Source organism: Pseudomonas sp. B21-054 (genome assembly GCF_026016345.1).
In the GTDB taxonomy this organism is placed as follows: Bacteria; Pseudomonadota; Gammaproteobacteria; order Pseudomonadales; family Pseudomonadaceae; genus Aquipseudomonas.
In genome coordinates this window covers 3,781,696-3,894,628 of sequence record NZ_CP087204.1, presented here as the reverse complement: position 1 = coordinate 3,894,628, position 112,933 = coordinate 3,781,696, and the positions used below count along the sequence as shown (strand labels likewise).

At 60.1% G+C, this 112,933-nt stretch carries 100 protein-coding genes and 7 pseudogenes (2 of these 107 running past the window's edge); 51 read left to right on the top strand and 56 right to left on the bottom strand.

Features of this window, described 5'->3' with window-relative positions; genetic code table 11:
* Positions 1–841: the 5' portion of a LysR family transcriptional regulator gene (locus LOY70_RS16970; RefSeq protein WP_265028558.1), read on the bottom strand. 29 nt of this gene lie to the left of the window's left edge; only the first 841 of its 870 coding nucleotides appear in the window; the start codon lies at positions 839–841; its stop codon lies off the left edge, out of view.
* 130 nt (positions 842–971) lie between these two features.
* Between LOY70_RS16970 and LOY70_RS16965 the strand changes: the two genes are divergently transcribed.
* Both LOY70_RS16965 and LOY70_RS16960 read left to right on the top strand, forming a co-directional pair.
* Complete coding sequence (locus LOY70_RS16965) at positions 972–1,586, top strand: urea carboxylase-associated family protein (protein WP_265028557.1); 615 nt, start codon at positions 972–974, stop codon at positions 1,584–1,586.
* The gene (locus LOY70_RS16960) at positions 1,564–2,616 is read left to right on the top strand and encodes a LysR family transcriptional regulator (protein WP_265028556.1); all 1,053 of its coding nucleotides are present in this window, start codon (positions 1,564–1,566) and stop codon (positions 2,614–2,616) included. The genes LOY70_RS16965 and LOY70_RS16960 overlap by 23 nt, the downstream gene beginning before the upstream one ends.
* Positions 2,617–2,623: 7 nt before the next feature.
* Here the strand turns inward: LOY70_RS16960 and LOY70_RS16955 are convergent, their stop codons facing one another.
* Entirely contained in the window at positions 2,624–3,292 is a 669-nt protein-coding gene (locus tag LOY70_RS16955; protein WP_265028555.1) for an FMN-dependent NADH-azoreductase, read from the bottom strand.
* Between the two features lie 322 nt (positions 3,293–3,614).
* On the opposite strand from LOY70_RS16955, the gene LOY70_RS16950 reads away from it, so the two are divergent.
* Complete coding sequence (locus LOY70_RS16950) at positions 3,615–5,045, top strand: purine-cytosine permease family protein (protein ID WP_265028554.1); 1,431 nt, start codon at positions 3,615–3,617, stop codon at positions 5,043–5,045.
* A gap of 46 nt (positions 5,046–5,091) precedes the next feature.
* On the top strand, positions 5,092–5,643 hold the full coding sequence (locus LOY70_RS16945; RefSeq protein WP_265028553.1) for a VOC family protein: 552 nt from the start codon (positions 5,092–5,094) through the stop codon (positions 5,641–5,643).
* Positions 5,644–5,836: 193 nt separating this feature from the next.
* Here the strand turns inward: LOY70_RS16945 and LOY70_RS16940 are convergent, their stop codons facing one another.
* The 3 genes from LOY70_RS16940 to LOY70_RS16930 form a co-directional block, all read right to left on the bottom strand.
* Positions 5,837–6,571 (bottom strand): DUF2063 domain-containing protein, encoded by a 735-nt coding sequence (locus LOY70_RS16940; RefSeq protein ID WP_265028552.1) that lies wholly within the window; start codon positions 6,569–6,571, stop codon positions 5,837–5,839.
* The gene (locus LOY70_RS16935; protein WP_265028551.1) at positions 6,552–7,415 is read right to left on the bottom strand and encodes a DUF692 domain-containing protein; all 864 of its coding nucleotides are present in this window, start codon (positions 7,413–7,415) and stop codon (positions 6,552–6,554) included. The genes LOY70_RS16940 and LOY70_RS16935 overlap by 20 nt, the downstream gene beginning before the upstream one ends.
* A 61-nt stretch (positions 7,416–7,476) precedes the next feature.
* Positions 7,477–7,941, bottom strand: coding sequence for a hypothetical protein (locus LOY70_RS16930; RefSeq protein ID WP_265028550.1), 465 nt, complete (start codon positions 7,939–7,941; stop codon positions 7,477–7,479).
* A gap of 335 nt (positions 7,942–8,276) precedes the next feature.
* On the opposite strand from LOY70_RS16930, the gene LOY70_RS16925 reads away from it, so the two are divergent.
* A complete protein-coding gene (locus LOY70_RS16925; RefSeq protein WP_265028549.1) occupies positions 8,277–8,795 on the top strand; it encodes a hypothetical protein in 519 nt (172 codons plus the stop codon).
* A 226-nt stretch (positions 8,796–9,021) separates the two neighbouring features.
* Here LOY70_RS16925 and LOY70_RS16920 read toward each other — a convergent pair whose 3' ends face one another.
* Entirely contained in the window at positions 9,022–9,612 is a 591-nt protein-coding gene (locus LOY70_RS16920) for a TetR/AcrR family transcriptional regulator (protein ID WP_265028548.1), read from the bottom strand.
* A gap of 74 nt (positions 9,613–9,686) precedes the next feature.
* Between LOY70_RS16920 and bdcA the strand changes: the two genes are divergently transcribed.
* Together bdcA and LOY70_RS16910 are read left to right on the top strand one after the other, a co-directional pair.
* Positions 9,687–10,400 (top strand): SDR family oxidoreductase, encoded by a 714-nt coding sequence (gene bdcA, locus LOY70_RS16915; protein ID WP_123346908.1) that lies wholly within the window; start codon positions 9,687–9,689, stop codon positions 10,398–10,400.
* Between the two features lie 16 nt (positions 10,401–10,416).
* A pseudogene (locus LOY70_RS16910) lies at positions 10,417–10,609 on the top strand (NmrA/HSCARG family protein); the annotation flags it as partial.
* 51 nt (positions 10,610–10,660) lie between these two features.
* Here LOY70_RS16910 and LOY70_RS16905 read toward each other — a convergent pair.
* The 4 genes from LOY70_RS16905 to LOY70_RS16890 all read right to left on the bottom strand — a co-directional run bounded on the left by LOY70_RS16905 (position 10,661) and on the right by LOY70_RS16890 (position 14,162).
* Positions 10,661–11,707: an alpha/beta hydrolase family protein gene (locus LOY70_RS16905; RefSeq protein WP_265028547.1), complete on the bottom strand. Its 1,047-nt coding sequence runs from the start codon at positions 11,705–11,707 to the stop codon at positions 10,661–10,663.
* A 126-nt stretch (positions 11,708–11,833) separates the two neighbouring features.
* Positions 11,834–11,995, bottom strand: coding sequence for a DUF2986 domain-containing protein (locus tag LOY70_RS16900; RefSeq protein ID WP_080712569.1), 162 nt, complete (start codon positions 11,993–11,995; stop codon positions 11,834–11,836).
* 56 nt (positions 11,996–12,051) lie between these two features.
* On the bottom strand, positions 12,052–13,818 hold the full coding sequence (locus tag LOY70_RS16895) for a S8/S53 family peptidase (RefSeq protein WP_265028546.1): 1,767 nt from the start codon (positions 13,816–13,818) through the stop codon (positions 12,052–12,054).
* Positions 13,819–13,925: 107 nt separating this feature from the next.
* On the bottom strand, positions 13,926–14,162 hold the full coding sequence (locus LOY70_RS16890) for a hypothetical protein (protein WP_123347139.1): 237 nt from the start codon (positions 14,160–14,162) through the stop codon (positions 13,926–13,928).
* Positions 14,163–14,400: 238 nt separating this feature from the next.
* Here LOY70_RS16890 and LOY70_RS16885 point away from each other — a divergent pair, with 238 nt between their 5' ends.
* The 3 genes and pseudogenes from LOY70_RS16885 (at position 14,401) to LOY70_RS16875 (ending at position 19,095) form a co-directional block, all read left to right on the top strand.
* Positions 14,401–14,742, top strand: a complete 342-nt coding sequence (locus LOY70_RS16885) for a hypothetical protein (RefSeq protein ID WP_265028545.1) — start codon at positions 14,401–14,403, stop codon at positions 14,740–14,742.
* A gap of 231 nt (positions 14,743–14,973) precedes the next feature.
* A pseudogene (locus tag LOY70_RS16880) lies at positions 14,974–16,025 on the top strand (OPT/YSL family transporter).
* A gap of 175 nt (positions 16,026–16,200) precedes the next feature.
* On the top strand, positions 16,201–19,095 hold the full coding sequence (locus tag LOY70_RS16875) for an EAL domain-containing protein (RefSeq protein ID WP_265028544.1): 2,895 nt from the start codon (positions 16,201–16,203) through the stop codon (positions 19,093–19,095).
* A gap of 42 nt (positions 19,096–19,137) precedes the next feature.
* On the opposite strand, the gene kdgR is transcribed toward LOY70_RS16875, so the two are convergent.
* Positions 19,138–19,920 carry a DNA-binding transcriptional regulator KdgR gene (gene kdgR / locus LOY70_RS16870; RefSeq protein ID WP_265028543.1) on the bottom strand — a complete coding sequence of 261 codons (783 nt, stop codon included), beginning with the start codon at positions 19,918–19,920 and terminating at the stop codon, positions 19,138–19,140.
* 153 nt (positions 19,921–20,073) lie between these two features.
* Between kdgR and LOY70_RS16865 the strand changes: the two genes are divergently transcribed.
* From LOY70_RS16865 to uxuA, 6 genes are all read left to right on the top strand, one after another.
* Positions 20,074–21,066, top strand: coding sequence for a sugar kinase (locus LOY70_RS16865; RefSeq protein WP_265028542.1), 993 nt, complete (start codon positions 20,074–20,076; stop codon positions 21,064–21,066).
* Positions 21,067–21,070: 4 nt separating this feature from the next.
* Positions 21,071–22,282 carry a D-mannonate dehydratase ManD gene (manD, locus tag LOY70_RS16860; RefSeq protein WP_025214091.1) on the top strand — a complete coding sequence of 404 codons (1,212 nt, stop codon included), beginning with the start codon at positions 21,071–21,073 and terminating at the stop codon, positions 22,280–22,282.
* Positions 22,283–22,334: 52 nt separating this feature from the next.
* Entirely contained in the window at positions 22,335–23,366 is a 1,032-nt protein-coding gene (locus LOY70_RS16855) for a Zn-dependent oxidoreductase (RefSeq protein WP_265028541.1), read from the top strand.
* A 78-nt stretch (positions 23,367–23,444) separates the two neighbouring features.
* Positions 23,445–24,737: an MFS transporter gene (locus LOY70_RS16850; RefSeq protein WP_265028540.1), complete on the top strand. Its 1,293-nt coding sequence runs from the start codon at positions 23,445–23,447 to the stop codon at positions 24,735–24,737.
* Positions 24,738–24,754: 17 nt separating this feature from the next.
* Entirely contained in the window at positions 24,755–26,209 is a 1,455-nt protein-coding gene (locus tag LOY70_RS16845) for a mannitol dehydrogenase family protein (RefSeq protein ID WP_265028539.1), read from the top strand.
* 16 nt (positions 26,210–26,225) lie between these two features.
* A complete protein-coding gene (uxuA, locus tag LOY70_RS16840) occupies positions 26,226–27,401 on the top strand; it encodes a mannonate dehydratase (protein ID WP_265028538.1) in 1,176 nt (391 codons plus the stop codon).
* Between the two features lie 186 nt (positions 27,402–27,587).
* On the opposite strand, the gene LOY70_RS16835 is transcribed toward uxuA, so the two are convergent.
* Genes LOY70_RS16835 through LOY70_RS16825 form a run of 3 tightly spaced genes read right to left on the bottom strand, consistent with a single transcriptional unit; the run spans position 27,588 to position 30,896 of the window.
* On the bottom strand, positions 27,588–28,292 hold the full coding sequence (locus LOY70_RS16835) for a FadR/GntR family transcriptional regulator (protein ID WP_265028537.1): 705 nt from the start codon (positions 28,290–28,292) through the stop codon (positions 27,588–27,590).
* A 49-nt stretch (positions 28,293–28,341) separates the two neighbouring features.
* Complete coding sequence (locus tag LOY70_RS16830) at positions 28,342–29,868, bottom strand: UxaA family hydrolase (protein ID WP_265028536.1); 1,527 nt, start codon at positions 29,866–29,868, stop codon at positions 28,342–28,344.
* Between the two features lie 17 nt (positions 29,869–29,885).
* Positions 29,886–30,896 carry a zinc-binding alcohol dehydrogenase family protein gene (locus tag LOY70_RS16825; protein ID WP_265028535.1) on the bottom strand — a complete coding sequence of 337 codons (1,011 nt, stop codon included), beginning with the start codon at positions 30,894–30,896 and terminating at the stop codon, positions 29,886–29,888.
* A 312-nt stretch (positions 30,897–31,208) separates the two neighbouring features.
* Between LOY70_RS16825 and LOY70_RS16820 the strand changes: the two genes are divergently transcribed.
* Together LOY70_RS16820 and treA are read left to right on the top strand one after the other, a co-directional pair.
* Positions 31,209–31,436 carry a hypothetical protein gene (locus LOY70_RS16820; RefSeq protein ID WP_265028534.1) on the top strand — a complete coding sequence of 76 codons (228 nt, stop codon included), beginning with the start codon at positions 31,209–31,211 and terminating at the stop codon, positions 31,434–31,436.
* 121 nt (positions 31,437–31,557) lie between these two features.
* Complete coding sequence (gene treA / locus LOY70_RS16815) at positions 31,558–33,186, top strand: alpha,alpha-trehalase TreA (RefSeq protein ID WP_265028533.1); 1,629 nt, start codon at positions 31,558–31,560, stop codon at positions 33,184–33,186.
* 105 nt (positions 33,187–33,291) lie between these two features.
* Here the strand turns inward: treA and LOY70_RS16810 are convergent, their stop codons facing one another.
* The 3 genes from LOY70_RS16810 to LOY70_RS16800 form a co-directional block, all read right to left on the bottom strand.
* The gene (locus tag LOY70_RS16810; protein WP_265028532.1) at positions 33,292–34,245 is read right to left on the bottom strand and encodes a diguanylate cyclase; all 954 of its coding nucleotides are present in this window, start codon (positions 34,243–34,245) and stop codon (positions 33,292–33,294) included.
* Between the two features lie 3 nt (positions 34,246–34,248).
* Positions 34,249–35,295: a response regulator gene (locus LOY70_RS16805; RefSeq protein ID WP_265038095.1), complete on the bottom strand. Its 1,047-nt coding sequence runs from the start codon at positions 35,293–35,295 to the stop codon at positions 34,249–34,251.
* 526 nt (positions 35,296–35,821) lie between these two features.
* The gene (locus LOY70_RS16800) at positions 35,822–36,265 is read right to left on the bottom strand and encodes a hypothetical protein (protein WP_265038255.1); all 444 of its coding nucleotides are present in this window, start codon (positions 36,263–36,265) and stop codon (positions 35,822–35,824) included.
* Between the two features lie 383 nt (positions 36,266–36,648).
* Here LOY70_RS16800 and LOY70_RS16795 point away from each other — a divergent pair, with 383 nt between their 5' ends.
* Both LOY70_RS16795 and LOY70_RS16790 read left to right on the top strand, forming a co-directional pair.
* The gene (locus tag LOY70_RS16795) at positions 36,649–37,344 is read left to right on the top strand and encodes a tRNA (adenine(22)-N(1))-methyltransferase (RefSeq protein WP_265028531.1); all 696 of its coding nucleotides are present in this window, start codon (positions 36,649–36,651) and stop codon (positions 37,342–37,344) included.
* A gap of 92 nt (positions 37,345–37,436) precedes the next feature.
* Positions 37,437–38,129 carry a type 1 glutamine amidotransferase domain-containing protein gene (locus LOY70_RS16790; RefSeq protein ID WP_265028530.1) on the top strand — a complete coding sequence of 231 codons (693 nt, stop codon included), beginning with the start codon at positions 37,437–37,439 and terminating at the stop codon, positions 38,127–38,129.
* A gap of 90 nt (positions 38,130–38,219) precedes the next feature.
* On the opposite strand, the gene LOY70_RS30210 is transcribed toward LOY70_RS16790, so the two are convergent.
* The 3 genes and pseudogenes from LOY70_RS30210 to LOY70_RS16775 form a co-directional block, all read right to left on the bottom strand.
* On the bottom strand, positions 38,220–38,720 hold the full coding sequence (locus LOY70_RS30210) for a methyl-accepting chemotaxis protein (protein WP_235195325.1): 501 nt from the start codon (positions 38,718–38,720) through the stop codon (positions 38,220–38,222).
* A 372-nt stretch (positions 38,721–39,092) separates the two neighbouring features.
* Positions 39,093–40,247, bottom strand: a pseudogene (locus LOY70_RS30205) (FIST signal transduction protein); the annotation flags it as partial.
* 289 nt (positions 40,248–40,536) lie between these two features.
* Positions 40,537–41,532, bottom strand: a complete 996-nt coding sequence (locus tag LOY70_RS16775) for an aldo/keto reductase (protein WP_265028529.1) — start codon at positions 41,530–41,532, stop codon at positions 40,537–40,539.
* Positions 41,533–41,645: 113 nt separating this feature from the next.
* Here LOY70_RS16775 and LOY70_RS16770 point away from each other — a divergent pair, with 113 nt between their 5' ends.
* Positions 41,646–42,569 carry a LysR family transcriptional regulator gene (locus tag LOY70_RS16770; protein ID WP_265028528.1) on the top strand — a complete coding sequence of 308 codons (924 nt, stop codon included), beginning with the start codon at positions 41,646–41,648 and terminating at the stop codon, positions 42,567–42,569.
* Between the two features lie 102 nt (positions 42,570–42,671).
* Here LOY70_RS16770 and LOY70_RS16765 read toward each other — a convergent pair whose 3' ends face one another.
* Positions 42,672–43,817 (bottom strand): PDZ domain-containing protein, encoded by a 1,146-nt coding sequence (locus LOY70_RS16765; RefSeq protein ID WP_265028527.1) that lies wholly within the window; start codon positions 43,815–43,817, stop codon positions 42,672–42,674.
* Between the two features lie 250 nt (positions 43,818–44,067).
* On the opposite strand from LOY70_RS16765, the gene LOY70_RS16760 reads away from it, so the two are divergent.
* Entirely contained in the window at positions 44,068–45,177 is a 1,110-nt protein-coding gene (locus tag LOY70_RS16760) for a S1C family serine protease (RefSeq protein WP_265028526.1), read from the top strand.
* 55 nt (positions 45,178–45,232) lie between these two features.
* On the opposite strand, the gene LOY70_RS16755 is transcribed toward LOY70_RS16760, so the two are convergent.
* The gene (locus tag LOY70_RS16755; protein ID WP_265028525.1) at positions 45,233–45,976 is read right to left on the bottom strand and encodes an SDR family NAD(P)-dependent oxidoreductase; all 744 of its coding nucleotides are present in this window, start codon (positions 45,974–45,976) and stop codon (positions 45,233–45,235) included.
* A gap of 283 nt (positions 45,977–46,259) precedes the next feature.
* Between LOY70_RS16755 and LOY70_RS16750 the strand changes: the two genes are divergently transcribed.
* The 3 genes from LOY70_RS16750 (at position 46,260) to LOY70_RS16740 (ending at position 50,066) form a co-directional block, all read left to right on the top strand.
* The gene (locus LOY70_RS16750) at positions 46,260–47,459 is read left to right on the top strand and encodes a hypothetical protein (RefSeq protein ID WP_265028524.1); all 1,200 of its coding nucleotides are present in this window, start codon (positions 46,260–46,262) and stop codon (positions 47,457–47,459) included.
* Between the two features lie 174 nt (positions 47,460–47,633).
* Positions 47,634–48,842: a hypothetical protein gene (locus LOY70_RS16745; RefSeq protein WP_265028523.1), complete on the top strand. Its 1,209-nt coding sequence runs from the start codon at positions 47,634–47,636 to the stop codon at positions 48,840–48,842.
* Positions 48,843–49,016: 174 nt separating this feature from the next.
* On the top strand, positions 49,017–50,066 hold the full coding sequence (locus LOY70_RS16740) for a hypothetical protein (protein ID WP_265028522.1): 1,050 nt from the start codon (positions 49,017–49,019) through the stop codon (positions 50,064–50,066).
* On the opposite strand, the gene LOY70_RS16735 is transcribed toward LOY70_RS16740, so the two are convergent.
* Positions 50,055–51,230: an integrase core domain-containing protein gene (locus tag LOY70_RS16735; protein ID WP_265028313.1), complete on the bottom strand. Its 1,176-nt coding sequence runs from the start codon at positions 51,228–51,230 to the stop codon at positions 50,055–50,057. The genes LOY70_RS16740 and LOY70_RS16735 overlap by 12 nt on opposite strands.
* A gap of 72 nt (positions 51,231–51,302) precedes the next feature.
* On the opposite strand from LOY70_RS16735, the gene LOY70_RS30200 reads away from it, so the two are divergent.
* A complete protein-coding gene (locus LOY70_RS30200; protein ID WP_413776608.1) occupies positions 51,303–51,530 on the top strand; it encodes a hypothetical protein in 228 nt (75 codons plus the stop codon).
* 16 nt (positions 51,531–51,546) lie between these two features.
* Here the strand turns inward: LOY70_RS30200 and phnE are convergent, their stop codons facing one another.
* Genes phnE through LOY70_RS16715 form a run of 4 tightly spaced genes read right to left on the bottom strand, consistent with a single transcriptional unit; the run spans position 51,547 to position 54,777 of the window.
* Positions 51,547–52,314, bottom strand: coding sequence for a phosphonate ABC transporter, permease protein PhnE (phnE, locus tag LOY70_RS16730; RefSeq protein WP_265028521.1), 768 nt, complete (start codon positions 52,312–52,314; stop codon positions 51,547–51,549).
* Positions 52,311–53,138, bottom strand: a complete 828-nt coding sequence (locus LOY70_RS16725; protein ID WP_265028520.1) for a PhnE/PtxC family ABC transporter permease — start codon at positions 53,136–53,138, stop codon at positions 52,311–52,313. The genes phnE and LOY70_RS16725 overlap by 4 nt, the downstream gene beginning before the upstream one ends.
* On the bottom strand, positions 53,132–53,929 hold the full coding sequence (locus LOY70_RS16720) for a phosphonate ABC transporter ATP-binding protein (RefSeq protein WP_265028519.1): 798 nt from the start codon (positions 53,927–53,929) through the stop codon (positions 53,132–53,134). The genes LOY70_RS16725 and LOY70_RS16720 overlap by 7 nt, the downstream gene beginning before the upstream one ends.
* Positions 53,926–54,777, bottom strand: a complete 852-nt coding sequence (locus tag LOY70_RS16715; protein WP_265028518.1) for a putative selenate ABC transporter substrate-binding protein — start codon at positions 54,775–54,777, stop codon at positions 53,926–53,928. The genes LOY70_RS16720 and LOY70_RS16715 overlap by 4 nt, the downstream gene beginning before the upstream one ends.
* Positions 54,778–54,967: 190 nt before the next feature.
* Between LOY70_RS16715 and LOY70_RS16710 the strand changes: the two genes are divergently transcribed.
* On the top strand, positions 54,968–55,936 hold the full coding sequence (locus LOY70_RS16710) for a hypothetical protein (protein WP_265028517.1): 969 nt from the start codon (positions 54,968–54,970) through the stop codon (positions 55,934–55,936).
* Positions 55,937–56,069: 133 nt separating this feature from the next.
* On the opposite strand, the gene LOY70_RS16705 is transcribed toward LOY70_RS16710, so the two are convergent.
* Positions 56,070–56,903, bottom strand: a complete 834-nt coding sequence (locus LOY70_RS16705) for a helix-turn-helix transcriptional regulator (RefSeq protein WP_413776607.1) — start codon at positions 56,901–56,903, stop codon at positions 56,070–56,072.
* A 102-nt stretch (positions 56,904–57,005) separates the two neighbouring features.
* Here LOY70_RS16705 and LOY70_RS16700 point away from each other — a divergent pair, with 102 nt between their 5' ends.
* Together LOY70_RS16700 and LOY70_RS16695 are read left to right on the top strand one after the other, a co-directional pair.
* Entirely contained in the window at positions 57,006–57,962 is a 957-nt protein-coding gene (locus LOY70_RS16700) for a threonine dehydratase (protein WP_265028515.1), read from the top strand.
* Between the two features lie 319 nt (positions 57,963–58,281).
* Positions 58,282–60,654, top strand: coding sequence for a putative bifunctional diguanylate cyclase/phosphodiesterase (locus tag LOY70_RS16695; protein WP_265028514.1), 2,373 nt, complete (start codon positions 58,282–58,284; stop codon positions 60,652–60,654).
* Positions 60,655–60,674: 20 nt separating this feature from the next.
* Here the strand turns inward: LOY70_RS16695 and LOY70_RS16690 are convergent, their stop codons facing one another.
* The 5 genes from LOY70_RS16690 to LOY70_RS16670 form a co-directional block, all read right to left on the bottom strand.
* On the bottom strand, positions 60,675–61,112 hold the full coding sequence (locus LOY70_RS16690) for a substrate-binding domain-containing protein (RefSeq protein ID WP_265028513.1): 438 nt from the start codon (positions 61,110–61,112) through the stop codon (positions 60,675–60,677).
* 11 nt (positions 61,113–61,123) lie between these two features.
* Positions 61,124–62,329: a hypothetical protein gene (locus LOY70_RS16685; RefSeq protein WP_265028512.1), complete on the bottom strand. Its 1,206-nt coding sequence runs from the start codon at positions 62,327–62,329 to the stop codon at positions 61,124–61,126.
* A 132-nt stretch (positions 62,330–62,461) separates the two neighbouring features.
* Positions 62,462–64,351: an ATP-binding protein gene (locus LOY70_RS16680; protein ID WP_265028511.1), complete on the bottom strand. Its 1,890-nt coding sequence runs from the start codon at positions 64,349–64,351 to the stop codon at positions 62,462–62,464.
* 216 nt (positions 64,352–64,567) lie between these two features.
* On the bottom strand, positions 64,568–65,098 hold the full coding sequence (locus tag LOY70_RS16675) for a cupin (RefSeq protein WP_265028510.1): 531 nt from the start codon (positions 65,096–65,098) through the stop codon (positions 64,568–64,570).
* 120 nt (positions 65,099–65,218) lie between these two features.
* Positions 65,219–66,157 carry an MBL fold metallo-hydrolase gene (locus LOY70_RS16670; protein WP_265028509.1) on the bottom strand — a complete coding sequence of 313 codons (939 nt, stop codon included), beginning with the start codon at positions 66,155–66,157 and terminating at the stop codon, positions 65,219–65,221.
* Positions 66,158–66,622: 465 nt separating this feature from the next.
* On the opposite strand from LOY70_RS16670, the gene LOY70_RS16665 reads away from it, so the two are divergent.
* Positions 66,623–68,584 carry a methyl-accepting chemotaxis protein gene (locus tag LOY70_RS16665; protein ID WP_265028508.1) on the top strand — a complete coding sequence of 654 codons (1,962 nt, stop codon included), beginning with the start codon at positions 66,623–66,625 and terminating at the stop codon, positions 68,582–68,584.
* A gap of 97 nt (positions 68,585–68,681) precedes the next feature.
* Here the strand turns inward: LOY70_RS16665 and LOY70_RS16660 are convergent, their stop codons facing one another.
* The 4 genes and pseudogenes from LOY70_RS16660 to LOY70_RS16645 form a co-directional block, all read right to left on the bottom strand.
* On the bottom strand, positions 68,682–69,416 hold the full coding sequence (locus tag LOY70_RS16660) for a substrate-binding periplasmic protein (protein ID WP_265028507.1): 735 nt from the start codon (positions 69,414–69,416) through the stop codon (positions 68,682–68,684).
* A 24-nt stretch (positions 69,417–69,440) separates the two neighbouring features.
* The gene (locus tag LOY70_RS16655; RefSeq protein ID WP_265038091.1) at positions 69,441–70,784 is read right to left on the bottom strand and encodes a GGDEF domain-containing protein; all 1,344 of its coding nucleotides are present in this window, start codon (positions 70,782–70,784) and stop codon (positions 69,441–69,443) included.
* Between the two features lies 1 nt (position 70,785).
* The gene (locus tag LOY70_RS16650; RefSeq protein ID WP_265028506.1) at positions 70,786–71,544 is read right to left on the bottom strand and encodes a substrate-binding periplasmic protein; all 759 of its coding nucleotides are present in this window, start codon (positions 71,542–71,544) and stop codon (positions 70,786–70,788) included.
* A gap of 151 nt (positions 71,545–71,695) precedes the next feature.
* Positions 71,696–71,854 (bottom strand): annotated as a pseudogene (locus tag LOY70_RS16645) (hypothetical protein); the annotation flags it as partial.
* A gap of 87 nt (positions 71,855–71,941) precedes the next feature.
* On the opposite strand from LOY70_RS16645, the gene LOY70_RS16640 reads away from it, so the two are divergent.
* Entirely contained in the window at positions 71,942–72,667 is a 726-nt protein-coding gene (locus LOY70_RS16640; protein WP_265028505.1) for a hypothetical protein, read from the top strand.
* Between the two features lie 259 nt (positions 72,668–72,926).
* On the opposite strand, the gene LOY70_RS16635 is transcribed toward LOY70_RS16640, so the two are convergent.
* Positions 72,927–73,499: a TetR/AcrR family transcriptional regulator gene (locus tag LOY70_RS16635; RefSeq protein ID WP_265028504.1), complete on the bottom strand. Its 573-nt coding sequence runs from the start codon at positions 73,497–73,499 to the stop codon at positions 72,927–72,929.
* 118 nt (positions 73,500–73,617) lie between these two features.
* Here LOY70_RS16635 and LOY70_RS16630 point away from each other — a divergent pair, with 118 nt between their 5' ends.
* Complete coding sequence (locus LOY70_RS16630) at positions 73,618–75,054, top strand: amidase (RefSeq protein ID WP_265028503.1); 1,437 nt, start codon at positions 73,618–73,620, stop codon at positions 75,052–75,054.
* Positions 75,055–75,141: 87 nt separating this feature from the next.
* Here LOY70_RS16630 and LOY70_RS16625 read toward each other — a convergent pair whose 3' ends face one another.
* On the bottom strand, positions 75,142–75,885 hold the full coding sequence (locus LOY70_RS16625) for a GntR family transcriptional regulator (protein WP_265028502.1): 744 nt from the start codon (positions 75,883–75,885) through the stop codon (positions 75,142–75,144).
* A gap of 135 nt (positions 75,886–76,020) precedes the next feature.
* Here LOY70_RS16625 and LOY70_RS16620 point away from each other — a divergent pair, with 135 nt between their 5' ends.
* The 6 genes from LOY70_RS16620 to LOY70_RS16595 all read left to right on the top strand — a co-directional run bounded on the left by LOY70_RS16620 (position 76,021) and on the right by LOY70_RS16595 (position 83,023).
* Positions 76,021–76,860 (top strand): ABC transporter ATP-binding protein, encoded by an 840-nt coding sequence (locus LOY70_RS16620; RefSeq protein ID WP_265028501.1) that lies wholly within the window; start codon positions 76,021–76,023, stop codon positions 76,858–76,860.
* On the top strand, positions 76,857–77,858 hold the full coding sequence (locus LOY70_RS16615; protein ID WP_265028500.1) for an ABC transporter substrate-binding protein: 1,002 nt from the start codon (positions 76,857–76,859) through the stop codon (positions 77,856–77,858). Before LOY70_RS16620 ends, LOY70_RS16615 begins: the two co-directional genes overlap by 4 nt.
* Positions 77,859–77,865: 7 nt before the next feature.
* Positions 77,866–78,615: an ABC transporter permease gene (locus LOY70_RS16610; RefSeq protein WP_265028499.1), complete on the top strand. Its 750-nt coding sequence runs from the start codon at positions 77,866–77,868 to the stop codon at positions 78,613–78,615.
* A 60-nt stretch (positions 78,616–78,675) separates the two neighbouring features.
* Positions 78,676–81,045 carry a DUF3604 domain-containing protein gene (locus LOY70_RS16605; RefSeq protein ID WP_265028498.1) on the top strand — a complete coding sequence of 790 codons (2,370 nt, stop codon included), beginning with the start codon at positions 78,676–78,678 and terminating at the stop codon, positions 81,043–81,045.
* Positions 81,046–81,198: 153 nt separating this feature from the next.
* Positions 81,199–82,005 carry a DeoR/GlpR family DNA-binding transcription regulator gene (locus LOY70_RS16600; protein ID WP_265028497.1) on the top strand — a complete coding sequence of 269 codons (807 nt, stop codon included), beginning with the start codon at positions 81,199–81,201 and terminating at the stop codon, positions 82,003–82,005.
* 91 nt (positions 82,006–82,096) lie between these two features.
* On the top strand, positions 82,097–83,023 hold the full coding sequence (locus LOY70_RS16595; protein WP_265028496.1) for a Gfo/Idh/MocA family protein: 927 nt from the start codon (positions 82,097–82,099) through the stop codon (positions 83,021–83,023).
* A gap of 107 nt (positions 83,024–83,130) precedes the next feature.
* On the opposite strand, the gene yghU is transcribed toward LOY70_RS16595, so the two are convergent.
* From yghU to LOY70_RS16570, 5 genes are all read right to left on the bottom strand, one after another.
* A complete protein-coding gene (yghU, locus tag LOY70_RS16590) occupies positions 83,131–83,970 on the bottom strand; it encodes a glutathione-dependent disulfide-bond oxidoreductase (RefSeq protein WP_265028495.1) in 840 nt (279 codons plus the stop codon).
* Positions 83,971–84,149: 179 nt separating this feature from the next.
* The gene (locus LOY70_RS16585) at positions 84,150–85,229 is read right to left on the bottom strand and encodes an ArsO family NAD(P)H-dependent flavin-containing monooxygenase (RefSeq protein ID WP_265028494.1); all 1,080 of its coding nucleotides are present in this window, start codon (positions 85,227–85,229) and stop codon (positions 84,150–84,152) included.
* A 58-nt stretch (positions 85,230–85,287) separates the two neighbouring features.
* A complete protein-coding gene (locus tag LOY70_RS16580; RefSeq protein ID WP_265028493.1) occupies positions 85,288–85,707 on the bottom strand; it encodes a DUF6691 family protein in 420 nt (139 codons plus the stop codon).
* A gap of 2 nt (positions 85,708–85,709) precedes the next feature.
* Positions 85,710–86,144, bottom strand: a complete 435-nt coding sequence (locus tag LOY70_RS16575; protein ID WP_265028492.1) for a YeeE/YedE family protein — start codon at positions 86,142–86,144, stop codon at positions 85,710–85,712.
* A gap of 98 nt (positions 86,145–86,242) precedes the next feature.
* Positions 86,243–87,166, bottom strand: a complete 924-nt coding sequence (locus LOY70_RS16570) for a universal stress protein (RefSeq protein ID WP_265028491.1) — start codon at positions 87,164–87,166, stop codon at positions 86,243–86,245.
* 259 nt (positions 87,167–87,425) lie between these two features.
* On the opposite strand from LOY70_RS16570, the gene LOY70_RS16565 reads away from it, so the two are divergent.
* Positions 87,426–88,670 (top strand): MgtC/SapB family protein, encoded by a 1,245-nt coding sequence (locus LOY70_RS16565; RefSeq protein ID WP_265028490.1) that lies wholly within the window; start codon positions 87,426–87,428, stop codon positions 88,668–88,670.
* Positions 88,671–88,776: 106 nt separating this feature from the next.
* Positions 88,777–89,688: a universal stress protein gene (locus LOY70_RS16560; RefSeq protein WP_265028489.1), complete on the top strand. Its 912-nt coding sequence runs from the start codon at positions 88,777–88,779 to the stop codon at positions 89,686–89,688.
* A gap of 52 nt (positions 89,689–89,740) precedes the next feature.
* Here the strand turns inward: LOY70_RS16560 and LOY70_RS16555 are convergent, their stop codons facing one another.
* Positions 89,741–90,304, bottom strand: coding sequence for a GNAT family N-acetyltransferase (locus LOY70_RS16555; protein ID WP_265028488.1), 564 nt, complete (start codon positions 90,302–90,304; stop codon positions 89,741–89,743).
* 245 nt (positions 90,305–90,549) lie between these two features.
* Between LOY70_RS16555 and LOY70_RS16550 the strand changes: the two genes are divergently transcribed.
* Both LOY70_RS16550 and LOY70_RS16545 read left to right on the top strand, forming a co-directional pair.
* Positions 90,550–91,443: a universal stress protein gene (locus LOY70_RS16550; protein ID WP_265028487.1), complete on the top strand. Its 894-nt coding sequence runs from the start codon at positions 90,550–90,552 to the stop codon at positions 91,441–91,443.
* A gap of 227 nt (positions 91,444–91,670) precedes the next feature.
* Positions 91,671–92,447, top strand: coding sequence for an EAL domain-containing protein (locus LOY70_RS16545; protein ID WP_265038089.1), 777 nt, complete (start codon positions 91,671–91,673; stop codon positions 92,445–92,447).
* Positions 92,448–92,461: 14 nt separating this feature from the next.
* Here the strand turns inward: LOY70_RS16545 and LOY70_RS16540 are convergent, their stop codons facing one another.
* Entirely contained in the window at positions 92,462–93,667 is a 1,206-nt protein-coding gene (locus LOY70_RS16540; protein ID WP_265028486.1) for an MFS transporter, read from the bottom strand.
* Between the two features lie 145 nt (positions 93,668–93,812).
* On the opposite strand from LOY70_RS16540, the gene LOY70_RS16535 reads away from it, so the two are divergent.
* Positions 93,813–94,748, top strand: coding sequence for a LysR family transcriptional regulator (locus tag LOY70_RS16535; RefSeq protein ID WP_265028485.1), 936 nt, complete (start codon positions 93,813–93,815; stop codon positions 94,746–94,748).
* Here LOY70_RS16535 and LOY70_RS16530 read toward each other — a convergent pair.
* Positions 94,740–94,919, bottom strand: a pseudogene (locus LOY70_RS16530) (EamA/RhaT family transporter); the annotation flags it as partial. The gene LOY70_RS16535 and the pseudogene LOY70_RS16530 sit on opposite strands and share 9 nt — an antisense overlap.
* Positions 94,920–95,078: 159 nt before the next feature.
* Positions 95,079–96,041 carry a DMT family transporter gene (locus LOY70_RS16520; RefSeq protein WP_265028484.1) on the bottom strand — a complete coding sequence of 321 codons (963 nt, stop codon included), beginning with the start codon at positions 96,039–96,041 and terminating at the stop codon, positions 95,079–95,081.
* A gap of 74 nt (positions 96,042–96,115) precedes the next feature.
* On the opposite strand from LOY70_RS16520, the gene LOY70_RS16515 reads away from it, so the two are divergent.
* A complete protein-coding gene (locus LOY70_RS16515; protein ID WP_265028483.1) occupies positions 96,116–96,970 on the top strand; it encodes a LysR family transcriptional regulator in 855 nt (284 codons plus the stop codon).
* Between the two features lie 6 nt (positions 96,971–96,976).
* Here the strand turns inward: LOY70_RS16515 and LOY70_RS16510 are convergent, their stop codons facing one another.
* Positions 96,977–98,338 carry an OprD family porin gene (locus tag LOY70_RS16510; protein ID WP_265028482.1) on the bottom strand — a complete coding sequence of 454 codons (1,362 nt, stop codon included), beginning with the start codon at positions 98,336–98,338 and terminating at the stop codon, positions 96,977–96,979.
* Positions 98,339–98,677: 339 nt separating this feature from the next.
* On the opposite strand from LOY70_RS16510, the gene LOY70_RS16505 reads away from it, so the two are divergent.
* Complete coding sequence (locus LOY70_RS16505) at positions 98,678–99,343, top strand: polysaccharide lyase family 7 protein (RefSeq protein WP_123416907.1); 666 nt, start codon at positions 98,678–98,680, stop codon at positions 99,341–99,343.
* A 51-nt stretch (positions 99,344–99,394) separates the two neighbouring features.
* Here the strand turns inward: LOY70_RS16505 and LOY70_RS16500 are convergent, their stop codons facing one another.
* Positions 99,395–101,110 (bottom strand): amidase, encoded by a 1,716-nt coding sequence (locus LOY70_RS16500; protein WP_265028481.1) that lies wholly within the window; start codon positions 101,108–101,110, stop codon positions 99,395–99,397.
* A 257-nt stretch (positions 101,111–101,367) separates the two neighbouring features.
* Between LOY70_RS16500 and LOY70_RS16495 the strand changes: the two genes are divergently transcribed.
* The 3 genes from LOY70_RS16495 to LOY70_RS16485 all read left to right on the top strand — a co-directional run bounded on the left by LOY70_RS16495 (position 101,368) and on the right by LOY70_RS16485 (position 104,381).
* Positions 101,368–102,099 (top strand): GntR family transcriptional regulator, encoded by a 732-nt coding sequence (locus LOY70_RS16495; protein ID WP_265028480.1) that lies wholly within the window; start codon positions 101,368–101,370, stop codon positions 102,097–102,099.
* A gap of 134 nt (positions 102,100–102,233) precedes the next feature.
* A complete protein-coding gene (locus LOY70_RS16490; protein ID WP_265028479.1) occupies positions 102,234–103,523 on the top strand; it encodes an MFS transporter in 1,290 nt (429 codons plus the stop codon).
* Positions 103,524–103,550: 27 nt separating this feature from the next.
* Positions 103,551–104,381: an amidohydrolase family protein gene (locus LOY70_RS16485; RefSeq protein WP_265028478.1), complete on the top strand. Its 831-nt coding sequence runs from the start codon at positions 103,551–103,553 to the stop codon at positions 104,379–104,381.
* Positions 104,382–104,447: 66 nt separating this feature from the next.
* Here LOY70_RS16485 and LOY70_RS16480 read toward each other — a convergent pair whose 3' ends face one another.
* The 5 genes from LOY70_RS16480 to LOY70_RS16460 all read right to left on the bottom strand — a co-directional run bounded on the left by LOY70_RS16480 (position 104,448) and on the right by LOY70_RS16460 (position 109,482).
* On the bottom strand, positions 104,448–105,386 hold the full coding sequence (locus LOY70_RS16480) for an alpha/beta hydrolase (RefSeq protein ID WP_265028477.1): 939 nt from the start codon (positions 105,384–105,386) through the stop codon (positions 104,448–104,450).
* A gap of 64 nt (positions 105,387–105,450) precedes the next feature.
* Positions 105,451–106,473: a transketolase family protein gene (locus LOY70_RS16475; protein ID WP_265028476.1), complete on the bottom strand. Its 1,023-nt coding sequence runs from the start codon at positions 106,471–106,473 to the stop codon at positions 105,451–105,453.
* Positions 106,466–107,317, bottom strand: a complete 852-nt coding sequence (locus LOY70_RS16470; RefSeq protein ID WP_265028475.1) for a transketolase — start codon at positions 107,315–107,317, stop codon at positions 106,466–106,468. Before LOY70_RS16470 ends, LOY70_RS16475 begins: the two co-directional genes overlap by 8 nt.
* 18 nt (positions 107,318–107,335) lie before the next feature.
* Positions 107,336–108,634, bottom strand: a complete 1,299-nt coding sequence (locus LOY70_RS16465) for an MFS transporter (RefSeq protein WP_265028474.1) — start codon at positions 108,632–108,634, stop codon at positions 107,336–107,338.
* Between the two features lie 98 nt (positions 108,635–108,732).
* Positions 108,733–109,482, bottom strand: coding sequence for an SDR family NAD(P)-dependent oxidoreductase (locus LOY70_RS16460; protein WP_265028473.1), 750 nt, complete (start codon positions 109,480–109,482; stop codon positions 108,733–108,735).
* Positions 109,483–109,680: 198 nt separating this feature from the next.
* On the opposite strand from LOY70_RS16460, the gene LOY70_RS16455 reads away from it, so the two are divergent.
* The 3 genes and pseudogenes from LOY70_RS16455 (at position 109,681) to LOY70_RS30190 (ending at position 112,077) form a co-directional block, all read left to right on the top strand.
* Entirely contained in the window at positions 109,681–110,595 is a 915-nt protein-coding gene (locus tag LOY70_RS16455; RefSeq protein ID WP_265028472.1) for a LysR substrate-binding domain-containing protein, read from the top strand.
* 126 nt (positions 110,596–110,721) lie between these two features.
* Positions 110,722–111,489: pseudogene (locus LOY70_RS30195) on the top strand (PAS domain-containing protein); the annotation flags it as partial.
* On the top strand, positions 111,463–112,077 hold the full coding sequence (locus LOY70_RS30190; RefSeq protein ID WP_405045659.1) for a methyl-accepting chemotaxis protein: 615 nt from the start codon (positions 111,463–111,465) through the stop codon (positions 112,075–112,077). The pseudogene LOY70_RS30195 and the gene LOY70_RS30190, both read left to right, overlap by 27 nt.
* Positions 112,078–112,131: 54 nt before the next feature.
* On the opposite strand, the pseudogene LOY70_RS16445 reads toward LOY70_RS30190, so the two are convergent.
* Positions 112,132–112,933: pseudogene (locus LOY70_RS16445) on the bottom strand (hybrid sensor histidine kinase/response regulator); it runs 832 nt beyond the window's last position.

Genomic DNA, 112,933 nt, shown 5'->3' with positions numbered 1-112,933 from the left:
ACTCACGCGCCAGGTGTGACGGCTCCTCCTGCGAGGGGAGCAGCAGCGCGATGTCGTACTTGATTGCAGGCTTGAAGGGTTTGAGGATCAGGTTGTGGGTGAAGGGCCGGCTGACCACCGGATCGACGATCCCGACGCCCATTCCTGCACCGACCAATTCGCATGCCGTGGCGAAGAATTCTGTCTCGGCCACCACGTTCCAGGATGACCCGTACGCCGAAAAGGCCATCGCCAGTTGCTGGTAGATCGGGTCGCCCTTGAACAGCGAAACGAATGGCACGCCATCCAGGTCCGCCGGGGTAATCACGTCCAGTTTTGCGAGGGGGTGACCGATCGGCACCATGCACTGGCATTCATAGGAAATCACCTCCATGCACGATGTCGGGTAGTCGAGCGGCAGTTCGGCAATGGCCATGTCGAATTGCTGCGTAGTGATCAACTCGCGAACGGACTGGGAGTTTCGGGTGATGATCTTGAGCTCCAGGCCCGGGCGCTCTTTGGCGAATTCGGCCATCAAGCGGGGCAGCAGACTGATCGAAATGCTGGCGTAGGCGGCGATCGCCAGATGGCCGCGTTTTCCTGTGCGGATTTCCTTGGCGATGCGCTGGGTTTTCTCCACGGCCTCCAGCGCCCGCTCAGCCTCGACGAAGAACAAGCGGGCCTCAGGAGTGGGTTGCAAGCGTCCGCCCTTGCGCACGAACAACTTGAGGCCGGTCTCATGTTCCAGGTTGGCGATGGTGCTGCTGATGGCCGGCTGGGAAATATTCAAAAGCTCTGCCGCGCGGGTCATCGTGCCGTGGATCATCAAGGTTCTGAAGCATTCAAGCTGCCGGATTCGCATGGGCCACCCTATAGATTTAACTTATACCGGGGCCACTTTATATTATTGGTTTGAGGGTTTCTTCTGTGTTTTCCTTGGGATTGCAGGTACACGGTCCGCCGTCCATCAGCTCGCAGAGGAGAACAGCGACATGAATACAATGGCTTCGACTTGCCCCGGTGAACGGATCCTTTTGCCTGCTCGGCGGGGTGTCGCGATTCGGTTGAATCAAGGGCAAGTCATCAAAGTGATCAACACCCATGGCAAACAGGTCGTAGACACCTGGGCCTTCAACCCGGACGACCTCCGGGAAGCCATGTCCATGGAGCACAGTCGTCCCTACTGGTTGAAGCTCAACCCCGGCCAAGGTGACAGTTTCCTGACCAACAAACGCCGCCAGATCCTGACGCTCATCGAGGACACCACACCGGGTGTCCACGACACACTGGTCGCCGCTTGTGATCCGACTCGTTACGTTCAACTGGGCGTTGTCGGCCATCATGACAGTTGCAATGAAAACCTCTTTCAGGCCCTGGACGCCATCGGCCTGGTTGCGCCCGAGACGCCGAGCCCCTTGAACCTCTTCATGAACGTTCCCGTTCATCAGGACGGGCGGATTGCGTTCGCCGAGCCTGTCAGTCAGCCTGGGCAATATGTCTGCCTCAAAGCGGAAATGGACGCTATCGTGGTGCTGTCCGCTTGCCCCCAGGACATCACGGCAGTCAATGGCATGCAGCCCCAGGATGTTCACTACTGCATCCTCTGACGGATCGCCACATCTGCTGGCGGATGTTGTCTACCAGCAGGACGCTGAAGTCGTCACAAGCACCACAGTCGGGTGTCCGGAGAAAACCATGCGCAAAATACCGCCTCTGAATTCCGTGCGAGCGTTTGAGGCTGTAGCACGTCACCAGAGTTTTTCCGCCGCTGCGAACGAGCTCTCTGTAACGGTCGCCGCGGTCAGTCATCAAGTTCGGCAATTGGAAGACGGGCTGGGGCAAAAGCTCCTGGAAAGGGGCCGGACGATGACCCTCACACCCGCCGGCAAAGCGATCTATCCGCTGTTGCGAGACGGTTTTGACCAGATTGCCCAGGCGTTCGCTCTGTTAGGCGGGGCAAAGGAGGGTGATGCCGTCCAGGTTTCCACCACACGGGCATTCGCGGAGCGATGGCTCATGCCGCGCCTGGCGAAGTTCAACGAGATTTATCCGAACATCGTGGTGTCCATCCACGCCTCGGAGAAAGTGGTGGATCTGCGTTCAGACGCTGTCGATCTGGCGATTCGATATGGGCCGGTCGATGCCGATGTGCAGGGCCCCGTGCTGTTCGAGGACCGATTCATCGCGGTCGCCGATCAGCGCATTTGCCCGGTCGACCGCGACGCAACGATCAGCGACTTTCATAATCGCCCGCTACTGGCGTTCAAATGGAAGAACCAGGCGCTCGAGGCGCCCTCATGGTCAGTCTGGCTGGCCGGGATGAAGCACGGCACGACCGGGGATCTGCGCATCTCCTGGTACAGCGAGGAAACCCTCGCGCTGCATGCGCTGGAGCGGGGCTTGGGGCCCTTGCTGTGCAGCGATGTGTTGATTGACGATGAGCTTCGTTCCGGGCGCATTCGTCGGGTAGAGGGCCCCACCTTGCCAGGTTTTACCTACCACCTGATCGAAGGCCACGGCGGCAGTCCACGGCGCAGCCTGGCATTGTTCAGGGAATGGCTCCTGGACGAGGCCAGGTCATTCAGGGGCAATGCCTTGAATGATCTGGCAGGACATCAACTGGCGCTCACGTCCTGAGAGACAGTCAAGCCGGAGACAGCTGGCTTTGGCGTTCTTCAATCATTTGCCGGACCAGAACCGGAACGGCATCGAAGGCATTGGCGATGGAGGCTTCATGGCGAGCGTCGCCAAACTCTTGATAGTCGATGGCGATGACATGGGTTTCGTCCACGCCCAGGTAGTGCGCACAGGTTTGTATGTGAGTGTCCAGGTGGTTCATGGTTTCACGAACGCCACCGGGACCGAATCCAAACTCACCCCGGGAAGACAGGATAACCAGCTTCTTGCCGCTCATGATGGGTTCCAAGGGGTAGTCGCCGCGCGCCAAGTCAAAGGTGAAGGTTTTTCCGATGCGAATCACTTTGTCAAACCAGGACTTGAGGGCGGCCGGCATCCCGTAGTTGTACATCGGGGTGCCGATCACGATGACGTCGGCACGATCGAGCTCATCGATCAGTTCATCCGAGAGGCGAATCTCCTCGCGCTTTTCCGGCGTCAGGTGCTCTTCGGGCGTAAAGACCGCGGCAATCCAGGCTTCTGTCACGAAGGGCGGCGGATTGTGTCCAACGTCACGGGTAATGATCTGGGTCTTGCCGTCGCGTTCAAGCCAGGCTTCGACAAATGCCCGGGACAATTTACGGCTCAGTGAGCGGTCGGATCGGGCGCTGGCATCGATGTGAAGAAGGGTGGTCATTTCAGGTTTCCTGTTCATTTTGAAGTGGAATTGCTTCAGCGACTGGAACAAGTTGGCCACGCCCCCCAGGTGTTCGGCTATTGATGTTTATTTGAATGCCGTTAAGTAAAACTCAATAAGCGATTTTTCTTTGTCGGTCGGTCTGGAAACCTCTTTGGTTTTCGGATGTTTTATGTTCGGTTTGTTTGTGCTGTTGAGAAGAACTTAATGGGGTGATTTTTCTAAAGGCCGGTTTAGTTATTATCAATTACCTAAACATGCAGACCTCGCTTTAATGGCTTGGGGCGATTCACGTGGTCGCCGGTCAGCGAGGAAAACAATAATGTCAACGCGTCGCGAATCTGAAAGTAGCTTAATGAATGAGGGCAATTATGATGCGCTGGGCCTCGAGCCCGTGCCCGATTGCCAACGTACTTCTACGCCGTTGGACCAGTTCTGGATCTGGGCGGGGGCGAATGTGGCTCCGATCAATTGGGTGTTGGGGGCCATCGGTATCCAGCTGGGGTTGAGCCTGCTTGAAACCCTGCTGGTGATCGTGGTCGGCAATCTGTTGGGCGCGGCCTTGTTCGGCGGCATCTGCATCATGGGTCACCGCACGGGGGTGCCGCAAATGGTGCTTTCCCGGCTGGCGTTCGGTCGACGCGGTGCCTACCTGCCCACCCTCATGCAGGTACTGATGCCGATGGGATGGGTCGCCACCAACACCTGGGTAGTGCTTGATTTGGCGGTGGCCGCCCTGGAAAGAGTCGGCATCAATGGTGGCATGGAGCTCAAGTACGCTATTGCCGTGGCCGTCATGGTTCTTCAGGTCGGTATCGCCGCCTGGGGCTTCAATGCCATCAAGTGCTTTGAACGCTACACCATGCCGGTGATTCTCCTGATCATGGTGGTGATGACCGGATTGGCCTTCACCCATGTGGATATCCAGTGGCAGACCTCCACGGTCGCAGGCATTGGCAAGCTGTCTGCCATGAGTAGCCTCATGACGGCAATCGGGATCGGCTGGGGTATTTCCTGGCTGGTATACGCCTCGGACTACACCCGTTTCACCCAGACCAGACTGTCCGATGGCCAGGTGTTCCGGTCGACGTTTCTCGGCATGTTCCTGCCGACCGTGTGGCTGGCTTTTCTTGGCGCGGCGATTGCCTCTGCGGGGGCCGGCTCGGATCCGGCGCAGTTGATCATAGCCGTCTTCGGCACGATGGCGTTGCCGGTACTCCTTGTACTGTTGCATGGCCCGGTGGCCACCAACATCGTGGTCATTTACTCGGCCGCATTGGCAACGTTGTCCCTGGATCTACGCGTGCCACGCTGGGCGGTATCGACGATCTCAGGCGTGGTGGCGCTGTTCATCCTTTATCTGTTCCTGCAATCGGGCGAGTTCGTGCATGCCTTCGAAAACCTGATGGTGTTTTTTGTGGTGTGGATCAGTCCTTGGGCGGGCATCACGCTGGTGGATTTTTTCCTGATTCGCCGAGGCCAGGTCGATCTGAAGTCGCTTTATTGCCATCACTTGGAAAGTGCCTGCACAGACGTGAATTGGAAAGGCGTATTTGCACTTGCAGCCGGCGTGCTCGCGGCATGGTTATTTCAAGTGGGCACCATTAAATCGCTTCAAGGCCCTCTTGCCATGGCAATGGGCGGTATTGATTTGTCCTGGCTGGCAGGGTTTGGCGTGGGCGGCGGTATTTATTACGTATTGCACCGGTCCCGACGAATAGAAGTTGTCCACTCGTCGGTGATGGCTAAGTAAACGTTAGTGCTGTGAAACGATTCAATCATTAAAGAGGTTATTGCAAATGTCTCATCTTGAACAAACCAATGTGCTGGCCGCGTTGAATGCCGGCGCCGAGATCGATGCGTTCCTGGGTAATGTCGTGGAGATTGCGATTGTGACCCGTGACCACAAGCGCACCATGGATGGCTTGCTCAAGCTGGGGATCGGCCCGTGGCGGGTGTACACCTTCAGCCCGGAAAACACCCAGGACCAGACCTACCACGGTGAGCCGGCCGAGTTTGTGCTGAAAGTCTGCTTCGCCCAATCCGGAAACATGATTTGGGAGCTGATGGAGCCCGTCTCCGGCCCGACGATTTTCGCCGATTTCCTGGACAAGCATGGCGAAGGTATCCAGCACGTTGCGTATGACTGCAACAACATCCCGTTTGAAGATCGTGTTGCTGAACTGCAGCGCCGCGGCTTCAAGTGCGTGCAATCCGGCTCCTGGATGGGCGTGAATCATTTCGCGTTCTTCGGCACCGAGACCGATACCACCACGGTCTTTGAAACCTATGCCTTTCCTGCCGATTGGGATTACCCAGAGCCGGAGTCGTGGTATCCGCCCCGGGCATAAACTCACGCGGCATCACAGGCATTGTCCGGGCGTTGACCGCAGGTCACATGTCCGGGCTTCGCTGCTCGGAAAGACACTAGGAGTACAGCCATGATCCATGTCTGGATGGATAACATCAGTTGGTTGAGCGACAGCCCCATAGCGAACGGCCGCTACCCTACGAATACCACCTGACCGATAAGGGGTGGGACTTCTACCCGGTGCCCAGTACGATGCCTTGCGCCCTGAAATCATTGAGCGCGGCCACTGCGGCAGGAAAAAGCTCCTGCGCGGGGAGACCTGCCGTTTCGGCCAGGGCGATCAAGTGTTCGTGGCCGCTGCGCGGATGTTCCGTCAGCGATACCAGCAAGGTGTACGCCAGCGGTGCAAGGCGTGAGAAGGTCACTTGGCCTTCATGACGCCGAAGCAGGAGCAAGGTAGGCGTCGGTGGCGGCTCAACAGGCTGGTGACCGGGCCCGATGTCGCACACCGGCCAAAGGTAGGCGCGGGTCCAGGCCTGCGCCGAAACCACGGGAGTGCCTTGGATCAGGTTGCCGCGGGGATCATGGGCGGGGTCTTTCGCGTCGCTCAATAGGAGGGCGCTTTCACTCCATTCATGGTGCGCCAGTTCGACCAGCCACGCAGGGAAACCATGGCTATCGGCGTATTGTTCCAGGAAGCCGGCAAACTCACCGGCGATCTGAGTAAACAGCGGTGTCCGGCACCGATGCCCGGCATAGAAATCATTGACCAACTTCTGCCAGTCGGCCGTTGCCAGGGTGCGGCGGATGACCGGAAAGCTGCCCGCCAACAGTGAGTCGATATTACCGAGGAACAGTTGCCGATAGAGGGCCAGGCGCCGGGCTTGTACCCCCGGCGGGCCCGGACGCCGCGGATCGCGCACGTAATCGGCCATGCAGCTCAGTTGTTCAAGCAATCGTTTGGACATGCTGCGCCTCCAATCCTGTTGGCTGAGCGAGCCGCTGGAGGTGCTTGATCTGATCGACCTCCGCAAGGAGCTGCGGCAAGGGTGGGAAATTGAAGTCTCGCTCCAGCAGCGTCGGCACGGTCCCCAATCGTTGGTAGGCCTGATGCAATAGCGCCCAGACGTCCTGCTTGACCGATGCGCCATGGGTGTCGATTTTCAAGTCGTCGGCCTCATCGTAATGCCCTGCGACGTGCAGGTAAGTGACCCGTTGCTCCGGGACTGCCGCCAGGAACTGGCTGGCGTCGTACCCGTGATTGATGGCGTTGACATAGAGATTGTTGACATCCAGCAGCAGGTCGCAATCGGCTTCATCGAGCACGGCCCGTATGAACTCGATCTCGCTCATCGCCTGGAAGGGCGCTGCGTAATAGGAGATGTTTTCCACCGCGATGCGTTGGCCCAATACGTCCTGGGCTTGACGTATGCGCGCCGCGACATGGTGTACGGCCTCCTCGGTGAAGGGGATCGGCAGCAGGTCATAAAGATGGCCCTGATCAGAGCAATAGCTCAGGTGCTCGCTGTAGATCGTCACCGCATAACGATCCAGAAAATTGCGTGTCTCACGCAACAGCTCAAGGTCAAGCGGCTGGGCGCCACCGAGGGACAACGACAGCCCATGGCAGGTGAGCGGGAATCGCTCGGCCAACCGGTCCAGCTGTTGGGCATAGGCGCCGCCGACACCGATCCAGTTATCCGGGGCGCATTCCAGAAAATCCACGGCGCCGGCGTCCATTGTCATGAGGTCCGCAAGCAGGGCACGGCGCAGGCCGAGCCCCGCGTTTGTGGGAGGGACGAAAATAGTCATGGCTGTCTCCGTACATGACAAAGCCCTCCTGGCGTGGCCGAGGAGGGCGGGCATGGATGAGTTATTCCTTGGCCTGGCTCATGCGGGTGAACAATTCAGTGGGCACCTTTTTACCGTTGGCGGTGTATTGGCCGGTGCGGTACTTGTAGGTTTCCGCCTCGGACAAATACCCGTCGTGATTGCTGTCCATTTTTTCGAATTCAGCTTGCTGGGTCGGTGCGACGGCCAGGAATTCCTTCAGTGATACGCGATCGTCATGGTCGTTATCGGTACGGGCAAAGGAGGCGTCGCCACATTTGCCTTCACCGCATTTACCTTCCGACTGGCTGACTTTGGTGGTCGTGTTGGCCGCGCCACACTTGCCTTCGCCGCATTTGCCCTCGGAGGTTTTTTCAGCCGAAGCCAATTGGTAGCCCTGGGGCAAGGCCTCCACCGCGAAGGCCGATTGGGCCAGGCTGAAGCCGCCGGAAATCGCCAGCGTGGCCAGAGCAAGTCGAGCGGTATTCAAGGTGTTTTTAGCGTGCATGTCATTTCTCCAGAGATAGCTACGTGTCCCCGGCAACGTTGCGCGGGGCTTGTACCGTGACGGCTGTCTTGATGCCCGGAACCCGGCCCTGCGAGTAAGTCGTCAGGAGCCGGCAAGGGGACAGGTGTGTACGGACGGGGCTATTTGGCGTTTGCGATGTATCCCGGATGTTTCGGTCCGAGGGGGAATTTGTATTGGAGTGTGTCGCAGATACAGCGCGCGGGCTTCGCTCGGAGGGGCGGAGCGGATAGTTCAGGCTACTTTGTCAGGAGACGGTGGTGCAGAGAATCCGCTAGTATCCGCGTCGATCTCTCCACACCCTTGGACTTCACTTGATGAATTTGCGTCTGCTTGCAGCCAGCCTGTTTCTCACCAGTACCCTGAGTCATGCCGCCGAGCCGGCGCCCATACCAAAAGTCCTGAAGCAGCAAATCGAGCACCTGGTGGCGCTCGTCAAGGACAGCTATGCCACCGGCTATCCTGAGGCGACGCTGACGCAGACGCTGGATACTGGTGAGGACAGTCAGGTAACGCTGGCGGTCTTTACGGTCGAGGGGTTTGGCATGGGCAACAACTACAGCCAATACCTCGCCGCCTTCACCCCCGAGGAGAGCGAAGATGGCACGTCACATTACAGCCTGTTGGACGTGTTCCGTATTGGCGGCGACAGTTGGCGTGCGATCGACAAACTGGACGCCAAGCTGGTCAGTGACCCGGCGGGAGAGCGGATTCTGATCGACATCCCGGTGATGGAAAATACCGATGACGATGCGCCGAATTTCCCTAGCAAAGCCGCCGTCATTCACCTGTCTTTGGAGGGTTCCAATTCACTCCGGCTGGTAGAGATCAAGTAGGTCCCCGGTCAGTCGATCGTGGGGAGAGCGAGCCTTTCACTGAACGCAAGATTGGGTCCCCTCAAGCGGCGCTCCGGTTACTCGGGGAGTAACCGGGCGGGTTTAGCGCGTCAGATTTGCGCCAGGCCGCCGTCGGCGGCGACCTCGCCGAGCGCTAGCGGGCTTTCCCCTTTTGGTAGCATCTTTGCCAAGCGTGACACGTTGTCCTGACAACAACTTCAGGTAATCAGGCAGCAAGAACCTGCGCGATCGCCATCCCGGCAAGCCCTGCGGTGGCCAGGAGGCGGTCCAGGCCTTGGCCGTGGCGCGCGCTCGCGGAGAGTCCGGCCATGGTGGTGCTGACAAAATCCGCCAGTCGAGCCGCCTCCTGCGGATAGCGCTCGGCGATGCTGTTTCGAATCAAGTCTTGTGCAGCAACGTGAAAGCAGCAGGCGGCATCCCGCGCCTGCGAGTCGTTGCATCGTGTGCCCTCCAGCACCATACAGCCGGTGGCCGTCGGATCGGCGGCGTAGCTGCGCGCAGCCTGCTCCAACACCTGCGCAAGCGAGACAGCCAACGGCTGGTCGGCCGCCAGGATCTGCGTTAGAGGAACGGCCCCGGTCAGGGCATACCGATCAAGGACTCGGGCGTACAGCTGCGCCTTGCTGCCAAAGGCTGCGTAGAAGCTGGGCGGATTGATGCCGAGTGCCTTGGTCAGGTCGGCAACGCTTACGCCGTCATAGCCCTTGGCGTGGAACAGGTGTTGTGCGGTGGCTACGGCCTCATCCGGATCGAACCGGCGAGGGCGGCCACGCGTGGGTAAAGTATTTGTAGTCATGATTACAAAAAAGCTTTGACAGATGGAATGGAGCGTATTGTAACATGCGCTACATTAATCAGGAGGCGTAAATCATGTCAGATTTCAAAGGCAAGTCAGTGTTGGTGTTGGGTGGCAGTCGGGGCATTGGTGCGGCGATCGTAAGGCGCTTTGCCTCAGAGGGGGCGAACGTGGCGTTCACCTATTCGGGCTCGCCGGAGGCGGCACAGCTGCTTGCCTCCGAAACGGGCAGCAGCGCGTACTCGACGGACAGCGCTGACCGCGACGCGGTCATCGCCAGGGTCCGGGAGAGCGGTCCATTGGATGTGTTGGTGGTCAATTCCGGCATCGCCATCTTTGGCGACGCGCTGGAACAGGACCCCGATGCGATCGATCGCCTGCTGCGCATCAACGTGCACGCGCCGTACCACGCATCGGTGGAAGCGGCGCGGCAGATGCCGGAAGGCGGGCGAATCATCGTGATTGGATCGGTGAACGGTGACCGCATGCCGGTGCCCGGCATGGCGTCCTATGCATTGAGCAAATCCGCACTGCAAGGCATGGCGCGGGGGCTGGCACGGGATTTCGGGCCGCGCGGTATCACGATCAATATCGTGCAGCCGGGACCGATCGACACCGACGCGAATCCAGCGGACGGCCCGATGAAGGACCTGATGCACAGCTTCATGGCAATCAAGCGTCACGGTCGCCCTGAAGAGGTGGCGGCAATGGTGGCTTGGCTGGCCGGGCCGGAAGCGAGCTTTGTCACGGGAGCGATGCACACGATCGACGGTGCGTTCGGCGCCTGACCGATTCACCCGGCGTGTAGCGGCCTTCGAACGCCAACTGGGCGCATACGGCCCACCTGTTGGCCTACGACATGCGCTTGATGATGGCGGGTATCCAGGTGTTCGGCATGCAGGCCGCCGAAGGAACGGTGGGGCGGCTGGAGGCCATCATTGGGCACCCGCTGCGCACCTATGAAGATTTTGTCCACGAAGCCATTGCTGGGGTTTGAACAGCCAGGGCAAGGGGCCGGCAAACAGGAGGGTTGCCGGCTTACAAAGAGCTATTTTGAGTGATTGAACGACTGCGCCAGAAACTCGGTAATCAGCGATGTGATTTGCTGTTGGATCAATCCACGTGAACGACCGCCGTCGCCATCCCGGCAAATGATGCCATCGCCAGGTACTTCTTCTTCGAGCAATGCCTGCGCGCCTGGTTTGCACACCGCCAAGAAGCTGAAGTGGCTTGCGTCGTTGATTTCGACGTAATGGCTTGACGTTTGAGGCAGGCGCTTAGCCAGATTGGCGGACTCCAACTGAGCGGGTAGTTCCTGCGACGGTACGCCGGCAGCGATCACCAGCGCCGGCACCGGTAGCGCCGCAAGGCTTTCATCGGTCAGCCCGCGTGAAAGGCCCAGATCCAATGTAACCACGGCGGTGATTCGTTTATCGCGCCAATCGGCCGTCAACTTGGCCTTCGATTCCGGAGCACTTTCCGGGTTCATTTGCTGGTAAACGGTGCAGCTGGACAATTGTGGGTGGCTTTTGCAGTCAAGGGCAAAGCGGTCGGGGGCGAAACGAGCGCCGACGGCTTCCAGGGCCGTCCAGCCGCCGAGAGAATGGCCAACTACGGCAATTCGGCGTTCCGCGACCATGCCGAATCGTTTGGGTTGCGTCACGATCGCGTCTATGACGCGACTCAAGTCGACAGGGCGTTGCCATAACTGCGCCGCTGCTTGAGGGCTACGGTCATGGGTCGTGGTGCCGGGGTGGTTGACCGCCGCAACAATGTAACCCATGCGGGCCAGCGCACTGGCAAGCCAAGTCTGGTTGCTCCAGTTGCCCCTGAAGCCGTGGGAGAGCACTACTAACGGATGTTGACCGGCAGAGGGTGGCGCGTTACGAACGGCAGAAGCGCCCACAAACACAACATCATCGGCGATCAATTGCGTCTTGGCGGTCGTTGCACTGGGGTACCAGACAACCATCTCAAGGGCGCGGTCATGTTGCATGTCTGGCAGCGTGAAGGACTGGAAACCGACCGGATTGACGTCAGCCAATGCACTGGCGGATAGAGAGAACAGAAGCAGGAGGCCAAAAGCTGCTTTCAAAGTTGTGATCTTCCTTGACTGAACAACGTTGCGCACACCCGCCGTTAGGTGAATCCCAGTCTAGTGTGGGGGGCGAAATTCTTGGGCGGCGTATCGGCGAATGAGTGGTGCCAAAGGTTACGCCAATCAGCTCTCGGCAGAAACCATCGAGTCGTCACTGGATTCCGCCGCCAGCTTCAATCGGTCAGCTTTGCTGATGTACTTGGATTTGTTTTTGGGCGCCAATTTGGCGCTGGCCTTTTTGGCGTTGGCCTTTAATAGCTGGTTGATTTTTTTGCGGCGATTCATGCTGTCTACCCGGCTGTCGTTTTGCGGATGATATCAGCTTACCTATCAGACTGGATTCAACGCACGCGCTTGCGGCTCTGCTCCGCCAGATCCAGCGCTTTTTGCATGTCCAGCCGCGCCGAACGACCCACGTCCTTGTCGTTGAGCTGATAGCGGCGCTCCGACGGCAGGATCGGTGCGGTGAGATCTTCCGCGTCCATCTGTTCGAAGTCGTGATTGTCACCGATGGTCATGGCGCTGCGGCGCAGCAGCATGCGCAACTGCTCGGGTTGCAGTTGCGGATTGATGGACAGCATCGCCGCCAGCAGGCCCGCGACCATCGGCGTGGCGTAGGACGTACCGCAATGCACGGCGCCGTCCTGGCCGGCGGCGGTCGTCGAAGCGTGGGCGCAAGCGGCAGCGGTGATGTCGACGCGCATGTCGATGTTCGAGGAGCTGCGCTTGCGCACATAGGCCGGGTCGTCGATGGCGACTGCGGCGCGCTCGTTGCGCTGGTGCCCCCCGACCACCAGTAATTGCTCGGTAATGAAGGAGGAGGGCAGCCGGTACTCATCGGTGCCTGAGAATGAAGACCCATTGCCGGCGGAGTTCACCACCACCACGTCGGGATGTTCCTTGCGCAACCAGAGGAAGAATTCCTCCAGCAGTTCCTCGTAGCCTCCCATGGCGATGCCCGAGCGCAGCAGGGAGTCCACGTCATCGCCCTTGACGTCTTTGGCGCCCACCCGGTGGATCCCCCAGCTCCAGTTGAGCACGCGTACGCCGTCCTCTACGAGGTTGACCGAGGCGGCGATATTAGCGGTGATCCCGGCATCGGAATTACGGTCGACGATGACCTCGAAGCCACCGCTTGCCTTGTCCAGGCCACGGAGAAAGCCGGTGTTGCCGCCGTCGTTCCAGCGCGCGGCGAGGATGCCGGCGACGGTGGTGCCATGGTTGTCGGGTTTATCCGCATCGCGGGCATAGACGCAGGTACGCGGCATCGAGCAGGCCCCCAGGTAGTCGGCAAAATCCGCGCTGTCGAAATCCACGTCGCGCTCGATCAAGCCAATGCGCACCGGTTGCGGTCGGATGGGCGGCTGCTGCCCGGGGATGCGCCGCTGGTAGTAATTCACTGCGTCGAGAAAGCGGTTTGCAGCCCATTCGTCGGAGTCCGCGGCCGGTTTCTTCGGCTCCTCGGGGCGAACGGGGACTTGCTCGCTCTCTTCTGCCGCAGACTCCTCGACCACCACGGCATCCACGCCGGTCTCACTGCCCAGACGCAGCACCAGCGCGTCGCGCTGCACCAGGTCCCTGGCCGGCAGACGCAGCTGGTAGAGGTTCAGGGGCGCGATGCTGCCGACCACTTTCGCCCCGTACTTGCTGGCGAGACGTTCGGCTTCCTGGGGACCGTCGCGATCTTCCTCGATCAGCACGCTGACCAGATCAACGTAAGTGCTCAGGCCATCCATGTTCTTCGCCACTTCGTCCGGCCCGGCGGCCAGTACGTGATTGTTGCGCAGGGTCAGCCAGGCGGCGTTGCTGATGCGCGGGCCGTCCTCCAGCCAGAGAGGGCCGCTCTGGTAATCGGCGCTGTCCAGGCGCAACCGCAGCTTGGCCCCTTCGCGCTGGACAATATCGACGGGGATCGTCTTTTCCCCCAGTTTCAGTTGCGGCGTTCCCTCTCCCAGCCCGCGCACTGTCAGGCACCAATCCTGGCGCCGGCCATCCAGCAGGTCGCCGCAGCGTGTCAGGTTTTCCAGGCGCAGCGGCTCGGGGGCAGCGGCCGCCGTGTTGGCAGCCAACGTGAACAACGTGGCGAGGGCAGTGGATCGTAAGGGCATGGGCCAGGTTTCTTTGCCGAAGGTCTGTTGTTCCGACTGCCACATGGCCTGCTTCGTTCAGAGCAGAATTTCCCAGCCCAGCGTCGACACCCTTGGTTGATCGTGCGCTACAGCCACGTGTTCACCACTCGTCTGTCCAGTTCCTCCCAATCGGCCATGCCCAACACCCGGGTGGTGTTCAACCCGCGCAGATAACCGCGCAATTGGTTGGCGGTGTCCCGGATAAGCGCCGGGTCGGTTGCGTTTTCGGACAACAGCACCGTTTCGTACTGGATCAGGTACTCCGCCACTCGATCACGAAAGTCGGGCAAGACCGCGTCGCGGATCAGGTCAAAAGTTCTCAAGGAAGAGGGCCTCGGCAATCTTTTTCAGTGGTGATGGGATGTGCATCCATCTGCACGGCGCGCAACTATTGCTAGAAGTAATAATGACCATCAAGAAATGCAAGTTCTTCTTTCTGGGCCATCGCCGCAGAATCGCACCCATCGAACACGCGGCTCAAGGTTTGCGCTGACAAGGCAACCTCGGTAATGCCGCTCCCTAGTCGGATGAATCGAACTTTTTATTTTCAGGATGAGACTGATGCGCCCTTTATTCGTGCCTGTCATGGCGTTTGCCTCTTTGCTGCTCGCCGGTTGTGCCTCCGCGCCAAACGATCCGACATTGACCTTGCAGACCGACAAGACCCCTGCCGAGTATGCCGAATGCGTCATACCGAAACTGCAGGACGGCAAGTTGAACCCGACGGTCTCCCAGACTCAGCGTAGCTACCGGATCGTCGTGCCGAGCAAAGTCGCAGCGGACAACGTACTGGAGGCCTACAAGGCCGGGAATGGCGGCAAGGTGTTCATCTACGAGCGGCACTTACTGGCCTCGAACCTCCTGCCTTCAAGTTTTGGACGTGCCGCCCAGGATTGCATCTAAGTTTCGCAGACGCTTCTTACCGTGCTCCTTTGGTTGGCCGCAACCAACCAATTCCTTGCCCCGTACCCCATTCGGCTACGGGGCTTTTTTATGCCGGTGAATGGCCATGGGCACCGCACCATGCGCGCAACAGCTCCCCTGCGTCATGTGAACCTTGGGCCAATACTGCGTTCATTTGTTAGGTCGCCGCGTTGAATGATCGCGCTGTCTCATTGCCGATAAGGAATTCGCATGCTTGAAACCTCGCCATCGATTCCCCTGAGCCTTCCTGTCGAACGCGAACTCAGCCTGCGCGCAGTCACCACGGGGATCGTGCTGGGTATCCTGCTGACACCTTCCAATGTCTACGCAGGGTTGAAGATCGGTTGGTCGTTCAACATGTCGATCATTGCCTTGCTGATCGGTTATGGCCTCTGGCAAGGCTTGGCCAGGCGTTCGACCGCAGGACTGCCCTGGACCTTGCACGAAAGCAACATCAACCAGACCGTGGCGTCCGCCGCCGCGTCGATCATTTCCGGTGGGCTGGTCGCGCCTATCCCGGCCTATACCTTGCTGACAGGTCAACAGCTGGACGCCATCCCGATGATCGCCTGGGTCTTTTCGGTGAGCTTCCTCGGGATCTGGATCGCCTGGTACTTGCGGCCTTCGCTGCTCAATGACAAGGCGCTGAAATTTCCCGAGGGGATGGCGACCTTGGAAACCCTGCTGCACATCTATAACCACGGTCACGAAGCCGCGACGCGCTTGAAGGTGCTGCTCAGCGCCGCGTTGTTGTCCGCGCTGGTCAAGTGGGTCGATACCTTCATGTGGGCTTTCCCACGCTGGTCGCCGACCCCTCATCTGGAGCGCCTGACGTTTACCGCTGACCCTTCGCTGCTGTTAGTGGGCTTCGGTGGGATCATCGGCATTCGCGTTGGCCTGACCCTGCTGCTCGGCGCCTTGCTGGCGTGGGGCGGGCTGGCGCCGTGGCTGCTGGAGCAAGGCCTGGTGCAGCTGCCACCCGACAGCAGCGGCCCGCAATTCGCTGCACTGGTGGAATGGCTGCTGTGGCCGGGCATCGCGCCCGTTACCTGCCAAGTACCGCGGCCCTGGGTCTGGCCTTCGTCTTGCCTGCCTCGGTGTCGCTGATGATGGCCTTGGGCGCCGTGCTCACTTGGGCGGTGAATTGCCGTTGGCCGAGTCTCACAGAACGCTTCGCCATCACGACGGCGGCGGGTTTGATTGCCGGCGAGAGCATTACCGGGGTGGGCGCATCGTTGTGGCAGATGGTCGGGAATGGGTGATGGGGGGCGCTGCTCGCTCGAATCGAAGGCAACGCTCAATGACTACCGAGCATAGATGCACCCAAGCGAATAAAACGATTGAAAAAACCCTCTAGAACCTTTACACCGAAGGCTCACTGGCACATCGCTGGCATTCAGTCAGTCAATCTCGCCATTTCTGGCTCAGGGAGCGCTGATGAGTTTTCGTCCATTGAGCGATCCCCGGCGGCAACCCAACGATTACACTGCCACACCTCACCAGAAAGAAAACTCGGATGCTTTCGGCATGGCGTACGCGGGCGACGAAGACACCATTGAACAACTGCTCGACTTGGCGCGTCACTGGGCCCACACCACCCAGTGGGCGGTTTATCGCGCCGGCGAACAAATGCATTTGGTCGGGCAGGGCGACGCTGGGGTGCAATGGCCGTCAAGTGTTGCCAATGGAGAGTTTGAAGCTTTCTGCCAGACCTGGCAGCTGCACCGTTGGCCGACCGGCAAAGGCGAAAGTGTGCTGGGTTGGCTATTGGCGCCCGTCGATGAAGCCGCGGAACCGGCGCTCGCCGAGTTTGCCCAGCGCCTGGGCATTCAGGTACAGACCAATACCCTTGCCCGTGCCCAGGTCACGCAGCGTGTGTTGTATGAGATTACCTACCTGGCCAGCTCGACCCGTGATCGGTCTGTGTTTCTGGTGGGGGTTCACCAGCTGCTCGCCAGCCTGATCGACGCCGAGAATTTCTATCTGGCGTTGTATGACCCGCGCAGCGGCAAGATCGACTATCCGTATTACGTCGACATCATCGACGTGGATGCAGTGGAGTCCCAGCACTACGAATACCTTGATCCTTCGCACCTGTCATTGACCGGCCAGGTGTTGACCAGCGGCCAGCCATTGCTGATCGACGCCGCCGGTATTCGCGCGGCCCAGGACGAGGGCCGTTTCTACTGCGTGGGTGATCGCCCGGAGTTCTGGATGGGTGCACCGTTGAAAAATGCCTCGGATGAGGTGTTTGGCATGCTCGCCATGCAGGTCTACGACGTTGCGCGCACCTACAGCGCCGAAGACCGCGCGCTGTTTCTGGTGGTGGTCCGTCACGTGGCCATGGCGCTGGACCGGATTCTGAACCGGGAGGGCATGGAAGAGACGGTGCGGCGTCGCACCCTGGAGCTTTCGGCAGTCAACGACGCATTGCGCCAGGAAGTGGCGGACCGCGAGCGCGCCGAGCATCTGCAGAGCGCGCTGTTCCAGATTGCGGAGCTGTCGAGCCAGCCCGGGGACATGGCTGAGTTGTTTCAAACCTTGCACGGTATCGTCGGCGACCTGCTGTCCGCGCAGAACTTCTACATCGCGCTGTTCGACGACACGATCGGTGAAGTGACCTTTCCCTATTATGTCGATGAGCGGGAAATAACCCACCCGACGGCACGGCGTGGCTGCCGGGGCTTGACTGAATATGTTATCCGTCAGCGTCGACCTTGCCTGATCGACCCCGAGGACGCGGATCGCTTGTCAGCGCAGGGTGAGCTCGAAATGTCCTACGAGTCCGTCCGATTCCATTCCTGGCTGGGCATTCCGTTGTTCGATGGCGATGTCGTGCGTGGCGTGTTGGCGGTGCAAAGCTATACCTCGCAGGTGCGCTACACCCTGCGCGATCAGGAACTGCTGACGTTTGTGTCACGGCACATCGACACCGCGTTGTCGCGACGCACGGCCGCAGAAGCGATCCACGCCGCCAACCTCAAGCTCGAAGCGAGGGTACAGGACCGCACCCGCGAGCTCGATCACGCCAATGCCAAATTGCAACACGAAAACGCCCACGATGCGCTGACCGGGCTACCGAATCGTACCTACCTGCAACAGAGCCTCAACCTGGCTTGGTCACGGTTCGAGAGGGAAGGCGTGCAACTGACGGTGATGTTCATTGACCTTGACCGTTTCAAGAGGGTCAACGACAGCTTCGGCCACCATTTTGGCGACCTGTTGTTGATGCAGGCGGCCCAGCGTTTGCGCAGTTGTCTGCGCGACACCGACATGCTGGCACGCCTGGGGGGCGATGAGTTTTCGGTGCTGGCTCCCGAGGCGCCGCTGGACGTGGTGATCGAGATCGCCGAGCGGATCCTGGCGGTGTTTGACCTGCCGTTTTTCATCAATGGCCATGAGGTTTTTTCGTCCTGCAGTATCGGCATTGTCAGTGCCGACACGCAGTTCCATCTGGTCCCCGCCGATTTGCTGCGCGATGCCGATGCAGCGATGTACCGGGTCAAGAGTGCCGGGCGCGACAGCTACGCGGTGTTCAATCAGGAAGTGCGCCGTGAAGTCTCGGACCAGGTCGAGCGCGAAGGGGCCTTGCGCAATGCGCTCAAGCGCACCGACGAACTGCTGCCGTATTTCCAGCCGATTGTCAGCGTCGAAACCGGCGAACTGTTGGCCCTTGAAGCGTTGATCCGTTGGCATCAGCCGGGTGGCCGGGTCATCGCCCCAGGCCAGTTTTTGCCGGATGTCGAGGGGTTGCGCCTGATCGGTCGGCTGGACTTGTACATGCTCACCAGCGTCGCGGTGATCCTCGCACAGCCCCAGCACGCCAATTGGCCGCCGGTGCATGTCAATTGTTCCAGCTACAGCATGGCGCGCCCGGATTTCGCCAAGGATGTGCTTGCGCTGTTGGCCCGGTACAACGTCGCGCCATCGCGAATCTGCCTGGAGTTGACCGAAGGTGCGCTGGTGGCTGAGCCAGCCATTGCCCGGTTGACCATGCAGCAATTGGCCGACAACGGCATGTCGGTGGTGCTCGATGACTTCGGCGCGGGATTTTCATCCCTGAGCTATGTCCATCAATACCGTTTCAGCGGCTTGAAGATCGACAAGTCGTTTATCTTGGAGCTGACCACCAGTTCCCGCAGTCGCGCGATCGTCCGGGCGATTGTGCGTATGGCCGAATCACTGGACCTGAGCGTGGTGGCCGAAGGCGTCGAGGATGAAGCGACGCTGCTCCTGCTGCGCGAAATGGGAGCCGGGCAAGCCCAAGGTTATTATTTTGCCAAGCCGATGGGGCTGCAGGCATTGTTGGCGACTTCGCTGCTCGGTCGCTAGACGCGAGCATAGGCGATGACGTTTCGCTGCACCGGCAACAACTCAACGCGAGTGCCAGCCCAACTGGGCTGAAATCTGCTGCGTGGCCTCCATCAATTGCTTGACGTAGTCCTGCTTCAATTCCTCCCTGAAGCGAAAACACGGGAATGAAACGCTCATGCCGCCGATCACGTGCCCGAAACGGTCGCGAATCGGCGCCGCCAGGCAGCGCATGTTGTCTTCGAACTCTTCATGGTCTTCGGCATAGCCTTGCCGGCGAACCGTTTCCAGTTCTTCCAGATAGGCTTCGACGCTGGTCAAGGTGTTGGCCGTGCGGCGCTCGAAGCTTTCTTCCTTGAGGTGCGCCAGCAACTCATCTTCTTCAAGCCAGGCCATCAGCACCTTACCGATGCCGGTGCAGTACAACGGCGCCCGCCGGCCAATGCGCGAGTACATGCGCAGGTTGTACTTGGAGTCGATCTTGTGCACGTAGACGATGCTGCCTTCGTCGAGAATCCCGAGGTGAACCGTCTCGCCCGTCAGCTCATTGATCCGGCGCATGCCCGGTTCCGCTTCCCGGACGATGTCCAGGTGGGGCAGGGCCTGGGCCCCCAGTTCGAATAGCCGGACGCTGAGGCGATAGCGATCCTCGGCATCCTGTACCACATACCCCCGCGCCTTGAGCGACTGCAAAAAGCGATAAACCGTGGCCTTGGACATGTCCAGTTTGGTGGCTATTTCCGAGACGCCGCTTTCTTCCGGATGCTCGGCCAGGGCCTCGAGTACGGCCATGGTCCGGCCAACCGCCGACACCAGATCGTTGCTTGGGATGACGCTGTTGTCCATGAAGGCTCCAACGTGAAGGTAAAACCCAAGGATATACGCTAGCAGAACAAAACGCTGTTTCATTTTGCTTGACGGGGCAGGAAATCTGGCTAGACTCGGGCCTTGAAAGAAAAATGAAACGCCGTTTTAAAAACATAAAAAAGGCGCGTAATGATGGACGAGACATGGACCCATGGCTCACACACCCGTCCCTTGAAGGTGGCGCTGGTGGGGGAGTGCATGATCGAGATGCGCGGTGAACCGGGTGCGACGATCACCCAGACCTTCGGCGGTGACACGCTTAACGCGGCGGTGTACTTGGCCAGATTGAGCGGTCGTAGCGCCGTGACCGTGGACTACATGACGGCCGTGGGCGGCGATGCATTCAGCCTGGCCATGCGCCGATCCTGGCGAAACGAGGGGATCGCGGACGCCCATGTCCGGGTGATCGAAGACGCGCTGCCGGGACTGTATTTCATCCAGACCGATCCACACGGCGAACGGCGTTTCCTCTACTGGCGCGGGGAAGCGGCGGCGCGGCGCATGTTCGACGGTCCCGAGGCCGACGCCATGCTGGACGCGCTGGCGGGGTTCGACTATGTCTACCTGAGCGGCATCAGCCTGGCGATCCTCACGCTCGAGGGGCGCAAGCGCCTGATGCAGGCCCTGCAGCGGGCTCGCCAAGCGGGCGCCTGCATCGTCTTCGACAACAACTATCGTCCCCATCTCTGGCCCGATGCCGAAACCGCCCGCCAGGCTTACCGCGACCTGCTGCGCCTGACCGACCTGGCCCTGGTCACTTGGGACGATGACGCCATCCTGTTCGGCTATCGCGACACCGATGCCTTGTTCAGCGCTTATGCGCAGGCAGGGGTCAGCGAAGTAGCCCTCAAGCGTGGCGCCGCGTCCTGTCTGATCCAAACCCCGGCGGGCCATTTCGAGGTGCCCGCGCAAAACGTTGCCCATGTCATCGACACCACCGCCGCTGGCGATTCGTTCAGCGCCGCTTACCTGGCCTGCCGCCTGCAAGGCGGGGACCCGGAGCAGGCCGCGCGCTGGGGCCACCGCCTGGCTGCCCAGGTTGTCCAGTACCGAGGCGCGCTGATCCCCCAAGCGGCCATGCCAAGCATGGGCACGCCTGCATATCCTTCCGTTGCACAGGTCTGAACTTATGAAAATTATTGAAGCGCGCGTCATCGTTACCTGCCCGGGGCGCAACTTGGTCACCTTGAAGATCGTCACTGACGAGGGCATCTACGGCATCGGCGACGCGACCTTGAATGGCCGCGAACTGGCGGTGGTCGCCTATCTGGAGGAACACGTTCTGCCCGCGCTGATCGGCCGCGACGCCCACCGCATCGAGGACATCTGGCAGTACCTGTATCGCGGCGCGTACTGGCGCCGTGGCCCGGTGACCATGACCGCCATCGCCGCTGTCGATGTGGCGCTCTGGGACATCAAGGCCAAGGCGGCGAATATGCCGTTGTATCAGTTGCTGGGCGGCAAGAGCCGCGAGCGGGTGATGGTCTATGGGCATGCCACCGGCAGGGACATCGAAGGCTGCCTGGACGAAGTCGCCCGCCACGTCGAGCTGGGCTATAAGGCCGTGCGTGTGCAATGTGGCGTGCCAGGCATCGCCACCACCTACGGCGTCGCCAAGCGCAGCGGCGAGCGCTACGAGCCGGCCGACAGCGACCTGCCGGCCGAACACGTCTGGGACACCGCCAAATACCTCAACTATGTTCCCAAGCTATTCGCCGCCGTGCGCGAACGTTTTGGCGACGACCTGCATATCCTCCATGACGTGCACCATCGCCTCACGCCGATCGAAGCGGGGCGCCTGGGCAAGGCCGTGGAGCCGTACAACCTGTTCTGGCTCGAAGACTGTACGCCAGCCGAGAACCAGCAGGCCTTTCGCCTGATCCGCCAGCACACCACCACGCCGTTGGCCGTGGGCGAGGTGTTCAACTCCATCCATGACTGCCGCGAGTTGATCCAGGAACAACTGATCGACTACATCCGCACGACGCTGGTGCATGCCGGCGGCATCACCCATGTGCGGCGCATTGCCGATTTTGCCGCGTTGTTCCAGGTGCGCACCGGTTTTCACGGCGCCACCGACCTGTCGCCGGTGTGCATGGGGGCGGCCCTGCATTTCGATACCTGGGTGCCCAACTTCGGCATCCAGGAGCACATGCCTCACGAAGCGCGCATCGATGAAGTCTTCCCCCATGCCTATCGCTTCGAGGACGGCCATTTCACGCCGGGCGAAGCACCGGGGCATGGCGTCGACATTGATGAAGACCTCGCCCGCCAATACCCCTACAAGCGCGCCAGCCTGCCGGTCAACCGTCTTGAAGACGGCACGCTTTGGCACTGGTGAAGCGTTTCCAACACATAGAAAGCGGGGCGGATGCCCCGTCAGGAGTAACCGGATGAAAGCGTTTCAGGTAAGAGCCCCCTTCGAGTTCGGGTTGGCCCAGGTCGACTCACCCCAGGTTGCCCGTGGCGAGGTCCAGGTGGATGTGGCGTATGCCGGCATCTGTGGCTCGGACATGCACATCATTCATGGGCAGAACGCATTCGTGCGTTTTCCCCGCGTGACCGGCCATGAGTTTTCCGGCGTGATCCGGCAAGTCGGCGAAGGGGTCGAGCACCTGCAAGTGGGCGACCGGGTGTGCATCGATCCGGTGATCAGCTGCGGCACCTGCTATCCCTGCCGCATCGGCCGGCCCAATGTCTGCACCCGGCTGCAAGTGATCGGCGTGCACCGCGATGGCGGTTTCAGCGAGCAAGTCTGCGTGCCGGCAGAGAACGCCCATCGTTTGCCCGATGCGATGTCCCTCAGCCATGGCGCCCTGGTCGAGCCTTATTCCATTGCCCTGAATGTGCTCGATCGCATGCAGCCCCATCCGGGGGACAGCATCCTGATCTACGGCGCCGGGGTGATCGGCCTGACGCTGGTGCAGATGGCCCGGGCGCTGGGGCTGACCGACATCACGGTGACCGATGTCATCGACAGTCGCCTGGAGACGGCACGGGCCCTGGGCGCGAGCCGGACCCTCAACGGCCAGCAAGTCGATGTCGAAGCGACGATGCGTGAGCTCACCCAGGGCGAGGGCGTGCCGTTGATTGTCGATGCCGCCTGCATCCCGGCACTGATGCCGCAGATGGTGCGCCTGGCCTCGCCGGCTGGCCGCATCGGGCTACTGGGTTTCACGGCCACGCCCAGCGATCTGGTGCAGTTGGAGATGATCAAGAAGGAACTGACCCTGGTGGGTTCGCGGCTCAACAACCGCAAGTTCCCCAAGGTGATCGAACTGATCGCCAGCGGCCAGTTGCAGGTCCAGGACCTGATCAGCCATCGCGTCACCTTCGACGAGATGCCCGGCGCCATCGAGCTGATCGAGCAACACCCCGAGCAAACCCGAAAGGTCTTGGTGGAGCTGACGAACGCCCATCACTGAGCCGTTTGTACCACCGGTTTCATCGTGCCTGTTATGGGCATCCTCACCGAATAAACACAACAAGCGGGAGGCTCCACCATGTTTGGTCAAGGACGTAGCTTAATCATCATCATGCTGTTCCTGGCCGGGGTCATCAATTACCTCGACCGTTCGGCATTGTCTGTGGCGGCGCCATTCATCCAGAAGGACTACGGTCTGAGTACGGGTGAGATGGGCATGATCTTCAGTAGCTTTTTCGTCGGTTATGCCGCTTTCAACTTCATCGGCGGCTGGGCTGCCGACCGCTACGGCGCCAAGACCACGTTGCTGTTGGCGATGGTGTTGTGGTCGTTGTTCAGTGGCCTGACCGTACTGACGGTAGGCTTTGCTTCGCTGGTGCTTATCCGGATTCTGTTCGGCATGGGCGAAGGACCGCTGAGCGTGACCACCAGCAAGATGGTCAACAACTGGTACGCCCCCAAGCGCAGGGCGCGGGCGATTGGTACGTCGATGTCCGGCACGCCGCTGGGCGGGGCGATTTCCGGCCCGGTGGTGGGCTTTATCGCCGTCACCTACGGCTGGAAGGTCTCGTTCATTATCATCATGCTGGTCGGCTTGATCTGGGCGGCGGTGTGGTACAAGTTCGTCAAGGAAAAGCCCGAGGGCGAGCAGGCCGAGGAGATTCTTCGGGGCGAGGGGCAAAGCGAGCTGGCGGCGCAACCGGTGTTCCCGTTGCGCTTCTACCTCAAGCAGCCGACGGTGCTGTTCACCTCCCTGGCGTTCTTTTCCTATAACTACACGCTGTTCTTCTTCCTGACCTGGTTCCCCAGCTACCTGACCATGGCCCACGGCCTGAACGTCAAGGACATGAGCATCGCCACAGTCATTCCCTGGGTCCTGGGTTTCCTCGGCCTGGCCTTGGGCGGTTTCATTTCCGACTTCGTGTTCAAGAAAACCGGGCGGATGATGTTCTCCCGCAAAGTGGTGCTGGTGACCTGCCTGCTGGCCTGCGCCGTCTGTATCGCCTGTGCCGGGATGGTCAAGACCCTGTATCCGGCGGTCACCCTCGTGGCCCTGGCAGTGTTCTTCCTGTACCTCACCGGGGCGATCTACTGGGCGATCATCCAGGACACCGTACCGGCGGCGCGGGTGGGCGGCGTCAGTGGTTTCATGCACTTTCTGGCGAACACCTCGGGCATCGTCGGCCCGACCCTCACGGGCTTCCTGGTGCAGTTCACCGGTTCGTTCACCAGTGCGTTCTTGCTGGCGGGGCTGTTGACCGTGATCGGTGCCGTGTGTGTGGCGCGCTATGTAAAACCCCTGGCGGTAGCTGATACCGGCGACTTGGGTGCACAAGGCTCCCAATCGGCTTCGGCCCTGAGCCATCCCTGAACAGAAGGAGCGTGTCGATGCCTGTTGTGAAACGTGTACCTTCCACCGGCGCTGCGGCGCAGATCGGTATCGTGCACCTGGGCTTGGGGGCGTTTCATCGCGCCCACCAGGCGGTCTATCTGCAACGCCATCTCAATCGCCATGGCGAAAGTGACTGGGGGCTGTGCAGTGCCAACCTACGCTCCAACCACAGATTGGTCGATCAATTGCGCGAGCAGGAGGGCCGCTACACTGTTGCCGAGTACCGCGACCGCGAACAGGTGACGCTGCGTGAGATCGGGGTACTGCGCCAGGCCTTGTATGTGGGCGAGGGCGGCGCTGACCTGGAGCAGCTGTTGCAATGCATGGCCGCGCCGCAAACGCGGATCGTCACGCTCACCGTCACCGAAAAAGGCTACTGCCTGAGCCCTTCCTCCGGGCAATTGCGCAGCGAAGATCCGGTGATTGCCCATGACCTCACTCATCCGCAAACGCCGCGCTCAGCGCCTGGCATTGTCCTCGAAGCCCTACGTCGGCGCCGCGTCGCTGGCATCCCGGCCTTCACCGTGTTGTGCTGTGACAACATGCCCGACAACGGCCAGCGCACCCGCCAGGCGGTCAGCGCATTGGCGACGAGGCAGGATGAGGCGCTGGCCCGGTGGATCGACCAACAGGTGGCGTTTCCCAGCTGTATGGTCGACCGCATCGTGCCGGCCATGGATGACGAATCCTTCCGGCGACTGGAGCAACTGGACTGTCACGACCCGGCGGCTGTGGTTTGTGAAAGCTTCAGCCAGTGGGTGATCGAGGATCACTTTCCCCTCGGCCGCCCGGATTGGGAAGTGGAAGGCGTGCAGATGGTGGCGGACGTGCGCCCGTTCGAAACGATGAAACTGCGCATGCTCAATGGCAGCCATTCGTTGCTGGCGTATGTGGGACTGTTGGTCGGCCATGAAACGGTTTTCGATGCCGTCAGCGACGCGAACCTGTTGCGCCTGATCGGGCGTTACATGGCCGAGGAAGCAGCGCCCACTTTGAACATGCCTGCGGGTATCGATCTTTCGGTCTATGCCCACGATCTGAAGGCACGCTTTGCCAATGACAGTCTGCAACATCGGTTGCGCCAGATCGCCATGGACGGCTCGCAGAAACTGCCGCAACGCTGGTTGCTTGGTGCGCAGCAATTGCTCGACCAGGGAAGTGGCATCGCCTGTACCGCATTGGGCATCGCAGCCTGGATTCACTATTGCACGCAGTCGTTGCCCGGCGGTTCGGTACAGCTGATTGACGATCCTTTGCGCGCCACTTTTGCCGATCTGGCGGGGCGATTCGAAGGTCCGTCATTGGTGGAGGCTTTTCTCGATCTGGATGAAGTCTTCCCGGCCGAGTTGTCGGCTCGCGCTGCCTTTCGCAATGCCGTGCAAGGCGCCTATGGCGACCTGGTTCGCGATGGCATCGGCAGCCTTCTGCACACCGTTGCCGCACCCAACTGATAACAAGGAGAACAACATGGAACAGACATGGCGTTGGTTTGGCCCCAAAGACCCGATCTCCCTGGCGGACGTCCGTCAAACCGGGGCGACCGGTATCGTCACGGCGTTGCACGAAATTCCCAACGGCGAAGTGTGGCCGGTGGAGGCCATCGCGGCGCGCAAACAGATGATCGAAGCGGCCGGCTTGAGCTGGTCGGTGGTGGAAAGCATTCCGGTGCATGAGGACATCAAGCGCGGCTGCGGCCGGCGCGACGAGTACATCGCCAACTACCAGCAAAGCGTGCGCAATCTGGCGAGCTGTGGCATCGATATCGTCTGCTACAACTTCATGCCGGTCCTGGACTGGACCCGCACCGACCTGACCTATGAATTGGCGGATGGCGGCTGGGCACTGCGGTTCGATCAAACCGCGTTCGCCGCCTTCGACCTGTTCATCCTCCAGCGCCCGGGGGCGCAGGCCGAATACGGCACCGAGGATATCCAGCAGGCCAAGGCCTACTTCGAGCAACTCACGCCCGCCCAGCGCGAAAACCTGGTCAATACCTTGATCGCGGGCCTGCCCGGCGCCGAGGAACACTACAGCCTGGAAAACTTCCGGGCCTTGCTGCGCACCTACGCCGACATCGACGAAGCCAAGTTGCGTGAACACCTGGGGTATTTCTTGCGCGCGGTGATCCCAGTGGCAGAGGAGGTGGGGGTGCGCATGGCGATTCACCCGGACGATCCGCCCCGTGCGCTGCTAGGCTTGCCACGCATCCTGTCCACCGCTGAAGACGCCCAATGGTTGCTGGACGCCGCTCCAAGCCCGGCCAATGGCCTGACGTTCTGCACCGGTTCCTATGGCGTGCGCGAAGACAACGACCTGGTGGCGATGGCCAAGCATTTTGCGCCCTTCATCTACTTCACCCACCTGCGCTCAACCCGCCGGGAAGCGGACCCACGCAGTTTCCACGAAGCCCATCACCTGGATGGCGACGTCGACATGGTGGGGGTCATCAGTGCCCTGGTGGCAGAAGAGCGCAGGCGTGAGCGCGAAGGCGGGCCGCGCTTGCCGCTGCGTCCGGACCATGGACATCAACTGCTCGACGACCAGCACCGCAAAAGCAATCCCGGCTACTCGTTGATCGGCCGCCTCAAGGGCCTGGCGGAAATCCGTGGTGTGGAACTGGCCGTGCGTCGGCAGTTGGGGTAGCTCAAGAACGGACCGGTAAGCGCGGATTGATCGTTCCCACGCGCAGCAAAGGAATGCATCTCCTGACGCTCTGCGTCACCTTGCAGAAGCGGAACGCGGAGCGTCCCTGGCGGCGTTCCCACGCGGGAGCGTGGGAACGATCAATTGCCTGCCCACAGAGAGCCATTAGCTGCGGGCCCAGTCTATTTACTCCTCCGGCTCCAGGGCGCGCAGCCAGCGGTTCTCCGAGCGGCTCAAATGCTGGCGCATCGAGGTTTGGGCGCCGAGCACGTCTTTGTTGGCTACCGCGCGCAGGATCGCTTCATGCTCGACGACGGCGGCTTCCCAGGTCAGGGCATTCTCTGAGTGTTTGCTCAGGTGCGCCGAGATCGGGTTGTGTCGTTCATCAAAGAGCGCGACGATGATCCGCACCAGGGCGGAGTTGCCGCTCATCTTGGCCAGGCGCTGATGAAATTTCCGGTCGTCTTCCAGTGGCGGCTGGCCGTTGGCGATGCTGGCGCGCATGGCGTCGATGCATTCCTGCAAATAGCGATAGTCGCTTTTCTTGCCGTGCAAACAGGCCAGGACCACGGATTCACCTTCGATCAAGGCGCGCGCCTGCATCAGTTCCGATGGGCTCTCGCCCAAGGTAACGCTGGTGTTTTTTCCGTCCTCGGGCCTGGCGCGCACGTATACGCCTGAGCCCATCTTGATTTCAATGTCGCCCTCTATCTCCAGGGCGATGAGCGCTTCGCGCAGCGAAGGTCGGGAAACCCCCAGCAGTTGGGTCAAATCGCGCTCGGGGGGCAGCCTGGAGCCCGCTTTGAAATCACCCTGGGCGATGTAGTGGCGAAGTTGGTCGGCGATTTTCTGGTACGGCTTTCGCTCAGAAGTATTTAGCGGTGAGACCATGGGGCGACGTCCATCAGATAGTCGGCGAAGGCTACCATAGACGCTTGATTCACATCACCGCGCCGATCTGCCAGGGCAGGAACTCGTTATCGCCCAAGCCGTTTTCCTCGCTGCAGGTGCGGCGTCCGGAAGCCGTCTCCAGCATCAGTCGGAACAACCGCTCACCAGCCTCGGCCACCGACTCCAGGCCATCGACAATGCCTCCAGCGTTGAAATCCATGTCCAGCTCCATGCGTTGGAACAGGCCAGTGTTGGTGGCGATCTTCAAGGACGGCGTGGGCTTGCAGCCGTAGGTCGAGCCGCGACCCGTGGTGAAACAGATGAGATTCGCGCCGCCCGCCACCTGGCCGGTGGCGGACACCGGGTCGTAGCCGGGTGTGTCCATGAACACAAGGCCTCGGGCCTGGACCGTTTCAGCGTACTGGTAAACCCCCATCAACCCGGTAGCGCCGGCTTTCGCCACGGCACCCAGGGATTTTTCCAGGATGGTGGTAATGCCCCCGGCCTTGTTGCCGGGCGAGGGATTGTTGTTCATGTCTGCGTCGTTGTGGCGTACATAGGCTTCCCACCAATGGATCCGCTCCATCAATTTTGCCGAGATCTCGGTGGATGCGGCGCGGGCGGTCAGCAGGTGTTCAGCACCGTAGATTTCCGGCGTTTCCGAAAGAATGGCCGTGCCGCCATGCTGCACCAACAGATCCACGGCCGCGCCGAGTGCCGGATTCGCCGTAATCCCTGAGTAACCATCCGAGCCGCCGCACTGCAAGCCGACGCATAAATGGCTGGCGGCCACGCGCGTGCGCTGGCATTGGTTGATGATGGGCAACATCGCTTCAATATGGGCGATGCCACGTTGCACCGTTTCGCGAGTACCGCCCGCGTCCTGGATGATCAGGCTGGCCTTGAGCGCGGCTGGGCGATCATCGAGTTCGTTCATCAGCGGGGTAAGTTGGTTGACCTCGCAACCCAGGCCGATCAGCAGGACTCCAGCGAAATTGGCGTGATCGGCATACCCGCGCAAGGTGCGCTTGAGGATATCGATGCCTTCACCTTTGGCCCCCATGCCACAACCGCTGCCATGGGTGATTGCAACGACGCCGTCGACATTGGGAAAGTCTTTCAGGCGCTCGGCAGAAAACGCATTGGCGATGTGTTTGCAGACGGTGGCCGAGCAATTGACGCTGGAAATGACGCCAATGTAATTGCGTGTCCCAACCCGTCCATCCGCGCGGACGAAACCTTCGAACGTCGCGCCGTCACTGCTGGGCGAGGTGGGGACGTAGACGTTCCGCACACTGTGTTCAGCGTTGGTGGTGGGCATGTCGAGGTTGTGCACGTGAACGTAATCGCCGGGTGCGATGTCCTGGGTTGCCTGGCCGATAGTCTGTCCATACTTGAGCACCCGTTGGCCCGCCGATACGCTGCGCAGGGCAATCTTGTGGCCGGATGGAATGGCCTGTCGGGCGATCAGCGCGATGCCATCGGCACTCAGGCGTTGACCTTCGGCGATATCACCCCGCGCCACCGCGACATCATCGCCGGGCGTCAAGACCAGCAAAGAAGAAGGCAAGTTCATGGTACGTCCTCCCAGTCCTAGCACTCGATGATGGCCTTGACCACACCCTGTTTGGGGTCGAGCAAGGTGGTGAACGAGTGGGCGACATCGCCGAGGGTCAGTCGGTGGGTGTTGAGGGCCGCATCCGGAATCAGCCCGTCGCGCAAGCACTGCTCGACGTAGTGGAAGTCTTCCTTGGTCGCGTTGCGACTGCCCATCAGCGTGGCTTCACGCTTATGAAACTCCGGGTCGGAGAAGGTGATGGAGTCCCGGACCACCGAGATCATCACATAGGTGCCGCCGTGGGCGATGAACTCGAACCCGCGTTCCATGGCCCGGGCGTTGCCGGTGGCATCGAACACGACGTCGAAAAAATCATCCCCGGTGAGTTCAGCCAGGGTCTGCTTGTCGCCTTCGCCGATTTGCACCGCCGCATGGATATCCAGGTGTTTTTTACAGAACGACAGGCGATCCTCACGGGTATCCAGCACCGTGACTTTCGCCCCACGCAGGCTGGCGAAGATCGCCGCCGCCATACCGATCGGCCCCGTGCCGACCACCAGGACGTGCTTGTCCGCCTGGACGTTCGAACGACGTACGGCGTGCGCCCCGATCGACAGGAATTCGATCATCGCTGCCTGGTCCAGGGAAACCCCCACGGCCTTGTGTACGAATTCGTTCGGAACACTCAGGTACTCAGTAAAAGCGCCGTCGCAGTGAACCCCTAGCACCTGGATACGAGTGCAGCAGTTGGTCTTGCCCTGGCGACAGGCGATGCAGGTCCCGCAGGACAGATAAGGCATCACGTAGACGACGTCACCGATGGAAAGGTCGCTGGCGCTGTCAGTCTCTTCTACAACCCCGGAAAACTCATGGCCCATGACCCGCGGGTATTCGAGGTAGGGCTGATTGCCGGTGAAAATATGCAGGTCGGTGCCACAGACCCCGACACGCTTGACCCGGATGAGGATCTCTGCCGGCCCCCTGAGGGGCTTTTCAGTTTCGATGGCGGTTAACGAGCCGGGCTCGTTACAGATGACAGTCAGCATGTTGATGCTCCTTGGCGGGCGTGCAGGCAGTGGGTGTGCCTGCAGGCGGGAGGAGGGATGTGAGCGCACGGCTGCCGGGACCGAGGCTCTCTTTTTTGTTGTAGGCGGGCAGTGACCCGCTCGGATGATCTTTGCCTAAAAACTACACGCCGGAAAAAATATTGGCAAGACCAATTTATTGAAAAATGGATTGGACAGACCAAATGAAAGGTTTGTAGAGACGGTTCGATTTCTCTACCTTCTCGACAATGCGCCGGGCACCCCCAGCCGGGGTGAGTGAGGTTTAGGGTGGAGCCCCTACGAGGATATTTGATGAGCACTCAGTGGAAGGAAAAAGGCTGCGAAGTCTGTCGCGCACTCTGGGAGTCCGGCGAACATCCGCCGGAACTCGCCGTCAGCATCGTGCTGCATGCTCGTCTGCATCAGTGCTCATCCTGCGGAGTGTTCTGGGAACAACTGGAGCGTTATGCCGACGTGATTTGTGAGCAACAGGCGCGGGCGCTTTATCCGCAAGCCTTCAAGCCGGTTGACCAAGACTGACCCACCTCGCTCAATTTCCCGTCTACCTGTGCGGGAACTGACAGTGACTGATGAATTTCGGTGAACCCAGCCCCCGCGCCCATGTCACTCGTTTGTCAGGAACGACAACATGGAGCCATTGATGCGACCTTTATATTTCACCAGCCTATCCTTCACCGCGCTGCTCTGCGCGGCTTGCTCAAATCAACCGCCTGCGACATGGAGCTATGAAGATGCCCAGGGGCGAGCCAACGTGCCACCCGACCAGGCTTACCCTGAACTGTTTGAAGCGGTGCAACGCCAACAGATTTTCACTGACCAGAAACACTTCGTGGACGCGTTGCCCAAGCGTGACCCCGCGCAAATCCGTGCCGATTATCTGGCCTGGCGTGACCGTGAAGGCTTCGATATCAAAGCCTTTGTGAAGGACAATTTCATCGAATCCGGCGAGGCTCAAAGCCCGCCCTCGAAACCGGGTGCTTCGATTGAAGAACACATCGACAGCCTTTGGCCCGTATTAAGCCGAACCTACAGTCAAGTGCCTATCTACAGCAGCTTGTTACCCTTGCCGCAGCCTTATGTGGTGCCGGGTGGGCGCTTTCGCGAGATGTATTACTGGGATTCGTATTTCACCATGCTGGGACTCGAGCAAAGTGGCGAGAAGGCACGGATTCGCCAGATGACCGATAACTTTGCCTACATGATCGACACCTACGGCCACATCCCCAATGGCAATCGCACTTACTACCTGAGCCGGTCGCAGCCGCCATTCTTTGCCTACATGGTCGAGTTGCAGGCCCGTATTGAAGGCGACCAGGCCTATGGGCGGTACCTGCCACAATTGCAGAAGGAATATGCCTATTGGATGGAAGGCGCCCAGGCGCTCAAGCCCGGTGCGGCCGCCCGGCACGTCGTCAAACTCGCGGATGGCAGCGTTCTGAATCGTTATTGGGATGCCAGCGCGACGCCACGCCAGGAGTCCTGGTTGCAAGATGTCAGCACCGCCGAGCAGGTGCCGCAGAGGCCCAAGCAGGAGGTCTGGCGTGACCTGCGCGCTGGCGCCGAAAGTGGTTGGGACTTCAGTTCTCGTTGGTTGGACGATGGCCAGAATCTCACGACCATACGTACCACATCGATGGTGCCCGTGGACCTGAACAGTCTTATCTATCACCTGGAGCGTACCATCGCCAAAGGCTGTGAAACCATTCAAAACACGTCCTGCATCCAGGCTTATGGCCGGCGCGCCGAGCAGCGCCAGCGTGCCGTCGAGAAGCACCTGTGGAATGCCGATGGCGGTTTCTACGTGGATTACGACTGGCAACGCAAGCAACAACGCCAGTCACTCACCGCCGCTACGCTTTTTCCGCTGTACACCGGTCTTGCCTCTGTCGAGCATGCAAACCGCACGGCCGATGCGGTACGCGACGGCCTCTTGCGTCCCGGCGGCATCGCCACGACCCAGGTCAGCAATGGTCAGCAGTGGGATGAGCCCAATGGCTGGGCACCGTTGCAGTGGGTCGCAGTGGAGGGATTGGACCGATACCGGCAAACCGCGTTGGCGCAACAGATTGGCAGCCGCTTTTTGCAGCAGGTTCAGAACCTTTATCGCAAGGAAAACAAGCTCGTGGAGAAATACGATCTATCTGGACGGGGCGATGGCGGGGGAGGCGGCGAGTATGAACTGCAGGACGGCTTCGGCTGGACGAACGGCGTCACGCTCAAGCTGATGAGCAAATACGGCGCAAGCTCCCCAGCGCCCGTAGGTGAATGAAGTGCAAGGCCTGCTCGAGTCTCTCTCTATAACGTAAAGGGGGAAGGCCGTTTCGAGCGCCAACGGAGCACGTGACCGGCGGTGGTCCCGTGCTCCGTGCTTTATCTACTCATACACCGTCACCCGATTGCGTCCGGTCTTCTTCGATGTATACAGCGCGCTGTCCGCCCAGGCGATCAGGTCGGCGTGGGAGTTAGAGGGCTGGCTCAGGTCGGCCACTCCCAGGCTGATGGTGAAGCGGATGTCCTGGTCGTTGTGCCGCACTTCCAGCTCTTCGACTGCCTGGCGCAGACGCTCGGCGAAAACTTGTGCGCCGGCCTTGTCGGTGTCCGACAGCACCACGCCGAACTCTTCGCCGCCGTAACGCCCGGCCACATCGGATTCGCGCACATGCTCGCGCACCAGCTTGGCAATTCGTTCGATCACCTTGTCGCCCGCCTGGTGGCCATAGGTGTCGTTGACCCGTTTGAAGTGGTCGATATCGAACATCACCAGGCTCAAGGCATTGCCATAGCGTTGGTTCCGGGCATGGGCGGCTTTCAGGCTTTCTTCCCAATGACCGCGGTTGTACAGGCCGGTCAGCCGGTCGGTGCTGGAGAGTTGCTGCAGTTGCGCATTGGCGGCCTGCAACTGATGCCGATTGGTGGCGACGTCGGTGACGTCATAGATCACCAGGCAGACATGGCTGATTTTGCTGTCGGGAGAGTGCAGAGGCAGCAACGTGGTGTTCTGGTACATGAACTCTTCCTGGCCGGTAATCGGCTGGTAGTTCTTGAACCGCACCAGATACGGACGCAGCTCCCAGATAGTGAACGCTGGCGTGCCCAGGGTGACGACGCTTTCCACCTTGCGGCTGAACCATTGGCGGTCGACCTCGGGGAACAGCGTGAAGAAATTCTGGTTGTGGGCGTCCTTGGGTTGGACCCCGGAGCGGTTCTCCATGAAGGTGTTCCAGACCTGCACACGGTAGTCGCGATCGAGCACGACCACACCCACATCGATGCTCTGGACAATCGTCAGCAACCAGTGGAACTCGGTCAGATCAACAGGATCATTCATGGCTCAATTCATCAAATAGGCAAGTTTGTGGGTCAAGCGCTCGATCGAGTCCTCCGTGAACAGCAGCAACAGATCGAAGCGAATGTCATGCCCCTCCAGGCTATAGCTGATCTCGACGGCCAGGGTCTTTTTCCAGCGTTTTTGGTTGAGCAGGATCAGCTCATCGATGGCCGCGTGTTGGCCGAGAATCTGCGGGTGGCCCTGGGAGAACACCACGTCGATCTGTTCGGCAATGCTGCTCAGGCACGCGCCGATCAGGACGCTGGAGAGGTCCAGCAGCATTTCCAGGTCCGAGTAATCGGCATTCTGACGCTGCATCAATTGCGCGATATCAGAGACTTCCGAGTCGTGAAAGATCAGCAGGGCTTCACCGGCGATGCCGCTGCCGATAAATCCCTGGCAGATGGCCGTCAGTTGCTGGGAGCTGCCGGCATCGGCCAGTGCCATGTGCAACTCACCGACTTCGAGGATGTTCACGTTCGGCACGGGCAACTGCACAAAAACCCCGAGTACCTTGGCGATCAGGGCGGCTGCCTGGCCGATGGCGACGTTGACCGTCTCGCGGAACACATCGTGAAAACTGATGACGGTGTTTGTTTCCGAGCGATTCTGCAGCGGCGTCTGCCCGGGTTTCGTCAGGAGCCCCAGCCGGCTGAGGGTCTGGCGCAGATCGTCTTCGTCGAAAGGTTTTTTCAGGAAAGCCAGTGCGCCCAGTTCAAGCACGCGGCGCACCGCTTCCTCCTGAACGTCACCGGAAATCACGATGACTTGGGCCTTCAATCCTTCGTCGCGCAACGCGCTCAACACCTGGTAACCGTCCATCTCCGGCATGGTCAGGTCGAGCAGTACCACCTGTCCCAAGCCCTGGCGTATGGCGTCCATGGCCTGGCGACCGTTGATGGCCTCGGTGACCGAAACCGGCCAATCCGCTGGCAGGGCTCGTAGCACTTGTTTGCGAGCCATGTTGGAATCGTCACACACCACTAGGGGAATCACTGACACAGAAGCACTCTTTAAGAGGTTGGCTATCAGGGAATGTCTTACGTGCATCATGTCATAGGGTAGCAAAGACCTGCCAGACCATAAGGTTTATCGAAAAAACCTCCCATATGGGGTCATGATGTTCATTTAAAAGCGGCGCTTCTTCCGTGATGGGAGCGCGCCGTTTTTTTGGGTTGTCGTGGATTTTTTGGTTTGTGTGTATATCCGTTGCTGCGGTAACGGCGGCTGGTGGTTCCGCCCTGACGGCGGGTCACTTTCGAAAAAGCGCGAAAGTAACCAAAGCGCTTTAGCCCCACCACTCGGTGCCTCGCCTAGGCTCGGCATGCCCGAACGCAGGCATTGCTCCGTGGGCCGCCGCGAAGGGCCATCCATGGCCCAGCGCGGCTATCCCGGCATCCATGCCGGGATGCCCACTGCGCAATGCCTGCGTTCGGCCAGCGTGGTTAACGGGGCGCCGAGATCAACGTCCACTACGAGGCGGCCTTATAGCCGGCCTGGTTTGGGTGGGACCGCGTTTCTCCTGTGGGAGCGGGCTTGCTCGCGAAAGCGGAGGGTCAGTTTGCGGTGATGTTGGTTATGTCGACGTCATCGCGAGCAAGCTCGCTCCCACGGGGTTTTGTGTCGTGTGCAGATGTTGTGAACACCCAGCAACCCCATGTGGGAGCGAGCTTGCTCGCGATAGCGATATATCAGCCACATAGATGCTGGATATACTCCCGCTCTTGCTTTGCTTTGCTTTGCTTTGCTTTGCTTTGCTTTGCTTTGCTTTGCTTTGCTTTGCTTTGCTTTGCTTTGCTTTGCTTTGCTTTGCTTTGCTTTGCTTTGCTTTGCTTTGCTTTGCTTTGCTTTGCTTTGCTTTGCTTTGCTTTGCTTTGCTTTGCTTTGCTTTGCTTTGCTTTGCTTTGCTTGCTTTAGATCTTGATCTTGATCTGAGCGCCCCATTAACCACGCTGGCCGAACGCAGGTATTGCGCAGTGGGTACCTCGGCATGGATGCCGAGGTAGCCGCGCTGGGCCATGGATGGCCCTTCGCGGCGGCCCACGGAGCAATGCCTGCGTTCGGGCATGCCGAGCCTAGGCGAGGCACCGAGTGGTGGGGCTAAAGCGCTTTGGTTACTTTCGCCTGGGCCGGCTTCCGGATTTTCGAAAGTGACCCGCCGTCAGGGCGGAACCGCCAGCCGCCGTTACCGAAGAAACGGATATACACACAAACTATAAAACCCCACCCATAAAGACGAGCCCAAAAAAGCGGCGCTTCCTTTTCTCAAAAAAAAGTGCCGTTTGAGGGCATTCCAAGCTCCGCTTCGGTCGCAGGCATTTGAAATGCCCGGCGAGGCTCGACAGAATCACCTTCCGATCCGGCTAAAGCGACCGGACGTTCGTAGTGAAAAAGGGGCTGTAGTTGAACGAACACACATTGTCCATGCGCCTGGAGCGGGTGGCGGCACAGGTGCCAGCGGGGGCCCGCCTGGCCGATATCGGCTCGGACCATGCCTACCTGCCAGTGGCGTTGATGCGCCGTGGCGCCATCGCGGCGGCGGTGGCCGGAGAGGTGGCATTGACGCCGTTTCGCTCGGCCGCACGCACCGTGGGCGAGAACGACCTGGAACAGCGGATCACCGTGCGCCTGGCCAATGGCCTGGCGGCGATCGAACCGGAAGACGGCATTACGGCGATCAGCATCTGCGGCATGGGCGGCGAGACGATTCGCGACATCCTCGACAGCGGCAAGGCACGCCTGAGTGGCCAGGAGCGGTTGATCCTGCAACCCAACGGCGGTGAGCAGCCACTGCGCCAATGGCTGATGGAGAATGGTTACCGCATCCTTTGCGAGGAAGTGCTGCGAGAAAATCGCTTCGACTACGAAATCATCGTCGCCGAGCGCGTCGGGCCGGTGCTGTATACCCCCGAGGAGCTGTACTTCGGCCCGCTGCAGATGCAGGCCCGCAGTCCGGTGTTCCTGGTCAAGTGGCAGCGGATATTGCGCGTGAAACAGCGGACCCTGGCTCACTTTGCCCGGGCGCGCCAGGCGGTGCCCGAGGAAAAGGTCCAGGAAGTCGCCCGGCAGGCCCGGTGGATCAATGAGTTGCTGGCTTGAGTCATAGGGTGGGGAACGTCTACGCCAGTGCAGCCTCTGAAAGTAATGCAGCACGACCCCGCGCAGCCCTTTCCTTTGGAGGATAAGCCCACATGAACATTCTAATGGTCCTGACATCCCACGATCAGTTGGGCGATACCGGCAAGAAAACAGGGTTTTGGCTGGAAGAATTCGCCGCACCCTATTATGTGTTTGTCGACGCCGGCGCGACCATCACGCTGGCCTCTCCCAAGGGCGGACAGCCGCCGTTGGACCCCAAGAGCGATGAAGAGGACGCCCAGACTGAGGCGACGCGCCGTTTTCGCAGCGATCCGAAAGCCCAGGCGGCGCTGGCCAGCACGGTGCTGTTGGGCGAGATTGATCCCTATGACTTCGATGCCGTGTTTTATCCAGGCGGTCATGGGCCTCTGTGGGACCTCGCCGAGGACACGGATTCGAAGACCCTCATCGAAGCCTTCTACGCCGCGAATAAACCCGTGGCCGCCGTTTGCCACGCCCCTGGTGTATTCAAGAATGTTCAAGCCCCGGATGGCCAGCCTGTGGTGAAGGGCAAAAAAGTCACCGGGTTCACCAACTCCGAGGAAGAGGCCGTGGGGCTGACGCAGGTGGTGCCGTTCCTGGTGGAGGACATGCTCAAGGCCAACGGGGGCGAATATTCCAAGGCGGCGGACTGGGCCAGCTATGTGGTCGAGGACGGGCATTTGATCACCGGTCAGAACCCGGCTTCATCCGAAGCCGCCGCCCAAGCGCTGCTCAAGCGGCTGAAACAGGAACAAAAGGCCTGAGCCGGCGTTGGCACCGACCTTGTCGTTAAGGGTATTGCCCACGGCGATACCCTGACGCGCCTGCTCAATCAAGGCGCCGTGAGTGGCGGCTCAAGCACTGGCATGGGTCAGCCCGGTCAAGGTGTCTGCGATGGTCTTGGTGCGCTGCGCCGTGCCTTCGGTGGTGCGGCTGGAGTCCTCCAAGACATCGAGCATCTCGCGCAGGGCGCTCACGGCTACGGACTGGTCTTCGATCTGTTGGGCGACGCCTTGGATCTCTTTTGACAACAGGTCGATATCCACGCCGATTTCAGCGGCATTCTTGCGGGTGATTTCCGCGAGCTTGCGCACCTCGTCGGCCACCACGGCAAAACCTCTGCCCATTTCACCGGCCCGCGCCGCTTCGATGGCGGCGTTGAGGGCCAGCAGGTTGGTCTGTCCGGCGATTTGCTGAATCACTTGCACGATCGACTGGATACGCAGGCTTGAGCTGGCGAGGGCACGAGCGCCAACCACCGCTTCACCCGCTTGCGTGGCTAGCTGCTCCACGGTCGTGCCCGCCTGCTCGGCAACGGTGTTTTGCCGATCGATGGTGCCCGTCAGGTCATCCATCGACAGATGCAGTTCGCCCGAGTAATGCTTGATTTGCGTGGCCATTTCTTCTTGCTGCTGGCTGGCATGGGCCAAGACCTGGCCCAGGTCCGTCAGGCCGTTGAACACCGGCAGGATCGTGCTATCCAGGCCGCGGGTGTCCAAGGCGCTGCTGAAGTCATTCGTCTTGAACGCCATGATCTGCTTGACCACGACATGGTTCAGGCCCGCCAGTTTCTTGATCTGGCGGCGCAGGAAAAAGGCCTTGAACTCGCCGTAGTGGGCGATGAAGTTGTCGACGTACTCGTCGGTGAAACGGGCACCCTTGCTCATCCGGAAGAAGAAAATCGCCGTGAGTGTCTGGTTCAGGTTCAGGCCGAGGATTTCACCGAACGTCGAGAATCCGGCCAAAGGCACATCACCGAAAATACCGGCCATGCTGCCCAGCTCGTTGCTGTTGTTGAGCCGACGCAGGATGCAGTCGTTGAGAATCGCCGCCACCGGCCGGCCGCCTTTGCCCTTGAGGAATTTCTCGTAGTCGAGTCGGGTCGCTTCGCGAAGGGGCGTGCGCTTGACCATCACCAGCTCTTCCCCGGGCGCGACATCGCAGAACAGCTGGATGATTTGCTGTTGATAGTCGATGCGGGCAATGGAGCGTACGAACAGCTCATCACCCACGCGGATGGCGAATGAGTAATCGGCCAGCTTCTTTTCCAGCGACTGTGCATTGCATTCGAAGGCGTCGCACAGCGCCTGCACCATGCTTTTGATGTTGCCACGGCTGTCGATGACCTGGTCGATGGTGCGGTCTTCCACCGAAGCGGTCAACACGCTGAAAGTCAGTCCGGCCGGTTGGAAGTTCTGGCTTTTGAAGACTCCGAAGCGCACATCCGCTGCGGTTTTCAGGAAGACAATCTGCGCATGGTTCTGATAACTGCGTTGACCGTCGCTGATCAGGGTTTTCTTGAAATCAAGTTTGCCCCCGGCAGAGCCGCCGACGAACAGGCAAGGGAAGCGCCCAGACTCATAAAGCGCCTCCATGAAGAATGACTCGGAGGCCGAAAGACCGTCGAATACCACGTAGGCCAAGGTGTCGCGATGGTCAATGGGCGTGTTCACCTGCGCCCGCTTGATGTTGTTCACCAGTTTGGCGATGCGTTCGCGCATGGCCAGGCGTTTGCCACCGCCACGGATGTCTTCGCACTCCAGCGGCACCATCACCACCTCGGCCGACACAATCACGCTGGCATCAAACAGTTGCAGCACCACGCGATCCCACGCCTCGCCGGTCGGGCAGTACAGGGTATTAGCGCCGTTGCACAGTTCTCCCGACGTCGTGCACAGGCTGATGGCGCTGTGGGCGAAGCGTTTTTTGAGCTTGGCGGCGATCTGGTCGATGTCCAGGTGAGGGGAAACAAATCCGCTGACCAGCACCGGGTCTACGCGCACGCTGGCCAGCGCCTGGTCAAGCCCACCTGCAGTGCAAGCCAGGCTTACAACGCCTTGAGTGTGGGCTCGGGCCTTCTTGAAGAGATTCACTAGGTTCATGGCTGGACTCGTTGAGTGCGACGTGACGCATACAAGGTATACGTGCAGAGGCCTTACTCTGTATCGGCCACGGCTGGGTATGCAGGAGCGAATTGGGCAGCAGTGGCTACGCAGAGGCGCCTGGCGGCGTTCAGGCTGTGCAGCAACGCCTGTGCAGGATCCTCTGCGTATAACCCAGTCTCAAATTATCGATTTCCATCCCCAGCCCACAGTGTCCTTTCGTCTGTGTTGGCTGCGCCCAATTGATTAGCGACTTTCGTACATGCCCAGGGGAAACCCGGCGACTCGATCAGCCGTTCAATAAAGTCATCGTGTGAGCTGCGTATCGATCGCCGGCCACAACCCCTTCGGCTGTAAAAATCTCATCCAGATGGGCCAATTCCTCGCCGCTCAATGCCACCGCGGCGGCCGCCACATTGCTCTCCAGGTATTTACGCTGCTTGGTTCCCGGGATGGGGATGACGTGGTCGCCTTGGGCCAGAACCCAGGCCAAGGCCAGTTGTGCGGCGCTGATGTGCTTGTCTGCGGCCAACGCCTTGACCCGGTCCACCAATGCCAGGTTGCGATGGAAATTGTCGGCCTGGAAACGCGGGCTGAAGCGGCGATAGTCATCGGCGGCGAAGTCGTCGGGGCTCTTCAGTTCACCTGTCAGAAAGCCGCGGCCCAGGGGGCTGTAGGCGACAAAGGCGATGCCCAGGCGCCGGCAGGTGTCGAGCACGCCATTGTGTTCAGGATCACGGGACCACAGCGAGTATTCGCTTTGAACCGCCGCCAGTGGATGCACCGCATGGGCCCGTTGGATGGTCTCGGCGCTGGCTTCCGATAGGCCAATGTGGCGGACCTTGCCGGCCTTGACCAGCTCGGCCATGGCGCCGATGGTTTCTTCGACCGGCACCTGGGGGTCGATGCGGTGCTGGTAGTAAAGGTCGAGGTAGTCGGTATTGAGGCGTTTGAGGCTGCCTTCGACCGATTGCCGGACGTATTCAGGGCGCCCATTGACGCCGCGGGCATGGGGATCGCTGCTGCGCACGAGGCCGAACTTGGTGGCCAGGAAGATGTTTTCACGCTTGCCGTGCAAGGCGCGTCCGAGCAGTTCCTCATTGGTGTACGGTCCATACATGTCGGCGGTGTCGAACAGCGTCACGCCCAACTCCACGGCGCGGTGGAGCGTGGCAATGGCCTCCTGCTCGTTGACGCCAGTGGTGTAGAAGTCCGACATGCCCATGCAGCCCAGGCCGATGGCTGAAACGAGGGGGCCGCGATGGCCGAGTTGGCGGGTGATCATGCTGATTGCTCCTAGAAATAAATGACCGGTTTAGTCTCCAACAAGCTGTTTTATGGATAAACCCGCGATTTTTGGTTTAACTATTCGTAATATCTAAATAGTGAGTCGAAACCATGGATCGATTACAGGCCATGCAGGTGTTCAGGCGCATCGTCGAACTGGGTGGTTTTGGCAAGGCGGCCGATGATCTTGGGCTGCCCCGGGCGACCGTCAGCCTGCTGATACAGCAATTGGAAACCCACCTCGGCGTGCAACTGCTGCAGCGCACCACACGGCAAGTGCGCGCGACGCTCGATGGCGAAGCCTACTATCAGCGCTGCGGCCAACTGCTGGACGACCTCGATGACCTCGAAGGCTCGTTGTCGGTCCAGCGCAGTCAGCCCCGCGGGATCTTGCGGGTGGACATGCCCATCGCCTTCGGTTGCACCTGGATCCTGCCGCACTTGCCGGACTTCTATCGGCGCTACCCAGGGCTGCAGTTGGACCTCGGCTTTCACGACCGGCAGGTCCATTTGCAGCGCGAGGGTGTGGATTGTGCGATCCGGGCCGGCAACATCGTCGATCAGGCCTTGGTGGCACGGCCCATTGTGCGGCTACGGCAACTGACCTGCGCCAGCCCCGGCTACCTGGCCCGCTCAGGTACGCCCCAGCGGTTGGAAGATCTACCGGCCCATCGGGCAATCAACTTTGCCTCGGGCAATGGACGATTTTTTCCGTTCGAATTCGAGGGGGCGGGGCAGGTGCGTGAGTTGCAATTGCCGGGCGAGCTGACCGTCAACAACGCTGACGCTTACGTTACGGCCTGTGAGGCGGGATTTGGTTTGATTCAAGTACCGCATTATCACGTTCAGCGGCAGTTGGCCGAGGGACGGCTAGTGCAAGTACTGGGCGAATACGGTGTGCCATTGTGGCCGATTTCAGCGGTGTACCCGCCGCATAGACAGCTATCGCCTCGGGTGCGAGTCTTCATCGACTGGGTGATCGAGCTGTTGCATGGGGTGGCGGATGCGCAGGGGGCGTTGATGGTCAAGGCATAGGGTGGCGAGTAACCCCGAGGTTATCGCCGACCTTTTCCGAGCCCGCCGCCTGCATCGCGAGGGTGCATGGTCGGTCGGCATGAGGAAAGGGGTCTACGTCGCTCAAGGCCAATCGACCATCACGGCTTGCGGATCCCCTTGGCGCATCTGACTCAATTCGGCATCTGCCTTGGCTTGCGTCGGGTGGCAGAACTCGAAGGCGTTCTGAATTTTTCCTGACGGTCCTTTGGCCTCGGCCATACAAACGACCGCGCCCGGTAAACAAAGCCCGGGTTTGAAATTGAAATCACCCCAGACATTAGGCTGCTCTTGCTTCACCTTGGCGATGTAGCTCATCAGCGAGGCTTGCATCCCTGCATCCGCCACGCCCGGGATCAGCTTGATCGGGCTGGTGGTGGCGCCGTAAGTATGTTGAGTGGCCAGAAGTGCGTGGCAATACAACCCCCCAGCAGGGACGGAGGATGGTGATACCACGGCGGTTTGAGCCCCTCCCGCGCTGACGACCACAGGAACGATTCTAAACGCGCTGGCACGCCACACCTTTAAATTCACCTTGGCGCCGATTGCTGCTTTTGCAACCGCGAGCCTGAAATCGATTGAATCGGCGATAGGTTGATTGTCGACTGCCACGACGACGTCCTGGGACAGCATTCCGGCTTGTTGGGCTCCGCCACCAGGAACAATTGCCAGAACCACCACACCGGCCGGGGGAAGCGACAAGGCCATCGCCCGTTGCGGATCAACGGTATCAATGCTCATGCCGACTTTGCCGCGAGGCAAGCTGGACGCCTGGCAGCCCTTCTCAAGCCATACCTGGCTGGCGGCTTCTTTTCGTGCACTCGCGACCTGTTTCATGAGCGGCTCAGCGCTTGCCTGGTACATCGCCACCTCGCTGAGGGCCGTTTCAATGTACTCGCACGACTTGGAGCGATAGCGGTCAGGCGTTTCCCGGGTCACCAGCTTTTGCAAATTGACCGGTGGCTGGGCTTGTGGCGCTGCCATGGCAACGGGCGCGGGAGAGACGGTGGGACCGCCCGTATCGGCCAACGATGAGGCAACGTAGGCAGTGGCTGCCACGCCAGCGGCGGCGGTCACTACGCTGGTGTCTACGCCTGCGGGCATGGGCAGGAACATGGCGCCTACGACGGCCGCCTCGCCCAGGCCACCATCAGAAGCACAGCCAGTCAGGCCGGTGAGAGACATTGCAATGGCAAACCGTGTCGTTATTTTAAAGGTGTTCGCAAACATTGCTGTTCCCTGATGGTGTGCTCGAGTCGATTTTTCAGCATAATGGCATATCGCCTTTGTCTTCTATATAGCGCATCTTATGGTCGGCCAGGCGGGATGTTTCCTGGGCGCGGCGTAAGCGGGCTCTAATCGCTCGCTGCTGCTAGGCAGATTCCACCGTCCAAGCACATAAGTTGGGCGGCGGCAGATCGGTGGCCAAACAATGGTCGAGTCCGATTTCCCTTAAAGCGCCACCCGTATCAGGATGACCATGTCGACAAAACGCATTGCCATACCGCTTGCCCTCGTCCCTCTGTTGGCGTCTTGCGTCAATCCCATGTACAGCGCAGCGGAGCGGGCCGAAACTGCGGAGTACCTGCGAAAAGCAAGAGACCCTGCCACTTACTTCGCAATGGACTGCGAAACCTTTCTGGCGACCAAGCGTGGGTATGACCAATATCCCAACATGGCCACCGACCCCACCACACTGGTTATCCACCAGGTCGCCACCCAGCGTGACTGCTCCGCCGGCCGTTCGCCGGCGCCAAGCACGGCATTGGTTTCCCCCAGTGCTGTGACGCCAGTGGCAACGCCTGCACCCGTGGCGGCCTCCCAGGGACGCTTGGGCCTGCACATCACCGCCGTGACACCGACGGTGGCTAAGCAGTTTGGCTTGCCCACTGTAAGCGGCGTGCTGGTCTTGGGCCCGGTGCCGGGAGGTGGTGCTGAAAAGGCAGGGATGCTGGCGGGAGATATCGTTCTGGAAATCGCGGGGACAGCAGTCAATAGCCCGGCCGAGTTGACGGCCGTAGCCAGTCGTATCCAACCAGGGTTCACTGCGCCGTTACGGGTGTGGCGTTACCGTGCTCCCCTGGATGTACTGGTGGAAATAGGCGGTTCATCGGACGTGGCCCCATCGGTCGCGCCTCAGCTTCCAGCAAGCGTCGCGAAGCTGCCGAGTAAACCCTTGGCCACGCCACCCTCAACGCCGACCGGCAATAATTCGCCAGACAGTTCTTTCTGTTTTGCACTGTTCGACGCCAGGCAGGCTCAAGGGTTGAGTGATTACCCACCCAGGGGCATTATCACCCAGATCTGGCAAGGCGCAGGACTGAGCAGTACACCTGCTCGCCTCATCATGCCGCAGTTCCAGGCATTTACGCGATCCCAAGGCTATGACGTGGCTATGCAGCCGATGTTCTGCCAGCCCATTGGCGCTAGCGAGCAATGCCAAGCCCTGGGTATCGAAAGTTTCATGCTGACCATGCGCAGCTTTTCCGCGACAGTTAATTGCACCGAAACCCAGCAGGGGGCGCAAGCCACGCGCGCCATAATGCTCAAGCAATTCCCCTATCTACAAGGCACGACGTGGCGTCCTTGAACCGTTTGTCATAGCCAATGCGCAGCACGCCGTGCTGCGCATCAAGCACGACTGATCAGCGCAGGGTGTAACCACCATCCACTACCCAGTCCTGGCCATACACGCCGCGTGCACCCTGGCTCAACTGGAACACAATGACATCCGCCACGGCACCCGGCTCCAGGAATTGCCCGTTCAGCAGGCGCTGGTTGACCGTGCTTGCCACTGAGCCCAGGGCATCTTCATTCAGGCCCAGGGTGCCCCAGATCGGTGTAGCGGTAGGCCCCGGCGAAACCATGTTGAGGCGAACGCCAAAGGGCGCCAGTTCCACGGCCAGCGTGCGCATCTGCGCGCGCAATGCCGCCTTCGAGGCGATGTACGCGGCCAGCCCTGGGAAGGTGACTTGCTCCAGAAACGTACCGATGAAGACCACGGACGCCTGGGCCGCCAGATGCCCGCGCAGGCTACTCAAGGTATTGAGCGCACCCGCGCCATTGACGGCCCATTGGCGGTCAAAAGCCGCCAGGTCCAGACCGTCGGCCAATTGCGCAATTCCAGCATTGGGCACCAGGAAATCCACCGGGCCGATGGACGCGGCCAGTTGTGCCAGCCTGGCCTGATCGTTCGCCTGGGTGACGTCGCCAGGCAGCCAGGACAGTTTCTCACCAAAGCGCTCGACCAGTTTGCCGAGGCCACCGATCTGTCGCGACATCGCGATGACCTTCGATCCGCGTTCCAGCAGCCGTTGGGTGACGGCCAGACCGATACCCGAACTGGCACCGGTGACGACGCCAAGACCAGGGTTGAATTCATGACTCATGGGTTCTCTTCCTAGATTCGCCAAAAGGGGCATAAGACCTGATCAGAAACCGTGCCAGATAATATTTCTATTTAAATCAATTATTTGTAGTTGTTGTGGTTGTTTTGACTCGCATGGCGTCAAGTCATAATGACCCTCTGGTAGTCTTTATGACCCGATTGGTGGGAGGAGAGACAAAGTGGCGTCCGTACCGCTCGTCATTACTGTCATCTCTGACAGTAGTGAGAGGGCAAGACTTTTCCCTATACCTGTAGCCTCATTCTTCCTTTAAAGAGCAGCGGAAATGGCTACGCAAAAAACTCAAGTCGCTGGGGCTCTTGATCCAGGTTTTGGTCATGAGGGGCGGGTATTTTTCACGCTGGACCGAAGCGCTTTTGGAGGGTCATCCAAATTACTCAGCGACGGAAGAATACTCACGGTGGGGGTCAATGCCGCTGACCTTGTTTTAGTCCGTCACCTGGGCAATGGCGAGGTGGATGGTGCCTTTGGCAATCAAGGCATCCAACGCATCAGTCTCATTCCGCATGGCAGCCCATTGCAGGCCTCTCTAACACTTCAATCCAACGCCCGAGCATTGGTATTTGGCAGTGTTGGAGACGCCTCTGGACGAATGCTCTATCTCATCAGGACCCTGTCTGACGGGAAGCTGGACAGCACGTTTGGCAGGGAAGGGCGGGTGTTCATTGATTTGCCGGCTGGCGAGGATGCTGTTCACGCCCTGGCGATCCAACCCGATGGGAAAATTGTTCTCGCTGCGCGGGTCCAGAGAGATTTTGAAGACTATGACGAAGTGCTCCTTCGCCTCGACAGCACAGGGCAACTTGACCCGGCCTTTGGAAAAGCCGGCACCGTGGTGATTGGCAAGGGCGAGTTTTCATCCGTGCTCGCACTTGCGGATAACCGGCTGCTTTTAGCCGGGTTTGACGGTAATGCAGTGCTGTTCGCACGCTATTTGAGCGATGGTCGACCCGACACTGACTTCGGCGAAAGCGGCTTTGTCACGATTGAAGTAAGTTCCAGTCGCTTCGTGCAAATAGCGGCAGCTAAACGGCAGCGCGATGGGAAAATCGTCGCCGTGGGTTCCGCGGACCTTGGATCAAAAGGCTTTCATCCTTTAATTACCCGGATCAATCCCGACGGAAGCTTGGACAGCACGTTTAATAACGGCTCACCCGCGCTCATCGGTTTCCAGGGGTACGAAGTAAAACATGGCGCCGTGGCCATCCAACCCGACAATAAAATCCTGGCGGCAGGCGCATCCCTGGGCAGCCTCGAAACCGCTAACTTCACGTTAATGCGATTGCTTCCAAATGGAACATTGGATATGGAGTTCGGCTCGCAAGGCAGAGTCATGACCCATATGGGGGGCCTGGACATCTCCCAGGACGTGGCTGTGCAAGTCGATGGAAAGATAGTGGTGTCCGGTTGGGTGATCGCCTCACCCCAAGGAACAGGCATCGGGATAGCACGTTATTTCGGTTGATAGGACAGGGTTTATTCGACGTACCCCTGATCTTTGGTAGCGCACCGCAATGTCGGCTGGAAGGATGCAACGGCATCCGCGCCGTCTGTCGCTACTGTCATCTTTGACAGTAGCGACACGAGAAAGCTTTCCTCTATACCCGTAGCTCCATCCTTCCTTTAAAGGGCAGCGGATATGGCTACGCAGAAGGCAACTCAAGCGGCGGGTGACCTCGACCCAGATTTTGGTGACGAGGGAAAGGTGCTTTATTTTCCTCCCCCCTCGACCCCCACACTGCGCATGTCGGGCAGATCACGACTGCGCAGCGACGGAAAAATCTTCACGGCCGGATACCATATCAATCTAGGTGACCTTGTCTTAATACGGCATCTGAGCAATGGCGATCTGGATGTTTCTTTTGGTGACGGTGGAGTAAAGCTCATCAGTATTGTTTCCGGGTACCGCATAATGGAATGCCTGTTAGAACTTTACTGGGATGACAGCGCATTGATATGCGGCAGTTTCGGAGATCGCTACGCTGATATGCTCTTTTTCTGCAAATTGCGGCCTGATGGAGAACTCGATACTTCATTTGGGACGCAAGGAATTATATTTTTAGATCTGACGCTTGGAGCTGATGTGGCTAATGCTCTGGCGATCCGATCCGACGGGAAAATCATCCTCTTGGTAAGTGCTCGCAAAGAAGAGCTGCTCATTTGTCTTGACAGCAAAGGAGATTTTGATCCGGCCTTTGGCAATGGCGGCATAGTGTATGTCGGGCGGGACGATTATTCATCCCTGATCGTACTCTCGGATAATCGATTGCTTTTAGCCGGCGGATCAGAGTTTAGAGGAGACTCTGAATATGGCGTTATGCAGTTTGCACGTTTTCTGCCCGATGGAGCAGTAGACAAGGCCTTTGGTGAAAATGGCAGGGTGACGATCGACGTTAAAAACACTGATTATGCGCATGTCACGAGTACCGTGCAGCAGAGAGATGGAAAAATCCTGGCGGTGGGGTATGTGATAATTGAAGAGAAGGGGTACTACACGTTAATAACCCGAATCAATGCCGATGGAAGCCTGGACAGCGCCTTTAATAACGGCATTCCTTACCTTACGGGTCCTCCATACTATTCTCGGGGCACTACCGTGGCTGTTCAGCCAGACGATAAAATTCTGGTGACAACATCTGCGGCGGGCTCATTCAACTTAATGCGGTTGCTTCCCAGCGGAGCGTTGGATATGGGGTTCGGCCTGCAAGGTAAAGTCATGACCGATATGTCGGGGGCAGATGTAGCCTCGGATATCGCTGTGCAAGTCGATGGGAAAATAGTGTTGTTCGGTACGGTTAAGATATCACCCCAAGGAACAGGCATCGGGATAGCACGTTATCTCGGTTGATCGGACAGGGTTGATTCGACGTACCCCTGATCTTTGGTAGCGCACCGCAAAGTCGGCTGGACGGATGCAACGGCATCCGCGCCGTCTGTCGCTACTGTCATCTTTGACAGTAGCGACACGAGAAAGCTTTCCTCTATACCCGTAGCTCCATCCTTCCTTTAAAGGGCAGCGGATATGGCTACGCAGAAGGCAACTCAAGCGGCGGGTGATCTCGACCCAGATTTTGGTGACGAGGGAAAGGTGCTTTATTTTCCTCCCCCCTCGACCCCCACACTCCGCATGTCGGGCAGATCACGACTGCGCAGCGACGGAAAAATCTTCACGGCCGGATACCATACCAATCTAGGTGACCTTGTCTTAGTACGCCATCTGAGCAATGGCGATCTGGATGATGCTTTTGCTGACGGTGGAGTAAAGCTCATCAGTATTGTTCCTGGGTACCGCATAGAGATTTGCTTGTTAGAACTTGAATCGGATGACAGCGCATTGATATTCGGCAGCTTCGGGGAAAACGGGCCCCAAACGCTCTTTCTCTGCAAATTGCTGCCTGAGGGAGAGCTCGACATTTCATTTGGGACGCAAGGGTTTATCTTTTTGGATCTGACGCCTGGAGCTGATGTGGCTAATGTTCTGGCGATCCGATCCGACGGGAAAATCATCCTCTCGGTAGCCGCTCGCGAAGAACTGCTCATTTGTCTTGACAGCAAAGGAGATTTTGATCCGACCTTTGGCAACGGCGGCATTGTGTATGTCGGACGGGACGATTTTTCATCCCTGATCGTACTCTCGGATAATCGGCTGCTTTTAGCCGGAACAACGTCTGGAGTCACGGAACATGGCGTCATGCAGTTTGCATGTTTTCTGCCCGATGGTGCAGTAGACCGGGCCTTTGGTGAGAATGGCAAGGTGACGATCGACGTTAAAAACACTGATTTTGCGTATGTCACGGGTGTTGCGCAGCAGAGAGATGGGAAAATCCTGGCGGTGGGGTATGTGACAATTGCAGAGAAGGGGTATTACACCTTAATAACCCGAATCAATGCCGACGGAAGCCTGGACAGTGCCTTTAATAACGGCGTTCCTTACCTTACGGGACCTCCGTTCTATTCTCGAGGCATGAGCGTGGCTGTTCAGCCCGACGATAAAATTCTGGTAGCAACCTATACGGCGGGCACTGTACGGAACAACCACATGGGTTACAAAAAAGTGCATTCACATAGGTGACACTTTGATTGAAACGTAGCCGTTCTTGGCATTTCTCGCATTAACATGACCCAGGATCACCGGCCCGAAGATCACATTCCATATCCCATCACCAATCATCTCCATGCCGATGGTCTGATAACAGAGCAAATTACCTACATAAACCCTCATACCGCCTCGATTGATGATCCCATTACTATCGGCCAGGTAACTTTCGATATGGCTCGCATAAGTCATTTCAGGCAGCGTTTCGGGATACATTCGAGTTGAAGGCGTATAACAGGCAGCAGGCGTTTTCTGTCCCAGCGACTCGTGCCCACGCTCGTAATTGTAGTGCTGTCTGAAACGATCAAAATGACGTTGCTGGGCCTCCCAAGCAATAGCCGCAGGTTGAGGCAACGTACTTTTCAGCGTCCGATGCATGCGCTCGTGACGCCCATTTTGATCCGGGCGGCCCGGCTCGATCCGCTCAGGGATGATCCCGAGTCTCATCCACCAGATCGACAGCTGTGACAGCCCCGCACGACTCGTACTGGCAAACGGTACGCCATTGTCGGTACGAATCCGTTCCGGCAGCCCATACTCACGAAAAACCCGCTCGAAGGTTTCCTGGGTTTCCTTGAAGTTGGTGCTGCCCATGCTCTGGCAAGCCAGTAGAAAGCGACTGGCATGATCCATGATTGTCAGTGGATAGCACCAAACACCTGCCCCGGTCAGATACTGACCTTTGTAATCAGCGCTGAAGAGCTGGTTGGGATTCTCTGCCTTGTGCAAAGGCTTGGGATAAACAGCCACACGCCTGCGCAAAGGCCGAGGCGTGATCAAATCAGCTGCCTTGAGTACATTATAAATGGTCGTTTTCGACGGCGGATCCTGATCAGGAAAACGCTGCACGAGGCAGTTTTGAATTTTCTTCGGGCCGGGAATCGTCTCGCCAATGGAGCGAAGCTCAATGATCGCCTGTTTCACGACCAGGGGCACAACATAGGTTTGGTTGTGCCGGCGGCGGCTACGCTCATCAAGCCCACCGGGGCCCTCTGTTTCGTATCGTTTAACCCATTTGTACGCAGTCTTTCGGCTGATCTCATAGTCCCGGCACAGCTGACTTAAGCTGTGCTCTTTGGACAGATAATCCGCGATGAACATCACTTTCAGGTCCATAGGTTTCAGCTCTCTCCAGGGCATGGTCAGATCCTCGCGAAATCGACCCTGCCAGTTAAAAACTGTTACCTATGTGCGTGAACTGATTTGTAACCCATGTGGGTGAGTCATACCGGCACTTTCAATTTAATGCGGTTGCTTCCCAGCGGCGCGTTGGATATGGGGTTTGGCCTGCAAGGTAAAGTCAGCACCAATATGTCGCCGGGGACAGATATAGCTTGGGATATTGCTGTGCAAGCCGACGGTAAAATAGTGTTGTTCGGTACGGTTCAGACGTCACCCGGAGGACAAGCGGGCATTGGGATAGCACGTTATTTCGGTTGATAGGGAGACGCTGCGGTCACGCCTTGACCCAACGCTGACGACTCCAGCTACTTAAGGTATCGACCGCGAAAACCAGCAGGAGCATCGCCAGAATCACTGTACTGCCTTGCGCTTCCTGGAATAGGCTGAGGCTGACGTAGAGCATTTGCCCCAGCCCCCCGGCGCCGACGAAGCCGAGCACGCTGGCCATGCGGATATTGTTCTCCCAGCGGTACAGGACATAGGCCAGGAGCTGGGGCAGCAGGTTTGGCAGTGTGCCGTAGCAGAACGCCAATAGCGCATTGCCGCCCTGCAACCGGATGGCTTCGGCGGGTTGTGGCGGGGTGTTTTCCAGCGCTTCGGCGAATAACCGGCCGAGCACCCCCGTGGTGTGCAGGGCCAACGCCAGGGTACCGGCATTCGGACCGAGGCCGGCGGCCAGGACCATCAGCGCGGCCCAGACCAGTTCCGGAACCGCGCGCAAGGCATTGAGCACCAGGCGCGAGGCGCTCTGGAAAGGCCAGCCATAGCGCCCGGCCGCGGGCAAGGCCAATAACAGGCCCAACACCGTCGCGAGCAGCGTGCCGATGGCGGACATGGCCAGGGTTTCCAGGGCGCCGTGGCCGATCGCCCGCAGGTGACCGGGGCTCAGGTCCGGGCTGAGGAAGCGCTGGGCATAAGCCCCCATCCGCGTCAGGTTGCCGCTGTCACCGAGTTCGCCGAGGTCAATGCCCAGATAGAGGAACGAGGCGACGACCGCTGCACCGATGCACAGGACAATGAGCGCGTTGATCAGCCGATTCATGCCAGCCTCCAGCGCAGCAGGCGGCTGAGTTGATCGGCGAGCAGCACCAGGACGAGGAACGTCAGTAACAAACTGGCCACTTCACCGCCGGCGAACATGCGCAACGACAGATCCATTTGCTGGCCCAGGCCGCCGGCTCCGACGAAGCCCATCACCACCGAGGCGCGGATGGCGCATTCCCAGCGGTACACCGTATAGGACAACAGCTCCGCCGCCACATTGGGCAGGATCCCGTAGCAGAAGGCTGCGAGCCGGCCGCTGCCGGCCTGCAACAGCGTGTGGGCCGGACGCTGGTCGACCGACTCGTAGATTTCCGCGTAGACCTTGCCCAACATGCCGCTGTAGGTAATGGCAATGGCCAGCACCCCAGCCGTCGGGCCGAGGCCGACGGCGCGTACGAAAAGCAAGGCCCAGACGATCTCCGGCACGCTGCGCAGGAAGATCAACAAGGCGCGTACGGGCCAACGCAGCAGTTGGCCCCAATAACCCGGATGGCCAGCCCGGGAGGCCGCCGACAGCGACAGGGCGCGGCTGGCCAGCAGGCTGGCAGGAACGGCCAACAGCAATGCCAGGGCCATACCCGCCGTGGCGATGGCCAGGGTCTGCAAGGTGGCTTGCCACAACAGCGCAATGAATTCCTCGCCATGGGCCGCAGGCCAGAAGGCCGAGACAAAGCGGCCCATCTCGCTCTGGCTGTCACTGGCCAGCAGGACACTGAGGTCCAGCTCGCTGAAGTGAATGCCCGGCCACAGCAGAACAAGCGCCAGCAGGCAGAGCAGCAGGCGAGGGCGGGTGGCGGGGTCTCGGGTATCGCGTGTCAGCATCGGGGAATCTGCACGCTCAAGGTGGACGTAGGCGGTGGCGAGGACTGCAACTGCTCGTTGGCGTAAAGCTTGTCGAGCAGTTCGCGGTTGACCGCATCGGCTGGCAAGTCGAACAGGATCTGTCCATCGCGCAGGCCAATGATCCGTGAAAAATGCGCCAGGGCCAGCTCCACCGCATGCAGGCTGGCGACCAGGGTGACGTTGTGCTCCCGGGCATGGCGGCAGAGCACCGAAAGCGTGTGTTCGGCCAACACCGGGTCCATGGCCGATACCGGTTCATCGGCGAGCAGTACGTCGGGCGCTTGATACAACACGCGGGCGATACCCACGCGCTGCAGCTGTCCGCCAGACAACTGCTGGCATTGCGCGAACAACTTGTCACCCAGGTCCAGCCGGGACAATGCCGCGCGCGCACCTGGAATATCCAGCGGGTGCAACAGGTTCAGCAGGCCTTTGCCCATGCCCCATTGCCCCAGCTTGCCGGCCAGAACCGCAGTGACCACGCGCTGGCGTGGTGGCAGCGGCGGCGACTGATGGATCAGGCCGATGCGACTGCGCAGACGCTGGCGTTGGCGGGCGGACAATTGCCAGGCTCGCTCGCCGAGCACCTGCACGTCGCCGTCCCCCGGACGCAGGGCAACGCCCAGCACGTTGAGCAGGCTCGACTTACCCGCGCCGGACGGGCCGATGATGGCGACCTGTTCGTTGGCGCCGATATGCAGCTCCACGCCACGCAGTGCCTGGACACCGTTGGCGTGGCACAGGCTGACCTGGGTCAGGTGCAGTGTCATTTGAGCAGTTCGGCGGCGCGCGCGGCTTCCTCGATGCCCTTGTAGTTCTCAGGCTTGGTTTCGATGAAGCGGCTGGCGGCTTGCAGATCGAGGATTTCCTTGTCCTTCGGGTTCGCCGGATCGAGGGCCAGGAACGCGGCTTTTATCTTGGCGGCCAGTGCCGGGTCGAGGGTTCCACGCACTGTCCAGTTGTAGTCGAAATAGGCCGGGGTGGTGGCAAACACCTTGACCTTGGTGGTGTCGACCTTGCCGGCGGCGACCAGTTTTTCCCAGACGCTGGCGTTGAGGACCCCGGCATCGACCTTACCGGCCTGGACCCAGGCTACGGTGGCATCATGGGCGCCCGAATAGCCGACGCGACTGAAATAGGTTTCCGGCTTGATGCCGTCCTGGAGCATGAAATAGCGCGGCATCAAGCTGCCTGAAGTCGAAGACACCGAGCCGAATGCAAAGGTCTTGCCCTTGAGGTCGGCGAGGGACTTGACGGCAGGATCGGCGGTGATGAATTTGCTGGTGAATTGAGCGTCCTGTTCACGCTGTACCAACGGAATGGCATTGCCGGTCTTCAGGCGTGCCTGCACGAACGTGAAGCCGCCCAGCCAGGCCATGTCGATCCGGTCGGTGGCCAGCGCCTCGACCACGGCCGGATAGTCGCTCACGGGCACGAACTCGACCTTCATGCCGGTTTGCTGCTCCAGGTACGCGCCAAGCGGCTTGAACTTGCGCAGCAGTTCGGTGGGGGCTTCATCGGGAATCGCGCTGACTTTCAGCGTGTCGGCGGCCTGCGTCAGCAGGCTGCAGAAAGACAGGGTCAAGCCGACAGCCAGGGCCAGGGAACGCTTAAGCATGGAAGATCTCCGGTACATTAACGCAAGAATGTTTAGACGCCTGGCCTGGGGAAATGGCAGGGCGCGTTGTGAGGGTAGACGAATGGGAGCCCTACCGACCGTTTTTGGTCAACCCGGTAAACCTCTGTTAGTCGCACCGCCGGGATCCTACAAGCCCACGCGTATGATGCAAGCAGTTCTTGATCCAAGCATGATCAACGATCCGATGAACGATGACTCCAAGAGCCTGATTCGATCCATGAGCGACAACACCTACACATTGTTCACGCGCTTCCAGACCCCTGATCCCGGGATTGGCCCACGAGAACAGGCGCCGATGCTCGACGAGGAGCACGCCTGGGCGCGCGAGCGCGCCTTCATGCATCGTTTCAGTTGGATCGAGGTGCTGGTGCCACCGTTGTGCTTGGGTCCGGTGCTGCCGGGCCTCGCGTTTTTACTGGGCTTGTGGCTCTATCAAGCGCTTGCCGCCCCAGGCGTGGACATTGACCGGATCGTCGGTGACTCCCTTGGCTGGCTTGCCTTCGCGACGCTGTTGTTCATGGCCGGTTGGGGGTTGCACAACTACTTGCGTGACACACGTGACCCGACCAAACGCTACTGGAAGTCCATGCCGGATCAAGGGCTGGTCGAGCTTGAACACCATACTCTGGTCGCTGGCATCAGCCTGTGGTCTAGCGACTATGACCCGGATTGCAACACCCTGATGCAATGGGCCGACGGTGAGCTCAAGTGTGTACAAGGCTCCGGCGTGTCGCAGTGGCTCCTGGCCCAGACGGCGGCAGGTCACTGGCTCGTGCTCAAGGAGGAGTATCCGGGCGACTTCAGCTATGGACCGGTTGGGCGAATACCGCCGTTGGACAAGCAGATGCAACCCTGCCAGCAACTGGCGATCGCTTTTGCCCCCGGGACCAACCTGTCCCTCGGTCGGCGTTTCAGTGGCGCGCCGATGCCCTTGATCGAGACGCCGTATTGGCTGTCTGCCTATGAGCTCAAGCGGCTTGTCGAGGCCGCCCATCACTGGATTTTTTTCCCACCGAACCGCTATGCCGTGGTCAACGAGGAGGATGCCGCCTGGGTGCAACGGCTGGTGGACAGGGCGCAAACCAGCGTCGGGCCCCGGCCGGAGCAACGCAGCCCGGCGGCGGTTCGATCCCCTTGAAGTGATGACCGCTCAGTCACCTTGCCCTGACTTATCCAGAAAAACCGTGAGTATGTCTGTGGATAACCGCGCCGCGGCCAGGCGGCTGGAGCGTTTCAACAGACGATCAAAAAATAAACAGGTGGGTTGAAATTCACGTGGGCAGGATTGCCCGGTACGTCGTCGACCGTTGGCTACGCAACTGCGCCGGACTGACCCCAAGGCGTTGCTTGAAGACCGTGGCCATGTGCGCCTGGGAATTGAAGCCGCAAATGTGGGCAATCTCCACCAGCCGGGCTGTTGAGTCGCGCATCAAGGCTCGGGCCTTGGCCAGGCGTCGGTCGATCAGGTAGCTATGGGGGCTTTTGCCTGTGGCCTGCTTGAAGGCGCGCATGAAGTAGCCTTCGGACAATCCGAGTAATCCCGCCATCGCCGATATACTCAGTGGGCCGTCGAGACCTGCGTCAATGAACTCATCGAGCAGGCGCATCCGGCTGCCGGTGATCGAGCCTGGGGGCAGTGTCGACAACGCCTGGTGCTCCAGCGTCCGTTCAGCCAGTCCGAGGGCCCAGGCTTCCCAATCGTCCTCTATCGATGCCTGCAACAACGCGCCGCGCATTCGCTGTGCGAGGGTAATGGCCTGCTGATCAATGCGATTGTTGAATGCCCGATCCCCTACCAACGGACGACCATCCGTCCGCATGACCCGCAGGTATTCACCGCCGCTGGGTGATTCGGAGAACACATCACACTCGGCCGGGACGAACGCCAGCCCATTGGGCGTGGCCTCGAAAGGTTGCACCCGGTCGCTGCCAATGGCATGCACGCCGCGTTGGCTGTCAAAGGCAAAGCCGATCGCCGCTTGGGTCGCGACATATCGCGCCGCATAAGCGCAGCCGGGTAACAATTCGATCGCCCAGGGGCCTGCCTCGATACGACGGACCGGTTCCGGTGGAGGCGATGGCGGCAGGCGGCTTCGATGGCTCATGCGACCCATAGTAGAGAAGAGTGGGCACAAAAGTCAGGTCAGTTTTCTGAAAGCCGTCGTATGGCATCCGCCTCTAGACTGGGCAAAACCTGGAGGCCACCCATGCACAGACTGACGCTCGACGCTATCGAACACGCTGCCCACGCTGTCTACCAAGTCATGCCGGCAACCGCCCAGTATGCCTGGCCCTTGCTGGCTGAGCGGTTGGGTTGCACGGTGTGGGTCAAGCACGAAAACCACACCCCGACAGGTGCTTTCAAGGTGCGCGGCGGCATCACCTTCATGCATTGGCTCAAACACGCCCACCCCGACGTGAAAGGCGTGGTCACCGCCACCCGCGGCAACCATGGCCAGAGCCTGGCGCTGTCGGCAACCGCGCTGGGTTTGAAAGCGTTGATCGTGGTGCCGGAAGGCAATTCGGTAGAAAAGAACAATGCGATGCGCGGCTTTGGCGGTGAGGTGGTTGAGTTCGGCCGCGACTTCGATGAGGCCCGTGAAGAGGCGGCACGCCTGGCGCAAGTGCATGGCCTCTACCTGGTGCCGCCATTTCATCTTGAGTTGGTCAAGGGCGTGGCCACTTACGCGCTTGAACTGTTCAAGGCTGCGCCGGACCTGGATACCGTCTACGTGCCGATTGGCTGTGGATCGGGGATTTGTGGAGTGATTGCCGCCCGTGATGCCTTGGGCCTTAAAACCCGGGTGGTGGGCGTGGTTTCCACGGAGGCTTTGGCGGCAAAGTTATCGTTTGAAACGGGAGAACTGTGCGAAACCGCCTCGGCCAACACCTTTGCTGACGGCCTGGCCGTGCGTAGGCCGATCCCCGAGGCGTTCGCCATCTACGCAGCGGCGGCGACGCGGATCGTGTCGGTCAGCGACCAGGAAATTGCCGAGGCCATGCGCGCCTACTACACCGACACCCATAACCTCGCCGAAGGCGCCGGTGCGGCCGCGTTGGCCGCGCTCATGCAGGAGCGTGAAACGATGGCGGGGAAGCGGGTGGCGGTGATTTTGTCCGGCGGGAATGTGGACAGACCGGTGTATGCGAAGGTGATTGAGTGAGTAAGGGCCGCGCAGGTTAACGCCGATCAGTAATCGACACAAAATCTTGTGGCGAGGGGATCTATCCCCGCTGGGCTGCGCAGCAGCCCTAAACCCTTACATCCCGGTGTGCCTGGTTAATAGCGCCGGCAGTGTTGGGGCCGCTTCGCAGCCCAGCGGGGATAAATCCCCTCGCCACGACAGGCGCGGTTTGTAGTCTATAGTTTTTACCAGAGCCGGAATCCTTGCGTAGGGGCGATCAGCAACGACAGACGCCTCGTGCCGTCACCCCGTCGGATACCCGCAAGCCGTCAGTCGTGATTAATGCAGGGAGCACACCATGGCGATCCAACGGTCGAACATACTGAGGTCGGCCCCAGGTATCGCCCATTCCGAGCACGCCATTTCCGCTACGCCGAACAATCTGCTTCAGCGCGGCTTCGAGCAAGTCAAGGAAGCCTACATTCTGTTCCCGCTGCTGGCCGTTTTCCTGTTGCTGGCCCTGTGGGCGGGTACCCTGTACCTGATCAAGGTCGAACAGGTTCGCGCGCAGCGGGCCATCGCCGAGGTGAGCCTGGAAATCGGCGCCACCTACGAAGCGCAAATTCTGCGGGCCGTGCGTGAAATCGATCAGACCCTCAAACTCGTCAAATACACCTACGAGTCCGAGGGCGAGCAAGACCCGCTGCCCAAGCTCAAGGCCCGTGCGTTATTGCCATCCTCCTATTTGTTTGACGTCAGCGTGGTCGATGCTGACGGCCTGATCGTTGCGAGTACGCAGCCGAGTGAAGCCGGCAGCAGGCTCGCCCAGGATCAACTGCAAACACTGTGGCATGGCAATGCGTTGTCGATCAGTCGTCCCTGGAAAAGCCCTGTCACGGGGGAGTGGAAGCTGCGTTTCAGCCGGCGTCTCAATACCGGAGCCGGGGCGTTCGCCGGGATCGCGATGGTCGAGGTCGATGCGGCCTATTTCGTCAGCAGTTATGACGCTTCAAAACTCGGCAATCACGGCCTGCTCGGCTTGCTGGGCGTCGACGGTGTCTTCCGGGCGCGGCGCACCGGGGAAGCCATAGTGGCCGGCGACGAGGTCGACTACGCGGCCGTGGTGCCGGACACTGAAAACACCGAGGCCATACGCTCGATCAATGGATGGGACGGCGTGCGACGCTATACCAGTGCTCGCCAACTCTATGATTATCCGCTGGCGGTGATTGTCGGCCTGTCCGAGGAGGAACAACTGGCCGCCGTGACTCGACAGGCACGTGCCTACCTGTGGCGGGCGGCGGGCGCCAGCCTGTTGCTGGTGTTGTTCGTCAGCCTGCTGAGCCGGATGAGTTGGCAACTGCTGCAAAGCCGCGTGCGCGCCGCCGAAGCCAAAATCGCCTATGCCGAAAGCGTCGAGTACCTGGCCTATCACGACGGCCTTACATCGTTGCCCAACCGCAGTCTGTTCAGCAAGATGTTGAGCCAGAGCATCAGTGAGGCAAGCCGTTATCATCGGCAACTGGCGGTGCTTTTCCTCGACCTCGACCGTTTCAAGCAAATCAACGATACGCTCGGGCACGATGCTGGCGACCAACTGCTGCAGGAAGTCGCACTGCGACTCAAGGCCTGTCTGCGCGCCAGCGATACGGTGGCCCGATTGGGCGGCGACGAATTCGTGATATTGCTGCCGGAGCTGTCCGAGGACAATTACGTGGCGACCACCGCCCAGAAAATCCTGGGCACCATTGCCCGGCCGTTCAACCTCCAGGGCCAGGAGTTCCGTGTGACCGCCAGTGTCGGTATCAGTGTCTTTCCACAGGATGGCCTGGACGAGCAGACACTCAAGAAAAACGCCGATATCGCGATGTATCAGGCCAAGCAACGAGGCAAAAACAACTTTCAGTTCTACTCCGAGAAATTGAACGCGGACTCATTGGAGCGGATGACCCTTGAACTGAGCTTGCGCCACGCGCTGGAGCGCCAGGAATTCCAGCTGCACTACCAGGCCAAGCGAGATATACGCAGCGGCCAGATCACCGGGATGGAAGCGCTCTTGCGCTGGAATCATCCCGACCTGGGCATCGTCGCGCCGATGCAATTTATCCCGGTGGCGGAGGAGACCGGCCTGATCGTGCCGATCGGCAAATGGGTGCTCAAGACCGCCTGCCAGCAAAACGTTGCCTGGCAACAGCAAGGGCTGCCGCACCTGGGGATCGCCGTGAACCTCACGGCCCGTCAGTTTGCCGATGAACGTTTACTCGTCGACCTTGCCGAGATACTGGCTGAAACCGGTATGGAGGCGAGTCTGCTGGAGCTGGAAATCGCCGAAAGCCTGCTCATGCAGGATGTCAAAAGAGCATTGAGCGTGTTGACCGGACTTAAACGCCTGAAAATCCGGATCGCCATTGATGATTTCGGTATCGGTTATTCTTCGCTCTCTGCGCTCAAGCAGTTTCCCCTCGACGCCATCAAGATCGATCGCTCGTTTATCTGTGATGTCAGCAGCGTGTCGGAAGACAAAGCCTTGACCGAGGCCATTATCGCGATGGGCAGGACCCTGAGCCTGACCGTGGTTGCCCAAGGTGTGGAAACCAAGGAGCAGGCCGACTTTCTGCGCGACAATGCCTGCGATGAATTCCAGGGGTTTTACTTCAACAAGCCGGTACCGGCCGATCAGTTCAAGGTGTTGCTACAAGCCCAGGTGGCCAATCCGGGTGTCGATACCTGAAGGGCCCGACGACCTGAACATCATTGCGGGTCGATCGGCAGTGCCCTGACGCTGTTGTCCACCTCGCGTGCATCGATATAACCAATGGTGTCGGGGTTCTCTGCGATCCGTTTCTTGACTTCAGCGCTGCTTGAAACGGCCTGGGGAGGCTGGCCCCTGCCGGTAAAGATGATTTTTGACCAGTGCGCCTTGAGCTGGGACGCGGACTTGCCCGTGAACGTTGAGTAGAACTCATCGCGGGTCGCCGAATCTTCAGTCTGATCAATGGGGATGGCCTGCGCGCCGCTGGGAAAACGACTGGTTTTGCCCAGGAAAATATCCGCTACCTGATTGCGCGCAAGCGTTTTCAATGGACTGCCACTAGCGACCACGACCACGACATCGGCCATGACGGGGCTGCTGCCTGCGTACAGGACTGTCCCTAGCACCGCATACCCAATGCGTTTGAGCAACCGCATGATCGGCTCCATCAGAAAACAAAATCGACAGAAAGGCTAAGCAAACTGAAGTTGCCGCCGGGCTCGTAGCCCGGCTGATGATTCACTAAAGGCCCGGTTGCCCGGGGGCCCAGGCGGGTGTGGTCATACTGGATTTTGGCGTCCATATTTGATGTGAAGTCCCAGCGCATGCCGACCGACAGGGTTTGCTGGCTGCTGTTCGCGGCCATGAGCGAGTTGAGCGCGGCGTTTAGTCCTGTTGCCGCACCCGCCAGGTCTGGCGGTAAAGCCGATGTGTTCAAACCTGGGGTGGAGGTTTCGCTGTCCGTCCTTGATCGCGCGTAAGTCACATAAGGCGTGAATTCATCAAGCCTGTATCCACCGCTGAGGTACCAGGCACTGACCGTACCTATTACCGCTTGGCTGTTGAAGTGCCCCCATTCGCCCATGACGAACCATTTGCCTGGGTCATAGATCGCCCCCACGCCCACGAACTTCATGCGCTTGTCCTTGGTGTCGTAGCGGTCCGCGATGCGGTTGCCTTCCTCGCCGAATTCCCTGAAACCATCGAAGAGTGGGTTGAAAGACTCCACGGTCAGGTGGGTCTCCAAGTAGGTGATGCGGGTGGTCAAGGCCCCATATTCGGTCAGATTGGAAACGCCCCACGAGCCCTTGGCCAGGATCTCGCCCATGTCATTGGGCATATGGGGATTGCTGCGACCATAGTTGCCCTGCACCGTATTGATGAGATCACCAAAGTGCAGCCTGTAGCTGAGGTCGACACCATCGGTGTTCGTGATCGGTATCAGACTGTATACCTCGCCTGGCGGCCTCACCCACGGCAGGGTGTAACCCACCTTGCGACTATCGGAGAACAGGAAAGCCGGCTGCACCGTACGGCCGACGCGCATGCTGAAATCCGGCGTGAACTGATATTTGATGTTGGCCCATTCAATGGAGGGTTCGTAGCTGTTGTCATATTGCTGCTCAGAAATGACCTGCACCACGGCCGAAAGCTGCGGTGAGAAATTGGCGGTCAGCTGCGCCCCCACCAGACTATCGACATCGGCGCTCCAATTGCGCGTATGCCCCGTGCCGTTGGGTTTGAAGATACTGGAGGTGAAATCGGCTTTATTTTCGCTTGAGTGGACGATCCCCACGGTGCCGAAACTGCTCAGCGAAAATATCGAATTCTCTGAATCCTCGGCACTGACGGGACAGACATACAACGTCGCCATTGCCAAGGCCAGTGTATTAAGTCTTCCCACCATAGAATCACCGCGATCTCATTGGAAAATAAAGCACCTGTCGTTTCGATGCGACGTCATGGCCGCAAGCTGTTCGGCGTTGCCGGATGCGAGGACTTGGCATTACGAAAACTTAGCCTGGTCAGAATCCTTGATCGCCAGCTTGAGCGTAAACGTCGCCCCTTTCCCTGGCCCCTCGCTATGGGCTTCCAGCGAACCGCCCATCTCCATGGCGGCCAGCACGCAACTGTGCAACCCGAAACCATGGCCATCTTTGCGCGTGGTGAATCCATGGGCAAAAATCCGCGTCAGGTTTTCTGGCGCAATGCCTTCGCCATTGTCGATCACCTTGATGGCCAAGGTGGTGCCTTGCTGGACCTCGCTGTGGAGGGTGATCTGCGGGCCTGGCTCCGGTCGCTCGTCCATCGCGCTGCTGGCGTTTTTGATCAGGTTGACCAGGATCAGCAGCACGCGGTGCTTGTCCAGTTGCAGTAAGGGCGTGTCGGCGAAGTCGCGCACCACGGTTATCTGGCGCGCGGCGAGTGTCCCGGCGTTCATGCGCAGGGCATCCTCGATCAGGGCCTTTATTTGCACGGTCTCGGCGATGCTGGATGCGCCCGCATAGGATTGCTGGGCAGAGACGATTTCCTTGATGTGATCAACGCTTTTGGTCAGTTGTTCGAGTTCGTCGGTCATGCTCTGTTGTTCGATCGCAAGCGCGTCCACCAGTTGGTTCAGGTAGCTCGGCAAAAGCTTGCCTTTCTCATCGTGGGAGATGAAGTCACCGAGATCGTCGGCATGCTGGTTCATCAGTTGCACCGCCTTGCCAAGCCCCAAGGCTTTGCTAGTGCGCAGCTTGCGGGAGACCAGGTCTGCGGAAATGTTCACACTGTTAAGCACATTGCCCACGTTATGCAGGACGTTGGTGGCGATTTCGGCCATACCGGCCTGGCGCGCCGCGGCGGCCAGTTGGGTCTGGGCTTCGGCCGCGCGCAAACGGCTTTGCGCCAATTGCCAGCTCATTCGGGCGAGCAGACCCACCAACAACACCAGCAACAGGCTGCCGCCCGCGGCGCGCCAGAGATAGGTGTGCGCTTGGCGGGTCACCACGGCCAGTTGTTCTTCCTCGGACAACCCGACAATCACCGCCAGTGGAAAATCGTAGAGTTGGCGGGCACTGGTATAGCGCCGCACGCCGTCCCATCCGCTGATCGAGAGCACGGCTTCGGTGTTCTCGGTGTCCGGTACCACCGTCGCGTAATCCACCGTATCGCCCGCCGATACGGTTTCCCCGGTACGTCGTACGCGGAAGATGCCATCGGTTCCGAGTAACCCGAGCGCACCCTGGTCGCCGAGTTTCGAGGCGTCATAACTGCTGACGAAATAGGCCGCGTCGACTTCGACCCTGGCGATTCCAGAGAACCCGCCATCTGCCGCATTGAGTCGGCGGCTGAAGCGCAGTCGCCATTCTCCGGTGGCAGGGTTTTTCCAGGGGCGACTGATCGACAGTGAATCGTTTTGCCGTAGCGCCTGCTGCTCATCCGGGTCAGCGATATTTTCCCGGTCATGGGCTCGTGTGCTTGCTATTAGTGCTCCGTTCGGATTGACCACACTGACGTCAAACACCAAGGCCGGCGGCAACAAAGCTCGCTCTTGCAGTTTGCGCAGCGGATTCGCCTCACCCTCGCTCTCAAAGGTGTATTTGACGAGCTTGAGGGTTTGATCAATTTCGTGGATGGCGCGCAACATCTGCGCTTCGTACGTGGCGCCCATTTCCAGGCTGGCTGTCGCGGCGCTCTGCTGCGCGCGCAGTTGTTCGACCTTGATCAGGTACAGGGTGGCCGTCCAGATAGCCAACAACAGGAGAATGGCCAGCAGCGGAAACAGAATGTAGGCTTCTTTGGCCTGGTCGAAGCCGCGCCGAAACAGGCCGGTCCTGGGACTTGAACTGGGCTCTGCGGAATCGGCAATGCCAGGGGCCAACCTCAGTGTATGGGGCCGCTGGATCGGCATAGTGTGCTCCCTGCATGGTCACTATTGATGGCGCTTGGGTATCCGACGCGGTTACGGCTCGAGGGATGTGCTCCTGCCCGCCGAGCAAAAGGATTTGGATCTGCTAGGAACTATAGACCACAAACCGTGCCTGCCAGTACGCGTGCAGGAACGCCGTGTTGCAAGGTCGTTTTCGAGCTCCAAAGCCAATGCTCGGATTCTGTGCCGCGTCAGGGCTTATCGCCGGCTTACCCAGTAACGGGCGACAGCGCCCTCGGGACCCTGCACCGGGTCCTGGTCGGGAAACGGCAACGTGTCGATCTTCGCCAGTTGCGCCTTGCTCGGTGCTTCCCGGCAAATGTCGGCCTGTTGACCGGGAGGGTAGGCCCCGACAACCAGGAAGTCCTCGCTGGCCTGCAAGTTACAGTGCCCCGTACCGGCGGGTAGCAGCAACACATCGCCGGTCTTTACCTCCAGGACATGCCCATCCGGGCCGCCAAGCATCAGGCGCGCCTGACCGCTGGCGATGCCCAGTACCTCATGGCCTTCGGTGTGGTAATGATGGAAGTCATAGATCCCGTAGCGCCATTGCGGCGGCCATCCATTGGCATTGAACGTCTCCTCGATCAACGCTGCCGCATCGCTGCCCTGGACGGCGATGGCGTCGGGGTAGACGAGCACTGGAAGGCGCGGGTTGTTGGGCACCCAGTCGTTGCGTTCCAGCATCAGGACTTGCATGGAGTCGGACACTGCGTTCAATTGGCTCATCGAATGATCTCCCAGGCTGAATATCTGAGCTCTCTTGGGCTAGACGTTACGGGGGAGGGGAGAGTTCAACACCGGCTCGGGCCAAGGCCGGCTTGGACGCTGGCCCTGACCCGACCCGCTTCAGTAATCCCAGAAAGCCGCGACCCAACGAAAGGCGTCACCGTTGACCGCCACTCGACCCACGGAGGGGAACGGCAGGTGAGTGGCTACGAACAGTTCACCGGACGCCGCCGCTTCTTGCATCAGGCGGACCCGCACACGCACTGATTCCTCAGGGTCATGTTCAAAGCCGTTGTGCCAGTCGGGGTGCTCGAAGGCGACAGGGAACAGCGCGTCGCCGGCAAAGGTCAAGCGCTCGCCGCCGGACGTCACGTGGACCACGCTGTGCCCGGGCGTATGGCCGCCGGTACGCTTGACGACCACGCCCGGTGCCACTTCATAGGTCTCTTCGAACGTGCGCACCTTGCTGTGGTATTCGTTCATGAACTGCTGGGCGGTCGAGCGCAGAACGTCCGGTACCGGTGACGGCATGGAGGTCCGGGAGAAATCGGGCTCGGCCCAGAACGCGACCTCGGTCGCCGATACATGGATCCGCACGTCTGGACGCAGCCGATTCTTCACCGCGTCGACCAGCAGCCCGCCAATGTGGTCCATGTGCATGTGGGTAATCACCACGTCGGTGACGGACGCCAGATCGATACCGGCGGCCTCCAGGCGCTTGGGAAACTGCCCGGCACGTGGAAAACCGGGGAACTGGCCGCCCAGCCCCGCGTCGACGAGTATCGTCTGGTCGCCGCTGCGCACCACCAGCACATTCAGCGCCCAATCGAAGGCATCCGGTCCCAGGAACATGTCCTTGAACCAGGCGGCCCGTGTTTGCGGGTCGACATTGGTGGACATCGTTTCGGTCGGTAGCGGCAATACCCCATCGCTGACCACCAGCACGTCGATCTCGCCGACCCGCAGTGCATAGCGCGAAGGGACCAACTCCTCGTGGGCGCTGATGTTTGAGACTGGCTGATGGTTCTGTTGGAGGGCAGTGTTCAAATGCGTGGTCATGGTCGTTCTCCGATGGTTTGGCTCAAGAGGCTCAGGCGAAGCTGTTCCCTCGCTGCGAGAGGGCTGGATCGCCTGGGAATTGAGTCTGCATCGCGACACACCGTGTTCGATACCATACCTGGGTATGGCGGGTACGGACGTTAGCGTGGTCATTCCGAACTGAAGGTATGAGCGTTTGATGAAGCGAGTTTCGGCTGCCGGTTTGCATTGGATGATGGCGGCTGCTTATTGATGAGCCGTTTGATGTCAGATGTACGGCATCCAATAAACGGCCAGTTATTGATCCTAATCAATGCAACTAAAGACGCTGCGCCCACAGCAGTATAAAGACGAAGTTGTCCGTTATTAAAAGATGATGGCTCTTTGGTATTGCGTTAAGATGGCATCACGATCAGCGTGTATAAATCTGTCCAATAACAAGTTCACGCGTTAATACAATTGGTATGGAATGAGGCTTGAACGGACATGCTCAAGAATGCACCGCTGCGTTTGAAACTTTTATTGATCCTGGTTCTTCCTTTATTGGGCTTCCTGACGTTGGCCGGCGTCTTTGTAGTGGATAACTATAAGACGCTACATGACATGAATGCGACGGTAACTGCCAGCGCCACGGCGCAGAAGTTGAGTCAACTGATCACCACGTTACAACGCGAGCGGGGCGCCAGCGGCGTATTCCTGGGCAGCGCTGGCAAGTCCATGGGCGAGCGAATGACCCAGATGCGCAAGGACTCCAACGCGTCGGTCGAGGCGGTGCGCGGGTTGGCGGTGTCGGGGGGCAAGCAGTTGGACAATGTCCTTCGTGCGTTGGATGAGTTGCCCGCCATCCGCGGGCAGGTTGATAAGCTAAACATAAACAGCACCGAGTCGGGTGTTCGTTATACCGAGATCATTCAAGCGTTGGTGGGATATACCCACTCTTTGGAAGCGACGATCAATAATGCGGGCATTATTCATGCCCTCGGTGCCCTTAATCAGTTTATCGAGATGAAAGAACGCGCTGGACGCGAACGCGTTATGCTCGGCCTGGTGTTCAGCCAGGATCGTTTCGACGAAACCTTGTTATCACGTTTTAGTCGCAATCTGGGGGAGTTCGCTGCTTACTCCGATGCGTTCCGCCGCAAGGCCCAGCCAGCGTTGCTCCAACAGTTCGATGAGCAAATGCAAAAGCCCGCTGCGATTGAAGTGGGCAAGTTGCAACGCCTGGCGTTCGAAGTGCCATTGGGTCAATCGCTGGGAATCAAGCCCGAGGCCTGGTTTGAAGTCGCCACGCAGCGCATCGACATGATGAGCCAAGTGGAGGAAACCCTCGGCCAAAATGTCAGCAGTCTGGCCATGCACGAGCGAGATGCCGCAAGCCGTGCCTTATGGTTGACCCTCGGTGCGGTCGTCGTGGCACTGCTGGCGGTGGTGGTGCTGTCGTATGTGATCATTCGCACGATCGATCTGGCGGTACGTGACGTGAACCGGGTCATCAATGACTTGGCACAGCGTGACCTCACAGCCAGGGCAACGTATGTGAGCAAGGACGAATTCGGCCAGATATCCCGTAACCTCAATCGCATGGCCGAAGAGATCAGCGGGGTCGTGCAGGAAATCGGCAATGCCACGGCACAGGTGGCAACCGCAGCGGAAGAGTCCTCCGCGGTGACGATTCAGACCAGCCAAAGTGTCGAACAGCAGCGCCAAGGCACCGAGCTGGTGGCCACCGCGATCAATCAGATGAGCGCTACAGTGCGAGAAGTGGCGCAAAGTACCAACGATGCCGCGCAGATGTCGAAGCAGGTCAATATCAGTACCGCACAAGGACGTGTGGAGATCGAAAGCACCATCGGGCTGATTCGCCAATTGTCCGGGCAGGCCGAGGAGACGGCGGGCATCATCGGTGACCTCAAACTTGAAAGCGATGCTATTTCTTCGGTACTCGATGTGATTCGCGGCATTGCCGAACAAACCAATCTGTTGGCACTCAATGCGGCCATTGAAGCGGCGCGGGCCGGTGATCATGGCCGCGGATTTGCGGTGGTGGCGTCTGAGGTGCGTACCCTGGCGCAAAAGACCCAAGAGTCCACGGGCAGCATTCAACAGATGATCAGCAACCTGCAGGCCGGCTCGGATCGTGCGGCCATCTCCATGCAACAGACCCTGGGCAAGGCTCAGGCTGGCGCGGACAAAGTCGAGCGAGCGGGCGAGCTGCTGGTGGAGATCGCCGAGGGCGTGGCGACTATCAGCGACCGCAACATTCAGATCGCCTCTGCGGCCGAAGAACAGAGCGCGGTTTCAGAGGACATCAATCGAAACGTGAATGACATCAACGACCTGGTTATCCAAGTAAGTGCCGGTGCCGAGCAGACGGCAATCACCAGCCAGGAACTGGCGCGCCTTGCCGAGTACCAGCAGCAATTGGTCAATCGCTTCAAGGTGGCCTAGAAGTGACGAGACGGCTGGGGCTTTTGGGCCCCAGCTCGCTAAGTCGTTCAGTGGCAGGCTCAATGGCTCAAATCTTTTGGCATGTCCGACCTCACGCTTACCGCGCTTCGTTCATCATCCGCGCCACTTCGCCAGAAGCCTTGAGCTGTTCGAAAGCCTGTTGGGCCCTGGCGACGATTTCGTCCGGAGTGCTCAGGCTGAAGGCAATGTTGACCTTATGGGGCTGTTCAGTGAGCGAATAGACCGCCTCCAGGGAGGTGAAATCCGCACCGGTATCTTTGCTCATCAGGCGCGCGGTGTTCTCAGGCATCGCGAGCAACTGGATCTGATGATTCAGCAGTTTTTGAAAGTTATCGTGGTTATCCGCTGATACGACCAGCCGGGTGAAGCCTTTCTGCTGCAGGTAAATTTGCTTGGCATCATTTCGCACCACGCCGATGCTGTACTGCTTGGCATCTTCAAGGTTGTTGATGGTGATGGCCTCGTCTCCCCGCACTCGATAGAGGTGGGTCGTCACCCGATGTATTTCTCCCACCCACTTGAAAAGCTGCTCCCGGGCCGGCGTACGATCCAATGGGAAAATCAGCACATTGGGCTCATGCAAAGCCTTTTCATAAGCCCGTGCCCACGGATACAACATCATGTGATGGTCGTTGAGCCCTGCGCGTTTCAAGGTCTCTTCGGCGATGCGGATGCCTGGCCCGACGAGCCTGCCGTCACGGGCATGCGCGTACAGGGAGTCTTCGGTCACGACTTCAATCGCCTCGGCGTGGCTTTTGAAACTGACCAAGGCCAGGAGTACGCAGGAACAGAGCATCAGGCGGTAGCGCATAGAGACCTCATTGCCACGATGGCTTTATAAAACGACGCGATCGCGCCCTTGGTGTTTGGCCCGGTACAGCGCCTGGTCGGCGCGTTGCAGCAGTTGATCGAAATGATCCATGGTCTGCGGGTCCAGCTCGGCGACGCCGATGCTCACGGTGACGAAAGACGACACCGCCGAGCCGCTATGGGGCAATTCCCGCGCGGCCAGGCTTTCACGGAACCGCTGGGCCGCTTCGCAGGCCTGCTTTGCATCGATGTTTGGCAGCACCACGACGAACTCCTCACCCCCTATGCGAGCGGTCACTTCGCCGGAGCGCCCGAAAACGCTGCTCAGAGTTTCAGCGATCTGCTTCAAACACTGGTCCCCCTGTATGTGGCCGTAAGTGTCGTTGTAGATCTTGAAAAAATCGACGTCGCACATGAGCACTGCCAGCGGGGTTTTGTGACGGATCGCGCGGCGAAATTCGACTTCCTTCAATTCGTCGAAATAGCGACGGTTGGCCAGGCCCGTCAAAGCGTCGTGACGCGACAGGGCTTCGAGGGCCTGGTTGGCAGCCTTGAGTTCGGCGGTACGCGCCTCGACCAATTCGGCCAACTGATCGCGACTGGCGGCGATCGCCCGTTCATCCGAATGCTGGCGCTCCAAATGGGTGTGGAGATTGTCCTGGAGTTGGTTCACTTGAAACTCGAGCAGGCTCAGCTCGTCCTGGCGGTCCACCGAGCGCTGCAGCTTGAGGTGATGCTTGAGCGTTTGCGGCGCGAGCCCGCTCAGGTGCCGGGCGATCTGTACCACGTGCACGGTCACCAGGCGGTTGAACATGGTCATGACCAGGCCGGCCAGCAGCAACGACTGGATAACCTGGGTAATGACGATGCTGCGCGCTTCGTCCCAGAGGCGTTCCCAAAGCAATTGGTTGTCGCCCTCAATGGTCAGCTCGCCGACTTTTTCGTTGGCCCCGATGTAGGGCTGCGCAACGAGCTGGCGATGCAGCACGGGCTTCACGCCTGATGGGTCGACGGGATATCGATTGAGTTCGATGATTTCAGGTGCCTGGCCCGGTCGCAGAATATTCAGCACCACCCGCCCCACCGGTGCGGCGCTCGCGACACTGGAGAGCTGCTTGTCCAACGACTCACGGTCCATTTCCCAAATGGCGTGGGCGAGGGTGTTCTGGAACACCTGATCGATCAGGACAAGCTCCGAATTCATCTCCGTCAGATTATTTTCCCAGGCCATCCAGGTCCGTAAAGTGACCATGGCCAAGGTGAAGATCAGGCAGAACAACAACGTGGCCAGTACCAGGCGACGCCCCAGTGAGCTGAATACCTGGTTCTTTGGTCGCTGAGAGGTCACCGCTCTGCCATGGCTGGCCATCTCATAACCACTTACGCACGATGGCGTCGTAAACGCCATTGCGCCGGATCGTTTCCAGGCCGGCACGGAATTTCTCAACCGTTTGGGCGGGTGTCTTACGGCTGAACGCCATGTGCAAGCCGTCGTCACTGCTCAGCTCGGGAAGCGGCAGCGACTGGATCAGCACTTTGTTCGGGTCCTCTCCGTTCTGTCGAGTCAGGTACAGTGCATTGAGCTCATTGGAGATCCAGAGCTCCACGTGATCGACCTTGAGTTTGCGATAGTTGTGTTCGTACTTAGTGCTCGACTGCAATTCTTCACCGATGCGAAACCCCTTCGAGACCAGATACTGCTCGCCCACGTCCTGATTGACGGTGGCGATCTGGTGACCATGGGCATCGGCCAGTGAGTTGAGTTTTACCGGGCGGTCAGCCAACGAGTACATGTACCATTTGGTAGAGGCAATGGAACCTATCCATTGGAAAAGCGATTCGCGTGCAGGTGTGCGGACGATCGAATAGATCAACACATTACTTTCATTGAGCGCCAGTTCGTACGCACGGGCCCAAGGCATGGGTTGGATAGAGGCCTCAACGCCGATCTCCTTGAGTACGGCCTGGACCACCTCGGTGCTCATGCCCGTCACGCGCCCATCCTGCGTCATGTTGTAGGGCGGGAGCTCTTCGGTCACGATGCGCAGCGGGGCCTCTGCCGCAGATCCGCTGGCAGCCAGGAGCGTCAGGAGGCCACCCATGATGAGGCGGTTGAGCGGTAAAAGCATCGATAGTTACCTATGCAACCAGCAGAGTCCGGCGAGAGGCCTGGATCCGGTAATGCAATGGTTATCGGCTGGGGGCGCGGCTGCTTGAGTCTTTGCCCTTGGAATTGACGAATCCAAGGCCTCACAACGACGAGGCCTTGGCGATTGAGTCTCAGAACAGTTGGGTGAACAACCCGTAAAGGGTCCTGGACAGCAGGATCGCAGCAGGAAGCGTCAGCACCCAGGCCATCAGCAGGTTGCGGATGGTGCGCATCTGCAAGCCGCCGCCATTGGCGACCATGGTGCCGGCCACACCGGAGGACAAAAGATAATTACCGCCGTCCATGTTCGCGGGCCTAAAACTTTCTCTTCGCCTGTCGATAACCTGTGTGAATCCACCCAATCATGGACTGATGAAATGGTCATCTCTTTAAACTCTGTCTTTATCTCGCCACCCAGCACCCTTACCCCCTCCGAACAGAAACTGACCCCCCAGCCTCTGACCGATGCGGCAAAACAAGCCCTGGCAAACGCCACGCCAGCGGCTGTCTACCACCCCAGTGAAGAAGCCAAAGCCTTGGGTGAGCCCATGGAGGTCGTCGTGACCTGGGTCGGCCGATCCCAATCGCCAGATTTCCCTCGACTTGCCGAGGTCACCAACGACGCTCTAAGTGCACTGAAAGGTTCTTTCGAAGACTTCAAGTCCACCTTGTCGACGGCCCATCCAGACTTGGCGGGCAAGAAATATGGTTTCACCATCGAGGCCGATGGGCGCCTGAAGGTGCTCGACATTGCAGGTCAGCTGAGCCGCTCGGACACCCAGCGACTCACTGACCTGCTCAATGAGTCCAGTGGGCTGAAGGCGGCGGCGAGCGCGTTTCGCGATGCCTCTATCGACATGGTGGATGCCGACTCGCCCTGGTCTGGCAGTTACCTGGGCCGCTATAGCCTGACCAAGGAGAATTTCGCCACCAGCATTGATCTGGCGGCGTTGGTCATTCCCAAGGGGTCGGTGCCGAACCGGGAGCAGATCGACGGAATGTTTTTCAATCAATTGGCCGCAAAAGGCGAGTTGGCGACGCGAGAGACGGAAGCTGCAATGTTCGAAAGGCGTGCTGCGCAAAGATTTTCAGCAGAGGCATAACGAGCGCCGTAATCGGACTCATCGCTGATGAGCCAGCAACCAGCGCTCGGCCATTCGGAACACGCCCACCAGCCCACAGGCCAAAACTGGCCAGCCGCTGTAGATGATCAGCAGTTGCACGAACAGCGGCGTGGGGCCGGGCCTGGCAGCAACTTGCTCTACTTCAAACCAACCCAGACCAGCACACGAGCGTGCATGCCGATCATAGAGGTGGCCCCGAGGGCTTGCTCGATGTATTCGGCCATGGCCGTTACCCGGCTTATCCGTGGATTTTCTTCTGGATCATCCTGATCAGGTTTTCCCCCACGCGCTCGATGCTTTTGTTCTGCGAAACGACCTGGGCGCCCTCCATCAGGTAAGTGAGCTCCATGGCCACTTCGTTCGGCTCGGCTAAACCGGCCTCGGTGCAGAGCGCCACCAAACGCAGGAACTGGCGCTGCTTGTGCGCTTCGATCAGTTGGCGAGCGGGATGCCCGGGCTCGGGTATCTCGGCCAGTGAATTGGTGAACGGACAGCCCCGGTAGGACGCCGCCGAAAGGTCCTGTGCGATGAACTCGGCAAAGCCGAGGATCTGCGCCTTGGGATCGCCGGCATGCTGTGTCGCAAGCGTCTCGAAGACCTCGGAATATTGATCGACGAGCAGCCGTATCCATTCCAGCACCAAGGCGTCTTTCGAATCGAAATGCCGGTAGACGGTCATCTTGGTCGACTTGGCCTTCGCCGCAATGGCGTCCACCGTCACCCGGCTGATGCCTTCATTGAAAAACAGCTCCTCGGCTGCATCGAGAATGCGTTCTCGGGGGGCTAGTTGTGGAATTCGTTCGGGCCGCATGTCTTTCTCCGCTTGACAGCGATACTGTTTGGTATCTAACTATACCCATTAGTATCGTTCGATACTTGTAAGTACAAATCATAGCGCTTTTACCAGGGAAATGGCTGGGAGAATTTTGATGAAAATCACTGAATACGCAGCATACGACGCACTCGGGCTCGCTGAGCTGATCGCCAGGGGCCAAGTCACTCAGGCCGAAGTCAGCACTGCGGCGCTGTCCGCCATCGAGCAGCTCAATCCTAAGATCAACGCGTTGGTCGAGGTGTGGGGCAATGAACCCCAGGCCACCAGCGGGCCGTTCAGGGGCGTTCCTTTTCTGGTGAAGGATCTGGGGCTTACGGCCAAGGGTCGCTTGAATGAGCTCGGTAGCCGCTTGGCCGCTGGGTGCGTCGCCGAGGAAGACTCCAACTTGATGATCCGCCTACGCCAGGCCGGCCTGATCACCCTCGGTAGGACCACCACACCGGAACTGGCCGCCAGCACCACCACGGAAGCCGAGTTTTCGGGGCCGACACGTAACCCCTGGGACCTGAGCCGCAGCGCCGGAGGATCAAGCGGTGGCTCGGCCGCCGCCGTAGCGGCCGGCCTGGTGCCTGCGGCCCATGCCACGGATGGCGGCGGTTCCATCCGCGTCCCTTCGGCGTCTACCGGGCTCTTCGGGCTCAAGCCCAGCCGGGGCCGGGTTTCCATGGGGCCGGCGGTGGACGAGGTATGGGCCGGGCTCGCCGTCCATGGGGTCGTCAGTCGTACGGTGCGCGACAGCGCGGCTTTACTGGATGCCATCGAGGGCCCAGCCGTCGGCGATCCCTTTGAGATCGCCAGGCCGCCACATTCCTATCTTTCGCAAACGACTTGTGAGCCCGAATCACTGCGCATCGGTCTTCTCCTGCATCCGCTCAATGGCACTCGCTGCGCCGAACCGGTCGCCAACGCCACCCGCGACGTCGCCGTGCAACTCCAGGACATGGGGCATCGCGTGGAAGAGATCAGCCTGGACATGGGACTGAGCTGGGAAGGTTTCGTGGAGATGAATGGCCGCTTCTGGTCAGCCAATACCGCCGCCTGGATCAACGCCCTCGCGGCAGGCACCGGCCGTCCCATCGATGCCAGCACGCTTGAACCGGCCACGCTGGCGTTGCATGAGTGGGGCCGCCAACTGACCGCCATCGACCTGCTCGAGGCCATGCACCTGAGAAACCTGGTGACCCGCAACTTGGGGCGCTTCTTCAGCCAGTACGACATCTTGTTGAGCCCGACACTGCCGGCGCTGCCCCCGGTGATAGGCGGCTATAACGTAGGTCAGGCGCTTCTGGATGGCAGGGGCTGGATAGAGCGGGTCTTTGCTCATTCACCGTTTACGGCATTGGCGAATGTGACCGGCTCTCCGTCGATGTCCGTGCCTCTGGCTGTTGATCCATTAACGGGGCTGCCCATTGGTCTGCAGTTCTCGGCGGGGTTCGCTCGGGAGGACCGGCTGTTTCGCCTGGCCGGCCAGCTGGAACGGGCTTTACCGTGGGCGACACTCAAGCCTGGGATCTGGGCTGGAAACCTCTAGGGGCCCAGCTGTGGACATGGAGTGCGGAGTCGCCGCAAATCCCCTGTGCGAGCTTGCTCGTGAATACCGTGGTTCAGCCCGAGCCAATCAATTACCAGGACTGGATTTGAAAACCCCACTCAGGACAAAGGCATAACGCTCCGGCCGAATAAAAAACGTCGTGCGGTCGCAACAGCGGCCGTCGGCGAAATAGGAGGTGCGTTCCATGACCAGCAGCGCGGCGCCGCGTTTGACGTGCAGTGCGCTGGCCAGGCTCTTGTCGGCTTCCTGCGCACGGATGGCCAGGTCGGCGCGGGTGACCGCCAGGCCGGTGATCGACTCGAGAATGGAGTAGATCGGTTGATGTTCGACGTCAGCCCAGGCCACGCTGGCCAACGCCGCGGGTAAGTGGCTGCGGCCCAGCGCGATGGGTTCGTCATCGACGAAGTGCAGCCGCTCCAGCAGCAGGCAGTCGTCTGCGCCTTCGAACAGCCCACTCAATGCCTCTGGAACCGGCTGCAAGGTATGGTGGATCACCTGCATGCTCGGCTTGAGTCCTTGCAGCAACAACGCTTCATGAAAACTGCGCAGCGCATCCAGGCCGTGCCGCACCTGTTTGGCCGCGACAAAGGTGCCTTTGCCTTGCTTGCGCTCCACCACGCCGTCGTCGCTGAGCTTGCCCACCGCCAGGCGAACCGTGACGCGGCTCACTCCAAACCGTTGGCCCAACTCGGCCTCGGAGGGCAGCTTGCCGCTGGGCTCGTAGTCGCCGCGTTGAATTTCTTCCAGTAGCCGATGGGCGATCTGTTCGTAGAGCGAGGTGGTGCTGTCGCGAAGAATGGACGTGGACACTGTCAGTTTCCATGGCCTTGAGTGGGGGCAGGGGGCCTTCACTTCTAAGGTTATAAAAATAGGTTATTGGGACAACTTGTATTAATACGTATTATGTCGGGCAATCCCATTGTAAACGACCTGACGACACTTGCCATGCTCAAAACCCTCCCTTGCCAGCAGCCGCAAGCCGACGCCCTGACGGTCGATGACATCAGCTTCAGCTACCCCAACGGGCATCGCGTATTTTCCTCTTTCAGCCTGAACGCCAAACCCGGCGAGTTCGTCGCGATCCTCGGGCCATCCGGCTGTGGGAAAACCACCTTGCTGAACTTGTTGTCAGGGTTTGTGCAACCGCAAAGCGGCCAGATCACCATCAACCAGACCGCGGTACGGCCGGAGCGCTCGGAGCTGGGTTATGTGTTCCAGGCGCCGCAATTGTTCCCCTGGTTGAGTGCCCTGGAAAACGTTCGTTTCGGGCTGCGGATGAGCGCCCAGACCGACGAGGCGCAGCAGCGCGCACAGGCGTTGCAGTACCTGCGGCTAGTCGGTCTGGAGAATGCCGCGCAGCGGTTGCCGCACCAGCTTTCCGGCGGCATGCAGCAGCGTGTCTCCCTGGCGAGAACCCTGGCACTGGAACCCAGCGTGTTGTTGATGGACGAGCCGTTCGCCGCGCTCGATGCCATCAGCCGCAACAGCATGAATGAAGAGACATTGCGTATCTGGGCCGAGCTGGGCCAGACGGTGCTGTTCATCACCCACGACATCGACGAAGCGGTGTTCCTGGCCGACCGGGTCATTGTGCTCAACATCGCCCCTGGCGGTATTCACAGCGAAGTGCAGATCCACTTGCCGCGCCCTCGCTCGAACCTGAAAACCCGCCGCCTGCCGGCCTTTCTCGATTACCGCAATGAGCTGATGGAGCGTATCGCCCAAGTAATGGACGCGTCCCAAGCCACCGCTTACCCCACCCCTCGACTTGAGCTGACCGCATGATCAAACGTTCGCTGCTTGCCCTTTCATTGTCTGTCGCCGCGTTGGCAGGCAGCGCATTCGCCATGGCCGGCGAGGAGAAGCCCCTGCGTGTGGGCTATGTCTTCGCCATGGCCAACGCCCCGGCATTGATCGCCGACAAACAGGGTTACTACCGCGAGGAAGGCTTGAATGTCGATCTCAAAGCGTTGGGCGATGGTCCGGTGATCCAGCAGGCCCTGGCCGCCGGTGAACTGGATGTGGCCTATGTCGGGACGCCGCCGGTGTACCAATGGTTTTCCCGGGGCTTGCAAAGCCGGATCCTGGCGAAGGTCAATTACGGCCAGGCCGCCGTGATTGTCGACGCCAAGAGCCCGATCACCGCACTGGAAGGCCTCAAGGGGAAAAAGCTCGCCGGGGTGAAGAAGGGCAGTGGCATGGATGTGTTGCTGCGCGGGTATGTCCTGAAGGAAAAGGCCGGGCTCGATCCCGACAAGGACCTGGACATCATCGACATGCCGCCCGGCAATATGAACGCTGCCCTGGAGCGCGGCATCGTCGATGCGGCGTTTTCCTGGGAGCCCTTCGTCAGCCAGTCAGTGTTGCGCGGTTCGAGCCGGATCCTGCTGGACGTCAACCAGGCGCTGCCCCAATACCCATGGTACGTGGTGATCGCCTTGCCGAAAACCTTGCAGGAGCGCCCGGATGACGTGGTGAAACTGCTACGCGCCCATCGCAGGGCCATCGCTTTCCTCAACGAACATCCTGCCGAGTCGAACCGGCTCATCGCCGAGGCGTTCAAGCTGGAAGCGGTGCAAGGCGCGGACGGCAAGACCATCGCGCCCGAAGCCATCGTCGCCCAGGCACGGACCCGGTTGGGTTGGTCGGCGGACTTGCAGGCGGCGGATATCCAGTTCATCCAGCGCCTGATGAATTACTCCCACGACCTGGGCTTTATCGAGACCACGCTCAAGACCGAACAGATCGTGGACACCTCCTACCTGGAAAAAGCCGCGCACTGAGTCCGCCATGTCCTTGCCGAAACCGAATTGGGGATGGGCGTCGCTGCCGTTCCTGCTGTTGATCTGGGTGGCCCTGGCCAGCCGCTTTCCCACGTACATCCTGCCGCAGCCTTGGGACGTTGCCCGCGAGGCGCTGCGTTGGCTGGGCGACAGTTCGCTGTGGCAACACCTGCGCGCCAGCGTCCTGGAGGAGTTGGGCGGCTTCTGCGCCGCCGTGATCGTTGCGCTCCTGCTGGGCACGGCCGGTGGTTTGTCCTCGCGCTTTCGCGATTTCATCTCGCCGCTCAACAGCCTGTTCATGGCCATTCCGCCAATCGCCTGGGCGCCGCTGATCATGATCATTTTCGGCCTGGGCTATGTCTCCATCGTGCTGGTGATTTTCATTGCCGCGATGTTCCCCATGGCGGTGACCATTCAGGAGGGCGTGCAGAGCATTCGCGGTGGTGAGGTCCGCGCGGCACGCACCTTGGGCGCCAATGCCTGGCAGCTGCTGGCCCACGTTTACCTGCCGGCCTCATTGCCTTTCGTGACCGCTGCCTTGCGCATCGGTTTCAGCCAGGGCTGGCGGGCATTGGTCGCGGCGGAAATGATCGGTGCTTCCCAGGGCATCGGCTGGATGGTGTCCACGGGCGGGCAGATCGGCAACAGCAGCCAGGTGTTGCTGGGCATTGTCGTGATCGGCCTGATTGCCTGGCTGATGGAGAGTTTTGTGTTCCGGCGCATCGAGCGTCACTACCAGAAGTGGCGCGTGCAATAGGCGCCGTCATTTGTCTTCGACCCTTTCAACCCTTCAGTGGACCACTGCACGAGGTGTCACGTGAGTAATGTTTTCGATCCCCGCGAAGCCGGGCATTACATCGCCCCCCAAGGCCTGTACGAACGCAACAAGAAACGCCCGTTCCTGGGCAGCATCCGCTGCGACCGTGACACGCTGGTCGCCGGTCAATGGGATGAAATCACTCTGGTCTACGAGGTCGGTGGCAGTGGCCTGGCGGACGGCGCCTGGCTCAAACTGGCCTTCAAATTCTACTCCGACTGGGCCTTGTTCCAGACCTCGAACCCGGCCGGCCCCAACTATGTCAGCGCGGAATATCAGGCCGGTGAGTTGGTTCCCGGCCAGAGCCAGGCCACGGTGCAGCACTTGAAAGTGCGCTTCGACCAGAAGGGCCATGAGCGGCCGTTCCAGAAAGCGATCATCATCGACATCATCGACGGTTACCTGAATCCGGGCGACAAAATCACCCTCCGCTTGGGTGATCGGCGCCAGGGTGGGGCGGGGACGCGGGTGCAGAGTTTTGTCGAGAAAGACTTCCGCTTCCGTCTGTTCATCGATCCGTTGGGCAGCTCGAAATTCGCTGAGGTGCCGGGTGACCCATTGTTGAACATCGTCCCGGGACCGGCGCACAGCGTGCAGTTGATCGCGCCGCGACTGGTCAGCGCCGGCGAGCCTTTCGACATTCTGCTCAGGGTGGACGATGCCTGGGGCAATACCTGTCGCAACCTGCCGCTCGACGGTGTCCTGACCTTCGTCGACCCTGAAGGTGGCGAGAGACAGCAGCCGTTTACATTGGCGACTGAAGGCTGGGCGACGGCCCGGATTGAGGCCGGTGATCTTGGTGCGTTGGGCGAGTGGCGTTTGTCAGCCGAGGTGCAGGCGCCTGCCGTGCGTGGCGCCCAAGCATTTGTCACCGTCGATCCGGCTGGCACAGCCTTGCGCCCGCTCTACGCCGACCTGCACGTGCATTCCGATGACACGGTGGGCACCAATGACACCTTGTACAACCTCAGCTACGGTCGCGATGTCGCCGGGCTCGATGTCCTTGGCTACACCGCCAACGACTTCAACATCACCGAGCAACGCTGGGACCAGGCGGTCAAGCTGATCCACGAACTCAACGAACCGGGACGCTTCGTGTGCTACCCCGGAACCGAGTGGTGCGGTAACTCTTGCGCGGGCGGCGACCGCAACGTCGTATTCCTGCATGACCGAAAACCCGAGTTCCCCTTCGACAATCAAGGGCGGCTGGTGCGTTCCTTCGAATGGAACGAGTTCACCGCCGGCACCATCAAGCCGGGCGCCTGGCCGGTGGACGAGTTGTACGCCGCCTACGCCAAGGATCCCGAAGGCCATCTGATGATGCCCCATGTCGGCGGGCGCCGTTGCAACCTCGACTGGCATCATCCGGAACTTGAGCGCCTGATCGAAGTGGGATCGGCCTGGGGGCAGTTTCATTGGGTCTACGCTGAAGCGCTGCAGCGTGGCTATCGGGTCGGTGCTGCCGCGAACAGTGACGAACACCAGGGCCGGTGCGGCGGTGGCGTGCCGGCTACGGCGGTGTTCGGCTCGCGTGGCGGGTTGACCGGCGTCGTTGCCGAGGCCTTCGACCGGGCCAGTGTCGGTAAGGCACTGCGCGCTCGCCGTACCTTTGCTACGACCGGTGAACGTTCGTTCGCCAGCCTGCGCCAGGGCCAGCATTTCATGGGTGAAGTCTTCACCGCCGATGCGAATGCCGTGCTGGATTATCGGCTGCTGGGCGAGGCCGGTTGGGAGCAGGTCGATCTGTTCGATGGCGACAAGCTGATCTGGTCGCGCAACCTGCACCAGGAGCTGGGTTTTTCCACCCAACGTATTCGCCTGCGCCTGGGCGGCGCGCGGATCAAGGACCGCTATCGCGGCGCCTACTGGAGCGGCGAGATCCGCATCACAGGAGCGGTCATCAACGGCTTTCGCGCCTTGGGGCTCGACCATCCCGAGCAAACTGTCTGGCGCAAGGACGCAACGGTCCTGGCGTTTCGCACGGACACTAACGGCGATACCGATAGCATCGAAATCGACCTGTCGCAACTGGCCGGCGCCACGTTGCAGATTCGCAGCCGTATTGACAACTACGTCAAGGTGGGCGACCCGTCTGAACCGCAACCCTACGTGCATGCGCCCACTGTGTTGATCGAAGTATCCGGCGAACAGTTGCTGGCGCAATCGCAAGTGGTTGAAGAACTGCCGGGTGCGGAGTTGAAAGTCTCCCTGGAAAGGACTACCGCCGCACCGCTGCCTCGTGAGTTGCAAGGGAAAATCGAACTGGCCCGGTTGAACCTGGAGCGGGGTCGTGAACATCCTTTGTTCATCTGCGCCCGCCAGCGGGATCAATCCCGGGTCTGGACGTCGGCGCTGTTCCTTACGTTGTAAATTATTCAATGCCAGGGTGGCGGCTGCTCGATGAGGCTTGAGCGGTCGCTCCCTTCAGCCTTGCCCAACGTTGGGTTTGACGCCACGCAGGATAGTTGGCATATTTTGCTCGTTTGTGATCATTTATGCTCGTTCATGCAGGTTGTTAATCCCATGACTTCACCTAACGAAGCGTTTCCCAGCGAACGCCAGCAATTGATCCGCCAACGGCTTGCTCAGTATGGCCGGGTGATCTCCGCTGATCTGGCCAGCGAACTCAATGTCTCCGAGCACTCGATCCGACGCGACCTGGGCGCCTTGGCCGCGGCGGGTTTGTGCAAGCGCGTCTACGGCGGCGCCATCCTGTTGCCCGGCGTCGGGGGGACATTGGACGTTCGAGTACGGCAGGATCCCGCGCGCAAGCACTGCCTTGGACAAGCGGCAGCCTCATTGCTCAGGGCAGGCCAGCACGTCTTCATTGATGTCGGGTCGACCAACCTGGCTATCGCCTGCGCCATTGACCCGCAGTTGCAGTTGACCCTCACGACGAACTCGCCGTTGATTGCGGTGCAACTGATGAAGCTGCCTCGCGCCGAGGTCATCCTGTTGGGTGGTCGTGTGAATCCGGTCGCCGGAGGCGCGACCGGGTTGACGGCGGTACAGCAATTGCGTCAGTTCAATTTTGACGTGTGCTTTCTCGGCGCCTGCGCCCTTGACCCGGACAACGGTGTCACGGCGTTCGGCCTCGAGGATGCTGAATTCAAGCGTGCGGTGGTCACCGCGAGCGGTCAGGTGGTGGTGGCCGTGACCAATGAAAAACTGTCCAGCGTGGCTCACTATCAAGTGGCGTCATGTGAAGAGGTTGCCGCGCTGGTCGTGGAGCACAATGCCCCGCTTGAACGCCTGGAGCCTTTTTTCGGCCGGATTTCGAATGTCGTGACGGCTGCCCGCGAACAACGGCGCGAACAAGAGCAGGCTTGAAATACTTGCGAAGGCTCGACGACCCATTGTCTGCCACGCGATTTACGTCTAGTTTGCTGCCCCATCATAAGTACAAAAACTGGAGTCATCGATGCAACCGATTCGTCTCGGCCTGGTGGGCTACGGCAAGATTGCCCAGGATCAACACCATCCCGCTATCCTCGCCAATCCCGCGTTCCAGCTGGTGTCTGTCGCCACGCAGGGGCAACCGTGCCCGGGAGTGGAGAACTTTCGGTCTTTGGGCGAGCTGTTGGAGAATGGTCCGCAGGTCGACGCCATCGCGTTTTGCACGCCACCGCAAGGCCGATTCGCGTTGGTGCAGCAAGCGCTGGCCGCTGGCAAACACGTGCTGGTCGAAAAACCGCCGTGTGCCACGTTGGGTGAGGCGATGGTGTTGGTGGATCAGATCCACGCGCAAGGCGTCAGCGGCCTGTTCGCCTGGCATTCGCGTTACGCGCCCGGCATCGAAGCTGCCCGTGACTGGCTGGCCACCCGGACGCTGGAAAGCGTAAAGATCGACTGGAAGGAAGACGTGCGCAAATGGCACCCCGGTCAGGCATGGATCTGGCAACCCGGCGGCCTGGGCGTCTTCGATCCCGGCATCAACGCCTTGTCGATTGCGACCCATCTGCTGGCGCTGCCGTTGTTCGTCGAGTCTGCAGAACTGCGCGTCCCGAGCAACTGCCAGTCGCCTATCGCCGCCAGCATCAAGATGTCCGACGCGCGCCACCTCGATGTCCGCGCGGAGTTTGATTTCGACCACGGCCATGATGAGCTCTGGAGCATCGAGATTCGCTGTCGCGAAGGCCTCTTGCGCCTGGACAACGGCGGTGCACTGTTGAGTATTGACGGTGTGCGCCAGGCCGTTTCGCACGAGGGTGAGTACGCGGCGGTGTATCGCCATTTCCAGCAACTGATCACTGACAAAGCCAGCGACGTGGACCTGCAGCCGCTACGACTGGTCGCGGACAGCTTTTTTGTCGGCAGTCGCGCGGCGGTTGAACCGTTCTACGATTAGTCGCCATCCAGGCAAGGGAACCTGGGCCATTGCGCCTTCGAGACTGGAGACTCTCGGGCGCAATCGGCCAAGTCGGTTTCTAGGCTGCTGGTCGCGACAAGGCAGGTTCAGCCCAGATCTTCAGCCTGATGCCGCTCCGGCACTTGGCTCGCCTCATCACCCCACGTCCGATTGACTCGTTGCCCACGGATGACCGCAGGCCGCTGGGCGATTTCTTCCGCCCAGCGCTGCACGTGGGCGTATTCGTGTGCAGACAGAAACTCGGCGGCTGAATAGACGTTGTTGCGCACCAGTTGGCCATACCAGGGCCAGACCGCGATGTCGGCAATGGTGTAGTGGTTGCCGGCCAGGTACTGGCTTTCGCCCAGGCGCCGATCCAGGACATCCAGCTGACGCTTGGCTTCCATGGTGAAGCGGTTGATGGGGTACTCAAGCTTTTCCGGCGCATAGGCGTAGAAATGCCCGAAGCCGCCACCCAGGTAGGGCGCCGCACCCATCTGCCAGAACAGCCAGTTCAGGGTTTCGGTGCGACCGGCCGGATCTGCGGGCAAGAAGGCGCCGAATTTTTCCGCCAGGTAAAGCAGGATCGAGCCGGACTCGAAGACCCGGATGGGTGGCTCCACGCTGCGATCCTGCAGAGCCGGGATTTTTGAGTTGGGATTGATCTCGACAAAACCGCTGGAAAACTGGTCGCCCTCGTTAATGCTAATCAGCCAGGCGTCGTACTCCGCGCCGGCATGCCCAAGGGCCAGCAGCTCCTCCAGCAGGATGGTCACCTTCACGCCATTGGGCGTGGCCAGCGAATAGAGCTGCAACGGATGTTTGCCGATCGGCAGTGTCTTTTCGTGGGTCGGCCCGGCAACCGGGCGGTTGATGCTGGCGAAATGTCCGCCGGACGGGGCCTCATTTTTCCAGACCCTGGGTGGAACATAGGGCGTTTTACTCACGAGAGGTACCTCATTGTTTACTGGCGGTGATCCAGTCGACGCGGGAGTGGGCAGGCGCCTGAAGGCGTGGTACGCGGCGCAACAGAGAGGCCCAGGGCCTGGCCTTCGACTGGAAACAGAGAAACTATCATAGGCTGCGCTGCGCGTGGTGGTCTCGCCAGTCCAGAGGTGCAGCCGGGCTAGGCAACCGATTGATCGGCGAGGGCGGCGGTGATTTCGTTGACCGTGCTGCGAGCCGTGCGTGTGACGCCGATCAATGTGGCGGAAGCCGAACCTGTCCACTCGCCATAGCCGACCAGCCATAGCCGGGGTTCTAGCGTCGAGCGGGTGCCTTGGACCTCGACACGGCCTTCGGTGTTGATCACTCCCAGGGTATCCAGATGCTGCAGGGCGGGCCTGAAACCGGTGCACCAGATCACCACATCCACCGCGGACTCGGAACCATCGGCCCAGATCACGCCGTTTCGCGTGAAACGCTCGAAAGGCCGCACAGATTCGAGAGCGTTGCGCGCCCGCGCCTCGACCACGGGCGGGACCATGACGATGTCACCCAACCCACCCACGGGCTGCTCGATGATGCGTCCCTCCAGTTGGGCTTTCCAGCGCTCGGTGGCGCGCTCGAACAACACGCGTCCATCCACGTCGTCGGGCAAGAACAAGGGGTCGACGGGCGTCACCCATGTGGTCTGGGCGACGTTGGAAACTTCAGCCAGAATCTGCGCCCCGGAATTGCCACCTCCCACCACCAACACGCGCTTGCCCGCAAACGGCTGCGCCTGGACGTAGTTGGCCGAGTGCAATTGTTGCCCGGCGAACAGTTCGGCATCCGGGTAGGGCGGGATGTAGGGGTTGCTCCAAGTGCCGGTGGCGCTGACCACTGCCTTGGCATCCCAATGCCGGTCATCAGAGCATACCCGTAGCCCCGTCTGCGTACGCTCCACGCGAGTGACCCGCACGGGGCGCTCCACCGGAAATCGATAGCGCTGTTCGTACTGTTGAAGGTAGTCGATGACATGGTTGCGCGATGGATAGCCCTCTTGCGTAGGCGGCATCATCCAGCCAGGAATCGAACTCCAGGTGGCCGGAGAAAACAGGCGCAACGAGTTCCAGCCGTGTCGCCAGGCGCCCCCGGGCGCTTGCTCGGCGTCGAGGATGACAAACGATAATGGGGTGCGACGCAGGAAGTAGGCGACCGCCAAGGCGGATTGCCCCCCTCCGACAATGACGACGTCTACTTGGCTGGCGCTCGAATGAGTCATGACGGTGGGCCTTGAGTGGTGCCTGCAAAGAGTGTGTTGCCCCGACGACGGCAGGGGCTCAATGAGGGCGCCGGGTCTCCAGCGCCGTGAACAACAACATGCCAGCCAGCATGGCCAGCATGAACACAAGGATTTGCCAGTGTCCGGTCAGCAGGATTGCCACGGCGGGGCCGGGACAGATACCCGCTACTCCCCAGCCGATGCCGAACACCAGGCTACCGCCGATCAGGCGCGGCTCCAGTTCGCGCTTGACCGGTAACTGCATAGGGCTTCCCAGCAGTGAACGGGACTGCTGGCGTGCCCAAGTCAGTGGGCCGATGGCAACGCCGATCGCCCCGATCATCACCAGGGCCAGGGAAGGGTCCCAGGCGCCAGTCAGGTCCAGGAAGGCCAGTACTTTTGTCGGGTTGGCCATGCCCGCCAGGAGCAAGCCCAAACCGAACAACAGGCCGGCTATGAATGCGGTCAGTTTGAGCATGTTCAAGTCCCCATCACATGACGCAGGACAAATACCGTCGCGAAACCACTGAACATGAAGCATGCCGTGGCGATCATCGAACGCGGTGAAAGGCGCGATAGGCCGCACACACCATGCCCACTCGTGCAGCCCGAACCGTAGCGGGTGCCGATACCCACCAACAGACCGGCGACGAGAAGGCCGAGCCAGCCATTCTGAAACTCGATCCGCGGCAAGGTGGCAAACACCCCCCATAGAAGCGGTGCGATCAGTAGGCCGAGGAGAAACAAGGCCTTCTCGCTGACGCCCTCGCTCCCACGCTGCAGGAGACTGCCGATCAGCCCACTGATGCCGGCGATGCGCCCATTGGCAACGACGAACAGGCTGGCAGCCAGGCCAATCAGCATGCCGCCGGCGAGGGATGACCAAGGTGTGAAGTTGAGCCAGTCAACATTCATGGGTGTACTCCGGTACACAATCGTTGATATTCAACCTGCTTGTCCAAGCCGGCAACGATCATGCGATCAACCGATCAACCGATCAACCGATCAACCGATCAACCGACCTGCTGCGGCGCAATCACCCACAAGCTGCACGGCATCTTGTACAGCAGCCCCTCCACGGTACTGCCGATCAGTTTGTCCAGGGTGCCGTAGCGTACTCGACCCATGACGATCACATCGATGTCATGGGCCGCGGCGTAGCTGGCCAGGACCTTGGCCGGGTCGCCCATGATCATGCGCCGCTGTTCCGGGGCGATGCCGTTGCGTTCGGCCAGTGCATCGAAGGCGTCGCCTTGGGATTCATAGAGTTGTTGGGCCAGGGTCGAGGAAAAAAACATCGAGCCGTTACCGAAGCCATATTCAGAAGCGGTGATGGCCGAAAGATCATAGGCGTAGACGACCTCCAGCGTTGCATCGCAGCTGAGCGCCAGTTTGTTGGCTTCGCTCAGGATCCGGTCGTTGAGGCCTTCGTAGCGTCCGTCCTGATGGAAGGGGTCGATGGCGGCGAGGATTTTCCGTGGCCGCGCATGGGCGACCTTGTTGACGAAGTGCAACGGCACTTCGCATTCGCGCAGAAGATGCACGTCCAGAGGGGTGAACATCAGGCGCGAGAACCAGGATTCAGGGTCCACCGCCTTGATCAGTGCAGCCATTGGCTGTTCCTTGAGGTGGATGAGGATCTCCTGCAGCGGCCGCTCGACCCAGGTCACTTCGGTGGTGACTTCGATGCCGAGCTTGCGCAGCGGCCTGGCCTGTTCCTCCAGCCAGTGCCGATGGCGTTCAATGTAGCCCAGGCGCATCTCTTCCAGCGCCTGCTCGTTGACCAGGCCGGCCGTGGCCAAGCCTTCGAGGTAGTCGAACGCGACGATATGCAGTGCGGCGCCTTCAGCCTTGGCCAAGGCGGCTGCCCGATCGAAGGCTGGACTGTGTTCCGTTAGCGGCGAAACGACCAACATCAAGCGTGATTGGGTAGACATGACAAACCTCCCGGGCAAGGACCTGTTAGCACCGGGCGACCGTTCGCTCGGCGTGGTGTCTGGGTTTGATCATGTCCTCTGCCCGCAGCGATCACTTGATCTGTATCAAACTCAGCCGAAAGCGCTGTAAACGACATTTGCGACGTCGGACAAGGCGCCTCGTTGATCATGATCAATCTTTCCAGAACGAGCGTGGAGCAGGCTCGGGTTTTACGCCAGATTCAGGTACAACTGGTTCCACCGTCCTAGAGCTGCCGTCATGACCGAAACCCTGGGCTTTGCCAATGCTGCCGCTGCGCTGGGAATCGGTTTGCTGGTGGGGCTCGAACGTGAGCGGCGCAAGGGCGAGCACGACCGGCGTGACTTCGCCGGCCTGCGGACCTTTGCCATCACCTCGTTGCTGGGGTATGTCACGGTTCAAGCCGGCGGGCCGTTATTGCTCGGGTTCGTCGCGCTTGCGCTGGGCGCGCTGGTCACCACGGCGTATTGGCGAAATCTTGAGAATGACCCCGGCATCACCAGCGAAGTGGCGTTGTTCGCCGTATTGGTATTGGGTGCGCTCTGCGTGAGTGCCCCAGCCCTGGCAATCGCCATTGGCGTGGTCATGGTCGGGCTGCTCGCCAGCCGCCAGCCGTTGCACCACTTCGCTCGCAGCCAGTTGACCGAGGCCGAACTGCGTGATGGCCTGGTGTTGTTGATCGCTGCGCTGGTCGTGCTACCGCTGGCGCCGGATCGTTTCCTCGGGCCTTACCACGCGATCAACCTGCGCACCATTTGCACCCTGACCGTCATGCTGATGGCGGTGGGGGCGCTGGGACACATCGCGGTTCGCACCCTGGGCAGCCGCTACGGTTACGCCCTGAGCGCGATTGCCTCGGGGTTCGCCTCCGCCACGGTGACCATCGCCGCCATGGGCGACATCGCCGCCAAACAACCAGCCGATCTCAAGGTGCTGAGCGCCGCCGCCGTGTTATCCAACCTGGCGACCCTGATACAGATGGCACTGATCCTCGGTACCGTGGAACCGGCCTTGTTGCGTTGGATGTGGGGCCCCTTGTTGTGCGGCCTTTTGATGACATTGGTTTATGCCAGCGTGCTGATGTTCTCCGTTCCACGGGGGCAGGCCGATGCGCCGATCAAGGTGGGCGGTGCGTTCAGCCTCAAACTGGCGTTGATGGTGACGCTGATGATGACCGGGATTACCGTGTTGTCATCGGCCATGCTCGACGGATTCGGACAGGCGGGGGTGATCGTGACCGCGATTTTCAGCGGGCTCGCCGATGCCCACGCGTCGACAGCCTCCATCGCTTCCCTGGCAAAGGCCGGGTTGTTGCCCTTCAACGCCATCGCCGTGCCGGTCTTGATGGCGCTGAGTGCCAATTCCCTGAGCAAATGCGTGGTGGCCTGGCTCAGTGGCGGGCGAGGTTTTGCCGGGTATGTCATTCCCGGACAGGTGCTGGTGACGCTGGCGTGGTGGGCCGGGCTTCTGCTCCCAAGTCTGTGAAACTGAGTGATGGCAGTTTGATGAAGATCAAGTCCTGCGTTGGGCAGGCGTTCATTCTGGAAGCCTCAATCCCTTAGGTGGCTGCCGCCACGTGCCGAGGTGTTCCATGTCCCAGACTCAACGATTGTTGTTATTGGCCCCTGACGCCATGATTCGTACGCCAGCGTTCGACCGCGCCACCGAACTGGCCCTGGCCATGGATTTGCCTCTGCACATCGTCGCGATCGACTATCTGGATCTGCTCTCGGTGGCCGGTCTCTTCGCGCCAGAGCAGGTCAAGAGGGCGCGTGAAGGCTACCTGGAGACGCACCGGCACTGGCTGTGGCAACAAGCTGAGTTGGCCCGCCGGCACGGGGTCGAGGTGACGTGCGAAGTGGTGTGGGGCAAGGATCCTTACCAAGCCTTGCAGCAATACGTCAAAGAGATGCCATTGACCCTGATCATCAAGGACGCGCAGCCGGAACCGGCGATGAAGCGGATCTTTTTCACACCGCTGGACTGGCGTTTGCTGCGTGACTGTCCGGTACCGGTGCATCTGGTCACGGACTCACGCCACCCCCGGCCTCGGCGGATCCTGGCGATTGTCGATGTGCTGCGCAGCGAGGATCAGGACCTGGTGTTCAACGACCGGATCGTCGATGCCGCCGTGAAGCTGGCCGAGCAATGCAACGCTCAGGTTGAGTTGCTGCACGCCTTTGACTGGACGGCGGTCTACGCCTCGGACATGGGCATGGGCGCGCTTCCCCTGGCCACAGGGCTCTATGAAGCATTGGGCGAGGCGCAGCACGAGGTGTTCGAGTCCCTGGCCGAGCGGCATGGGGTCGCGCCGCTGCAGCGCCATTTCATTGAAGGCTCACCACTGAACAGCATCTGCACGTTCGCGGCTGATGATCAGATTGACGTGATCGTCATGGGCACTACTGGGCATCGCGGCCTGGACAGACGTTTGGGCACCACCGCCGAGCTCATTTTGCAACGGGCTCCTTGCAGTGTGTTGGCAATCAAGCCGCAGGAATGATGAGGGCAACGCTGAGCGAGGCCGGATCAAGGCCTCGCGCCAGCTTCCAGGGCTATAGATAGATCCGGTGAATGACTTGTCGGGTGTCGTCGGGGTCGCTGTGGGTTTCGAATCCCAGGCTATGGGCCAGCTCCCGCATCGGGGCGTTGCTGGCAGCGTCGACGGAGTACATCTGGCGATAGCCATTCTTGCGCGCGGTGTCGATCAGATGTTCCATCAACAACGTCCCCAAGCCCAGGTGCTGCCACGGATCGGCGACGGTCACGGCGCACTCGCATTCGTGTTCGCTGGTGGCGCAATAGCGGCTGACACCGATCTCGATCAATTGGCCGTTGTCGTGGACCAGGGCAATGTAGGCCATGCGCGTCTTGCAATCGACATCCATCAACTGATCGAGCAGCGCCGTGCCGGGTTCATTGATTTGCCCCAGGAAACGCATGTGCCGCGACTCGGGTGACAGACGCTTGATGAAGTCATATTCGCGCTGGCGATCTTCATCCCTTAGCGGTCTGATCAACACGTGGCGGCCGTCCTTGAGTGCCTGGATCCAGTGTTTACCGCTGATGCTGGCGTACAGGGCAGCGGCGCGTTCGTTGTGGTCTTTGACAGTGAGCATGATGCGATCCTCCATCGGATGGGCGCGTGCGGTTCGGCAAAAGCTACGCATTCGATACTGTTCTACGCTCGCGGTGGCGATCGGTTCTGATCTGGATCAGTGCTCATGTATTCCTTCATCGATTGTCCGCAGCTTGATTCAGATCAAACCGTTCGGGGCCTTGATGGGTGCACGCTGCAGATCGCGCCGCAACGCGCGGGTGCGAGAGCTCGACTCTGAGGTGAACAACCCAATGGAGGTGTGCGATGGGGCAATACCAGCGTCTGTTGTTGATCGTCGAACCCGATCTGCATCCTTCCGCCGCCATGCGTCGGGCCTGTGCCCTGGCCAGGGCCAGCGGCGCCGAGTTGCATTTGTGTGCCTTTGTGCAACCGCCGGCGCGCACCCACCTATGGGGTGAAAAAATCGACGAAGCCACCGTGCAGCGCTATATGCACCGTTACCGCCGCTGGATGGTGGAGGAGGCGGCGCTGCTCAAGGAAGAAGGGCTGGAGGTGAGCACGCACGTGGTGTGGACCACTCATCCATTGTTGGACATCCTTCGCTACGTCGAACAGTTCCAGCCTGACGTGTTGATCAAGGACGTCACCCTCGAACCCTTGCTCAAGCGTGTTTTTGCAACGCCTCTGGATTGTCATTTGCTGCGCGACTGCCCGGTACCGGTGCATTTGGTCAACCGGGCGGTGCATGGCTTGCCGCGTCGAGTGGTGGCTGCGGTGGACCCCTCGGACCCCGAGGCCAATGCCTTGAACGAGCGCATCGTCCTGACCGCCGGGGCATTGGCCCTGCAATGCGATGCGCCGCTGCATTTGCTGTATGCCTGTGATCTGTCGCCAGCCTTCAATGGGGAAGCTTCGTTGCTGGCCGGGGCCTGGGACGACGATTTTGCCGATGCACTGCGAGAAACCCTGCACGTGGCGTTCGTCCACTTTGCCGAGCGTTGCGCTGTACCGGCCGAGCGTCGGCACTTCGTCGTCGGCTTGCCCGTGCCGGTGATCCATGAGTTCATCGAGGAGTTCCAGGCTGACGTGGTGGTGATGGGCACCGCACAACGCGCCGGCTTTGAACGCTTGATCGGCAGCACGACGGAGCGGGCCCTGTATTCGGTGCAGGGCAGTCTGTTGGCGGTCAGGGGATGAGCACGATGGCGCCGTTGATCGCTCCATTACCAGGGCCTGGTTGGTTTGCTCCAAGGGATAGCAAGTCACTTTGTGCTGTTGACCCGAGTCAACGGCCGATTTGTGTCGCAGAAGATAAGCCGGTCAGGTAGCGCTACAGAAACGTCGGTCCGTGCCGATTCAGGTGCTGTTGGCTACAGTTCCTTGTAACTGCAGGGATGTATCACTACCGCCACGGACTCTTGATCATGACGAAACGCCCTCCGTTCCAATCGCTCGGCTGCGCCGAATGCCGCAACCACGAGGCGTTGGGGTTCGATTTCACCATGGCTTTCCAGCCAATCTTCAATGTCCGAACACGCGCTGCGTTTGCTTATGAGGCTCTGGTCAGGGGCGTCAATGGCGAGTCGGCGGGCTACATCCTGGGGCTGGTGAACGACAGCAACCGCTACCGATTCGACCAGGCGTGCCGGGTGAAGGCCATCGAAGAAGCCGCGAGGCTGGGCATTCTGGATATTCCCGATTGCTTGCTGAGCATTAATTTCCTGCCCAACGCCGTATACCGGCCAGAGACCTGTATCCGGGCCACCCTGGAAGTGGCGCGGCTGACGAATTTCCCCCTGGAAAGGCTCATGTTCGAAGTGACCGAGGGCGAGAAGGTGGTAGACCCTGACCACCTCAAGTCTATTTTCGTGGAGTACGAGCGCCAGGGTTTCATCACCGCCATCGACGATTTTGGCGCTGGCTATTCGGGCCTCAACCTGCTGGCCATGTTCCAGCCACAGGTTCTGAAGATTGATATGGCACTGACCCGAGGCATTGATCAGGACTCGGTCAAGCAAGCGATTGTCGAAGGCATCATCCTGGTCGCCAAGCGCTTGGAGATCCTGGTCATCGCCGAAGGTGTCGAGACTCCGGAAGAGAGCTCGATGCTTTTAGGCATGGGGATCGAGCTGATGCAGGGGTATTTGTACGCAAGGCCCGCGGTCGGTCATCTTCCGGCTGGAGGCTTTGACTTCAGTTGATGTGTCCAAGCCCTTCAATCCTTTTCCCTGGCGGGTGGACTGATCAGGTTGGACGCCCCCAGTAAATAAAATACGCCCCCTGAAACAATGAAGAGCGCGAGCATATAGAAAATGCAGTGGGGCGCCTGTGTCGCCAACACCAGTCCACAAAGAACCGGCCCGGAGGCGGCACCCAGGTTGCTCAGGTTCTGCGTTCCGTAGTACACGCCCCGCAAGTGATTGGGCGCGATGTTGTCGATGAACATGTATTCCGCCGGGAATACGATAATCTCACCGACAGTGAAAACGGCCATGGACATCACCCAGAACAACACCGTGTCGGACAGGGCGAAACCTGCCAGTCCCAAGAGGAACATGCTCAAGCCCGCGACCAGCCACAGATTCAGGTGCTGGCGGGAAATCCTTCTACCCACAGCGTATTGCAGGCTGATCACCATCAGCGCGTTGGTCGTCACAATGGCGCTGATGATCGAGTAGGTGGCCTCTGGCGTGGTGGTCACCACCAGGTATTGCGAGAGATAGGCCGTGAACTGGCCGAAGACCACGGCACTGAGTAACCCGCCAAGGGTAAAGCACACGAGCCGGTAGTCCTGGAGCAGCAGCTTTCCTATCGTCAGAAAGGGTACCGGCGCTTGGCTCGTGTCGATGGCAGCCATGTGCCGGTCGCCCCACACGAAGTGGATGAAAAAATACCCGGCGCCCAGCCCGGCGGACAGGAGAAACGGCAAGCTGATGTCCAGCGTGGCCACGCCCGCGCCGAGAAATGGCCCAACGGCGTAGCCGATGTTGGTCAGTGTGTATTTGATCGAGAACACTTCGCTGCGGGCATCGACGGCAAGCAAACTGCCAAACGCTGCCTTGATCGCTATGTCGATGACCGCATAAGCCAGATTGATCAGGACCAGGCACAGGTAGAACAGCCAGAGATCGCGGGCCAGGAACGTCCCGAGAAATCCCGCGGCGAACACACCGCTGAGCCACAAAATGAGTCGGTAGCTGGGGATCCTGTCCACCAGGAAGCCGCCATAGAGGCTCAACAACGACCCGATGATCAGGGTGCTACCAATCACCAGGCCGATGTCGGCAACGCTGAGTCCAAAGCTGTTCGACAGATAAATCACCAGATAGGGCAGCGTGATCGCGCGGGCCAGCGTCAGTATCAGCGATGCAGAAAGCAGCAGATTGACGGTCGTGGGGTAGTTTTTAAGGGTGGCGAGCATCCATGCCTCATCATTCAATCGGGTCATTTGTAGGGCGTTGCCAGCGTCGTAGTGCGCAAGTGCCAAGCTTACTGAGGAACCTGATTCTGATTTATGATGATTTTTCCCAACTTTCTTGAACTGAATTCATGAATACAGGATGTCTATGTTTTCTTCTGAACGGCTGAAAGGCATCGACGTATTTGTCTGCGTCGCGGAGGCCGGAAGCTTCAAGGCCGCCGCTGAGCGAATGAGCCTCACTGGCTCTGCAATCAGCAAGAGCGTTGCGCGCCTGGAAACTCGACTCGGGGTTCGACTGTTCGAGCGTACGACCCGACGTGTCGCCCTGACGGATGCGGGGCGCGCGTTCTATCGCACCTGTACCGGTGTGCTTGCAGACCTCGAAGAGGCCGAGCTATCCCTGCAAGCCACGAACCTGGAGCCACATGGCAGGGTTCGAATTGATCTGCCAGGCGCCTTCGGCCGTTCGCAAGTGCTTGCGATCATCTTGCAGTGCACCCGGGAGCACCCCCTGCTGGTGCCACACATCTCGTTTTCCGGTCGATACACCGACCCCATGCAGGAAGGCGTGGATATCATCGTCAGTATCGGGGGCTCGCAGGTTTGGCCCGATACATGGGGGCGTCGCCACCTGGGTGATGAATGGCATGTCTTCTGCGCCTCACCGGCTTATCTGGCCCGCCAGGGGACGCCCTTGACCGAGGGCGATCTTGAGCATCACCAGTGTCTTGCATACGGCTGGCTGGATGGAAAGGTCAGCCCCTGGAATTTTGCGGGGCGCTCTGCGGGCGAAACCCTCAGCAAACCGGTTTCGCCAACGTTCGTCCTGGGCGATGGTGAAGGCCTGGTTGCGGCGGCAATGGCCGGGTTCGGCATCGCGCAGTTACCCACCTGGTTGATCCAGCGGCAGCTGGAGGAGGGCACACTGGTTGAAGTCCTTGCGCATTTGGCCACCGATGGCATGGCGATCAATCTCCTCTGGCAGAAAAGCCGCGAGAAACTTCCCAAGGTCGAGGTCTTGTTGGAGATGATCACGGCCCATCTGATTCAGAAAGTGGGACGACAAGCCCGATCAGGATGAGGCCCGTGCCGAGGTGTTTCGTCCGGGGGCATGGGGCGTCAGGATGATACGAACCGCCATGATGACCCCCACCAATACGCCAGCCAGCCCCGACGCTTCCAACGGTGTTGGCAGGCGGTGATGAAACAGCAGGCCCAGTAGCGTGGCGAAGAGTGATTCCAGGGCTATCAGTATGGCTATTAGATCGGTGAAGTGGCCGCTTCCGCAGCGATGGCGGCCCGAACACTGGGACGTGCCTCGATCCGAGCCATGTACGCCGCCAGCACCGGCCAGTTTTCGATTTGGATATCGAAGAACGGCAACCATGACACGCCGAGCATCAACGAAGTGCTAGGTTGATTCGGGGGAGCCTGCCTCTCGCCGCTGAGCCTGCCGGGCTTCCGTGCGTACGACGATCCAGATTCCGACGCCGGACACCGCCATGCCCGCCGCCATTTGCCAGGACAGCGGTTCGTTGAACATGGCCCACGCCCAGAGCATCGTAATGGGCGGGCTGAGGTACAAGACGCTGGCGACTCGGGTGGCTGTCGTGCGACGCAGGCACAGCCAATAGAGTCCATACCCGCCCATCGTGGACAATCCCGCCGTCCACAAGACGCTCAATACAAAACCGCTGCTGGGTATTGGCGCCAGGCTGCCCTGGCTCCCCTCGACCAGGGCGAACGCGAAGCCCGACACACAACATTGCAGCCACAGGTTGGGCAGCAGGCCCAGCGATTGCGAAGGGGGCAGGTACTTCTGCCACAGTGTCGCGACGGCGAGGGAAAGCATGCCCAGCAGCGGCAGGCCATAGGCCCACCAAGGGGCATCGCCCCACGCCAACGCGCCCTGGGTCACCAGTACGACGCCGAGCAGGCCGATGACCAAGCCTGCCCAGACCTGCCAGGCCAGTCGCTGTCGCAGGACGCCGGCGGCCAACAGCGCCAGGCCCAGCGGCAGCAGGTCAGCGAAAAGCGCGGCCAGGCCTGCCGGTACTCCCAGGGCGATGCCTTGGGTGATGCCAGCCAGATAACCTGCCATGGCCAGGAGGCCGATGCCGGCGTTTTTCAGCAGCACTGCAAATGACGTGCGCCACAGTTGCCTGGCAACGAAGGGATACAGGACCAGCGTGACCACGACACAGCGCCAGAACACCACCAGCAACGCCGGTGCGTAGTCGAGGGAGAACCGCGCGCCGATGAACCCGGAACTCCAGGTCAACAGCAATGCCGCTTCAAGCAAGGGCAGCGCAACGATCTGGCGCCAGTTGGGGCGGGAGAGGGAAGGACAGGAAATCGATTTGGTCGGATTCATGGCCCCAGACTACGAAAGCCGCCTAATCTAATAAATCAAAATAGCTTGCATCAGTCATTCACGAAGATTGAATCATGACGGCCATCCTCGATATCGATCTGATCCGTACGTTTCACGCCGTGGCGCGAATCGGCAAATTCAGTGCGGCGGCAGAACAACTGCACAAAAGCCCGGCGGCGGTGAGCGTGCACATACAGCGGCTGGAAGCGGTCGCCGGGGGCCGTTTGCTCAATCGGGATAATCAGTCGGTTTCCCTGACCGCCCTCGGCAAGCGCTTGCTCGTGTCGACGACGGAGCTGCTCAGCACCCATGATCGGGTGCTGGCCGATCTGCACGGAACCCGTCTGGCGGGACGCATCACCTTGGGGGTGCCGGATGAATATGCCGAGCATGTCATCCGCGACATCCTCCCGACCTTCGCGGACGCGTGGCCAAACGTGGTGCTGGAGCTCAAGACCGCGCCAAGCTATGCGCTACGTGAGCTGGTCCGGCGCGGCAAACTCCAGGCGGCGGTCATTACCCAGCCAAAGGGGGCGTCGGATGTAGCCGCTCAAGTGCTGGTTTCCACCTGGCCCGTCTGGGTGGGGCCGATCAACGCAGCGCTGGCCTCGGCGGATCCACTGCCACTGGCTGTACATGCGGCGCAGTGTCCTTATCGACAAGCCATGATTCAGGCCCTCAGGCTAAGCGGCCGCAGGACACGCGTCGTCCTGGAAAGCCCCTCCAACCAGGCGGTCAAGGCTTGCGTGGAGGCCGGTTTGGCCATCAGCCTGATAGACCGCGCCCGGGTGACGGATAACATGCAAATCCTCGAAGACCTGCCTTTCATCCCGGAGCATGAGGTTGTGTTCATGCGCTCCCAGGCGTCACACGCTGATGAAACGGTGGACCTGCTTTCCCATGTCCTGCAGCGGTATTTTCGGTTGTAGGGACGTTCAGAACGGCCCCAGCTTGAGCGGGTACTGGATGACGATATACAGCCGGTCGATATCATCGCCGGCCTGGGCGCTGTTGGCGCGGTGGGTGACATGGGACAGTTGCAGCGACAGGTCCTTGGCCGGGCCAGACTGCACGGTGTAGCGCAGGTCCAGGTCGCGCTCCCAATGGCGTCCGCCGTCCCCTTGCGCCGGACGGTAGGTGCCGGTGTCCGCATCGAACGGGTTGTAGGCGCCGCCTCGGGGGGCATGGCTGCCGTCGATCCCGCGTCCACTCACATAGCGGACCATGAAGTTCAGGCCGGGAATGCCCAAGGCGCCCAGGTCGAGGTCGTAGCGCGCTTGCCAGGAGCGCTCGCCCGGGCCGTTGAAGTCGGCATATTTGATCGAGTTGGCCAGGTAGATGGAATCGCCACCGACGAAATCGAAGGGCGTGTCGCCGTTGATTTTCTGATAGGCCAGGGTGAACGCCTGGGCATTGATCCGATATTTACCGAGCAGGCTATAGGCTGTGGTGTCGATGGCCCCGGCGCTGGCCCTGCCTTGATCGCGGGTTCGGTACAGGTTGCCATCGAGGAACAGGTCGCCAAGGGTGGTGTGCAGGTTGGCGTAGTACTGGCGCCAGGTATCGCTCAGCTCGCTGGCATAGAGCGCACCGCCCAGGGCTTGGCCGGTGAACAGGTCGGCGCCGATGAAGTCGATGGCGCCGTTGCGCGTTGTCGCGCCATAACCGGAAAAGTCACCCTTGCCGGTCGAGGCGTCCTGATTCTTGAACGCACTGAAGTGGCCCGCTTGCAGATCGACCCCTTCGAATTCTCGACTGGAGAGCAGCAAACCGCTGGCGTATTCCGGTTGCAGACGCTTGTCGGCTGTATCGAATACCGGGCTCTCCACCGTCATTTCGCCGACCGCCAGGGTGGTCCGTGAGGCCTTGAGTTTCAACGCGCCGCCAGCGCTGGAGTAGCCATCTTCGCTTTGCCCATCATCATTCAACGGCAATAAGCCCGTCCCTGAGTGCCCTTTGCCGCCGTCCAGCTTCAAACCCAGGAAACCGTGGGCATCGACACCCATGCCGATCATGCCCGGGGTGAAGCCGGACTCGAACGAGGCGATGAAACCCTGGGCCCATTCCTGTTTGTAGCTTTTGCCCGCCGCTGTCGGTGAGCGATAGTCATTGTTGAGGTAGAAGTTGCGGCTGAGTACCTCAAGCCTTGCGCCCTCGAGCAAGCCGGGAGCGCTTTGTGGGATTTCTGCCGCCATTGCGGGTGCGGTGCTGCCGCTGAGTACCACAAGTAGCCAAAGGGGTTTCAGGGAGGAGGGTGCTTGCCCCGGGGCGGTGAGGTGTCTTGACGCAAACAGCATGCTTCAATTTCCGCGTGTGAAGTGACACAAACGTGTGCGATGCGTGAACCGTGGCAACGTTGCGTCTCAGTGAAATAGGCGCTGGCGCACCGCGCGCTGGGCGCGGTTTCCAGCTTCAGGCGATAGGTCTGAAGGGCTGCATTCTTGATGGAGGGAAGCGGGATGTGCGAGTTAAACGTTGTTAATTGCGCTTATCTGCGCAGGCGGGTGCAAGGCACCTGTCGTCGTGCGCCAAGGGCGATGTGATAGACGGCGTGGACATCGGGGCTTGGAGGAGTAGCCTGGGTTGATCTGTACACAGCTCCATCAATTCTGGCGCGAGGCCAAGGAGTTCACTACATGATTGATCTGTCATCCTGGAATCTGACGATTCCTGAAGGCTCCCCCGCGAAGGTGATTGAAACCCCGCGGCTGGTGAAGGGCTACTCCGACAAGTATTTTCGGTCCGGCAACACCTTGTTTTTCTGGGCACCGGTGACGGGCTCGACGACTTCCAAGTCCGAATTCCCCCGCAGTGAGCTTCGGGAGACATTCCGGGACGGGCGGCTGCGGAATTGGACTTACCCCGAAGCAGAACATCGGCTTTCAGCGAGCCTGATCGTCAATCAGATGCCTTCCGAGGGCCGGATTGTTATCGGGCAGATACATATCTATCAAGGCAAGGGCCCGCTGCTAAAAGTTGAATACCTTTACGATCCACCGAAGAAAACCGGCAGGGTGGTGGTGAATTATCGCCTCAAGCCCAACAGTGCCGACAGGACTGTTGTCATCGCCGAGGGGGTGGACCTGAAACAGAAATTATCCTACGAAGTGCGCTTGAGCCCGGCCGGCTATTTGAAGGTCAGTGCCCAGGGGAATCAATGGGGCAAGCAGTTGAGCTCCAGCTGGAAGAACAAGCTGCTGTACTTCAAGGCGGGCGCCTACGCCCTGGACAATACCGGCTATAAAAGCGAAGGCGCCCAGGTCACCTTCAGCCGGTTGGAGGTCGGCCATCGGACGCGCTAGGTCGATGGGAGCTTGCCCGGTATCGGCAAGCTCCCGGATCGGGACCGCGATTTATTTCCCGACAGTTGACAGCGGCGGCGTCCGAGGCGGGATCAACCGCTTGGAACCCGTCGCCTCAAACGCCGAGGCCAGGCGCAGCAACGTCGAATCGTCATAGGCACGCCCGGCAAACGTCAGGCCGACGGGCATGCCGATGTCCGCCATGACACCCATCGGCACTGTCACGGTGGGGACGCCCAGGTGCCGGATGGCGAGGTTGCCATTGGCGACCCAGACCCCATTGCTCCAGGCGATATCGGCAGACGCTGGATTGACATCGGCATCCGCCGGCCCGACGTCGGCGACGGTCGGGAATATCACCGCGTCGAGGCCAAGCCTGTCCATCCACTCTTCAAGGTCGATTCGACGAGTCTGTTCAAGACCGCGCAATCCGTCGGGCAAGGTGGGGATCTGGTCCCAGGGAGTGATGCCGCGCTCGGCCATCTTCACGTACTCATCCATGCCGGCGGCGAGATCGTCCTCGCGGTTGGGCAGGGTGCCGGGGTCGTGGGGGAAGATCTTCGGTCCATCGACGTCGGCCAGGCGATTCAATGCCGGATCGCCATTGGCCCGCAGGAAATCATCGAAGGCCCAGGCCGACAGGTCCCACAACTCATGGCGCAGGAATTCCTTGGAAACCAGGCCACGGGTGAATACGGTCGGTGCGCCGGGGCGATCACCTTCACAGTTGGACACCAGTGGGAAATCCACCTCGACCACTTTGGCGCCACAGGCTTCGAGGGCCTGGCGGGCCTGTTCCCAGAGGGCGATCACCGAGGCGCGGGTGATAATGCGTTGTCCCGTCGGACCGCCGATGCCGGGCGCCTCCGCCGTGCCTGCCTCGGGATCGGCGTTGATGTACATGCGGGGTACGCCGAAGCGGATGCCGGCGAGTCCAGCAGGGCTGGTGGCCAGGCCTGGATACGAGACGGGACGCACCGACTCGACACTGGGGATGGGCACCCAGGGTTGCAGGCGCCACAAGTCTCCCCGCGTCTCAGGGTCATTCGCCACCACCACGTCCAGCACCTCGAGCAGGTCGGCCATAGTCCTGGCGAAGGGCACGACAACGTCCATTGTCGGGGTCAGCGGCCAGTTGCCTCGCACGGAGATCACGCCGCGCGAAGGCGTGTAGGCGCACAGCCCGTTGTTCGATGCCGGGCCGCGTCCACTCGACCAGGTTTCTTCCGCGAGGCCGAACGCCGCGAAACTGGCTGCGGTGGCGGTACCCGCACCGTTCGAGGAGCCCGAGGCGAAAGGCGCCGTGAGATAGTCGCCGTTGTACGGGCTCTCCGCGCGGCCATACACCCCGCGTTGCATGCCGCCATTGGCCATGGGCGGCATATTGGTCTTGCCCAGGCAAATCGCCCCGGCGGCGCGCAGCCGCTCGATCGTGAACGCATCGCGATAGGCAACCAAGTCCTTGAATGCCGGACTTCCGGAAGCGGCGGTAAGGCCCTTCACCAGATAACTGTCCTTGGCGGTATAGGGAATGCCGTCAAGCGGACCCAGCGTCTGGCCGCTGGCTCGCCGGGCATCGGATGCCTGTGCTTCCTTGAGGGCATCAGGGTTGCGAACCACCACCGCGTTGAGGGCCGTGGGCGTGTCCGGTCCGTCGTACGCATCGATCCTGGCGAGATAGGCCTGGACCAGCTCTACCGCAGTCGTCTGGCCGGAATCGAGGGCCGCACGCAGTTGGGCAATGGAGACTTCGGTGATTTCGATCATGCTATTACCGTCGCGGCAGAGGGATGACAGTGCAGGCCGTTCAAACATCAGGTCCTGGCTCAGAAAGCGGATATTTATCGGCTTTTGTCCAATGTACTACGTCTGCAGCCTGAGGGTCCATCCGGGTCTGCGTTGAAATGGATTCTTCACCCATTCGTCAACGAGACATCCAGGCATTCTTGACAACCATCGAGCCTCGGCAAATACTCGCCACATATATTCATATAGATGACTAGATAACAAAGTGAATAAAGTCGATGAAATCCCTCTCCAGTGATGTCCGCCTACCGCTTTACCAACGTTTGCGCGACCAATTGGCCGAACAGATCGCCAACAATCGCTGGCGTCCGGGGGAGGCGATTCCTACCGAGGCCGCGCTGTCGGCCGAGCACCAACTGTCCACCGGCACTGTGCGCAAGGCGATCGATGCCTTGGTCAGCGAGGGTGTCCTGGAGCGCCAGCAAGGCCGTGGCACTTTTGTTCGCCGACCGCAGTTCCAATCATCGCTATTCCGCTTCTTCCGCTTTCAAACTGCTGCGGGTGAGCGTCGGGTGCCGGAGAGCCGCATCTTGTCGATCGAGCCCGTGCCTGCGCCCTCGGCGGTGGCCCAAGCGTTGGGGCTGACGCCCGACGCCCCGGTGATTCGTATCGTTCGGGTGCGTCTGCTGGACGTGGAACCGGTGCTCGCCGAAGAGATCTGGCTGCCGCGCAGCCGCTTTCAACCTTTGCTCGAGATCGACCTGAGTCAAAAAGGGCCCTTGCTCTATCCCATCTACGAAGAAACCTGCGGTCAGGTGGTCGCCTATGCCGAAGAAACCCTCACCGCTGAATCGGTGAATGAGGTGCACGCACGATTGCTCCGTGTACCGGTAAACAGCCCGGTGGTGGTGATCGAGCGCCTGGCGCGGGACTACGCCGGCACCCCACTGGAGTGGCGACGCTCTCGCGGGCGTGCCGAGCATTTCCGCTACAGCGTGGAAATCCGCTGATCCTCGCGGATTAGCACGGCGTACAGCGGCGAGCCGGTCGCCGCTGTCTTTATCGTTTTGTATGCCCTGACTGGCCCTGTAGCGGCGCGGTTCGCTCTCGGCTGCCTTTCGTTTCACCTACAAGGATAAAAAACATGTTCAGTTGGTATCGCCAAGTCACTGCGCGGGAGCGCAAAACGTTTTGGGCCTGTTTCGGCGGATGGTCGCTCGATGCCCTGGAAGTGCAGATGTTCGGCCTGGCGATACCGGCACTGATTGCCGCGTTCGCCTTGAGCAAGGGCGATGCGGGGCTGATCAGCGGCGTCACCCTGGTGACCTCGGCCCTTGGCGGTTGGGTCGGCGGGACGCTGTCGGATCGTTACGGTCGGGTGCGCACGCTGCAGTGGATGATCCTGTGGTTCTCGTGCTTCACCTTCCTGTCTGCATTCGTCACCGGTTTTCACCAACTGTTGATCGTCAAGGCCTTGCAGGGTTTCGGGATCGGTGGGGAATGGGCTGCTGGTGCGGTACTGATGGCCGAGACCATCAATCCCAAATACCGCGGCAAGGTCATGGGCACCGTACAAAGTGCCTGGGCGGTGGGTTGGGGGCTGGCGGTGGGGGTCTTCACGCTGATCTACTCCCTCGTGCCGCAGGACATGGCCTGGCGGGTGATGTTCATTGTGGGCCTGCTGCCGTCGTTCCTGATCATCTGGGTGCGGCGCAACGTTGAAGAGCCCGACAGCTACCAGCGCCTGAAAAAAGAACAAGCCATCCCGCAGAATTTCTTCAAATCCCTGGGCGGTATTTTTCGCCCCGAGCTGATCCGCGTCACGTTGTTTGGCGGACTGTTGGGCCTGGGGGCGCACGGTGGTTACCACGCGGTGATGACCTGGCTGCCAACGTTCCTTAAAACCGAGCGGAACCTGTCGGTGCTGAACTCCGGCGGTTACCTGGCGGTCATCATCTTCGCGTTCTGGTGTGGCTGCGTGGTCAGTGGATTTATGATCGATCGCATTGGCCGGCGCAAAAACATCGTGTTGTTCGCGTTGTGCTGCGTCGTGACCGTGCAGTGCTACGTGTTCCTGCCACTGAGCAATACCCAGATGCTGTTCCTGGGTTTCCCGCTCGGCTTCTTCGCGGCCGGGATTCCGGCGAGCCTGGGCGCGCTGTTCAACGAGTTGTACCCGGCGGACGTGCGTGGCGCCGGTGTCGGCTTCTGCTACAACTTCGGTCGTGTGCTTTCGGCGGTGTTCCCATTCCTGGTGGGGCACATGAGTGATTCGATGTCCCTGGGATCGGCCATTGGCATCGATGCCGGGATCGCCTACGGCGTGGCCGTACTCGCGGCACTGTGCCTGCCCGAAACCCGAGGTCGCAGCCTCGAAGCCTCGCCTGCATCGGTGCAGGCTTCTGCCAGCGGGACCGAGAGCGCCCGAGCCTGATGATCTTCACTTCGATAGATGAAACCCATGCCTGATACCTGTTCAACGCCGATCACCGGCATCGATTCCCACGCACATGTGTTCAGTCGCGAGCTAAAGCTGGCCGCAGCACGGCGTTATACCCCCGGTTATGACGCCACGCTCACGCAGTACCTGAAACACTTGCAAACCCACGACCTGAGCCATGGCGTATTGGTGCAGCCAAGCTTTCTCGGCACCGATAACAGCTACCTGCTGGCGGCACTGCGGCAGGCTCCGGAGCAATTGCGCGGCGTCGTGGTGCTGGAGCGAGACGTCAGCCGTGTCGTGTTGAACGACATGGCCCGTCTGGGGGTGGTTGGCGTTCGACTGAATCTGATGGGCAAAGCCCTGCCTGACTTTCGCGATGCGGCCTGGCGCGACTTTTTCGGGCACATCGCTGACTTGGACTGGCACGTCGAATTGCACCGCCAAGCGCCGGATCTGCCGGAACTGATTCGGCAACTGATGCCATTTGGCGTCAAGCTCGTGGTCGATCACTTCGGCCGTCCCGATGCGCGTTTGGGCACCGATCAACCCGGCTTTGCCGAGTTGATGGAGCTGGGCCTGAGCGGGCGAGTGTGGATGAAGGTTTCCGGCATTTATCGATTGGCCGGGACGGATCAACAGAACCTGGCATTCACCCGCGCCGTAATGCCTCTGCTGGAGCAGAGCTTCGGCCCTCATCGCTTGGTGTGGGGCAGCGACTGGCCACATACGCAGCATGAAGCACACGTCGGTTTCGATGGGGTGATGGCGCAGTTGCAAGCCTTGCAGTGCCCGGCGCCGTTGATGCGTGCGTTGCTGGTAGAGGCACCCCGCTCATTGTTCGGGTTTTGAAGGCCGGCCCTGAGGGCGTGAGAGGGCGAATGAGAGTGTCGGTTGGAACGGCCTGAATCGCCTTTGCTATTCGAGGAGTGCTTTCAGCGCCCGAGTGGTGTCGAGTATCGACTGAGCCGTGATACGTCCAGCCACCTGATCGAACATATGCGGGGCGCCAGGGTAGACATGAAGCTCCATGGCGACCCCTGCGCGGGACAATCTCATTGCGAAGTCAACGTCCTCCTCGAGGAACAGGTCCTGTGAACCGACGGACATGAAGGTAGGCGGCAAGTTTCGAAGGTCCGTGTGCATGGCCGGTGAAAACAGGCCGACACGGTGGTCGTCCAGCTTGTAGCCGCCGCGAAGGCAATCCCAGCAGAATTGATTGGGCGCCGGTAACCAGCTGAGCCCGGCGGTGCCTGGAAGGGTATGAGGCGAGTCGGCCGAGCCTGTGCGGTGATCGAGCATCGGATAGATGAGCACTTGTCCGGCAAGGGGATGCTGGCCTCGGTCGCGGGCTAGGATGCACAGCGCGGCGGCAAGCCCGCCTCCGGCGCTATGTCCCATGACCACGACGCGCTCGGGATCCAGATTGAAGTTGCGCTGGTTGTCGAATATCCAGCCGAGCGCGGCATGGCAGTCTTCAAGCGGCACTGGGAAAGGATGCTCGGGCGCCAGTCGATAATCTACCGCGACGATGACCGTTTGCAGTTCATGAGTCAGATGCCAAAGAAGGTCATCTGCCATTTCGGGCTTTCCAAGTACGAAACCTCCACCGTGGAGATACAGGATGACTGGAAGGGCTGCGCCACGCACCGACGCCTTGGGTCTGTACAGGCACAGACGCAGGCGTTGCGCATCAAAGCTTGTGGTCCAGCACTCATCGCCGCCGGTGCGTTGCACGGATTTGAACGTCGAATGCACACGCGCCCGAATGGCCGGTAGCGTGTCGAATGACCACGCTTCGGTACCCGGGCTGACAAGGCTCTGGAAGACGGGATCAAGCCGTTCATTTCGCCTCAAGGTTCTGCTCCCTTCGCGCTGGACGGCGGGTGTGCCTGTTGCCAGGCACACCCGCGCTTTATCCTTACAACCAAGCCTTGATTTGCGTGCAAACCGCCTGGGTGGAAATGCCGTAGCGATCATGCAACGTCGGCAGGGCGCCGGCATCCAGGAAGGCGTCCGGCAAGGCGATCTGCCTGAACGTCGGTGTCACGCCATTGCGCAACAGGATCGTCGCCACCGCTTCGCCCAGCCCACCGATGATCGAGCTGTTTTCGGCGGTCACCACCAGGCGGCCGGGCCTGCTGGCTTCGGCCAGGATGGTGTGTTCATCCAGCGGCTTGATTGTAGGCACATGCAGCACCGCGACATCCACCCCATCGGCCTGCAGTTGCTTGGCCGCCTCCAAGGCACGCATCGTCATCAAGCCGGTGGAAATGATTAACACATCGTTGCCGGTGCGCAGGGTCTTTGCTTTGCCGATCTCGAAGGTGTAGCCGTACTCGTCCAGCACCACGGGCACGTTGCCGCGCAGTAAACGCATATAAACCGGGCCCTGGTGCGCGGCAATGGCTGGCACTGCCTGCTCGATCTCCAGTGCGTCGCACGGGTCGATCACCATCAGGTTAGGCATCGCGCGAAAGATCGCCAGGTCATCGGTAGCCTGGTGGCTGGGGCCATAGCCGGTGGTGAGGCCAGGCAAACCGCAGACGATCTTGACGTTGAGGTTTTCCTCGGCAATGGCCATGCAAATGAAGTCATAGGCCCGACGGGAGGCAAACACTGCGTAGGTCGTGGCAAAGGGCACGAAGCCTTCACGGGCCATGCCGGCCGCGGCGCTCATCAGCAGCTGCTCGGCCATGCCCATCTGATAGAAACGATCCGGGTGCGCCTTGGCGAAGATGTGCAGGTCGGTGTACTTGGACAAGTCGGCCGACAGCCCGACGATGTCTGGGCGCTGGTCGGCCAGTGCCGCCAGCGCGTGGCCAAAGGGCGCAGCCCTGGTCGCTTGGCCCTCGGAGGCAATCGAGGCGATCATCGCTGAGGTGGTCAGGCGCTTTTTGCCCGGCTCACCCTGTGCAGTCGGTATGCTGGCGGCGTTACTCATTGGTTTTTCCTTCTTCAAGGTGGTTCAACGCCAGGTCCCACTCGTGTTCTTCGACCCGGATGAAGTGAGTTTTTTCGCGGTTTTCCAGAAACTGCACGCCTTTGCCCATGCGGGTATCGCAGATGATCACCCGCGGTTGGCCGGCGGGGTGCTGGCGCGCAGCGTCGAAGGCGGCGACCAACGCCTCCAAGTCATTGCCATCGACGCGCTGGGTGAACCAGCCAAAGGCTTGCCAGCGGTCGACAATGGGTTCGAACGAGAGGATTTCGCTGGAGTAGCCATCGGCCTGTTGGTTGTTGACGTCGACAATGGCGATCAGGTTGTCGAGCTTCCAGTGCGACGCCGACATGACGGCTTCCCAGGTCGAGCCTTCGTTCAATTCACCGTCCGACAGCAGGTTGTAGACGAAGGCGGGCGATCCTTTGCGCTTGAGGCCCAGGCAGGCACCTACCGCGATGCCCAGGCCGTGGCCGAGGGAGCCGCCCGTGATTTCCATGCCGGGGGTATAAGTCGCCATGCCCGACATGGGCAGGCGGCTATCGTCCGCGCCATAGGTTTCCAATTCATCGAGCGGGATGATGTCGGCTTCGATCAGGGCCGCATACAGCGCAATCGCGTAGTGGCCGATGGAGAGATAGAAGCGATCGCGTTCCTCCCATTCAGGTTCCGCGGGCCGATAGTTCAGTGCGTGAAAATATGAGACCGCCAACAGATCGGCAGCGCCGAGGGCCTGGCCGACATAGCCTTGGCCCTGGACCTGACCCATGCGCAGTGCGTGGCGGCGGATGTTATGGGCGCGCTCGGTCAGCGGCGTGGATGAAGCGTGTGGGGCAGGGGTTGTCATGGTAGAAACTCCGGTGACTCAACGATTGACCAGGGCGGCGGGAATGCGCAGTACCAGCGAGGCACCACCCAGCAGCACGCCGGTGATCAGGTACATGCCGATGGCGCTGGAGCCAGTCTGTGTGGTAATCCAGCCAATCAGGTAGGGCGAGCAGAAGCCCGCGAGGTTGGCGAAGCTGTTGACCGCCGCGATGCCGGCGGCGGCTGATACCCCTCCGAGTAAGGTGGTCGGCAGCATCCAGAACATCGAGGAGGCGGACAGGATGCCGGACGCCGCCAGGCACAGGCTCAGGATCGAGAGCACGATGTTGCCGCCCAGCAGTGCGGCGAGGGTCAAGCCCAGCGCACCGGCAATCATCGGCACGATCAAGTGCCAACGGCGCTCGCGATGTTTGTCACCGCTGCGTCCGACCAGCAACATCGCTGCAATGGCGCAGATGTAGGGCAGGCTGGTCAGAAGGCCGATGTGCAGAGGATCGGACACCCCCGCGTTGCGCACCAGCGTGGGCAGCCAGAAGGTGATTGCGTACTGGCCCATCACCACGCAGAAATAAATCCCCGCCAACAGCCACAGGCGTCGGTCGCGAATGAACTCGCCCACCGAAGCATGGGTGACTTTCTTTTGGTCGTCCTCGGCCAGCTCGCGGCTGATCAGGGCTTTCTCGTCGTCATCGAGCCAACTGGCCTGGTGTACGCCGTCCTTGAGGTAGCTCAGTACCAACAGTCCGACCACGACCGTGGGTATGGCTTCCAGGACAAACATCCACTGCCATCCGGCCCAGCCGTGCAGGCCGGCGAAATGGTTCATGATCCAGCCAGACAACGGGCCGCCGACCATGCCCGACAGGGGAATGGCGATGAACCACAACACCGTCATGCGGGCACGCCGATACGACGGAAACCAGTAGGTCAGATAGAGCAATAGACCTGGCGCCAGGCCGGCTTCGGCGACCCCGAGCAGAAAGCGCAGGGCATAGAACTGCCAGGCAGTTTCGACGAAGGCGAACAGGGCGGAAATGATGCCCCAGGTGATCATGATCCGGGCGATCCAGACGCGTGCGCCGACCTTGTGCAGAATGATGTTGCTGGGCACTTCACACAGAAAGTAGCCGATGAAGAACATGCCCGCGCCCAGCCCGTAGACCGTTTCGCTGAGGGCCAGGTCGTTCATCATCTGCAGCTTGGCAAAGCCGACGTTCACGCGATCGAGGTAGGCACACAGGTAGCACAGCATCAGGAAAGGCATCAGGCGCCACGCGGTTTTGCGATAGGCGTTGGTGCGCACGGTCGAAACCGCTTCGAGCGACAGGGTTGTCATGATGGTCTGATCTCTTGTTTTTATTGACCGCCAGGCCATAGGGCCCGGCTGCATCGTCGATCCAGATCCGCACGGGCCGCAAGGCCCGCCAGGGAGACTCAGTGAATCAGCATGCCGCCATTCACATCTAGGGTGATGCCGGTCAGGTACGAGGACAGGTCACTGGCCAGGAACAGGGCCGCGTTGGCAACGTCCTGGGCCTCGCCCAGGCGGCCCAGCGGAATACCGTCGATGATTGCGTGGCGGCGTTCGTCCTGCATCAGGCCGCCGGTGATATCGGTGTGGATAAGGCCGGGGGCGATGGCGTTGACGCGGACTCTATCTGGCCCCAGCTCGCGGGCCATGGCTTTGGCCAGTCCCAGCACGCCGGCCTTGGCAGCGCTGTAATGAGGGCCGCCGAAAATGCCGCCACCCCGTTGTGCGGACACTGACGACATGCAAACGATGCTGCCGCTGGAGTGTTGGCGCATGGTGGGAATGACCGCCTGGGACATGAGCAAGGAGCCGCGCAGGCTGACGTCTAGCACCTTGTCATAATCCGAAGGGCGGATATCCAGGGTCTTGAGGGGTTGGGTGATGCCGGCATTGTTGACGAGAATGTCGATGCGCCCGAAGTGCTCGAGGACCGTGGCAACGGCGCGCTGGACCTGCTGTTCATCCGCGACATTGGCCGCAAGGCCCAGATGGCCTTCGCCCAGGGAGGTGGCGGCGTCACGGGCGGCTGATTCGTCCAGGTCGAGGATCACGACGCGAGCGCCGTGTTGCGCGAAAGTGCTCGCTGTCGCCCGGCCGATACCGCGTGCCGATGCTGCGCCGGTAATGATCGCGACTTTGCCTTGAAGAAGCATGGGAGGGCACCTCTGATTGTTGTTATGGGGTCGATCGGTAATGAACCGATGACTCAGCTTGTTCTGCGAGGGCACCCTGAGCAATAACGCGGATGTCACTCGATGCTGAAAAAAATTCAGCACTCGCCAGCCCGCTGGCGGGATGGTTGAATGGCTTGAAGCCCGGTTTATTTGATCTGGAACGGAACGACAGCCACCATGCCCTCAGCCAATGATGCACCTGCGATCCTGCCACCCCTGAAAGCCATTCAGGCCTTTGAACAGACGGCTCGCTTCGGTAATGTCGCACGTGCGGCCGAATTGCTGGACCTGACGCCTTCGGCGGTGAGTCACCAGTTGGCCAAGCTGGAGTCGATGATCGGTCGACAATTGTTTTTCCGCACCGCCAGGGGCGTGACGCTGACACCGGTCGGGGAGCAATACCTGACCGAAGTCTCCGGGATTTTGCACAGCCTGGCGGTGGCCACCGAACGCGCCGCCAGTGACGTCAGCCTAGATTGCCTGCGATTGCACTCCTCACCCAGCTTCGGCCTGCTGTGGTTGATGCCGCGCCTGGAGCAGTTTCGCGAGAGCCATCCCGATATCCAGCTCAACCTCTCATGCTCCTATGAATCGCTGCACTTCAGTCGAGACAAGATCGACGTCGACATCCGGCACGGCATGCCGAATTGGCCGAGTTTCGAAGTGCGTACGGTGCGCAATGAAAAAATTGCGGTCATGGCTTCGCCGAAACTGTTGGCCAAACGCCCCATTCGGGCGATCGCGGACTTGCTGGACAGTCATTTGATCCTGTCAGAGGCCACGCTGATCAAATGGCCGCAGCTGTTTGCCCAGCACGGCCTGTCTCGTCCGGAGAAACCCTACACGCTGAGTTTTGACCGTTCCTACATGACGCTGGAAGCGGCCAGCCACGGTCTGGGATTTGCCTTGGAAAGCACGCTGTTGGCGCAGGACTACCTCGCCCGGGGTGCCTTGGTCGAGGTTGCGCCGCAGTTCAGCGCGCCCATTACCGCTCATCACCTGGTATTTCCCCGTGCCCACTCCAATTTCCCTCGGGTCAGGCGGTTTCTTGAGTGGATGCAGCGAGAACTGGGGCATGACTTCACTTATTGACCCAGGGCCGAGGACGATTAATCCCTGGTGTCAAAACAAATTTGCCTCGTGCGATATCAAGTGCTCAACCTGACAGCCGATAGCCCTATAGGTCCGATTGATTTCCGGGTTCGCCGAGGGTACGTCATGTTTAATAAAACTCTAAAAGATGAACTGACGGCTAAGACAGCCGAATTGGCAACATACAAGGGATTGGTTGGTGCTCTAGAACGGTCCATGGCTGTGGTCGAATTCAGCCCGGACGGCAAGGTACTGCGCGCCAACGAGAACTTCTTGAAAACCATGGGCTATCGCGCCGAACAGTTGTCGGGGCTGTCCCATCGGGATTTCTGCACCCCCGCGCTGACAGGCAGCGCCGAATACCGCGAATTCTGGAGCCAGCTGCGGGCAGGCCAATTCGTATCCGGCACTTTTCAGCGACGCACCTCGCAGGGCCAGAACGTTTGGCTGGAGGCCAGTTATAACCCTGTGATGGACGAACAAGGCCGGGTCGCCAAGGTCGTCAAGTATGCTCTCGACGTCACCGCTCGGGTCGTCAGCGAGGCGGAAACACGAGGCAAGTTGGCAGCGCTTGATCGTGCGATGGCAGTGATTGAATTCGATTTGAACGGTAACGTCCTGACTGCAAACGATAACTTCCTTGGCACCCTGAATTACTCACTGGCCGAGATCAAGGGCAAACACCACCGGATGTTTTGCGAGCCGAACCTGGTCAGCAGTTCCGAGTACAGCGATTTCTGGCGTCGCCTTAATAACGGTGAGTTCTTCAGCGGGCAATTCAAGCGTCTCGGCAAGCACGGCAAGGTCGTTTGGCTGGAGGCCAGCTACAACCCGGTCTACGATGCCGAAGGCAAGCTGAGCAAGATCGTGAAGTTTGCGAGCGACATCACCGAACGAGTCGAGAAGTTCGAAGAAGATTCACGCGGAGCCTCCCGTGCCTACCACATCTCCTCCGAGACCGAGAAAGTCGCCGAACAGGGCGCGCAGGTTATCCAGCAGACGGCCAAGGAAATGCGCCAGATCGCCGACAATATCGGGGCATCCGGGCGTTTGGTTGGACAGTTGGGGGCTCGTTCCGAGGAAATCACCGCCATCGTCAACACCATTCGCGGTATCGCCGACCAGACCAACCTGCTGGCGCTTAACGCGGCAATCGAGGCCGCACGGGCAGGGGACCAGGGCCGGGGCTTTGCGGTGGTCGCCGACGAAGTTCGGCAACTGGCAGGGCGGACAAGCCGTTCGACAGCCGAGATTGCCGAGATGATCGGCATGATTCTTTCAGAGACCCGGGAAGCCGTCGCGAGCATGAACGTCACCCATGAAGGCGCACTCCGTGGGGTCACGCTGGCAGACCAGGCGGGCTCGGTTATCCTGCAGATCCGCGCCGGGACGACTGATGCACTCGAAGCGGTGAGTATGTTCGCTTCCAAGCTCGATGAGTCCGAGGTGATACCGAAGACGGCGATCGGCTGGGTCGGCTGAGACACGAGCAAGCCCGCTCCCTGTGGGGGCGGGCTTGCTCGCGAAAGCGGTGGGTCAGGTGGCGGGAATTTTTGAAACGTCGAGCCGCCCCCAGGATCCATCTGCCTTGACCAACTCCAGCAATACCGCGCGCAGTTCCGGCGGTCGCACCGGCTTGGCCAGGACCGAGATATTCAGGCTTTGCAATGACTCGCGTATCCGCGCTATTTCATGCCCGGTAATGACCAGCGCCGGCACTTCCCAGCCGCGTTGCTCGCGTATCGCTGCAATGCACTCGGAACCTGAAACCTTCGTGCCCAGGTCGAAGTCAGCGATGATGATGTCGCAATCGCTGGTCAACCCTTGGCCGTCGCTGTGGGGTTGTACCTCGCAACCCCATTTTTCCAGTAGCACCGAGGTCGCCATCAAGACATTGGCATCGTCTTCTACCAAGCACACCCGCAATCCGTTCAGGCGACTGTGGACCGTCTTCAGCTTGGGTGTCGTGACCCTTGGCGTTGCTTGTTCCAGGCCGCTGATCGCGACCTTGGTGCCCCGTCCGACCCTGGAATCGATGTGAATATCGACATTCAGTAACTGGCTGATGCGTTTGACGATGGACAGCCCGAGGCCCAGTCCCTCGACATCCTTATCGCGCACGTGGCGCACCCGATAAAACTCCTTGAATACCTCCGGCAAGTGTTCGGCAGCGATACCCCGCCCCTTGTCGTAGATCACCACGGCCAGGCCGCTGCGCTGGCGGCGTACGCCGATCAGTACCGGCCGGCCCGGGGCATATTTGAGTGCGTTGGACAGCAGGTTCTGGACCATGGTGGTCAACAGCCCAGGATTGACGTTGACCCAATGAGGGCTGGCC

Excerpts from the sequence above, each read along its gene's own strand:
- LOY70_RS16865 (WP_265028542.1), top strand. The coding sequence starts at position 20,074 with ATGGACGAGACATGGACCCATGGCTCACACACCCGTCCCTTGAAGGTG.
- LOY70_RS16945 (WP_265028553.1), top strand. The coding sequence starts at position 5,092 with ATGTCTCATCTTGAACAAACCAATGTGCTGGCCGCGTTGAATGCCGGC.
- LOY70_RS16535 (WP_265028485.1), top strand. The coding sequence starts at position 93,813 with ATGTTTTCTTCTGAACGGCTGAAAGGCATCGACGTATTTGTCTGCGTC.
- LOY70_RS16685 (WP_265028512.1), bottom strand. The coding sequence starts at position 62,329 with ATGGCGACGTTGTATGTCTGTCCCGTCAGTGCCGAGGATTCAGAGAAT.
- LOY70_RS16520 (WP_265028484.1), bottom strand. The coding sequence starts at position 96,041 with ATGAATCCGACCAAATCGATTTCCTGTCCTTCCCTCTCCCGCCCCAAC.
- LOY70_RS16555 (WP_265028488.1), bottom strand. The coding sequence starts at position 90,304 with ATGCTCACTGTCAAAGACCACAACGAACGCGCCGCTGCCCTGTACGCC.
- LOY70_RS16760 (WP_265028526.1), top strand. The coding sequence starts at position 44,068 with ATGTCGACAAAACGCATTGCCATACCGCTTGCCCTCGTCCCTCTGTTG.
- LOY70_RS16850 (WP_265028540.1), top strand. The coding sequence starts at position 23,445 with ATGTTTGGTCAAGGACGTAGCTTAATCATCATCATGCTGTTCCTGGCC.
- LOY70_RS16640 (WP_265028505.1), top strand. The coding sequence starts at position 71,942 with ATGGTCATCTCTTTAAACTCTGTCTTTATCTCGCCACCCAGCACCCTT.
- LOY70_RS16710 (WP_265028517.1), top strand. The coding sequence starts at position 54,968 with ATGATCAACGATCCGATGAACGATGACTCCAAGAGCCTGATTCGATCC.
- LOY70_RS16595 (WP_265028496.1), top strand. The coding sequence starts at position 82,097 with ATGCAACCGATTCGTCTCGGCCTGGTGGGCTACGGCAAGATTGCCCAG.
- LOY70_RS16580 (WP_265028493.1), bottom strand. The coding sequence starts at position 85,707 with ATGCTCAAACTGACCGCATTCATAGCCGGCCTGTTGTTCGGTTTGGGC.
- LOY70_RS16825 (WP_265028535.1), bottom strand. The coding sequence starts at position 30,896 with ATGCTGACTGTCATCTGTAACGAGCCCGGCTCGTTAACCGCCATCGAA.
- LOY70_RS16960 (WP_265028556.1), top strand. The coding sequence starts at position 1,564 with ATGTTCACTACTGCATCCTCTGACGGATCGCCACATCTGCTGGCGGAT.
- LOY70_RS16705 (WP_413776607.1), bottom strand. The coding sequence starts at position 56,903 with ATGAGCCATCGAAGCCGCCTGCCGCCATCGCCTCCACCGGAACCGGTC.
- LOY70_RS30200 (WP_413776608.1), top strand. The coding sequence starts at position 51,303 with ATGTGGGTGAGTCATACCGGCACTTTCAATTTAATGCGGTTGCTTCCC.
- LOY70_RS16695 (WP_265028514.1), top strand. The coding sequence starts at position 58,282 with ATGGCGATCCAACGGTCGAACATACTGAGGTCGGCCCCAGGTATCGCC.
- LOY70_RS16550 (WP_265028487.1), top strand. The coding sequence starts at position 90,550 with ATGGGGCAATACCAGCGTCTGTTGTTGATCGTCGAACCCGATCTGCAT.
- LOY70_RS16540 (WP_265028486.1), bottom strand. The coding sequence starts at position 93,667 with ATGCTCGCCACCCTTAAAAACTACCCCACGACCGTCAATCTGCTGCTT.
- LOY70_RS16660 (WP_265028507.1), bottom strand. The coding sequence starts at position 69,416 with ATGCGCTACCGCCTGATGCTCTGTTCCTGCGTACTCCTGGCCTTGGTC.
- LOY70_RS16935 (WP_265028551.1), bottom strand. The coding sequence starts at position 7,415 with ATGACTATTTTCGTCCCTCCCACAAACGCGGGGCTCGGCCTGCGCCGT.
- LOY70_RS16830 (WP_265028536.1), bottom strand. The coding sequence starts at position 29,868 with ATGAACTTGCCTTCTTCTTTGCTGGTCTTGACGCCCGGCGATGATGTC.
- LOY70_RS16835 (WP_265028537.1), bottom strand. The coding sequence starts at position 28,292 with ATGGTCTCACCGCTAAATACTTCTGAGCGAAAGCCGTACCAGAAAATC.
- LOY70_RS16715 (WP_265028518.1), bottom strand. The coding sequence starts at position 54,777 with ATGCTTAAGCGTTCCCTGGCCCTGGCTGTCGGCTTGACCCTGTCTTTC.
- LOY70_RS16690 (WP_265028513.1), bottom strand. The coding sequence starts at position 61,112 with ATGCGGTTGCTCAAACGCATTGGGTATGCGGTGCTAGGGACAGTCCTG.
- LOY70_RS16565 (WP_265028490.1), top strand. The coding sequence starts at position 87,426 with ATGACCGAAACCCTGGGCTTTGCCAATGCTGCCGCTGCGCTGGGAATC.
- LOY70_RS16855 (WP_265028541.1), top strand. The coding sequence starts at position 22,335 with ATGAAAGCGTTTCAGGTAAGAGCCCCCTTCGAGTTCGGGTTGGCCCAG.
- LOY70_RS16805 (WP_265038095.1), bottom strand. The coding sequence starts at position 35,295 with ATGCACGTAAGACATTCCCTGATAGCCAACCTCTTAAAGAGTGCTTCT.
- LOY70_RS16510 (WP_265028482.1), bottom strand. The coding sequence starts at position 98,338 with ATGCTGTTTGCGTCAAGACACCTCACCGCCCCGGGGCAAGCACCCTCC.
- LOY70_RS16635 (WP_265028504.1), bottom strand. The coding sequence starts at position 73,499 with ATGCGGCCCGAACGAATTCCACAACTAGCCCCCCGAGAACGCATTCTC.
- LOY70_RS16585 (WP_265028494.1), bottom strand. The coding sequence starts at position 85,229 with ATGACTCATTCGAGCGCCAGCCAAGTAGACGTCGTCATTGTCGGAGGG.
- LOY70_RS16575 (WP_265028492.1), bottom strand. The coding sequence starts at position 86,144 with ATGAATGTTGACTGGCTCAACTTCACACCTTGGTCATCCCTCGCCGGC.
- LOY70_RS16740 (WP_265028522.1), top strand. The coding sequence starts at position 49,017 with ATGGCTACGCAGAAGGCAACTCAAGCGGCGGGTGATCTCGACCCAGAT.
- LOY70_RS16720 (WP_265028519.1), bottom strand. The coding sequence starts at position 53,929 with ATGACACTGCACCTGACCCAGGTCAGCCTGTGCCACGCCAACGGTGTC.
- LOY70_RS16615 (WP_265028500.1), top strand. The coding sequence starts at position 76,857 with ATGATCAAACGTTCGCTGCTTGCCCTTTCATTGTCTGTCGCCGCGTTG.
- LOY70_RS16940 (WP_265028552.1), bottom strand. The coding sequence starts at position 6,571 with ATGTCCAAACGATTGCTTGAACAACTGAGCTGCATGGCCGATTACGTG.
- LOY70_RS16485 (WP_265028478.1), top strand. The coding sequence starts at position 103,551 with ATGCCTGATACCTGTTCAACGCCGATCACCGGCATCGATTCCCACGCA.
- LOY70_RS16600 (WP_265028497.1), top strand. The coding sequence starts at position 81,199 with ATGACTTCACCTAACGAAGCGTTTCCCAGCGAACGCCAGCAATTGATC.
- bdcA (WP_123346908.1), top strand. The coding sequence starts at position 9,687 with ATGTCAGATTTCAAAGGCAAGTCAGTGTTGGTGTTGGGTGGCAGTCGG.
- LOY70_RS16875 (WP_265028544.1), top strand. The coding sequence starts at position 16,201 with ATGAGTTTTCGTCCATTGAGCGATCCCCGGCGGCAACCCAACGATTAC.
- LOY70_RS16700 (WP_265028515.1), top strand. The coding sequence starts at position 57,006 with ATGCACAGACTGACGCTCGACGCTATCGAACACGCTGCCCACGCTGTC.
- LOY70_RS16680 (WP_265028511.1), bottom strand. The coding sequence starts at position 64,351 with ATGCCGATCCAGCGGCCCCATACACTGAGGTTGGCCCCTGGCATTGCC.
- LOY70_RS16930 (WP_265028550.1), bottom strand. The coding sequence starts at position 7,941 with ATGCACGCTAAAAACACCTTGAATACCGCTCGACTTGCTCTGGCCACG.
- LOY70_RS16620 (WP_265028501.1), top strand. The coding sequence starts at position 76,021 with ATGCTCAAAACCCTCCCTTGCCAGCAGCCGCAAGCCGACGCCCTGACG.
- LOY70_RS16470 (WP_265028475.1), bottom strand. The coding sequence starts at position 107,317 with ATGACAACCCCTGCCCCACACGCTTCATCCACGCCGCTGACCGAGCGC.
- LOY70_RS16965 (WP_265028557.1), top strand. The coding sequence starts at position 972 with ATGAATACAATGGCTTCGACTTGCCCCGGTGAACGGATCCTTTTGCCT.
- LOY70_RS16820 (WP_265028534.1), top strand. The coding sequence starts at position 31,209 with ATGAGCACTCAGTGGAAGGAAAAAGGCTGCGAAGTCTGTCGCGCACTC.
- LOY70_RS16455 (WP_265028472.1), top strand. The coding sequence starts at position 109,681 with ATGCCCTCAGCCAATGATGCACCTGCGATCCTGCCACCCCTGAAAGCC.
- LOY70_RS16630 (WP_265028503.1), top strand. The coding sequence starts at position 73,618 with ATGAAAATCACTGAATACGCAGCATACGACGCACTCGGGCTCGCTGAG.
- LOY70_RS16735 (WP_265028313.1), bottom strand. The coding sequence starts at position 51,230 with ATGCCCTGGAGAGAGCTGAAACCTATGGACCTGAAAGTGATGTTCATC.
- LOY70_RS16490 (WP_265028479.1), top strand. The coding sequence starts at position 102,234 with ATGTTCAGTTGGTATCGCCAAGTCACTGCGCGGGAGCGCAAAACGTTT.
- LOY70_RS16895 (WP_265028546.1), bottom strand. The coding sequence starts at position 13,818 with ATGCCCTTACGATCCACTGCCCTCGCCACGTTGTTCACGTTGGCTGCC.
- LOY70_RS16665 (WP_265028508.1), top strand. The coding sequence starts at position 66,623 with ATGCTCAAGAATGCACCGCTGCGTTTGAAACTTTTATTGATCCTGGTT.
- LOY70_RS16475 (WP_265028476.1), bottom strand. The coding sequence starts at position 106,473 with ATGAGTAACGCCGCCAGCATACCGACTGCACAGGGTGAGCCGGGCAAA.
- kdgR (WP_265028543.1), bottom strand. The coding sequence starts at position 19,920 with ATGGACAACAGCGTCATCCCAAGCAACGATCTGGTGTCGGCGGTTGGC.
- LOY70_RS16765 (WP_265028527.1), bottom strand. The coding sequence starts at position 43,817 with ATGTTTGCGAACACCTTTAAAATAACGACACGGTTTGCCATTGCAATG.
- LOY70_RS16675 (WP_265028510.1), bottom strand. The coding sequence starts at position 65,098 with ATGAGCCAATTGAACGCAGTGTCCGACTCCATGCAAGTCCTGATGCTG.
- LOY70_RS16775 (WP_265028529.1), bottom strand. The coding sequence starts at position 41,532 with ATGATCACCCGCCAACTCGGCCATCGCGGCCCCCTCGTTTCAGCCATC.
- LOY70_RS16495 (WP_265028480.1), top strand. The coding sequence starts at position 101,368 with ATGAAATCCCTCTCCAGTGATGTCCGCCTACCGCTTTACCAACGTTTG.
- LOY70_RS16505 (WP_123416907.1), top strand. The coding sequence starts at position 98,678 with ATGATTGATCTGTCATCCTGGAATCTGACGATTCCTGAAGGCTCCCCC.
- LOY70_RS16810 (WP_265028532.1), bottom strand. The coding sequence starts at position 34,245 with ATGAATGATCCTGTTGATCTGACCGAGTTCCACTGGTTGCTGACGATT.
- phnE (WP_265028521.1), bottom strand. The coding sequence starts at position 52,314 with ATGAATCGGCTGATCAACGCGCTCATTGTCCTGTGCATCGGTGCAGCG.
- LOY70_RS16790 (WP_265028530.1), top strand. The coding sequence starts at position 37,437 with ATGAACATTCTAATGGTCCTGACATCCCACGATCAGTTGGGCGATACC.
- LOY70_RS16755 (WP_265028525.1), bottom strand. The coding sequence starts at position 45,976 with ATGAGTCATGAATTCAACCCTGGTCTTGGCGTCGTCACCGGTGCCAGT.
- LOY70_RS16465 (WP_265028474.1), bottom strand. The coding sequence starts at position 108,634 with ATGACAACCCTGTCGCTCGAAGCGGTTTCGACCGTGCGCACCAACGCC.
- uxuA (WP_265028538.1), top strand. The coding sequence starts at position 26,226 with ATGGAACAGACATGGCGTTGGTTTGGCCCCAAAGACCCGATCTCCCTG.
- LOY70_RS16670 (WP_265028509.1), bottom strand. The coding sequence starts at position 66,157 with ATGACCACGCATTTGAACACTGCCCTCCAACAGAACCATCAGCCAGTC.
- LOY70_RS16655 (WP_265038091.1), bottom strand. The coding sequence starts at position 70,784 with ATGGCCAGCCATGGCAGAGCGGTGACCTCTCAGCGACCAAAGAACCAG.
- LOY70_RS16900 (WP_080712569.1), bottom strand. The coding sequence starts at position 11,995 with ATGAATCGCCGCAAAAAAATCAACCAGCTATTAAAGGCCAACGCCAAA.
- manD (WP_025214091.1), top strand. The coding sequence starts at position 21,071 with ATGAAAATTATTGAAGCGCGCGTCATCGTTACCTGCCCGGGGCGCAAC.
- LOY70_RS16725 (WP_265028520.1), bottom strand. The coding sequence starts at position 53,138 with ATGCTGACACGCGATACCCGAGACCCCGCCACCCGCCCTCGCCTGCTG.
- treA (WP_265028533.1), top strand. The coding sequence starts at position 31,558 with ATGCGACCTTTATATTTCACCAGCCTATCCTTCACCGCGCTGCTCTGC.
- LOY70_RS16955 (WP_265028555.1), bottom strand. The coding sequence starts at position 3,292 with ATGACCACCCTTCTTCACATCGATGCCAGCGCCCGATCCGACCGCTCA.
- LOY70_RS16950 (WP_265028554.1), top strand. The coding sequence starts at position 3,615 with ATGTCAACGCGTCGCGAATCTGAAAGTAGCTTAATGAATGAGGGCAAT.
- LOY70_RS30210 (WP_235195325.1), bottom strand. The coding sequence starts at position 38,720 with ATGGATGACCTGACGGGCACCATCGATCGGCAAAACACCGTTGCCGAG.
- LOY70_RS16515 (WP_265028483.1), top strand. The coding sequence starts at position 96,116 with ATGACGGCCATCCTCGATATCGATCTGATCCGTACGTTTCACGCCGTG.
- LOY70_RS16750 (WP_265028524.1), top strand. The coding sequence starts at position 46,260 with ATGGCTACGCAAAAAACTCAAGTCGCTGGGGCTCTTGATCCAGGTTTT.
- LOY70_RS16650 (WP_265028506.1), bottom strand. The coding sequence starts at position 71,544 with ATGCTTTTACCGCTCAACCGCCTCATCATGGGTGGCCTCCTGACGCTC.
- LOY70_RS16920 (WP_265028548.1), bottom strand. The coding sequence starts at position 9,612 with ATGACTACAAATACTTTACCCACGCGTGGCCGCCCTCGCCGGTTCGAT.
- LOY70_RS16770 (WP_265028528.1), top strand. The coding sequence starts at position 41,646 with ATGGATCGATTACAGGCCATGCAGGTGTTCAGGCGCATCGTCGAACTG.
- LOY70_RS16745 (WP_265028523.1), top strand. The coding sequence starts at position 47,634 with ATGGCTACGCAGAAGGCAACTCAAGCGGCGGGTGACCTCGACCCAGAT.
- LOY70_RS16460 (WP_265028473.1), bottom strand. The coding sequence starts at position 109,482 with ATGCTTCTTCAAGGCAAAGTCGCGATCATTACCGGCGCAGCATCGGCA.
- LOY70_RS16925 (WP_265028549.1), top strand. The coding sequence starts at position 8,277 with ATGAATTTGCGTCTGCTTGCAGCCAGCCTGTTTCTCACCAGTACCCTG.
- LOY70_RS16885 (WP_265028545.1), top strand. The coding sequence starts at position 14,401 with ATGCGCCCTTTATTCGTGCCTGTCATGGCGTTTGCCTCTTTGCTGCTC.
- LOY70_RS16800 (WP_265038255.1), bottom strand. The coding sequence starts at position 36,265 with ATGGCCCAGCGCGGCTACCTCGGCATCCATGCCGAGGTACCCACTGCG.
- LOY70_RS16610 (WP_265028499.1), top strand. The coding sequence starts at position 77,866 with ATGTCCTTGCCGAAACCGAATTGGGGATGGGCGTCGCTGCCGTTCCTG.
- LOY70_RS16545 (WP_265038089.1), top strand. The coding sequence starts at position 91,671 with ATGACGAAACGCCCTCCGTTCCAATCGCTCGGCTGCGCCGAATGCCGC.
- LOY70_RS16560 (WP_265028489.1), top strand. The coding sequence starts at position 88,777 with ATGTCCCAGACTCAACGATTGTTGTTATTGGCCCCTGACGCCATGATT.
- LOY70_RS16500 (WP_265028481.1), bottom strand. The coding sequence starts at position 101,110 with ATGATCGAAATCACCGAAGTCTCCATTGCCCAACTGCGTGCGGCCCTC.
- LOY70_RS16845 (WP_265028539.1), top strand. The coding sequence starts at position 24,755 with ATGCCTGTTGTGAAACGTGTACCTTCCACCGGCGCTGCGGCGCAGATC.
- LOY70_RS16570 (WP_265028491.1), bottom strand. The coding sequence starts at position 87,166 with ATGTCTACCCAATCACGCTTGATGTTGGTCGTTTCGCCGCTAACGGAA.